Here is a 115,343-nt window from a genome sequence, read left to right on the forward strand (position 1 = left end):
TTGTCTGCGCGGCGTTCGAATGTGTAGAGCAAAACGCTTGCCGGTGGAATGCCGATGCTCTGACCTGGATGACCTGATGTGACTATCTGTTTAACATGTTGCAATCGCTACTGTTTATTGTTTTGTGGTGCTGGTGAGGCTTGAGGAGGAGTGCCGTCATTTGGCAATCATGTGTAGCAGAGTGTGTGCTTTATCGTGATATTTAGATTTGTATTGTGTTGAAATAATGGCAGGATATGCGGGTCAATATTTCTTTGAAATAATGACGCGAAATGACAGCGAGGTGGGCAAAACGTGGTGTTATAGCGGGTAATGTGTCGTTGCCAGGCCGTTTGGGCATGGATTTAACGATATTATTTTTTGTTTATATTTTTGCATTAATATAGCTACGAGATATGGCGGGGCGCTGGGCAGGAGGGCGTGGTCGGGTGCGTCATGCCGAATCATCATCCTGGGGTATACTGAAGAACCAGAGCACCTCGTATCCGATAGGGAGGGATTCGGCAATGATCATAGGCGTGCCCCGGGAGATAAAAACCCATGAATACCGGGTCGGCATGACGCCGACGGGCGTGGCGGAGCTCTCGCGCGAAGGACACGGGATCCTCGTGGAGGCAGGCGCAGGCGAGGGGAGCGGTTTTGCCGACGATGACTTTCATCGCTCGGGTGCCCGGGTAGTGAGCCGGAGTGACCTCTTCGGGCGGGCCGAGCTCATTGTCAAGGTGAAGGAACCGCTGCCGGAGGAATACGGACTGCTGCAGCCCGGACAGACGCTCTTTACCTATCTCCACCTGGCCCCCAACGAGGCACTGACCCGTGTGTTGCTGGAACGCGGCATTACCGCCATCGGTTACGAGACGCTGGAGAAGGGGGGAGTGTTGCCGCTGCTTGCGCCAATGAGCGAGATTGCCGGCCGGATGGCCCCCCTGGTGGGAGCGTTTCATCTCCAACGAATCTACGGCGGTACAGGGACCTTGCCCGCAGGCGTTCCCGGCGTGGCTGCCGGCCGGGCGCTCATTCTCGGTGCAGGAGTGGTGGGCAGCGCAGCGTCGCGGGTCTGCCTCGGCCTCGGTATGGAAACAACGGTAATGAACAGGGGGATCGAGCGGCTGCAGCGTCTTGACGACGTTTTCAACGGAAGGCTTCGGACCCTGGTCCTCACGGCCGACGCCCTTGCGGATCATCTTCGGGATGCTGATCTGGTGGTTGGAGCGTTGCTGGTGCCTGGCGGCCGGACGCCGGTGCTCATTACCCGCCCCATGCTCGGGACCATGCGGAAAGGGGCGGTCATCGTGGATGTTGCCGTTGATCAGGGGGGATGCGTCGCCACGAGCCGGCCGACCACTCACGACAAGCCGGTGTACGAGGTGGATGGCATCATCCACTACACCGTGGCCAACATGCCGGGCGCCTACCCCCGCACATCCACCCTGGCGCTCACCAATGCGACCCTTCCGTATGTGCGGCTGCTGGCAAGCCTTGGTATCGAGGATGCTTTGAGGCGCGACCCCGCCCTGGCGAAAGCCTCAATACCTGGCGGGGCGGCATCGTTCACCGGGCCCTGGCCGAAACCCTCGGGCTGCCCCGCGTTCCCTTTGCCTGACAGCGGGCCTACCCGTGCAGGGGCCTGCCTCCTGCTGCCTTGAGGCGGTCGTGGGCCGAACGCAGGATGCTTTCAGTGGTCTTCCAGTCAATGCACTTGTCGGTGATGGACACGCCGTACCTGAGGGTCGAGAGATCCCTGGGGATCGACTGGTTCCCTTCTTCCAGAAAGCTCTCGATCATGACGCCGGAGATGGACCGGTTGCCGGCAGCGATCTGGTCCACGACGGCTGAGAGCACGTCGGGCTGTTTTTCGTGGCGTTTCTCCGAGTTGCCGTGGCTGCAGTCGATCATGATGGTGGGAAAGAGTCCTCCCTTTTCCAGCATCTCTTCAGTTTTTCTGATGTCTTCGGGGAAATAGTTCGGTTTTTTTCCTCCCCGCAGCACGATGTGGACATCGGGGTTGCCGGTGGTCTGAATGATGGAGGTGCGCCCCTCCCGGTTGACGCCGATAAAGCTGTGGGAATGGAGTGCCGCATTCATGGCGTCGATGGCGATCTGGAGATTGCCGTCGGTGCCGTTCTTGAATCCCACGGGGAACGAGAGGCCGCTGGCCATTTCGCGGTGGGTCTGGCTCTCGGTGGTGCGGGCCCCGATGGCTCCCCAGGAGATGCAATCCGCCAGGTAGTCGGGGGTGATGGGGTCGAGCATCTCGGTGGCCACCGGCAGGAGCATTTCCGTTATTTCGGACAGCAGCCGCCGGGCGATGCCGAGCCCCTTGGATATCTGGTGGGTGCTGTTCATGTCGGGGTCATTGATGAGCCCCTTCCAGCCCACGGTGGTGCGGGGTTTTTCGAAGTAGACCCGCATCACGATGAACAGTTGATCCGACAGTTCGGCCGCCAGCCGCGCCAGCCGCTCGGCATACTCCAGGGCCGATTTCGGGTCGTGGATGGAACAGGGGCCCACTACCACCATCAGGCGTGGGTCCTTGCCCTTGAGGATGTTCTTGATGTGGGCGCGGCTGGAGTTGACAAACTCTGCCGCCTCCTCCGACTGGGGAAATACCTGGCGCAACTCCCCGGGCGCAATGATGGGAGTGATGCTTTTGATCTTCAGGTTGCTCGTGCGGATCATGGGTTTCGTCTCCTTGAACTATATGAAAATACGATAGAAAGATCGAGTCAAGGTAGCAATAGCACGTTTTTCCGGTTTTTGCCAGAACTACGAGTTGACGGATACCACACCTCTTTGTCGTATTTTCACTCCCGCAGCCGTTGCTCCTGTCCGATGTCCTCAAGGGATGTCACCCGCACCCCCGCCCGCATCATGTCCTGCACTGCCCGGCCCGAATCGCCTGGGGCGAGGTCGACCCCCCGTGACGCATCGGCCAGCACGGTGACGATGAGGCCGTGCCGGACTCCTTCCAGGGCCGACTCCTTTACGCAATAATCGGTAGCAAGCCCTCCCAGGTACAGATGGCGGATGCCGCGGCCGGCAAGAAGGGCAGGGAGGGGCGTCCCGTCGGCAGCAGTTCCTTGGAACGCCGAATAGTCGTCACGCTCCGGATCCATTCCCTTCGATATGACGATCGCGTCCCCGGGAAGGGCCAGGTCGGGATGAAACTGCGCGCCGTGGCTCCCCTGCACGCAATGGACCGGCCACAGTCCGCCGTGTTCCTTGAAATGGGACGTGGTCCGGGGGTGCCAGTCCCGTGAGGCGAATATGGGGAGCCCGGCCGCCCGGAAGAGACTGATATAACGGTTGAGAACGGGCACTACGGCGTCCCCGCCGGGGACGGCCAGGCTTCCGCCGGGGCAGAAGTCATTCTGGACGTCGACGATGAGAAGGGCGGCGCTTTTTTCCATGGCATATGCTCCGTTACGGGGTGACGCTGTCGTGATACCCGTGCCGCACCTCCTCCATGAGGCGAAGTCGCAGGTCATTGAGTCCCTGGCTGATGGAAACCTTGTAGCGGTGGGGGTTGATGAACCGGAGGCATCCCTGGGGGAGGAGGGCGAGCTGATCCCGCGACCGGTCGGCCATACCGTCCAGTGAAGCGGTTCGTGCGGCGGTCCGCCTGCCGTTTTCCATGACAACGGACCGTACGTCTTCAAGGCGGGCCTTCATCGGGATGGCCACATGCTGCAGGGGGTTGGTCGGATCAAAGACCGTATGGCCGGGAAGCACCTCTTCGCCGTCCAGGCAGATTAGGTCCTGAATGAAGGTGCCGTCGGCGGCCACGGCCCGCAGGAGCCGCTTCCGGTCAGGCAGGGTCGCCTTGGCCAGGTCGCTCGTTACCTTGAGCCGCGGTCGATCGTCGATCCGCACCAGCTTGTAGACCCCTCCCAGGGCGCCCCCTCCTTCTCCGGCACAGGTGGCGAGCCGGGTTCCCACGCCGTAGATGTCGACGCACCCCCCCTCGGCCCGGATCGATTCTATGACAAACTCATCAAGCTCATTGGAGGCGACGACCCGGACGTTGGGAAACCCTGCCTCGTCGAACAGCCGCCGTGCCTGGCGCGAGAGGTAGGCCAGGTCGCCCGAGTCGATCCGCACCCCGGCCAATTCATGCCCCCGGGCCCGCAACTCCCGCGCAACAGTGACCGCGTTGGGCAGGCCGCTCCTGAGGGTGTCGTAGGTGTCCACCAGGAGGACGCAGGAGTCGGGGAAGACCTCAGCGTATTTCCTGAACGCCGTCAATTCGTCGGGAAAGGCCATGATCCAACTGTGGGCATGGGTGCCGCGTACCGGGATGCCGAACGTTTTGCCCGCCAGGACGTTACTGGTGCTGCGTACCCCTCCCACGTAGGCCGCCCTGGCTTCGCTCAAGCCGCCGTCGGGTCCCTGGGCGCGCCGGAGGCCGAATTCGAGGACTGTTCCGTCCGCTGCCGCGTGGACGATCCGGGCCGCCTTCGTGGCCACGAGGGTCTGGAAATTTATGATGTTGAGGAGCGCCGTCTCCACAAGTTGGGCCTGGGCCAGGGGCGCCTCCACCGTGACCAGCGGCTCGTTGGCAAAAACTGGAGTCCCTTCGGATGGGGCCGTTACCCTGCCCTTGAAACGGAATGAACGGAGAAAATCGATGAAAGCCGGCCGGAAGAGGCCGAGCCCCCGGAGGTACTCGAGCTCGTCTTCGTTGAACTCGAGGTGTTCGAGAAAGTCGAGGGCAGGATCGAGTCCGGCAAAGACCGCATATCCGCCCTGGAAGGGGTTGTGACGGAAAAACAGATCAAAGACTGCCGCGTCTCTGCCACACCTTCGTCCAGGTAGCCGGCGAGCATGGTCAATTGGTAGAGGTCGGTGAGAAGGGGGGAGTAGCGCATGGAAGAACCCTCCGTGCTCGATTTTCGTATTTTTCGTGAGTATAGCACACATCTTCCGTCAGTGGCCGGGGCGGCGGAGTAACCGTCGCGGAACCGAACCATCCCGGAAAACCCTGGACAAAGCACGGGGTTGCTGGTAGTTCTACGTGCTGGATGCCGAGCTGGACAGGCGGGACATTCCCTTTGGCAATGCTTTAGGGGCGTTTTCACCGGCCTGAATTGCCGCACCCGCAGTCCTGCAGACCTGTCGTGCCGTTGTCTCGCTCGTGCCGGCGTCCCTTTCTCGCGGACACCGGCCACCTTGATAAGTCCGTGTAACCAGGCGGTTCCCATGCGCTCTCCCCTTGCCATAGCCAGGGAAAGACTCTCGGCGAGGATTTTTCTCTCGTTCGGCTTCCTGTTCCTTGTCGTGGTTCTCTTCTTTTCCGGCGTTTACCTCTATGACCGTTGGCAACTGGCCCGCGAAGCATTCATGCGCGAGGGAACCTCCCTTGCGCGAGTGCTTGCCTTCAATGCCCGGGTCGGCATTGTTACCCACAATACAGGGTTCATCAAGGGCGCCTCGACGGGGTGACCTCTTACGAAGGGGTGGTGTCTGCCGGGGTTTATTCCCCAGAAGGAAAGCCGATCCTCGAAGAGCGCGGGGCTTTGGGCAGCGGGTCCCCGACGTTCCCGCTACCGCCCGATGTGAATGGCGCCTTGAAGATGTCTCCCGGCCCTATCCGGTTCGAGACAGCTAAGACCGTTGAATTCTGGGCGCCAATCATCCTGGAGGCGGGCAGTTTTTCCGAGGAGGAACTCTACTTCGGGGCGAGTTCCCAGGATATTCGCGAGCGCACCATCGGTTTTGGCCGGGTGATCTTTGACAAGGGCAGTGTTACCAATGCCTTCAGGTTTCTGGTGGCCAACAGTATCCTGATTGCGCTGGCGGCAATTGTTCTCTGGGGTATTCTCGCCTATGTCATCGGCCGGAAGATTACCCGCCTCCTCGACCGGCTCACGGACGGAGTGCGTGCGTTGCGTGACGGCGATTTCAGAAAGGTCGACGTCGTGTCCTCTGACGAGGTGGGGCGGCTGGCGCTCGCATTCAACGGAATGGTGGCCGCCCTGGAGCAGCGCGAAGCGGAACGCAGCAGGGCCCAGGAGGCGATCAGCGTTCTCAATAACGAACTGGAGCAGCGCGTCATCGGGCGAACTGCAGAGCTTGAGAAGGCCACCCGGGAGATGGAATCGTTTAACTATTCGGTTTCCCATGACCTGCGTGCCCCGCTGGTAAGGCTCAAGGGTTTTTGTCTGGCGCTGGAAGAGGATTTCAGCGACAAGCTGGACAGCGCCGGCCGGTTCTACCTTGAGAGGATCATGTCCACCTGCGACCAGATGGGGCGTGTCGTTGCCGCGATCATGAGCCTCACCCAGGTGAGCCGTGGCGAGCTCTGCCGTGAAAAGGTGAATCTGAGCCCCATGGTTGAGCGCATCATTGCCGAGTTGCGGGAGAGCGAGCCCCAGCGGCGCGTGACCGTGATCATCGAGCCCGGCGTCCAGGTGGACGCCGATCCCCGCCTGGTTTCGGTGGTGCTCGACAATCTCGTGGGCAATGCCTGGAAGTTCACGGGGGGCAAACCGGAGGGACTCATCGAATTCGGAGCGGTTGCATCAGTCGAAGGGGCGTTTTTCATCCTCGACAATGGTGCTGGGTTCGACATGGCCTATGCCGAACGGCTCTTCCGCCCATTCGAACGCCTTCATGGCCATGACGAGTTTCCCGGCACCGGTGTGGGGCTTGCGCTGGTTAAAAGAATTGTCGATCGCCACGGCGGTTATGTTAGAATCGACAGCGGCGAAGGAAAAGGAACCATGGTTGTCTGCTCGTTCCGGCCTTTGGGCATGGATTGAGCGCGATTCTTGCATTCAGAGGGTAACAGGTGGAGAGGGGGGATGTCATGGCCGGTACCGAAGAAATAACCATGCTGCTCGTGGAGGACAATCCCGACGAGGAGTTTCTGACCCGGCGGGTGCTTAAAAAATTCCCGGTCCTTTCGCGGATCGATGTGGTAAAGGACGGTGTCGAAGCCCTACGCTACCTGACGGTTGCTGAGAACCGGGCTCAGCCCCGGTTCGTCCTCCTGGACCTGAAACTGCCAAGGGTGGATGGCGTCGATGTGCTGCGCGAGATGCGAAAAAGGGAGGAGACCCGCGATATTCCCGTGGTAGTGCTCACGTCGTCGGACCATGAGCGGGACATGGAGGCTTGCGGCAGGCTGGGCGCCGCCCATTTCCTTCAGAAGCCGCTGGATGCGGGAAGGATGTCGGAGGTGCTCGACCGGCTGGGAATCACGGCCCGGGTTGCCTGAACGGCTGATTCCGCTGCCTATCGCCACAAGCAAAAGGCGGGGTTTCCCCCGCCTTTTGCGCGTTCCAGCCGTGCCGGTCGGTGCCGGTTCAGCGCAGGTTGTAGAATACGTCCTTGCCGCGGAACAGGGCGGTCACATCCAGTTCGTCCTCGATCCTGAGGAGCTGGTTGTACTTGGCCACCCGGTCGGTCCGACACAGGGAGCCGGTCTTGATCTGTCCGGCGTTCACGGCTACCGCCAGGTCGGCAAGGGTCGTGTCCTCGGTCTCGCCGGAGCGGTGGGAGATGACCGTGGTGTACCCGGCGCGTTTGGCGGTCTCGATGGCGTCGAGGGTCTCGGTGAGCGTGCCGATCTGGTTCAGCTTGATGAGGATAGAGTTGGCAACTCCCTTGCTGATACCCTCCTTGAGGATCTTCGAGTTCGTTACGAAGAGGTCGTCTCCCACCAACTGGACCCGCTTGCCGAGGCGGTCGGTGATCTTCTTCCACCCTTCCCAGTCGTTCTCGGCCATGCCGTCCTCGATGGAGACGATGGGATACTTGTTGACCAGGTTCTCGTAGAAATCGATCAGTTCGTCTGCGGTCTTTTCTGGTTTGGCCTCGTTCTCCAGGAAGTATGTGCCGTCCTTGAACAGCTCAGACGACGCCACGTCGAGGGCCAGGAGGATGTCCTCGCCCGCCTTGTAGCCGGCCTTGGCAATGGCTTCCATGATGACTTCGAGTGCCTCTTCGTTGGATTTGAGGTTCGGCGCGAAGCCCCCCTCGTCCCCGACGGCGGTGTTGTAGCCCTTGCCCTTCAGGACGCTTTTCAGGGCGTGGAACACCTCGGCCCCCATCCGTAGTGCCTCGGAAAAGCTCCGGGCGCCGGCGGGCATGATCATGAACTCCTGGATGTCCACGTTGTTGTCGGCATGGGCGCCGCCGTTGAGGATGTTCATCATGGGGAGGGGAAGCTCCCGGGCATTGCAGCCGCCGATGTACTGGTAGAGGGGGAGGCCGACCTCTTCGGCCGCGGCTTTGGCAACGGCAAGCGACACGCCGAGAATGGCGTTGGCCCCCAGGGTGCTCTTGTATTCAGTGCCGTCGAGCTCCAGCATCCGCCGGTCGATCCCCACCTGGTCGGTGGCCTCCATGCCGATGAGTTGCTCGGCAATGATATCGTTCACGTTGTCGACGGCCTTGAGAACTCCCTTGCCCAGGTACCGCGAGGTGTCGCCGTCCCGCAGCTCCAGAGCTTCCCGTTCGCCGGTCGAGGCGCCGGACGGAACCGCCGCGCGTCCCATGACGCCGGACTCCAGAAAAACCTCCACCTCCAGGGTGGGATTGCCGCGGGAATCGAGGATCTCCCTCGCGTAAACATCAGTGATTTCACTCATTCATGGCCCCCTTGCTGAAAATGTGACAGGTCGTGCGACCTTGGACAAAACAGAGAAAGTATATAGCAGAGCCCCCATGAAATGGAAACACCTTTAATCCTAAATTGACACGCAGGAAAGAAGAACGATATAGTAATCACTTGGTCAAGCCGGACAACCGTGGGGATGGATCCCCGCTTCAAGGATGTCGAACCGCGGCAACGCTGCGCCAGACAAGTAACTCTATGCCCTCTCAAAGCGGCAACAACGATCGGGATATACGCGGCTCACTGTCGCTCTCGCTGGGACGCCTTGTGGACAACCTGTTCGAACGGTTCTCCAATCCGAGGCACGAAAACAGAAACCGGCGGATCCTTCTGGTCGTTACAGCCATTATTCTCACGTTCATCATTTTCCCCCGCCAGGAGTTCATGTCCGTCCGCCATGAAGCGGGCGACATTGCCTCCACCGATATTCGCGCCACCCGCGACCATCTGCTGGAAGACCGCGCCCTGACCGAACGCAAGCGCAGGGAGGCGGAGGACGCCGTTCCCTTTGCGTACAGTTTCGATCAGCAGGCGGCGGCCGAGCTCGTGACGCGTTTCGAGCAGGCGCTCGTGGTGCTGCGCGAGGCCGCGGCCCATCGAGAGGAAGCTGAACAGACCTCCGTGGATCAGGCGTTGCGCGACATCTTCGGATTCACCCCTTCCCGGACGGAGATTGCCGCGCTCATGCGGCTCGGCTCCAGCTCGGAACTGATCGGGCAGGTGTCTCAACTGGCCGAGCGCCTCTACAGCCACAAGATCATTGCCGACAAGCGGCGGTTTGCCGCCGACAGCTCCCACGGCATTATGCTCGTGGATTCCCGCTCCGGGGAGCCGCTGGGCACGATGGAGTACGTGGTGACGCCGCTCAGCGTCGAAGAGGCCGGGGCGGCGCTCAAGGAGATACGGATCGTTGCCGGCGGGGTTTCATCGCGGGAAACCGATGCGATCAAGGGGCTCGTGGCCAAAGCGGCGAAGCCAAACCTCTCCTTTAACGAGGATCTGACCATCCGCAACCGGATGCAGGCCCGGGAGAGCGTGCGTCCTTCTTTTATCCAGGTCAAGCGGGGCGAAATGATCGTCCGGGTCGGCGAACGGATAACCGAAGACCAGGCCCAGAAGCTCCAGATGCTCTTCGCGGCCCGCCACGGCACTCATCACCTCTTCACCGCCATCGGCATCATGGGGCTTGTGCTGGTCCTCTTCTACTTCCCCTACCGCTTCGCGCGCAAGAACATCCGCAAATTCAGCCCGACCAGCAAGGATCTGCTGTTGATCGCCCTGGTAACGGTGGGGCTTTTTTTCGTTTTCAAGATCGGCATGACCGTTTCCGCGGCATTGGGGACGCCGTTCCCCAGCATCGATACCCACGACTATTTCTACCTCTTCCCCTTTGCCGTAGGACCGATGATCATCCGGATCATCCTCAATTCCGAAGTGGCCATGGTCTATGCGGCCATCACCGCACCCCTTCTGGGGATCATGTTCAACAACAGCCTCTTCGTGGTGGTCTACGCCCTTCTGGGTGGTATCGCGGGTGCCCACGGCGTGCGCCACTGCAAGGACCGCAGCCGGATTTACACCGCCGGCCTCAAGGTGAGCGTGGTGAACCTGGCCATGGCCTTTTCCTTCCAGGTCATGGGCGACAGCTTCCTCACCATCCAGACCCTCTGGAGCGTCGGTTTCGCCCTGGCCGGAGGACTTCTCTGCTCGGCCATCGTCACCGGGGTGATCCCCCTGGTCGAAACGGTTTTCCACTACGTGACCGACATCAAGCTGCTGGAGCTGTCCAATCTCAATTCTCCCGTGCTCCGGGAGCTGATGGTCCGCGCTCCCGGCACCTATCACCATAGCGTCCTGGTGGGGAACCTGGTGGAGGCGGCGGCTGAAGCCATCAATGCGAATCCGCTCCTGGCGCGAGTTGCCGCCTACTACCACGATATCGGCAAGATCAGCAAGCCCCAGTATTTCATCGAGAACGTCGGCGGCGGCGAGAATCGCCACGACAAACTGTCGCCCAACATGAGCGCCCTGATCCTCATTTCCCATGTGAAAGAGGGGGTGGAGTTGGCCCGCGAGCACCGGTTGGGGCGGCCGATCATCGATATTATCCGCCAATCCCACGGCACGGCCCTGATCAGCTTTTTTTACGGCAAGGCAAAGAATGTGGCAACCGAGGAGCAGGCGGTGGACGAGCGCGATTTCCGCTATCCCGGTCCCAAGCCCCAGACCCGCGAGGCAGGGCTCGTGATGCTGGCCGACTGCGTGGAGGCTGCTTCCCGGACCCTTGCCGATCCGACGCCGGCCCGCATCCAGGGACTGGTCCAGAAGATCATCAACAATATCTTCATCGACGGCCAGTTGGACGAATGCGAACTGACCCTCAAGAACCTTCACGAGATCGCCAAGAGCTTCAACCAAATCCTTGCCGGCATCTATCACCACCGGATCGATTATCCGGAGCCGGCCTACAAGGAAAAGGACAAAACGCCCGGAGGAAAGAAGACCCTTGAAGGTAGCGATAACGAACAGGCAAAAACGCCATCCGATCGGGACGAGACGCCTAAGAAAGGTGGCGGAGACGATCTTAGGCGCCTTGGGATATCCCGATAGCGAACTGTCGGTGGTCATCACCGGCGATCTGGGCATCCGCCGGGTCAACCGCGACTACCTTGGCAAGGACCGCCCCACCAATGTCATCTCATTTGCCATGGGGGAGGGGGATTTCGGCGACCTCAACCCCGATGTGCTGGGTGACGTGATCATCTCGGCGGACACGGCGGCCCGGGAGGCGGAAGAGGCGGGCATCGCCTTCTGGTCGCGGCTCTGTTTCCTCCTGCTCCACGGCATCCTCCACATCACCGGCTACGATCATGAGCGGAGCGGCGAGGCCGAAGCCCGGCGGATGGAGGCAAAGGAACGGGAAGTCTTCGCCCTCCTCGAGAACGGCGGACTTGTCTAGCTCCGGCCAGTGGAAAGACGGGAGGCCGGAAGCGGAACGCCCTGCCGGGGCACCCATCAAGCCCACCCGGTTCATCGATTCGGCCAACTGCGCCATTGACGGGATTCTCTGGGCTTCACGGACCCAGCCGCACATGCGGTATCATTTCCTGGCAGCCCTGGGCCTGCTGGTGGCGGTGCTGTTCCTGCGGGTGACCCCCCTTGAATTCACCCTGCTGGCGGTGTCGGTCGCCTTCGTGCTGTTCGCGGAGCTCATGAATACCGCCGTGGAAGCGGTGGTGGATCTGGTGTCGCCCGGCTACCATCCCCTGGCCAAGATCGCCAAGGACGTGGCCGCCGGAGGGGTGCTCACGGCTGCCATCGGCGCGGCGGTCATGGGATACCTGATACTCTCCAAGTACATTTTTCCGATTTACAAGGAGGCCCTCGCCATGATAGGAACGCCCACGGAGATGGGGACGGTCGTAGCGCTCCTCGTCGTGGTGATTGTCGTGGTGATTCTCAAGTCCTTGTCCGGCAGGGGGACCCCCCTGGAGGGAGGACTGCCGAGCGGCCATGCCGCCGTCGCCTTTGGCATCGCAACGGTGGTTTCCCTCTCCACCCAGGATCCTCTGATTTCAATCCTCACCATCGCTCTGGCAGTGATGGTCAGCCATTCGCGCCTGCTGCTCAATATCCACACCATGCGCGAAGTGGTCTTGGGAGCGATTACGGGGACTGCCGTCGCCGCACTGGTCCTGACCCTGTTCAGAATGCTGAAGTAGCGGTCTGAACCAATTTGATCACGCATAACCATAACCGGCAACCGATGAAAGGGGAGGAAACAGCGCCTTGGACGAAGGCTCAGGCAGGAAAGGGAGCAGTCTGATCGACAGTATCGGCAGGTTCCTCACGGGCAGGAAACGGATCACCGAGGAGGAAATCCAGGAGATCATGGACGCCGGTGAAGAGGAAGGGATCATCAACGAAGAAGAAAACGCGATGATCCGCTCCATCTTCGAGTTGCGCGACACCATCGTCCGCGAGATCATGGTGCCGCGGACCGACATGGCGTGTGTGCCGGTGGATGCCGCGTTGGCGCATGTTCTCAATACCATCATCAGTTGCGGGCACTCCCGCATCCCGGTCTACGATGGCACCGTGGACAACATCATCGGTCTCATCTACGCCAAGGACCTCCTCAAATACTGGGGCATGAGCGAGCCCGCCATCAATCTCAAGCGGATCATGCGGGTCCCCTACTTCATTCCCGAGACTAAAAACCTCGAGGAACTGCTCCAGGAATTCAAGCGGAAGCGGGTTCACATCGCCATCGTCATCGACGAGTACGGCGGCACCTCGGGACTCGTCACCATCGAGGACCTGCTGGAGCAGATCGTGGGGGACATTCAGGACGAGTACGACCTGGAGGATGAATGGCTGGAAGAGGAGCCCGACGGCTCGATCCTGGTCGATGCCCGGCTGCCCATCGAGGAGCTGGAGGAGTATTTCGGCATCGAAGTGGAGCGGGAAAAGTTCGACACGGTGGCAGGCCTCATCTTCCATCTTACCGGGCGGATACCCATGGTGGGGGAGGAAGTCGAGAGCGACACCCTGCGCATGACCGTCCTGGAGGCCGGCGAACGCAACATCAAGAAGGTGCGGATCGCCCGCCGCGGTGACGAGGCCGGGGAGGCCCAACCGTAGTGGATTACCGCAGGTTTCACATGCCCGGCTTCAATGCCGTCCCCCGGCGCGACTACGTCATGGCTGCCCTTTCGGGCGTGCTCCTTGCCGTGTCGTTCCCCACGCCCGGCTTTTCCATCCTGGCGTGGGTGGCCCTGGTGCCGTTACTGCTCGCCTGCGGCCACAAGGCTCCCGCCACCGCGTTCCGGCTCGGCTTCACCGCGGGGCTGGTGGCCTACGCCGGCATCCTCTACTGGATCAACATCGCCGTGGTAGCCTATGGCCGCCTCCACTGGAGTGTCAGCATCGTCATCTTCCTGATGCTGGCGGGCTACCTGGCCCTTTATCCCGCCGTAACCGTCTATGTCGTCAGGCGCGGCGAAGAGCGGGGGATCACCGCGCTTCTTGCGTTTCCGGTGGTCTGGGTGGGGCTGGAGTATGTCCGATCCTTTCTGCTCACCGGTTTTCCCTGGGCCAGCCTCGGGTACTCCCAGTACCGGACCCTGCCACTCATCCAGATAGCGGACCTGACCGGCGTCTATGGCCTTTCGTTTCTCATCGCTCTGAGCAATGTGGTCCTGTACCGGATCATCCGCGGCTTCGCGGCCCGCGAACGGGCACCCTATCCGGTGAAGAGCGCGGCTATCCTGGTTCTGCTCCTGATCGCAACCCTTGCCTATGGCTTCAATCGCCTGCACCGTCCCGAGGCGGGGGCTCCTTTCTCCGTGGCCCTGATTCAGGGCAACATCGACCAGAGCGTAAAGTGGGACCCGGCGTTCCAGGAGGCGACGGTGGCGGTGTACGAGCGCCTGTCCCGCAAGGCGTGCAGCACTGGCCCCGCGGATCTGGTGGTCTGGCCCGAGAGCGCGGTGCCGTTCTATCTCCAGAACGAGGAGAAATACGCGTCCCGCATCCGGAATCTGGCGAGGGAGCTGCGCAGTTGCACGGTTGTGGGGAGCCCGGCCTTTGAGCGGGACGGCGAAACGATCCGCTACCTGAACAGCGCCTTCCTCCTGTCTCCGTGGGGGGACGTGATGGGCCGCAGCGACAAGATCCACCTGGTTCCCTTCGGCGAGTACGTGCCCATGGCGAAGTTTCTCCCCTTCGTCAACAAGATCGTGGCCGGCATCGGCGATTTCTCGCCCGGAGCCGGGATTGCCTCCCTTGAGACGGGAAAGGGGGCCATCGGGGTGCTGGTCTGCTTCGAGGGTATCTTCCCCGAACTGGCCAGGGGGTACGTGCGGGCCGGAAGCAGGATTCTGGTCAACATCACCAACGACGCCTGGTACAAGCGATCTTCCGCCCCCTACCAGCATCTCTCCATGACCGTCTTCCGCGCCGTGGAGAACCGGGTTCCCCTGGTGCGGGCCGCCAATACCGGCATCACTGCCATCATCGACAGCAAGGGGCATATTCTCAGGATGACCGGCTTGTTCGAGGAGGCAATTCTTACCGGCGAGGTGCGACTGGGAGAGGGGGGCACCATCTACAACCGTTATGGCGACGTCTTTGCCATGGCCTGCCTGGCCTGTGGCGCGCTGATAGCACTGCGTGCCCATCGCAGGGCCGGCAGCGCCTGACGGGATGTCCCGGACATTTTCCGGCACCGTGTACCGTTCCGCACCGGTGTCGCACATATTGTGGCAACAACAAGGAGTCAACGATGTTCAGAGAAGAAGTTGCACGGGTCGAAAATCTCGGGGAGCGGATCGCCAAGCTCCGGGGGTCTCTTTGACATAGACCGCAAGCGGGAAGACATTCAGGAACTGGAGGCGCAGATCGCCGCCCCCGGTTTCTGGGACAATAACGAGGAAGCCCAGAAGGTCCTGCGGGAGAGAACCCGGATCGAAAAGCTCATCGATCTGTGGGATCGTCTCAACCGCCAGACGGACGACATCCGCGTCCTCATCGAATTGGGGGAGGAAGCCCAAGACGGGGCGACGCTCGACGAAGTCCGCGCCCTCAACGACTGCCTTGAGCGCGAGGTGGATGGGGCAGAGTTTCAGCGCATGCTGTCGGGCCCCCACGACAAGAACAGTTGTTTCGTTTCCATCAATGCCGGTGCCGGCGGAACCGAGGCCCAGGACTGGGCCGAGATGCTGCTGCGGATGTACCTGCGCTACTGCGAGCGCAAGGGCTGGAAGACCGAAATCACCGACTTCCAGGCGGGAGACGAGGCAGGGGTGAAGTCAGCGACCTTTACGGTTGACGGTGAGTACGCATACGGCTATCTTAAGGCCGAGGCCGGGATTCACCGCCTTGTGCGGATTTCCCCCTTCGACAGCAACGCCCGCCGGCATACCTCCTTTGCCTCGGTGTTCGTTTTCCCCGAAATCGAGGACGACATCGAGATCAAGATCGCCGAGTCGGATCTGCGGGTCGACACCTACCGTTCCAGTGGCGCCGGCGGTCAGCACGTGAACACCACCGACTCCGCCGTCCGGCTTACTCACCTTCCCACGGGTATCGTGGTTGCCTGCCAGTGCGAGCGAAGCCAGCACCTGAACAAAGCCACGGCGCTGCGGATGCTCCGGGCGAAGCTCTACGAAAAGGAGCTCCAGGAGCGCGAAGCCCAGGCCTCCGAACTGGCCGGCGAGAAAAAGGAGATCGGCTGGGGAAGCCAGATCCGCTCCTATGTGCTCCACCCCTACAAGATGGTCAAGGACCTGCGGACCGGCGTCGAATCGGGCAACCCCGACGCGGTCCTGGACGGTGCACTGGAGGATTTCGTCGTGGCGTTCCTCATGGGGGTGCGGCGCGATGTGAAAGACTCCGACGAGTAAGGCGCGATGGTGAAAAAACTAACCCTCTTTCTCGTGTTTGTCGCAGTGGCCTTTGTGACGGCCACGGGCTGCGCCATGCCCCGGGCGGGTCTCTCCCGCGTGGGCCATGCCATCCAGGTGGGGGCCTTCTCCGACGTGAAGAACGCCGAGCGTCTTACGGCAAGGCTCCAGGTTCGCGGCATCGATGCGTTCTATTTCAAGCGTGACAACGGCCTCTATGCGGTCCGCTTCGGCGACTTCCCCTCCCGGGAGGCTGCCCGGAGGGAGGCCCGCAGGCTGGTGGCCGACGGCATGATCGGCTCCTACTTCATCGCCTCGCCGGAAAACCTGCCCGTCGCGAAGCGCGAAACGGTCATCCGCAAGGAGCCCGCCGCGACCATCGGCCGGCCGAAGCCCGACCAGCCCCGCAGCCGCCCCGACAACGACCGGGGCAACCGGGACATGGGGGCCATTGCCGCCCGCACTGCGGAGCGGTTCGTTGGCATCCCCTACCGCTGGGGCGGGGATACCGTCGTGGACGGGATGGACTGCAGCGGGTTCGTCAGGGCCGTGTACAACCTCTGCGGGGTCAACATTCCCCGAACCTCCCGCGAGCAGTTCAAGGTGGGCGACCCGGTCGGGCGCGGGGATCTGCGCGACGGCGACCTGGTCTTCTTCGGCGCCTCCGATGACAGCATCAACCACGTGGGGATCTACGTGGGTGACAACCGCTTCGTCCATGCCCCCCGCCGCGGCGACGACATCAAGGTTTCGTCCCTTGACGAGAACTATTTCACCTCCCGTTTCATGGGCGGGCGGCGCTACTTCTAATTTATCGAGGTAACCATGGCTCTGATCAAGCCGTTTCGGGCGCTTCGCCCGCCGAAGCACCTGGCCGAGAAGGTGGCCGCGCTTCCCTATGACGTCATGAACGTGGCCGAGGCCGCAGCCATGGCATCAGGCAACCCCTACAGCTTTCTCCACATCTCCCGGCCGGAGATCGATCTTCCCGCCGAGATGGATCCCTACGCCGAGCCGGTCTACGAAAAAGGCAGGGAAAACCTGCAACGGTTCACGGCCGAGGGCATCCTCGTTCAGGAACCCCGGGAGTGCTACTACGTCTACCGCCAGAAGATGGGAGCGTTCGTCCAGACGGGACTCGTGGTCTGCGCCGGCGTGGACGACTACGAGAGCGGGGTCATCAAGAAGCATGAGCTCACCCGGGCCGACAAGGAAGAGGATCGGGTAAAGCACATCGACTACCTCGACGCCAACGACGAGCCGGTCTTCTATACCTACCGCAACGATCCGGCCATTACCGCCATCGTGGCCCGGGCCGCCTCGGCCGAACCGGCCTACGATTTCACCACCGACGACGGCGTTTCCCATACCCTCTGGGTCGTGGACGACCGGGCGGTCATCGACGAACTCACCGCCCGCTTCGCCTCCATTGCAACCCTCTACGTGGCGGACGGCCATCACCGGAGCGCCGCGGCCGGGCGGGTGCGTGACCTGCGCCGCTCCGCCAACCGCGATCATACGGGTGACGAGGAGTACAACTGGTTCCTTACCGTGATCTTTCCTGACAGCGAAATGACCATCATGCCCTACAACCGGGTGGTGAAGGACCTGAACGGCCTCACCGTGGCCGAGTTCATGGCCCGGGTGGGAGAGCATTTCAGCGTCTCCCCGGAGGAAGGGCGTTCGAACCGAAAAGCAGGCACCAGTTCGGCATGTATCTGGAGGGGCGCTGGTACCAGCTTGTGCCCAAGCAGGGCTCCTTTGACGAGCATGACGCAGTGTCCCACCTGGACGTCTCCATCCTCCAGAACAACCTCCTGGGGCCGGTCCTCGGCATCCGCAATCCCCGGACCGACCAGCGGATCCATTTCGTGGGGGGCATCCGCGGCACCGGCGAACTGGAGCGCCTGGTGACAGGCGGCGAGTACCGGGTGGCCTTCTCGCTCCACCCCACGTCCATGGCTGAGCTGATGCACCTGGCCGATGTGGGCAAGATCATGCCCCCCAAGTCCACCTGGTTCGAGCCCAAGCTGAGGAGCGGGCTCTTCGTGCACCTCCTGACCTAGGAAGGCGCGTCGCGTGACCCGGGAGGCACCATGAACCGCCAGCGGCGTTTCTGGCTCTTCAAGTCCGAGCCGTCCTGTTTTTCGTTCGACGACCTCGGGAACCGTCCTGATGGCACCGAGCACTGGGATGGCGTGCGCAACTTCCAGGCCCGCAATCTTCTGCGCGACGAGATCAAGCCCGGCGACGGGGTCCTCTTCTATCACAGCAACGTCACCGAGCCGGCCGTGGTCGGCATCGCCCGGGTGGTGAGCGAGGGGTATCCCGACTGGACCGCCCTGGACCCGGCCGGCGAACATTTCGATCCCCGGGCCGGCCGGGACAACCCCATCTGGTATATGGTCGACGTCAGGTACGTGAGGCCTCTCGCGCGGCCGGTGACGCTTGCCGAACTGAAGATGCACCCGGAGGTGGCGGACATGGTCCTCTTGCAGCGGAGCCGCCTTTCAGTGCAACCGGTGACCCCGGCCCAATGGGAGTTCATCCTGAGGCTCGGCGGGATCCATGAGCCGTTCAATCAATAATCCATCTCGGAGGTATTTGGTGAGAAACGTCGAGAAAATTCTCGTACTGCTGCTGCTTCTGGTCGGTATCGTCGTGGCGGCCTGCTCGGACAGGGAAACCAAGCCGGCCGGCGAGGCGAAGCCTGCAAGCGCCGCCGGCGCCTCTGATGCCGTCACGACCGCGTCGGGGCTTTCCTACGTGGACCTTGTCGCCGGGTCCGGTGCGGCCCCCGTGGCCGGTAAACCGGTGAAGGTTCACTACACGGGCTGGCTTGAGAACGGCACGAAGTTCGACAGCTCCGTGGACCGGGGAGAGCCGTTCGTCTTCACCATCGGCGCGGGCGAGGTGATCCCGGGATGGGACGAGGGGGTCATGTCCATGAAGGTCGGCGGCAAACGCCGTCTCATCGTGCCTCCCCAACTCGGGTACGGTGCCGCCGGAGCCGGCGGGGTGATCCCGCCGAACGCCACGCTGATTTTCGAGGTGGAACTGCTCGACGTTGCCTCGTGATAGCGTGCCATGCCAGGGAGGGCGGATGCGACTCGCGCTGTATGTAATCGGTATTCTGCTGGCTGCCGTGCCGGCCATGGCCGGCAGCACCATCACCTACTATCTGGACGGGGCCCGGGTTTCGGGTGAAATAACCACTGTCAGGGGTACGGTGGAAGTCCCGCTACCTTCGACCTACATCCCCGGATCCCTCCGGGTGAGTCCTACCGGTCGCGCCGGCGTGGTCCGCGTGGACGTGGAGCCTCTCCGGCCCGCTGCCGGCGCCGGCAGCGGGATCGCTCGCCTGATCGAACGGCGCAAGGGCCTAGAGGACCGGCTCAGAGCCATCGAAGCGCGGGAAGAGATATTCAAGGCGGCGGCAAAATCGCAAAGCAGCAAGGCGCCGCGAAAGACCAAGGGCAACCCTGAACCCCTCATGTCGGTCAGGAAGGGGACCGAGTACGCCCTGGCGCAGTTGGAGGAGGTCTATCGGGCCCGCCGGCAGACCGAGGAAGGGATCAGGTCGGTGGATGACCGGCTGAAGGCCCTCAAGGCTTCGGAGCCCCCCGGCGGCAGCGTGGCCCGGCTCCGGCTCGCCGGAAAGGGCGGCGTCCGTTACAGCTATCTGGTGAAGGGAAACGGCTGGACCCCCTTTTACGACTTCAGGTTCAACGGCACGGATTCGGTGGAGGTGACGCTTCGGGCCGTTCTCCCGCGGGGCGCCGGGAAAGGGAGCGTCATCCCCCTGTCCATGGCGGATGCGGCCAACGGTGCCACGCCGCTCCCTGCGCCGGAGGACTTCGCTGTCGTGGATCGTCACGTTTTCCCCGTCGAGCGGGTGGAGGACCTTGCCTCGCTCCAGGGAGGCACGGTCTTTTCCTTTCGCAATGCCTCCGCCGCCAGGCTCGTGCCGGGGGAAGGGGCCTGCTTCCGCAAGGGCGAGTATCTCGGCCCGGTGACGTTCGAGGGGGTGTCTCCCGGCGGTCTGTACGAAATCGTGGCCGGCAGATAGGGCACCCGGCACGTAGGTTCCGGAGCAGGATAAGAGTAACGTATCCATGACCAATCACCAGCAGGGGAGAAGACAATGAAGAATATCACCAGCTTTCGCATGGCCGCCGTGCTTGCATCCTGTACGCTCCTTTCCGCCTGCGCCGACGGGGACCTGCCCTTCGCGGACTCCACCAGCATCTCGTCGCCGGCCTATTCCCACAGCGTCGCGTTCCAGAACATGACGACCCTTGCGGTGTGGGGGAATAACGAGTCCGGCCAGCTCGGTGACGGTACAACCACCTCTGCTGCCACCCCCAAGCGGTTCCGGCTCGGCTTTGCCACCTACTCCAGCGGGGTTGCCACCGGAGCCTCCCATACCCTCGCCATCGCGCGGTTCGACAACGTGAGCGGGGTCAGGGCGTGGGGCAGCAATTCGGCCGGCCAGATCGGCCACGATCCCGCAACGGTCCCGACCAGTGCCACGCCGGTGAAGATCGGCGGCTTCGGCGGTGCTGTTCAGCAGGTGGCGGCCGGCGGACTCCATTCCCTGGCTCTGGCCGGGGGCACGGTCTGGGCGTGGGGCAGCAATGGCGCGGGCCAACTGGCCCTGAATCCGATCTCTTCCGCCACCCGCTTCGCCCCCAGGCAGGTGGAGGCGGCAAAGCTCCCCATTACTCCGACCGCCATCGTTGCCGGCGGCAGTCACAGCATCGCTTATACCAGCACCGAAGCCTATGCCTGGGGCAACAACGCCAGCGGCCAACTGGGCAACGGAACCACCCTGAGCAGCCACATGCCTCAAAAAGTCCAGCTTCCCTCCTCCATAACGATCCGCAAGATTTCCGCGGGCGGCAGCCACAACCTGGCCCTGGATTCTACCGGCAAGATCTGGGCCTGGGGGAACAATGCCTATGGTCAGCTCGGCAACGGCACCACCACCAACCAGAGCACCCCTGTCCAGTTGACGCCGCCCGCCGGCATTACCGGATTTATCGACGTGTGTGCCGGCCCGTCCCATTCGGTGGCCGTGGCGAACGACTTCACGGTATACGCCTGGGGATTCAATACCCTCGGTCTTCTGTCCGTCGGGACCACCGGGGACCAACTGAGCCCCGCCCAGGTGCGTGATGCATCGAACGCCCCCCTTAGCGATGTGGAGCGGGTGGTGCTCCTCGGGTCGTTCTTTACGATCGTCAAGAAACATGGGCCAGGAGGCTTGTGGTCCTGGGGGTACAACGGCTACGGCCAGCTCGGCGACGGCACGACCAGTAACCGGACCGTGCCGGTGCAGGTGCACCTCCCCTGACCCTGCCTTCAACTATTTGAATATGCAAGCTAAATTGACGGGGTGCGCTCTGTTCGCACCCCGTTTTTCCTTGACTTGGCATGCTCCTTTGGCTAAGTTAACGATTTGTTAAACGGGCCGGAAAACGGCTGCGAGAAAGGGACTGTACGAGCAATGGAAGAGTTGAGTGAGCTGTTGCTCCAGAGACGGCGCAAGGTCGACGCCCTCTGGGAAGCGGGGATCAATCCCTACCCGAATGACTTCAAGCCCCACCATACGTCTGCCGATTTCAGGGAGACCTATGGCACTGTGGATACCATTGAGGATGATCCCCGCAGTTTTACCGTTGCGGGCCGCATCATCGCGCGCCGCTCCTTCGGCAAGGCCGCGTTCATCCAGATCCAGGACCGGAAGGGCCGGATGCAGGTCTACGTACGCAAGGATACGGTGGGCGACGATGCGTTCGATGCGTTCGAAACCTTCGATATCGGCGACATCGTCGGCGTCGGCGGCACCCCGTTCCGGACCAAGACCGGCGAGCTCACCCTCAACGCCACATTCATCCGGCTCCTGACCAAGTCGCTCCAGCCGCTTCCCGAGAAGTTCCACGGCCTCACGGACGTGGAGACGCGCTATCGCCAGCGCTACGTGGACCTCATCGTGAACCCCGAAGTGCGCGAGGTGTTCGTCAAGCGGTCCCGCATCGTCAATCTCATCCGCGAATTCATGGTGCGCAAGGATTTCCTCGAGGTGGAAACGCCCATGATGCAGCCGATCCCCGGCGGCGCCACGGCACGTCCCTTCGTGACCCACCACAATGCCCTCGATATGCAGCTTTTTCTCCGGATCGCGCCGGAGTTGTACCTGAAGCGGCTCGTGGTCGGCGGCTTCGAGCGGGTCTTCGAGATCAACCGCAACTTCCGCAACGAGGGGATTTCGGTGCGCCACAACCCCGAGTTCACCATGATGGAGTTCTATCAGGCCTATGCCACCTTTGAAGACCTGATGGATTTCACGGAGGAACTCCTCTGTCATGTGGCGCAGGACGTGCTGGGGACCCTCGACTTCACCTACCAGGAGATGCCGATCAGCTTCCAGCGCCCCTGGAAGCGGCTCACCGTTGTCGAGGCGATTCTGGAATATGGCGACATCGACGCCAAGTCCCTGGCGGACCGGGATCTGGCCTACGCCTACGCCCAGCGGCTGGGGCTCGACCTGCCCGCCGACGTGGGGTACGGCAAGCTCATTACCGAGATTTTCGAGGAAGTGGCGGAAGCAAAGCTGATCCAGCCGACCTTCATTACCGCCTACCCCACCGAGGTGTCACCCCTTTCCCGCAAGAGCGACAAGGACCCGGAGATCGTGGACCGGTTCGAGCTGTTCATTGCCGGCCGCGAGATGGCCAACGCCTTTTCCGAGCTGAACGATCCCGTGGACCAGAAGGAGCGGTTCCTCGCCCAGGTGGCGGCCAAGGCCAAGGGCGACGACGAGGCCCACTACATGGACGAGGATTACATCCGCGCCCTGGAGTTTGGCCTTCCCCCCACCGCGGGGGAGGGGATCGGCATCGACCGGCTCGTGATGCTGCTGACCGATTCACCTTCGATTCGTGACGTCATTCTCTTCCCGCAACTGCGCAAGGAGAAATAACGGGACTCAGGACTGGGTACTCGGGACCAGTAACCACGATTGTCATGACCAGTCCCGAGTCCCGAGTCCCCAGTCCCGAGGTTCATAGATGCCCTACGAGCTTTTTATCGGTCTCCGCTATCTGAAGGCCAAGCGGAAGTCGACCTTCATATCGATCATCACCTTTATTTCCACCGCAGGCGTTGCCCTGGGGGTGCTCGCGCTCATCGTGGTTCTGGCGGTGATGACCGGCTTCGAAGAGGATCTCAAGGAAAAGATCCTCGGCACCAATGCCCACATCGTGGTGCTGAAATCGAGCGGCGGCATCGAGGACTATCACGCCATGATGGAGCGGCTAAGTGCCGTCAAAGGGGTTAAGGCCGTCACCCCGTTCATCTACAGTCAGGTGATGCTTTCCTCGGGCGGCAACGTTTCCGGCGTGGTGCTCAGGGGGATCGATCCCGCCACCGACCCCCAGGTCACCAACCTCTCACGCTCCCTCGTCGACGGCAAGCTGACCGATCTCACTGCAGTCCCGGCCCCCCTTGCCTCGGCCGAGCCGGCCCGGCCCGGCATCATCATCGGCAAGGAACTGGCGCGCTCCCTCAACCTGTACGTGGGCGACACCCTGAACGTCATCTCTCCGCTCGGCAACATCACCCCCCTCGGCATGGTTCCCAAGATGAAGCAGTTCCGGGTGGTGGGGCTCTTCAACACCGGCATGTTCGAGTACGATTCGACCCTGGCCTACGTGGGGCTCGGCGAGGCCCAGGAGTTTCTTTCGATGGGAAACATGGTCACCGGCATCCAGCTCCGGGTGGCCGATGTCTACCACACGGGAGAGATGGTGCGGGAGATCAACCGCGACCTCGGATTCCCTTACTATGCCCGGGATTGGATGCAGATGAACAAGAACATTCTTTTTGCCTTGAAGACCGAAAAGATGGTAATGTTCATCATTCTGACCCTGATCGTCCTGGTGGCCGCTTTCGGCATTGCCTCGACCCTCTTCATGGTGGTCATGGAGAAGACCAAGGACATCGCCATTCTCAAATCCATGGGGGCGCCAGGGCGGAGCATCATGAAAATTTTCGTTCTCGAAGGCTCATCATCGGCATCTCCGGGACGGTCATCGGCGTTGTCGGCGGACTTCTGGTGGCGTTGAACCTGGAGCCCATCGTGGGGTTCATCCAGCGGGTCACCGGTTTCGAGCTGTTCAGCAAGGACGTTTACTACCTGGATCATTTCCCGTCCCAGGTCGTGCCGTCCGATGTGCTGCTCATCTCGGTGACGGCCGTGGTTATCTCCCTGGTGGCGACCCTCTACCCGTCCTGGCAGGCATCGCGCCTCCCCCCGGCCGAGGCGTTGCGCTATGAGTAGCCTCATCGAGGTTGTGGACCTCTGCAAGACCTACGGCGCCGGAGACACCCGCGTCGATGTGCTCAGGGGGGTCAATCTGGCGGTTGCCGAAGGGGAAACCATTGCCCTGGTGGGGGCATCGGGGGCCGGCAAGAGCACCCTGCTCCATCTTATGGGGACCTTGGACCGGCCGTCGTCGGGGTCGGTGCTGTTCGGCGGCGAGGATGTCTTCCGGAAGAGCGACATGGACCTGGCCGCCTTCCGCAACCGCTCCATCGGCTTCGTGTTTCAGTTTCATCATCTGCTGCCTGAGTTCACGGCAGAGGAAAACGTCATGATGCCGGCCCTGATCGGCGGCATGAAGCGATCCGCGGCGCTTGTCCCGGCCCGGGAGCTGCTTTCGGAGGTCGGCCTTGCCCACCGGCTCACCCACAAGCCGGGGGAGCTGTCCGGCGGGGAGCAGCAGCGGGTGGCCATCGCGCGGGCTCTGGTCCTGTCGCCCCGGCTCCTGCTGGCCGATGAGCCGACCGGCAACCTGGACATGAAGACCAGCGACGAGGTTCATGAAACGCTTTCCGAAATCAACCGGAAACGGGGCCTGACCCTGGTGGTCGTGACCCACAACGAGCGGCTCGCTTCCCGCATGGGGCGGACTGTCCGGCTGGTGGACGGCCGCATCGAGGAGTAGCACCCTTTCGTCTCAACAGGCAGCACGTAGGGCAGCGCAGTTAAAATCCACATTTCCGGGGTAGCGGTGCGACGGCTACAAGCGACTTCACTAGGAATCATTGCCGCAGTGGTGCTGAACGTTCAGGGCGTTCGGGCCGAGGGTGAGAAAATCATCGATGTCCGGGTCAACGGGAACCGGCGGGTCGAGACGGCTGCCATAACCAATGCTCTTTCGCTCAAGACGGGCGATCTGCTCTACGCCGAAAAGGTGGATGCCGATGTGCGGGCTGTTTACAAGCTCGGGCAGTTCATCGACGTGCGGGCAGAGACCGAGCAGGGCGACGGCGGAGTGGTCCTGGTCTATACGGTGCAGGAGAAGCCCATTATCCGCGAGATCAGGATCGAGGGTAACAAGGAGCTTTCCACCGACAAGGTGCGGGACGCCCTGGGACTCAAGGCGAACTCCATCTTTTCCCAGAAGGAGTTGACCCTGGCTGGCAAGCGGGTCAAGAAACTCTACGGGGACGAGGGCTATTACCTGGCCGAGGTCACCACCCGGAGCGAGAAGCGTTCCGACACCGACGTGCGGGTGATTGTCTCGGTTGCCGAAGGGGAAAAGGTCCTGATCAAGTCGATCCGCTTCGAAGGAAACAAGGCGTTCAGCGCAAGCAAGGTTCGCGGGGTCATGGAAACCAAGGAAAAGTGGTTCCTGTCCTGGCTTACCGGTGCCGGCACCTATAAAGATGAAGTGGTGAAGAACGATGTGAACCTCATCGCCGATCTCTACTTCAACAACGGCTACGTCAACGTCAAGGTCGGCGAGCCCCAGGTGACGCTCAACGAGGACAAAAGCGGCCTCATCGTGACCATCGGCATCACCGAGGGGGACCAGTTCAGGACCGGAAGCATCGGCTTCAAGGGGGATCTGCTGGAAAAGGAAGAGGACCTCGCCAAGGGGCTCAGGCTCAAGTCGGGGGACATCTTCAGCCGGGCGAATCTCCGCACCGACGTTATGGCGCTCACCGATCTCTATGCGGACAAGGGGTTCGCCTTTGCCAACGTGACGCCGCTCACCAAGGTGAACCCGGAGACGAAGACCGTGGACCTGACCTTCGAGTTCGAGAAGGGGGACAAGGTTTTTTTCGATCGGATCAACGTCAGCGGCAACACCAAGACCCGCGACAAGGTCATTCGCCGCGAGCTGAAAGTGGCCGAGGGCGAAACCTACAGCAGCACCGGCCTCAAGCAGAGCAAGCAGCGCCTCATGAACCTGGGGTTCTTTGAGGAAGCGGCAATCTCCACGGTCAAGGGGAGCTCCGAGAACAAGCTGGACGTGAACATCGAGGTGAAGGAGAAGCCCACCGGTACCTTCAGCATCGGTGCCGGCTACAGTTCCCTGGACGGCCTTATCGGCCAGGGCTCCGTTTCCCAGGGCAACTTCCTCGGTTTGGGCCTCAGGGCCAACCTGGCCGCCTCCATCGGCGGCAAGTCGTCCACGTTCAACCTGGGTCTCACCGACCCCTATTTCCTCGATACCCGCTGGACCCTGGGGGGCGACCTCTACCGGACCGAGCGCGACTACCTCGACTTCACCCGCCGGGCAACGGGCGGCGACATCAAGGCGGGGTATCCCCTGAGCGACACCATGAGGACCCTGTGGGTCTACAAGTATGAACAGAAGGAAATCTTCGACATCTCACCGGCCCTGCGGGTCGTGCCCGAGACCGACTCCACCACCAGCTCCATTTACGTGAGCCTGACCAGGGACACCACCGACTACCGTCTCGACCCCACCCGCGGCATGGTCAACAACCTCTCGGTCGAGTTTGCCGGACTCGGCGGCACAAACCGGTTCCTCCGCTACTACGGCGACACCTCGGTCTTTTTCCCGACCGGCTTCGGGACGGTGCTGAGCCTGCGGGGCACCCTCGGCTACATCCAAGGGCTCGGGGGCAAGGACATTTCCATCGACGAGCGCTTCTTCGCCGGCGGCATCAATACGCTGCGGGGATTTGAGGGCCGAAGCGTGAGCCCGTCCATTATCACCTACGTGCCGACCACCGACCCGCTGACCGGCCTCCCCACGACAAACCCCGAACGGGCCTTTGTCGGCGGCGACAAGGAGGCGATCCTTAACGTGGAATACACGATTCCGCTGCTCAAGGATGCGGGCCTCAAGGGGGTCCTCTTCTTTGATGCGGGCAATGTGTACGGCGAGAACCAGGATATGTTCTCCAGTGTCCTGATGAGCTACGGCGCCGGTATCCGGTGGGTGTCCCCCATGGGTCCGCTGCGGCTTGAGTACGGCATTCCGCTCAACCCCCGCGACGGCATCGACAAATCGAGCGGGCGGTTCGAATTTTCAATCGGGAGCTTTTTCTAGAGATCTCGGGTTTCAGAGCACCAGCTAAAGGAGAAACAATGAAAAGAATCATTGCAGCCACTGTCGTTACGTTGTCGCTCATGGCCGCCTCCGCTTTCGGGGCGGAAGGGGGCAAACTCGGCTTCATCGACATGCAGAAGGCCCTCAACCTCTCCGAAGCGGGCAAGGAGGCCAAGGAGCAGCTTGCCGCAAAGGTGAAGAAGTACCAGGACGAAATCAACCTCAAGCAGGATGAACTCAAAAAACTGAAGGACGACCTGGAAAAGCAGAGCGTGCTCCTGTCCGATTCGGCGCGTAGCGCCAAGGAAAAGGACTACCAGCAGAAGCTCAAGGAGTTCCAGCGGTTCACCAAGGATGCCCAGGACGAGCTCCAGGCCAAGGACGAGGAGTTCACCAAGCGGATCATCGAGGAGCTCGAGCGGGTCATTCAGGATTTCGGCCGCAAGAGCGGCTACACGATCATCTTCGTGAAGAACGAAAGCATGATCTTCGCCGATGATAAGGCCGACCTGACCGATGACGTTCTGAAGATTTTCAACTCCTCCCGGAAGAAATAAGATGACCGTGCGCAAGACGCTACAGGAACTGGCAGACTACCTGGGTGGAACGCTGGCCGGCGACGGCTCCCGGGAGATCGTCGGCGTGGCGAGCCTCGACGATGCCACTGACAGTCAGATCACGTTTCTCGCCAATCCCCGCTATGCGCCGAAGGTTGCCTCCACCAGGCAGGGGCGGTCATTCTGCCGCCCGGCGCCGAACGGCACGGCCACAACGCCATCGTGGTTTCCAATCCCTATCTGGCGTTCGCCCGGCTGCTGACCCTTTTCTACGTGGCTCCCCGCGCGGCCCGCGGGGTGATGGCCGGAGCCCATGTCGGCCGGGGCGTGAAACTCGGCTCGGAGATAACGATCCACCGGGTGCGGTGGTCGGCGATAACGTGACCATCGGCGACCGGGTGACGCTCCATCCGGGAGCGGTGCTCTACGAGGGGGTCACTGTCGGCGACGACGTCACGCTCCATGCCAATGTCACGGTCTATCAGGGGTGCCGCATCGGCAACCGGGTGACGATCCACGGTGGGACCGTCATCGGTTCCGACGGCTTCGGCTACGCGCCCGACGGCGACGGCTGGTACAAGATCCCCCAACTGGGCAACGTGGTGATCGAGGATGACGTGGAAATCGGCGCCAACGCCGCCATCGACCGTGCCGCCCTTGCTTCCACCGTTATCGGCAAAGGGACCAAGATCGACAACCTCGTCATGATCGCCCACAACTGCGTCATTGGCGAGAACTGCATGATCGTCTCCCAGGTGGGCATTTCGGGGAGCACCAAGCTCGGCAGACGGGTGACGCTCGGCGGGCAGGTGGGAGTGGCCGGGCACCTTGAGATCGGCGATAATGCCATGGTTGGCGCCAAGTCGGGTGTTCCCGGCAACGTGCCGTCGGGCACCATCGTGAGCGGCATTCCCGCCTTTGATCACCGGGAGTGGCTCCGTGCCTCGGCGGTTGTGCCGAAACTCCCTGAAATGAAGCGGGCTGTGGCTGCCCTGGAAAAACGGCTCCGCGAGCTCGAGGAGAAGCTGGAATCCGCAGGCTAGCCGGCTCCGCACCGGTTTGTTTCTTTCATTTCGGTCGTGTAATCGAGAAAACGCGACTGTCCTCCGGGCGGTCCGTTTTTCTCTTTTGAGGAGCGTGAACATGGAAACAGTCTTTGATATCAACGAAATCATGAAGATTCTCCCCCACCGCTACCCCTTCCTCCTGGTGGATCGGATCGTGGAGTACGTTGCCGGCGAGCGGATCGTGGGGATCAAGAACGTCAGCATCAACGAGCCGTTTTTCCAAGGCCACTTTCCTGGACATCCGGTGATGCCGGGAGTCCTGATCGTTGAGGCCATGGCCCAGGTGGGGGGAATCTACGCCTATGTGACCTTGGGTGACGAGGTTCGCGACAAGGTCTGCTACTTCGCCTCCATCGACAACGTCAAGTTCCGCAAGCCGGTGGTGCCGGGAGACCAACTGCGGATCGAAGTGACGATCTCCGGTTGCAAGCGGGGTATCTGGTGCTTCAGTGCCAGGGCCACCGTGAACGGCAAGCTGGTCACCGAGGCGGAGCTCAAGGCGACCTTTGCCGACAAGGAAAAGCTCTAAATGATTCATCCTACGGCAATCGTGCATCCCGGGGCGGAAATCGCCGAGGGTGTAGAAATCGGCCCCTATGTCATTATCGGGGAGCACGTTCGTATCGGACGGGGCACAACCGTTGGACCCCACACCGTCATTGACGGCTGGACCGAGATCGGCGAGGACAACCGGATATTCAATATGGCCTCGGTGGGCGGCATTCCCCAGGACCTGAAGTACCGGGGAGAGGAAACCTGGCTGCGGATCGGCAACCGTAACGTCATTCGCGAGTTCACGACGCTCCAGCCCGGGACGGTCACCGGCATCGGCGAAACGGTAATCGGTGACGACAACCTGTTCATGGCCTACTGTCATGCGGCCCATGACTGTGTGATCGGCAATCGGGTCATCATGGCCAACGGATCGACACTGGCCGGCCATGTGGTTGTCGAGGATTTCGCCATCCTCGGCGGGCTTTCGGCGGTTCATCAGTTCGTCAGGGTGGGCGAGAGCGCCATGCTTTCCGGAGGAGCCATGGTTGTGCAGGATGTGCTGCCGTTCACCATCGCCAGCGGCAACCGGGCGATTTCTTCCGGTCTCAACACGGTGGGGCTCCGACGGCGCGGCTTCTCCGAGGAGCTCGTTGGCCGGATCAAGAAAGCCTACCGGCTCGTGATCCGGTCCGGCCTCAAGCTGGAGGAGGCGTTGCGCCGCATCCGCGAGGAAATCCCTCCCTCGCAGGAGATCGATCACTTTGTTACTTTTGCCGAGAAATCGGAAAGGGGACTCTGCAGATGACGGACAAACTACGGACAGCGGTTATCGGCGTCGGTTACCTGGGACAGTTTCACGCGGAAAAGTATGCCCAGCTTCCTGATTCCGAGCTGGTGGCGGTGGTCGACACCGACATGAACCGGGCCGCAGAGGTGGCGGCCAAGGTCGGTGCCAGCCCCTGCGCCGATTACCGTGAGCTGTTGGACCGGGTCGACGCCGTGAGCATTGTGGTGCCGACTCAGTACCATTTCGAGGTGGCGCGGGCGTTTCTGGACCGTGGTGTCCACGTGCTGCTGGAAAAACCGATTACCACCACCATCGAGGAAGCGGATGAGCTGATCCGCATTGCCGATGAGCGGAAGGCGGTGTTCCAGGTGGGTCACCTTGAGCGCTTCAATCCGGTGGTCATGGCCCTTGACGAGCTGCTGACCGGGCCGCGCTTCATCGAATCGCTGCGGATCGCGCCGTTCAAGCCCCGGGGGACCGATGTGAACGTGGTGCTCGACCTCATGATCCACGACATCGACATCATCCAGCACATCATCGATTCGCCCGTGAAGCAGGTCAATTCCATCGGCGCGCCGGTCTTCACCGACGAGGAAGATATTGCCAATGCCCGGATCCAGTTCGAGAACGGCTGTGTGGCCAACGTCACCGCCAGCCGGATCAGCCTGAAGAGCGAGCGCAAGATGCGGATCTTCCAGGCCGACTCCTACATTACGGTCGACTTCCAGAATAAATCCCTGGCAGTCTTCCGCAAGGGGAGCGGCGAGATGTTCCCCGGCGTACCGAACGTGGCCATGGACCAGAAGACGTTCGAGCAGGGCGATGCCCTGAAGAGCGAGATCGCCTCGTTCCTGGAGTGCATCAGGACCGGGGCGACCCCGGTGGTGAGCGGCCGGGACGGCAAGCGGGCGCTGGAGACGGCGCTCATGATCACGAAACAACTGTAGACGCGTTGAAGCGTTAACGGATTGATACGTTTGATCTGATGGTCAAACACCACGTCCGCGTTTCAATGCTGTCGGTATCCAAGGAGGAAGACAATGATTCCAATGGTAGACCTCAAGGTCCAGTACCTGAAGCTTAAAGACGAGATCGACCGGGGCATTCTGGAGGCCCTGGAGAAGACCCAGTTCATCCTCGGTCCCAATGTGAGCGCCTTCGAGGAGGAGGCTGCGGCGTACCTGGGCGTGAAGCACGCCATCGGGGTGGCCTCCGGCACCGACGCCTTAGCACGCCATCGGGGTGGCCTCCGGCACCGACGCCCTTCACCTTGCCCTGCCGCGGCCGGCATCAAGGAGGGAGACGAGGTGATCACCTCCCCCTTCACCTTCATCGCCACGGCCGAGGCCATCCGCTACGTGGGGGCGACGCCGGTCTTCGTCGACATCGACCCGCGCACCTACAATATCGATCCTGCAGCCATCGAGGCGGCCATCACGCCCAGGACCCGCGCCGTGCTGCCGGTCCACCTGTTCGGCCAGCCCGCCGACATGGGGGCCATCGAGGCGATCTGCGCCAGGCACGGTCTCCTCCTGGTCGAGGATTGCGCCCAGTCCTTCGGCGCCGCCGCGGCCGGCCGGATGACCGGTTCCATCGGCGCTCTGGGGGCCTTCAGCTTCTTCCCCAGCAAGAACCTTGGGTGCTACGGCGACGGGGGCCTCGTGACCGCCTCCTGCTCCGAAACGGCCGAGATGGTCAAGGTGCTCCGCAACCACGGGAGCAAGGTCCGCTACCACCATTCGGTCATCGGCTACAACAGCCGTCTTGACGAGATCCAGGCCGTGATCCTGCGGGCCAAGCTCAAGCATATCGACGAGTACAACCAGGGGCGGCGCCGGGTGGCTCACCTCTACTCGGAACTGCTGGCCGGCACCGGCATCGTCACCCCTTACGAGGACGGCAAGGGCGTTCACGTCTATCACCAGTACACCCTGCTCACCGAGCGGCGCGACGACATCATGAAGGCCCTGACCGGCGCGGGCATCGCCTCCGCCATTTACTATCCCATCCCGCTGCACAAGCAGGATGTCTTTGCCGCACAGTACGCCGGCCTGACCCTGCCGGTGACCGAGGATGCGGCGGCCCGCTGCATGTCGCTCCCCATCTTCCCCGAGATGACCGAGGAGCAGGTGCGCGAGGTGGTCGGGGTCATCAAGAGCGCGCTCTAGCTGCGACACCTGCCACGACACTGAACACGGAGACGCCCTGCGGGGCGTCTCTGCCATTTTTGACGGATGACAGAAAACACATCACATCGAATCATGATCGTGGCCGGCGAGGCCTCGGGCGACCTCCACGGGGCCGGGCTGGTCAGGGAAGCGCTCCGTCTTGACCCGACCCTCTCTTTCTTCGGCATCGGGGGCCCCCGCATGCGGGAGGCCGGGGTGGAGACCCTGGTGGACTCCTCGGAGATGGCGGTGGTGGGTATCGTGGAGGTACTGGCCCACATCGGGGTGATCTCCCGGGCCTTCATGACGCTCAGGCGGGTCATCGCTTCGAATCCGCCCGATCTCCTGATTCTCATCGACTACCCTGACTTCAACATGCTGCTTGCCCGGGTGGCCCGGCACCACGGCGTCAAGGTGCTTTACTACATCAGCCCCCAGGTCTGGGCCTGGCGGACCGGGCGGGTCAAGACCATCGGTCGGCTGGTGGACCGGATGGCCGTGGTGTTTCCCTTTGAGGTGCCCTTTTACGAACGGGCCGGGGTGCCGGTCAGCTTCGTGGGCCATCCCTTGGCGGACCGGGTGCGCCCGACCATGGGGCGTGACGAGGCCCTGGCCTCCTTCGGGCTCGATCCGGGGCGGCGGGTGGTGGGGCTCTTCCCCGGCAGCCGCCGCGGGGAGATTGCCAAGCTCTTCCCGGTAATCCTCGAAAGCGCGCAGTTGTTGCGGGAACGCTATCCCGGCATCCAGTTCATCCTGCCGCTGGCATCGAGCCTCACCGACGGGGACATTGCTCCCCAACTGGAGGCATCGGGCCTTGACGTGACCGTGGCCCGGGACCGGGTGTACGACGTGATGCAGGTGTGCGATGCCATCGTGACCGTGTCCGGCACCGTGACCCTGGAGATCGCCCTCATGGGCGTGCCCATGGTGATCATCTACAAGGTGTCCCCGCTCACCTACCAGGTGGGTAAGCGGCTCATCCGCGTGGACCACATCGGGATCTGCAACATCGTGGCCGGCGCGCGGGTGGTGCCGGAACTGATCCAGGACGAGGCATCGGCCGACCGGATCGCCGCCGAGATCGGACGCTATCTGGATGATTCCGCCTATGCCGAGAAAACCCGCGCCGGGCTTGCCATGGTCAAGGAAAAGCTCGGTACCGGCGGCTGCTCTGAACGGGTGGCGGGAATCATTCTGGAAATGCTCGGAAAGCAGGTCTAATGGAAACCTTCAAGCGCATTCTGCATTACAGCAAGCCCTACTGGTGGCGGATCGTCATCTCCATGGCAGCGTCACTCTGCGTCGGCGGTACCGATGCGGCCATCGCCTGGATGGTGGAGCCGCTGCTGAAGAAGATCTTTTCCGAAAGGGACATGACGATTTTCATCCTCGTCCCTGTGGCCCTGATTATCGTCTTCCTGTTCCGCGGGGTGGCACGGTTCCTCCAGGGCTACTATGTCCAGACCGCAGGTCAGCTGGCCATCCAGGACATCCGCAACGAGGTGTACCGCAAGCAGGTAGGGCTGCCCCTGCGCTATTTCACCGATAATCCCACCGGGACCCTCATGTCCCGGATCATGAGCGACGTGGGCCAGATGCAGCAGGGGGTAGCAAATATCGTCACGAGCCTGTTGCGAGACGGCGTGACCGCCATCGGCCTGCTGGGCGTCATCTTCTACCGCAACTGGCAGCTGGCGCTCATCACGTTTATCGTGCTCCCCCTTACGGCCGTTCCGGCCCAGAAAATCGGCAAGAGGATCAAGAATCTGGCAAAACAATCCCTGGGCCAGATGGGTGAGATCACGAGCATTCTCCAGGAGACGTTCTCCGGCATCAAGGTGGTCAAGGCATTCCGTCAGGAGAAGAGCGTTGTGGACCGGTTCAGCCGGACCAATTTCGGCCTGTACCGCTACCTGCGCAAGAGCATAAAATACGAATCGCTTCACACGCCCATCATGGAGATCATCACTTCGTTCGGAGTGGCGGGGGTGATCTGGTTCGGCGGCAGCCAGGTCATGGACGGCAAGATGACGGCGCCCGAATTCTTCTCTTTCCTGACCGCCATGGTGATGCTCTACGGCCCGATCAAGAAGGTCCTCAGCGCCTACAATACGGTTCAGCAGGCCATGGGGGCGGCCGAACGGGTTTTCGAGGTAATCGATCATCCAACGGACATCCAGGACCCGCCCGATCCGGTGGAGCCGGGAACGGTACGCGGCTCCGTGGAACTGCGCAATGTCTCGTTCAGCTATGACGATGAGGAGGTGCTGCGCGACGTATCGTTCACGGCCGGGCGGGGCGAGGTGGTGGCGCTGGTGGGGCCCTCGGGCGCCGGGAAGACGACGGTCATGTCGCTCATTCCCCGGTTTTACGATGTGACCGGCGGTGCGGTGCTCATCGACGGGATCGACGTACGGCGCTTGCGCTGGATGACCTCCTTTGCCAGATCGCCCTGGTGGATCAGGAAACGATCCTGTTCAACGAAACCATCGCCAACAACATCAGGCTCGGCAACTCCGATGCCTCCCTGGAGGACGTGGAGCGCGCGGCCCGGTCTGCCTTTGCCCACGACTTCATCATGGAGATGCCCGAGGGGTATGACACAAACATCGGCGACCGGGGCGTGCGCCTCTCCGGTGGTCAGCGGCAGCGGCTCTGCATCGCCCGGGCCATTCTCAAGAATGCGCCGATTCTCCTTCTGGACGAGGCCACCAGCGCCCTTGACACCGAAAGCGAGCACATGGTCCAGCAGGCCCTGACCAATCTGATGAAGAACCGGACCACCCTTGTGATTGCCCACCGGCTCTCCACTGTTCTCCATGCGGACCGGATCGTGGTCATCGACAAGGGTGAGGTGGTTGAGGTCGGGACCAACGACGAGTTGTTGGCGCGCGACGGGCTCTACCGCAAGCTCTACGACATGCAGTTCAAGTGAAAGGCCGGGACCGGTCCCGGGTTTGACGGCCGACCGGTCGGGGATGGCGTTTCGATGGTCTTTCTTGTGTACGACATACTGCTGCTCCTGCTGTCGCCCGCGATTATCGCCCACCACGCCTGGCGGACGGTGAGCCGGGGGAGGAGTTTCGCCGGGTTCGGCGAGCGGTTCGGGTTCATCGCGCCGGAACGGCTCATGCCCGTTGCGGGCAAGAGACCCATCTGGGTCCACGCGGTTTCGGTGGGTGAAACCATGGCGGTGAAACCCCTGCTGCGCGAGCTGAAACATCGGTATCCCGAGCGGCCCGTTGTGCTCTCAACCGTGACCGAGACCGGACGCTCTGTTGCCGAGAAGATCGCCGAGGCGGATCTCGTCGTCTACTTCCCCTTTGATTTCGGCTGTGCCGTGTCTCGCGCACTTCGGCTCGTGTCACCGTCGCTGGTCATTGTGGTGGAGACGGAGATCTGGCCCAATTTCCTGCGCTACGCCCGTCGGATGGCAATCCCCGCCGTCATGGTCAACGGCCGTATCTCGGACCGCTCCTTTCCGCGCTACCTCCGGTTTTCATGGTTTTTTGCCCCGCTCCTGGCAAAGCTGTCCGCCCTCTGCATGCAGAGCGAGGAGGATGCCCGCCGCATCGTGGCTATCGGTGCGCCGGCGCACCGGGTGTTCGTGACGCGCAACCTCAAGTACGACCTCCCCGTGAGAACCCTGAGCCCTGCGGAACGCGAGGAATTGCACCAGCGTTACCGTCTCCCACCGGACGCCCTCGTCATCACTGCCGGAAGTACCCATGCCGGTGAGGAAGAGGCCGTGGCGGACAGCTATGCCCGCCTTGTCCGGGAGCGGCCAGGGCTGTTCCTGGTGCTCGTGCCCCGGCACCCGGAGCGTGCCGCTGAAGTAGGAACGATGCTGCAGGGCAAAGGGATTCCCCATGTGCGTCGTTCCGCCCTTGATGGGGCGCCTGAACCGGCAGCCGGCGGAGTTCTGCTGGTGGACACCATCGGCGAGCTCATGAACCTCTATGCCCTGTCCGACCTGGTCTTCGTGGGGGGAAGCCTCGTGCCCGTGGGAGGGCACAACCTGTTGGAACCTGCGTCGGTCGGAGCCCCGGTCCTGTTCGGCCCCCACATGCACAATTTTCGGGAGATAACGGCCCTGGTCCTGGCAGCCGATGCGGGCGAGCAGGTTGAGGACCGAGCCGGCCTGGAGGATGCCCTGCGGCGGCTCCTGAACGACGAGCCCCGCCGACTCGCCATGGGAGAGCGCGGCATCCGCCTCATGACAGAGCAGGGGGGGGCCGCCTCCCGCCACCTGGAGATCATCGGGCGCCTGCTTGTCACGGGGAGCGGCGAGTGAGTTGCACAGGGTACTGGCGAAAACTGGCTTCCGGTGAAGAGCGCGGCGCGGGTGCCCGGCTTCTCGGCGCGGCCCTCGCCATCCCTGCCGTCCTTTATGGACTGGTGGTCCGGCTCCGGGCACTGGCCTACGCCAACGGACTGTTTGCGGTCAGGCGCCTGGACCGTCCGGTGATCTCCGTGGGCAACCTGACCGTGGGGGGCACGGGCAAAACCCCCATGGTGGCGTACCTGGCGCGCCGGCTCATGGCGCGGGGCAAGCGGGTTGCGGTCATCTCGCGGGGGTACGGCGGGTCGCTGGAAGGCGAAGCACGCATCGTTTCCGACGGGCGTACGGTCTTGCTCACCGCTGCCGAGGCGGGGGATGAACCCGTGCACCTGGCAACGTCGGTGCCCGGGCTCATGGCGGTCATCGGCGCGGACCGTTACGCAGCCGGTCTCCTGGCGCTGGAACAGCTCGATCCGGACGTCTTCATTCTGGATGACGGCTACCAGCACCTCCGGCTCCACCGGGACCTGAACATCCTGCTCATGGATTGCCGCCGGCCCCTCGGCAACGGCCGGACCTTGCCGACGGGGCTGCTCCGGGAACCGCGGGCGGCCATCCAGCGGGCCGATCTGGTGGTCTACACCCGCTGCACCGGTGGCGAAGCCCCGGCGGTTCACGGCATGGTCCCTTCGTGCCGGGCCGGTCACGCACTGACGGGGGCGGCTCTTCTTCCCGATGGAGAGGTGCAGCCGTTAGGAGCCCTGCGCGGCCGCAGAGGGGTTGCCTTTGCCGGCATCGCCGAGCCGGAGGGTTTTTTCGAGGCCCTTCGCAGGGAGGGGCTGGATATCGTGGCGACCATTCCCTTTGCCGATCACGCCTCTTACGGTGAGCGAGAGGTGAACATGCTGCGGGAAGCGGCCACGGGTGCCGATTACCTGGTCACCACCGGCAAGGATGGGGTCAAGCTGTCTGCCCATCTGGCGCGCCTGCTGCCGGTCTACGCCACAGTGCTCGAAATGCGCCCGCTGGATCCCGGTCCCCTTGAAGCGGCCCTGGACAAAGTGCTTTAAAAGGAATTTACGCTATGGCATTATCTATCGAATTATTCGAAATACTGGCATGTCCCCGCTGCACCGGGGAGGTGAAACCGGTCAATAACGGTTCGGCCCTTGTCTGCGAGGCATGCCGCCTCAGGTTCCCCGTGCGGGACGATATCCCTGTGATGCTCCTCGACGAGGCTGAGCCCATCGGGGACCGGTGAACGGGGCAGGGGACCGGTACACGCTTTGGATATACGGCAGGAGACAATCGGCAGCATTCTCGTCCGATCCACCAACTGGATCGGCGATGCGGTGATGACCACACCGGCGCTGCGGGCAATTCGCGAGAGCTTCCCGAACGCCCGGGTGACGGTATTGGCCAATCCGTTGGTGGCACCGCTGTTCACCGGTCACGGAGCCGTGGATGACGTCATCATCTATGACCGAAAAGGTGCGCATGCCGGCCTGCGGGGCAAAATGCGGCTTGCCCGTGACCTGCGAACCCGGCGGTTCGATCTGGCGATTCTGCTGCAGAATGCCGTTGATGCGGCGCTCATCGCCTGGCTTGCCCGGATTCCCCGGCGCATGGGATACCGGACCGATGGCCGCGGGCCGCTTCTGACCCACGGAGTTGCGGTTGACGGCGCCACGCGCCTGCTCCATCACGTGGAATACTACCTGGCCATGCTCGCCCGTTTCGGGGTCACCACCCGTGATCGGCATCTTGAACTGGCCACAACGGCCGACGAGGATGCCGCCATGGCAGAACTTTTGGCAGGGCACGGAATCGGGGCTCGCGATGCCCTCCTCGGCATCAACCCCGGCGCCTCGTACGGCGCGGCCAAGCGGTGGTATCCGGAGCGCTTTGCCGCCGTGGCCGACGAGCTGTCCCGCCGCTGGGGTGCGCGGGTCGTGGTGACCGGCGGGCCGGGTGAAGCGGCCATTGCCGCCGACATTGCCGCGGCCATGACCACCCCCTGTGTCGTCATGGCGGGGAAGACATCGGTACGGGAGCTCATGGCGCTCATCAAACGCTGCGATTTCTTTATCACCAACGACTCGGGCCCCATGCACATTGCGGCGGCCTTCGGCGTCCCGCTCGTGGCCGTGTTCGGCTCCACGGACCATGCGACCACCTCGCCCTGGAGCGAACGGGCCGTCATCGTGCGTCGCGACACCGACTGCGCCCCGTGCCTGCTGCGGGAATGCCCCACCGACCACCGGTGCATGACCGCAGTGACGACGGCCGAGGTGGTGGAGGCCGCGGAACGGCTCCGGGCAGGCCGTCAAGCACTACCATCCCAGGGAGTATCGTGATGGCCAGACCCAGGCTGTATATCGATGAATTCGTCGGCATCACCAACCGCCTCGAAACCCTGCCGCTCGCCTTTGCCATCCAGAAGGAATACGGGCACGAGATCATTCTGGACTGGAGCGAGCTGGATTCGTTCAGCGTGGCCGGGACCCGCCGGGCAAAGCTCCGCTTCTGGCAGAAGCCGGGGGCGCTCCGGGTTCGCAACTGTGATGCCGCCCAGTTCGCCACCCTTGGCGGCAAGAAGATCATCCTCCGTTCCTTGGACGGCCCATCGGACAAGCTGGACCCCATCTATCTGGACGTGGCGTCCCGCGTAACAATTGCGCCGCATCTGGCCGATGCCATCAGGCGGACCTTCGCGCGGGCCCAAGGGAGGCCCGTGGTGGCCGTGCACATCCGCCACGGCGACTACCGGATCGTGGACGAGTCGCGCTACGATCCCCTTGCCTGCGAGTGGCCGGCAGTCCCCCTCTGGTGGTATGAGGCGGTCATGGAGCGGATCGCGTTCAAGCAGAAGGATGTCAGCTTCTTCCTCTCCTGCACGGGGGATCCGGCGACCTACGAGACGCTCCACCGCCGGTTCGACGTGTTCACCCTCGACGTGACGTCACCCTATGACTACAAGGGGCCCGATCACGACTCGCGGGTGAATCCCGTGGCAGACCTCTTTGCCCTGGCCTGCTGTCCCGTGATGCTGGCAACCCCCCTGTCGGGTTATTCCCACTGGGCTGCCAACGCCCTCGGTATCCCGGCCGTCTGCATCATCCCCCGGGCGGGCGCCACGCCGGACAATCCCCTCATGGGTGCGCTCAGGCTCTACGGCAAGCGGCTGCCGGCCTGGCGGACCGCCGGCAGGGAGGAGGGTGCCGAACCCATCAGCGATGACTTCGAGGGGGTCGACCTGACCGGCACGGCGGATACCTCGTGGCTGTAACTGATTTTCCGGCAGACAAAGGAGAGAACATGGCGAAGGTTTCCGTTTACATCATAGCCTACAACGAGGAGCAGAAGATCGAGCCGGCCCTGCAGAGCGTCACCTGGGCCGACGAGATCGTGGTGGTCGACTCCTTCAGCACCGACCGGACGGCTGAGATCGCCCGGAAGTATACCGACAAGGTCGTCCAGGTTCCCTTCGAAGGGTTCGGCAAGCTGCGCAACAGCGCCATAGCCGCCACGTCCCACGAATGGATCTTCAGCCTCGATACGGACGAGCGCTGCACCGAAGAGGCCAAGAACGAGATTCTCGCCATCATCGACAGCCCCGATGCCCTGGACGCCTACTACGTGCCGCGCCGCAACATCTTCATGGGGCGCTGGGTCAGGTATTCCGGCTGGTATCCCGACTATCGCCAGCCCCAGCTTTTCCGTCGCGGCGCCCAGGTCTTCACGGACGAGGTGGTGCATGAGTCGTTTACCACCATCGGCCGGGTCGGCCACATGAAGAATGCCATCTGGCAGATTCCGTTCCGCAATTTCGAACAGATGATTTCCAAGATCGACCGCTATTCCACCCTGGGCGCGGCCAAGATGGCCGCCAAGGGGGTACGCCCCGGCATGGGCAAGGCGCTCTTTCACGCACTGTTCGCCTTTTTCAGGATGTATATCCTGCGGCGCGGCATCCTCGACGGCTGGGCCGGTTTCGTCATCGCCCTCTACACCTTCGAGGGGACGTTCTACCGGTACGCCAAACAAGTGGAGGCGGCACGCGGCTGGGTCATGACCCGGCCGGAAGAACTCGAACGGTAAATTCCACGGCCCGCTGAGATGCTTTCCATGGACAGGAACACCGGCACCGGCAGCAGACTGACCGTCCTTTTCGTCGAGTCGTCCAAAAATTTTGGCGGCCAGGAGCGGCGCATTGTCCACGAGGCGCGGCTGTTGAGGGATGCCGGGCACCGTCCCCTCATCCTCTGTCCTCCCGATGCGTTGCTCTGTGCACGGGCGCACGCGGCAGGACTCATTGCAGCCGGCGTGCCCATGCGCAACGCGATGCACCCGGTTGCCATCCGCTCCCTCTGTACCGTTATCCGCCGGGAGGGGGTGGATGTCATCTATTCCCACTCGGCAAAGGATTCATGGCTCGGCGGAATCGCTTCCCTTCTCACCGGAGTTCCGCTCGTCCGCAGCCGGGAACTCCTGAACCCCATCAAGCGGGCCGTCTCCTACAACCTGCTGCCGAAACGGGTGCTTGCCTGCAGCAATGCGGTGCGGGAGCATCTGATCGCCAGCGGTGTAGACCCTCGCAAGGTGTACGTGCAGTACCCGCCCGTGGCTACGGCGCGGTTCGCCTCGGTTGCCGACGAGGAGCGACTGAAGACCAGACGTGATCTGGGGCTCAACGGTCACTTCCCCGTCATTGCCTGTGTGGCAGGGTTCCGTGGTGAGAAGCGCCAGGAAGACCTGATTCGGGCCATGGCGCTGATCCGCTGCCCTTTCCCGACGGCACGGCTCGTTCTTGCCGGGAGCGGCTGGTATGTGGCCAACCTGCGGGGCTTCGCCGAGGAGGCCGGGGTGGCGGACCTGGTGGATTGCCCCGGCGAGCGTGAGGACGTGCCGGCGCTGCTGGCGAACACCGACGTGTTCGTGCTTCCCTCATCCCTGGAGCCCTTCGGCATGTCGCCGGTGGAGGCCATGGCCGCCGGCGTGCCCGTGGTGGTGACCCGCACCGGCGGGCTCGCCGAGATCGTAACGGACGGCGTGGACGGGATTCAGGTGCCCGTGGGCGATCACGGTGCCATCGCTGCGGCAGTCATCCGGATCTGCAGCGACAGGCAGCTCCGTGACCGGCTTGCGGCCGCAGGCCTGCGGCGCGCCTCCGACTTTGATGAAGCACGGGCCATCAAGGGGCTTCTCGGCCATTTCAACGACGTCATCGCCCGAAGGATCTGAGCATATCGTGACAGCATCACCCGCCTCCATACTCATCATCAATATCCGGCTCATCGGCGATGTCATCCTGACCACGCCGCTCGTCGGCATCCTGAAAAATGCATTCCCTGACGCAGCCATCGACTTTCTGGTGAACCGGGGTACCGGCGAGTTTCTGGAAAAGGACCCGCGGGTCAGGCGGGTCATCTATTCGGAGAAGGGCTCGGTTGCTGCCGGTGGGGGGCGTGAAGGCGGCTACCTTGGAGATATCTTCAGGCGCTACGACCTCGCCATCACCATGAACGCCTCGGATCGGGGGAGTGTTGCCGCCCTGCTGGCGGGAACAAAGACACGGGTCGGTTTCTTCGTGGGCGAGAGGTGGTACACGCGCTTGTGGAAGCGGCTTCTGTTCGATCACCTTATCCCCATGCCGTATAGCACGCATGTGGCCTTGCTCAACAAACTGGTGGCCAATGCCCTCGGGGTTGAAGTCGGGCAACTCCGGGTTACCATTTACTGGGATGGGGAGGATGAAGCGCGTGTCGATCAGTTCCTGGCGCACGCCGGGGTGACCGGGCCGTTTTTCGTGATTCACCCTTTTGCCCGCTGGCGTTATAAGTACTGGCAGATGGAGCGGATAGCCGCCCTGAGCGACCGTGTTGCGGAGCGATACGGGCTCTGCCCCGTCTGGACGTCATCGCCCTCGAAGGAAGAAGTAGCCCTGCTGGAGTTGTGGGCAGGCCAGTGCCGGTACCGGCCGGCCCTGGTAAAGGGCGAGTTCAGTCTCAATCAGATGAGTTGCCTTCTGAGCCGCAGCTCCCTCTACCTCGGCCTCGACACCGCCATAACCCATCTGGCCGCGGCAGCCGGGGTGCCGCTGGTGGCCTGTACGGGCCAACCATCGGGGAGCGCTGGTCACCGTGGAACAATGACGGGCCCCTGGCCCAGCAGTGCCCCCTGCCGAGGGGCGTTCAGCGGAACGGCCATATCGTCCTCCTGCAGAAGGAGTATCCATGTATCCCGTGCGGCAAGGCCGGCTGCGACGACGCGGGGGGCGAGAGCCCCTGCATGCTCGGGATCGAAGTGGATGAGGTCATGGATGCCGTTGCCTGTCTCGAAGAGAATTTCGCGCCAAGGATGACCACGTGAAAACAGAAAACAGGCACTGGCTCATCCTGTCGTATTTTTCGAGAATCGACGGCATGGCCTGTGCCCAGCACATCGACGACCGTCTGCCCTATCTGCGGAAAAGCGGCATCTCGCCCATCATGCTCACCAGCGTATGCGCAACACGGCACGAGGGGCTGGTTCACCGGCGAGTTCCATCCGTGGCACCCTCGGGCATCCGTTACGAGCTTCGCCACCTGCGCCGCCGGAGCCGGGTCGCAAAGGTGCTGGCGCCGCTTATCAATGTACTGTCCTTGCCGTTCTATCTGATCGAAAAAATCATAGTCGATCTCGACAGCCAGTGGTCCTGGTTCCCTCTGGCAGCGTGGCGCGGCCGTGCGCTCTGCCGGGAGTTCGCGCCGGAGCTCATTTATTCGACCGGCGGTGCATCGAGCGCGCACGTGGCCGCGTTCATCATCTCGCGAATGACCGGCATCCCTTGGATTGCCGAATTGCAGGACCCCCTGGTGTATGGCGATTCGACGCGAAGCCGGCGGGCTCAGCGGCTCTACGGCGGTATCGTCTCCCTCATGTGCAGGCATGCGTCGGCCGTCGTTTTCCTCACGGAAGAGGCGAGACGGCGTGCCGCGGCCTCGACGGAACTGGGGGACAAGGGACGGGTGATCTATCCGGGTGCTGACCCGGCAATAATGCCGGATGCCCCCTATCAGCGGGGGGAGCGCTGCTGTTTCGCCCATTTTGGTTCATTGGGAGGCACCCGAAACCTCCGGGTGTTTTTGCAGGGCTTGCGGTTGCTCTTCGAGGAACGTCCCGAGCTTGCCGGGCTCATCCATGTCGATCTCTACGGGACCGCCGATCGGACAACCATCGAAGATATTCGCGCATTTCCCTATCCCGGGGTCATCAGGAATTTCGGACGGATTCCCCGGAAAGACTCCTTGATCGCCATGAAGCGGAGCGATGTGCTTCTGCTCATCCAGAACACCGACAGCATCTCCACTGAAACGATTCCGTCAAAGGTGTATGAGTATCTGCATGCGGGGAGGCCGATTGTGGGGCTGGTGCATGAAAACGAAGAGCTTCAATCAATGCTCGTGCAGTATGGGCACCATGGGGTTTCTGCTGATGATCCGGCGTCAGCCCGGTGGGGAATCCATGCCAGCTATGAACAATGGGCTAAGGATGCTTTAACGGCGGGCACTATATCGAGTTACACCGTCGAATCCGCGGTTTCCAGGCTAGTAGCCGCATGTTCGGATTTGAAATCGCGAGGCGAGGATGACTGATGCGGTTGCTGCGCCCCTTTGACGTCGCTCCTGCTGTCAAGAAACGGCGATAACCGCTCGTGCCGGCATCGCCAAGGATACGCTTGGTTGGCAGTATATGAGCGCTCTGAACGGAACCGGTTTGCTGTTTACAAATCTCATTGACTGTTTTTATAAAGTTTGTTGGAGGAGCAATGTCTAAAAGGTACGGGCTATGCGACAAGTTCCGGTTTTTCAGACGGAAGCTTCATCGGCACCAAAACTTTTTCAACAGAAAAAATGAAGTGTCTCTGTTGACAGGGCTCTTTTTCGACGCTCGGGGTGAACGGGTTATTTTTGGAGGCGCAGAGCGCTATATTATCAACCTGGGAGAACTGCTTGAGAATGAATTCGGAAAGAGTCTGACCGTATATCAGCGGGGAGCCACTTATGAGCCATGGGTGCGCCAGTATCAAAATATAACTGTAATAGGCTTGCCAGTGGGTGGTAAGTACAAGTTTCTGAATCATGTTTTTCATAGGCTTGTTGCCCCTGCCGATCTAACTATCTATAATCAGCTTGATCTGGCAATTCCTTATTGTCATAACCCGGCCATTGCCATATCTCACGGTATTTATTGGGATTCACCCCAGGCTGGGGAAGCAAAGAAGAGGCGAATGATCAAGCATTATATTGCAGGATTGCGTAACGTTAACACACTGATATCAGTAGATACAACAACACTCCATTTTTTTAGGGGAACGATTGATTGCCGTTTTGTTAATGGAAAATCTCATTATGTTCCTAACTTTGTTGATACAGAGATTTTTCATCCTTCAAAGGACCTCTCGACATCTTCCGGCTTGACAATAACCTATCCGAGGCGTCTCTACGAGGCCCGCGGCTTCTTCCTAATGGCTGAAGCAATGGATCTCCTTTTAGATCGTTATACGGATATTACATTGTGTTTTGCCGGTGAAATAGACAATGAGAAGGTTCGTAGAGAATTGGACCGCCTGATTTCCAGCTATCCGGGGCGGATATCCTACTGCCTTACTGACTTTGACGACATGGCAACAGTGTACCGCACAAGCGACGTAGTTGTAATCCCGACGCTTTACAGTGAGGGCACTTCCCTTTCCCTGCTGGAGGCCATGGCAAGCGGCTGCTGCGTTGTTGCTACTGATGTAGGTGGTTTGACCGATTTGGTTATAGATAATTATAACGGAGTTCTTTGTGAGCCTACCGTTGCAAGCTTAACTGAAGCATTGGCCGAAGTAATCGAGGATACTGAGAAACGTGCACGCTTGGCTGCATGTGCCAGGGAAACGGCGGTCGCTTCATTCGGTAAGCAACGCTGGCAGCAGAAATGGCGGGATATTCTTAAGGCCCATTTAGATGTGTGAATCAGTTGGGGTCTGCTTCAATAATCCAGGAGTGTTGACAATTGCCTATGAGAGAGCCAGATAATACTGTTGCTATTGTAAAGTGTCCCTTATGCGGAGGCCAATCCTTAAGGACTGCGCAGCGTTTGGGTGGATTTGAGCTTTTCTTGTGCAATGCGTGCAATTACCGTTTCGCGTATGACGCTTTTAATGTCAAGGTTGATTATAATCAACTCTATGAGAGCATGGATTACCTTGCTGAACAAGTGAATCCTATTGAGCAAGATTTTGAAGCTGAGAACTTCGCTTTACATCCAACCTATCGGCCCTTCTTTGTACAAGTTGCATGCTGGCCGGGAGCGACCCTTCTGGACTTCGGCTGTGGAGTTGGACGTTTCTGTCATGCTGCTGCCTCGGTGGGCTGGAGTGTAAGTGGTATCGATACGTCTGAGCAGGCCATAAGCGTCGGAAGGCGCAAGGCTGCGTTCCCTCTTCGGTATGGAACGCTGGATGATGAGCTCAGTAGAGGCGTGACCTACGATGCGCTTACCGCCTTTGAAGTCATGGAGCACGTGCCCGACCCAGTGGGCACACTAAAAAAGATGGCGCGGCTCTTGCGTCCGGGAGGCCACATCTTTGTTACCGTTCCCAATTGGGATAGCCCGGAAATCCGGAACGCTGTCAGGCCCGACCTAATTCCTCCAGTTCACGTTGGATTCCATCAGAAGCGCTCGGTCAAGGTCATGCTCGAAGCTTCTGGGTTTCGTAATGTCGTACTAGGTGAAATCGGAGGGTTTGAGCGAAAGCCGGGTTTTCGAGGGCTCTTAAGCTTTATCGTCAGGAAGTGTCGAGGGAAGATACTCCCTCCGATTGGAGTGTGGGGCCATGCTCGAAAATAATTCCATGGTGCGCGTTGCAATGGTTACCTGCACGATGCATCCAGGAGGGCTCGAGACGTATCTCCTGAGACTGGGCGGATATCTCAAGAGTAAAGGGTATCAGGTAGATATCATAACCACGGCAGATAAAGGCCCATGGTTTGGGCTTATCAGGGAAAGAGGGATTGGCAGCAAGCATTTTCAACAACCCAGGAAGCGCTGGAGGCGCCTTCACGCCATAAAGGTTGCCGTTAAACTTGCCTTGGCAAGATATGATGTCATTTTCACGAACCATGCTTCTCCTGCTCAATACTCTGTCTCACTTTTGCCAGACAGAGTCGTGGTTATTCCCGTTGTCCATAATCATCATGACGAAGTTTACAGAGTTGCCGGCCTTAATGCGGGTGCATGTAATGTGGCGGTCACGGTGAGCCCTAAACTGTATGAAACTTTCAGGCAGAAGTATCCTCATAGTAAAGCCCTGTGTATCCCACATGGGATAGACGTGCCGCCGGCTGAGATCCTTTCAGGCCGCTTGCCTCATACGTTTCCGCTGGAATTGATTTTTGTCGGTCAACTGGCCCATGATCACAAAGGCGTTTTGTTCCTTCCCGACATTGTCAAGGGCTGCCTCGCCCATGGAGCCGATGTGCGTCTCACGGTGATTGGAGGCGGACCCGATCGCGAAAGGTTGGAGAGTAAAATAAGAGAGCTCCAGTTGGAGAAGTATATTGTCTTAAAGGGAGTCATTCAGCCGGACGAAATTTACCATTATTTCACTCGTTCACATATCCATCTGATGCCCTCATTTTTTGAGGGATTAGGGCTCGTTTTGCTGGAGAGCCAAGCAAATGGTTGTGTTCCTGTTGCCAGTCATCTCCCAGGAGTCACTGACACGGCGCTGGTAGACGGCGTTTCTGGTTTTCTTGTCAAGACTGGTGCCGTCGAGGAGTTCGTTCACGCTATTTTGCTGCTCTATAACGATCCTCACAAGTGGACCGCAATGAGTCACGCCGCCGCAACGTATGTGCGCCGGCATCGCTCAATAGACAAAATGGGGGAGAAGTACGTTGCGTTGATTCAGGAATGCCTCGCAGGGGAATATCCTTTGGCGAAATCACGCAAGCGGCAAATGATGTCGCTTTTTGGCAGAGTTCCTGCGGCATTGTAGGGGACGAACCGGAAGTAATGTCTGTCGTACAGTTCAAACGTAAGAGCAAATAACAGCTCAAGGGAAGAAAAAATGACGTCTGTTCTCTCCATTTTCGGCACCCGTCCCGAAGCCATCAAGATGCGCCGGTGGTGCGGGAGCTCCAGCGCCGTCCGGACCGGTTCCGCAGCCTTGTGTGCGTCACGGCCCAGCATCGCCAGATGCTCGACCAGGTGCTCGATCTGTTCGATCTCCGTCCCGATTTCGACCTCGACATCATGAAGCCGGGCCAGGATCTCTACGATGTGACGGCCAACGTGCTCCTGGGCATGCGGAATGTGCTCAGGGAGGTGACCCCCGATATCATCCTCGTCCACGGCGATACCACCACGACCATGGCGGCGGCCCTTGCCGGCTACTACGCGCGCATCCCGGTGGGGCACGTGGAGGCGGGGCTGCGGACTCATAACAAGTTCGCGCCGTTCCCCGAGGAGATCAATCGGCAGGTGGCGGGGGTGGTGTGTGATCTCCATTTCGCCCCGACTGAGCAGGCGCGGGCAAACCTGCTCAGGGAGGGGGTTGCCGATTCGGCGATCGTCGTTACCGGCAACACGGTGGTGGATGCACTCCTTTCCATCGTCGACCGCATCGGGCATGACGACAAGCTGACCCGGGAGATGGAGGCCCGATTTTCGTTCCTCGATCCGGCCCGGCGCCTGGTGCTCGTCACCGGCCACCGGCGCGAGAATTTCGGCGAAGGGTTCGAGAACATCTGCCGCGCCCTGGTGGAGCTTGCCCGCCGCCACGACGACGTGGAAATCCTCTACCCGGTGCACCTGAATCCCAATGTGCAGGAACCGGTGAAGAGAATCCTCGGCGGGGAAGGGGCAGCCAACATCCACTTGATCGATCCGCTCGACTATCTTCCCTTTGTGTACGCCATGAACCGGGCTCACCTGATCATCACCGATTCCGGCGGGGTGCAGGAAGAGGCGCCCTCCCTTGGCAAGCCGGTCCTGGTCATGCGCGAGACGACCGAGCGGCCCGAGGCGGTGGCCGCCGGAACGGTCAGGCTCGTGGGGACGGATTTCGACCGGATCGTTGCCGAGGCCACGCTGCTTCTGTCCGACGCAGAGGCCTACGGGGCCATGAGCCGCGCCCACAACCCCTACGGCGACGGCCGGGCCGCCGGCCGGATCGCGGCCGCGCTGGAGGCGTGGGGAACAGCGCGTCGTGCCGGCGCCTCTGCCGATTGAGGTCCTGTCATGCCGCTCCGTGTACTCATCGTCAAAGTATCCGCCCTGGGGGATGTGATCCACGCCCTGCCCGTACTCGACTATCTCCACCAGGTTTCCCCCGGCATCGCGATCGACTGGGTGGTGGAGGAGGGGAACCGCGATATTCTTGAGGGACATCCGCTGCTGCGCCGGCTCCATGTGGTCCGGACCAAGGCATGGCGGCGCGATCCGCTCTCCGACACCACGCGCACCCAGATCGCCACTGTTCGGCGGGAGCTGCGCGAAGCGGCCTACGATATCGCCTTCGATCTGCAGGGGAACATCAAGAGCGGCCTCATAGCGTGGCTTTCCGATGCCCGGCGCCGCTACGGTTTCGACCGGGACGGCGTCCGGGAGTCGCTGAACCTGTACTTCACCACCAACCAGGTGCCGCTCCGCCGCCAGGACCACCACATTTCCAGTCGCGCGCTCAGGGTGGTCAGCGTTCCCTTTGGCCGGGACTATGCCGGGATGAAGTTGAGCACCGACATTTACACGTCGCCGGAGGATGACGAGGCCGCCGAGGTGTTCCTGGCAACCCTCGACGACGGCTTTGTTTTGCTCTTCCATAACGGCACCACCTGGACCACGAAGCTCTGGCACGAGGAAGGGTGGATCGCGCTGGGGACCAGGGCGATTCACATGTTCCCCGATGCCACGATCCTCCTCTCCTGGGGCAACGATCAGGAGAAAAAGGCTGCCGAGGCCATTGCCGCGGGGATCGGACGCAGGGTTCGAGTCCTGCCCAAGCTGACGCTCAAAGGGTTCTGCGCACTCCTCAAGAAGGTCGACGTGGTGGTGGGAGGAGACACGGGGCCGGTCCACATGGCAGCCGCGGTGGGAACGCCCACGGTCTCCTTCTTCCGCGCCACCGATGGCAGCCGCAACGGTCCCCGGGGGGATCAGCACGTGATCGTCCAATCTCCCCTCGACTGCACCGCCTGCCTGCGCAAGTCGTGCGACAGGGATGCTCCCTGCCGCGCCAGTATCACCGCCGACGCCCTCATGGGCGGTATCGCCCGGCTCCTTGCGACCCCCTTTCCATCAACCGGGTGATGTGCTACACTGCACCTCTTTCGCAATCACGCGTTAAATCAAAAGGATAGCGTGCATGGCTTCGATACTCGTCACCGGCGCAGCCGGGTTCATCGGTTTTCATCTTACGAAACGCCTTCTTGACTGGGGCGATCGCGTGGTGGGGCTCGACAACCTGAACGACTATTATGACGTGAACCTGAAGCTGGACCGGCTCCGCCAGTTGGAGGGGCGCGAGGGATTCAGCTTCGTGCGGGCTGGCCTGGCAGACCGGCCGGTCCTGGAGGACCTCTTTGCCGGCCAGCGTTTCGACGTGGTGGTGAACCTGGCTGCCCAGGCCGGGGTCCGCTACTCCATCACCAATCCCCACGCCTACGTGGACAGTAATCTGGTCGGCTTCATCAACATCCTGGAGGGGTGCCGGCATCACGGGGTGAAGCACCTGGTCTACGCATCGTCCAGCTCTGTCTATGGTGCCAATACGGCAATGCCGTTTTCGATCCACCACAACGTGGATCACCCGGTTTCCCTGTATGCCGCCACCAAGAAGGCCAACGAGCTCATGGCCCACACCTATTCGAGCCTCTACGGGCTGCCCACCACGGGCCTGCGCTTCTTCACGGTCTACGGCCCCTGGGGGCGGCCCGACATGGCCCTCTTCCTCTTTACCAAGGCAATCCTCGAAGGCCGGCCCATAGATGTCTATAATTTTGGCAAAATGCAACGGGATTTCACTTATATAGACGACATCGTCGAGGGGGTGGCGCGGGTCATGGACCGCACGCCGGAGCCCAATTCCGCCTGGAGCGGGGCCCGACCCGATCCCGGCACGAGCTACGCTCCTTATCGCATCTACAACATCGGCAACAACAACCCGGTCGAGCTCCTCGCGTTCATTGAAGCCATCGAACAGAACCTGGGGATCACCGCACAGAAGAATCTGCTTCCCCTGCAGGCGGGTGACGTGCCCGCCACCTACGCCGACGTGGATGACCTGATGAACGACGTGGGGTTCAAGCCGGCCACTCCCATCGGAGAGGGGATTGCGCGGTTCGTCGAGTGGTACCGGGGATACTACGGCGTCTGACGCCGTAAGAGGAGGACGTATGCCTGTTCTGGTCACCGGCGGTGCCGGCTATATCGGAAGCCATGTGGTCCGCCAGCTCTCAGAGGCCGGCTATACGGTGGTGGTCTACGACAATCTTTCCACCGGCTTCCCCGATGCCCTTGTCCATGGGGAACGGCTCGTGACGGGAGATTTGTCCGACACCGCCCGGCTCGACGCGCTCTTCGTGGAATACGGCTTTTCAACGGTGCTTCACTTTGCCGCCTCCATCGTTGCGCCGGAGTCGGTCACCGCTCCGCTCAAGTATTACGGCAACAATACGCGAAATACCCTGAACCTTCTCGGTGCCTGCGTGAAGCACGGTGTCGAGCGGTTCATCTTCTCCAGCACCGCGGCGGTCTACGGCATACCGGACAGCGGCGTGGCCGCCGAGGAGAGTGCCACCGTGCCCATCAACCCCTATGGCACGTCAAAGCTCATGAGCGAGTGGATGCTGCGCGATGTCTGCGCCGCCCACGGCATGCGCTCGGTGGCCCTGCGCTACTTCAACGTGGCAGGCGCCGATCCCCAGGCCCGCATGGGGCAGAGAACCCCGGAGGCGACCCACCTCATCAAGGTTTGCTGCCAGGCTGCCCTGGGGCTGCGGGACAAGGTGTGCATCTTCGGTACCGACTATCCGACTCCGGACGGCACCGGCATCCGGGACTACATCCACGTGGAGGACCTTGCCTCTGCCCATCTGGCCGCCCTGTCGTACCTGGAAAAGGGTGGCGAGTCGACCCGCATCAATGTCGGCTATGGACGCGGATCCAGTGTCCGGGACGTGATCGACATGGTGCGCCGGGTGTCGGGAGTTCCGTTCCCTGCCGAGGAGGCTCCCCGGCGGCCGGGCGACCCACCCAGCCTCGTGGCCCGGGCGGATCGCGCCAGGACGCTCCTCGGCTGGACTCCCCGCTACGATGACCTTGAAACCATCGTTGCCGATGCCTGGCGCTGGGAAAAGAAAATCAGCGGCAACTAGTGGCCGGTTGCAGTGGCGCACGCGATCCCCTTATCTTAGTTCACACAGATGGAGCATTCATGATCAAGAGCATGACAGGTTACGGCAAGTCCGTGGTCGAAACCGATACCGGGCGCACCATTGTCGAAATTCGTTCGGTGAACCATCGTTACGGCGAGGTTTACGTCAAGATGCCGCGCACGCTTCTCGCCTTCGAGAATGACGTGCGCAAGACGGTGGGCGACCGGCTCAAACGCGGCAAGATCGAGGTTTTCGTTCAGCGGGAGGAGGCGGTGGGGGGAGAGAACCTGCCCAGCGTCAATGTTCCTCTGGCCAAGTCCTATCGGGATGCCTTCGAGCAACTGAAACGCGAACTCGACCTTACTGATCCCGTGACGCTGCCGCTCATCCTGTCCCAACGCGATGTCCTGTCCGCCCGGGAAGAGGACGGCAACGAGGACGCCCTGCGCGGTGAACTCCTCGGGGCCGTGCGCGGAGCCGTGGAAGCCATGGAGGCCATGCGCCTGCGGGAGGGAGAGGCGCTGCTCGCGGACCTGACGGCGCGGCGCCGGACCCTGTCCGACATCATCGAGCGGATTGCGCTGCGCGCGCCGGCCATGGTTGCCGAGTATGCCGCCCGCCTGCGTGAACGGTTGACGCAACTGCTGAGCGGAACCACGCTGGACGAAACCCGCTTCGCCCAGGAAGTCGCACTGATGGCCGACCGCAGCGACATTACCGAGGAGCTGGTCCGTTTCCGCAGTCACCTGGTCCAGTTCGACGACACCCTCACGCTGTCCGAACCGGTGGGGCGCAAACTCGACTTCCTGATGCAGGAGTTCAACCGCGAGGTGAACACTATCGGTTCCAAGGCGGGAGATGCGGACACCGCAGCGCTGGTGGTGGAGCTCAAGGCCGAGTTGGAGAAGATTCGCGAGCAGGTCCAGAATATCGAATAGCGTTTGCCATGAGCGGGGTCTTGATGAAGCGTGAAGGGGTTTTATACATACTGTCGGCACCGTCTGGGGCGGGTAAAACCACGCTGTGCAGAGAAATAATTGACATTTTTCCACATCTGCGGCATTCTGTCAGCTACACTACGCGCGCGCCGCGGCCCGGCGAAGTCCATGGCAAAGACTATTTTTTCGTTTCCATGGATGAGTTCCGCCGGATGATCGATGCGGATGAGTTCGCGGAGTGGGCAGAGGTTCACGGCAACTGCTACGGCACCTCCATTCGGACCCTTGAGGAGAATCGTGCAGCAGGCGTGGATCTCATCCTGATATCGATATCCAGGGGGCACGCCAGCTCCAGGAGCGGTATGCGGGCGGCGTTTATATCTTCATTCTCCCCCCCAGCTTCGAGGAACTGCGTCGGCGGCTCAACAGGCGCTCCTCGGACAGCGACGAGGTGATCAGCCGGCGGATCAACGCTGCTGCCGGCGAGATCCGGGAATCCCGCTGGTACGACTATATCATCGTCAACGATCAGTTCAGCCGGGCGGTTGAAGAGCTCAAATCGGTGATCATTGCCGAGCAGTGCCGCACAGCCAGGGTGCTGGATGCGGTTTCAGGAATTTTTTCAATGGATTGAATGGCCCCGTTGCGGGCCGGACTTTACCCACGTTACCGTCCCCGCCGTCAGCGGGTACCGGTTGCACGAAAGGAGTAACAATGGCACGCGTAACCGTAGAGGATTGCCTGGACAAGGTGGATAACCGGTTCCTGCTCGTCATGCTTGCGTCCAAGCGCGTCAAGCAGTTGTACAAGGGGGCGCGTCCGCTCATCGACACCCGGGGCGCCAACAAGAACGTGGTGATCTCCCTGCGTGAAATCGCCGCCGGCAAGGTCGGATACGAGCTGACCAGTCGTCGTTCCCGCTAATCACAGGATCTCCCCAGGCAGAAGCACCAGGCTTCCGCCCTTTTTTTGTCTTTTTCCCCATGATACGGCTCAACGATATCCTCGATAAGGTCGTCACCTACAATCCGGTGGCCGACCTGGACCTGATCCGCAAGGCCTATGTCTACTGCGCCAAGGTCCACCAGGGACAGACGCGTCTCTCGGGAGAGCCCTATCTCGTTCACCCCATGGAGGTGGCGGGCGTACTGGCTGACCTGAAGCTCGACGTGCCAACGGTGGTGACCGGGCTGCTCCATGACACCATCGAGGATACCCTCACCACCCGGGAGGAACTGGAGGGGATGTTCGGCGTCGAGGTGGCAAACCTGGTCGACGGCGTCACCAAGATCGGAAAGATTCACTTCAAGACCAAAGAGGAGAGTCAGGCCGAGAACTTCCGCAAGATGCTGCTGGCCATGGCCAACGACATCCGGGTCATTCTTGTCAAGCTCGCCGACCGCCTCCACAACATGCGGACGCTCCAGTACCAGCCCGAGCCGAAGCAACGTTCCATCTCCCGCGAGACCCTCGATATCTACGCCCCCCTTGCGAACCGCCTCGGCATTTCATGGATCAAGAGCGAGCTGGAAGACCTTTCCTTCCGTTACCTGGAACCACAGATCTACTACGACCTGGCCTCAAAGGTTGCCAAGAAGAAGAAGGAGCGGGAAAGCTACGTGGAGGAGGTGCGGCAGATCATCGTCTCCAAGCTTGCCGAGCACGACCTCAAGGGCGATGTCTTCGGCCGGAGCAAGCACCTCTACTCCATCTGGCGCAAAATGCAGGCCCGCAATGTGGACATCGACCAGATCTACGACCTTGTGGCGATCCGGGTCATGGTGAACGACATCCGGGAGTGCTACGAGGTCCTCGGGATCATCCATTCGACCTGGAAACCGATCCCTGGCCGTTTCAAGGACTATATCGCCATGCCCAAGGGGAACATGTACCAGTCGCTCCATACGACGGTCATCGGTCCGCACGGGGAGCGCATGGAGGTCCAGATCCGCACGTCCGACATGCACCGGGTGGCGGAGGCCGGCATCGCGGCTCACTGGAAGTATAAAGAAGGCAAGGGGTACGACGAGAAAGAGGTCAAGCGGTTCGCCTGGCTGAGGCAGTTGCTGGAGTGGCAGCAGGAGCTCCAGGATTCCCACGAATTCATGAATACGGTCAAGGTGGAACTTTTTCCCGAGGAGGTCTACGTCTTTACTCCCAGGGGGGACGTGAAGAGCTTCCCCAAGGGGTCGACCCCCATTGATCTGGCCTATACCATCCACACCGACATCGGGCATCGCTGTGTGGGCGCCAAGGTGAACGGCAAGCTGGTTCCCCTCAAGTATGAGCTGAAGAACGGCGATATCGTGGAGGTGATCACCTCTCCGCACCACACTCCGAGCAAGGACTGGCTGAAGATCGTCAAGAGTTCCCGTGCCCGCAACAAGATCCGGGCATGGATCAAGACAGAGGAGCGGGTCCGGAGCATGTCTCTCGGCAAGGAGATCCTGGAGAAGGAGTTCCGGCGCTATTCTCTCAACCTGGCCAAGCTGCAGAAAAGCGGAGAAATTAAGCGAGTGGCTTCGGAGTTCGGCCTCTCCACCGACGATGACCTCATGGCCGCCGTTGGTTACGGCAAGCTCTCGGCAAACCAGGTGATCGGCAAGTTGCTTCCCGAGGAAAAGCTTCAGGAGCGCCAGGAACAGAAGGAATCCCGCATCGGGAAGATGATCGGCAAGCTCACCGGCTCGTCTCCCAGCGCCATCCAGATCGGCGGGGTCGACGATGTTCTCGTGCGTTTCGGTAAGTGCTGCAACCCGGTTCCCGGAGACGACATCATCGGTTTCATCACTCGCGGAAGAGGGGTCACGATCCATACCGCCGACTGTCCCGTGGCCCTGGAAAACGACCCGGAGCGCCGTATCGCCGTCACCTGGAACCGTGAGCGCAAGGCTGCCCTGCCGGTGAAAATTCGAGTATCCTGTCACGACCAGAAGGGAATTCTCGCCACCATCACCCAGGCCATCACCGATTGTGAAGCGAACATCTCCAGCGCGTCGATCCAAAGCACGGTCGACAAGCGCGGGGTCAATGTCTTTGAAGTGGACGTTACCGACCTGAATCACCTGAAGCGGGTAATGAACAACATCATGAAGCTGAGCGGTGTTATTTCGGTCGAGCGAATGAAGAATTGAAGGGGGGAGCATGAAAGAGATTATTGCGACGGAGCAGGCGCCCAGGGCGATCGGTCCCTATTCCCAGGCGGTAAGGGCAGGGGGATTCCTGTTCCTGTCGGGCCAGATTCCCCTTGATCCCGCCACCGGCGAAATGGTCGACGGGGACATCACGGTCCAGACGACGCGCGTGATGGACAACATGGCAGCGGTGCTGGCCGAGGCGGGCCTCGGGTTTGACGCCATCGTGAAGACGACGATCTTTCTTGCGGATCTCGCTGATTTTGCCGCCGTGAACCAGGCCTACGGCAGCCGCTTTGCTGCGGCGCCGCCGGCGCGTTCCACCGTGGAGGTGAAGGGGCTTCCCCGGGGCGCTCTCGTGGAAATCGAGGCGATTGCGTTCTGCCGGTAAGGGGCGAATGGCAGGTGTCTGTGGGGTATGCCGGCGTTGGAACGACAAAAAGCCGCACGCGCTTACGCGCTGCGGCTCAGTCATTTCGTGGCCTGGCGAACGTAGGGGCTAGACGGCCTTGGTTACGTGGCCGGAACGGATGCAGCGGGTGCAGACCTTGATGGTCTTGACGCTGCCATTGCGGACGGCCTTCACCTTCTGGAGGTTCGGATGCCACGTGGTGCGGGTCTTGTTGTTGGCGTGGCTGACATTGTTACCAAAACTGGGGCCTTTGCCGCAGATTTCGCAAACTTTGGACATGGTTCTACTCCCTTCGGGTGGCTTTCGAAGCTCCCTTTTATAGCAGACGGAAAATGCGAATGCAAGTGAAATGTTCCGTCAAGGATGTGTGATGGCTCTCTTTTTCCGGGGGATCATATCCCTTCTCATCGTAGTGCTGATCATAGTGGCCGTGCTGTTCGTGGACTTTGCCTACAAAACCTTTTCCCTGCGCCAGAGGGATGTGACCACCGATGCCATCGTGGTTCTGGCCGGGGGACGGGGGAGGGTTGAGGAGGGAGTCCGCCTCTTCCGGGAGCGCAAAGGCACGTACCTTTATCTCATCGGCGTCGATCCCGTGGTGAAGAAGCGGGACCTGTTCCGGGACCGGGAGGGAGAGCGGCTCGCAGATCGTGTTTTCCTGGAGAACCTGTCCCGCAACACCCTTGAAAACGCCCTCTACGGCCGGGAGATCATCATGCGGAAAGAGGTGCGTTCAATCCGGCTGATCACCTCCCGCTACCACATGAAGCGGGCCACTCTTCTCTTCCGCCAGGTATTGCCGCGTGACATCGCCATCTATCCCCACCCGGTCGACACCACCAACCTCAAGGAGCGGTGGTGGGACGACAAGGGGAGCTTCCGGCTTCTCTTCAGCGAGTTCTACAAGTACTGTCTCTTCAGGTTTTTCTTCCTTTTTGCCTCGGCGGAGTTGCGAACCCCGGCCAGGTAGGGAACTATTTCTCTTCCTTCTCCTCGATGCGGGGGAACAGGGCCTCCGCCTTGACGATCCGCGCCCCGGGCGCCAGCCTGCCCCATGCGAGATCTTCGTCGCGGCAGGGCTCCGTCCATCCCAGGTAGTCGAGGGCCTTGGCGGCGGTGCGCGGCATGAAGGCCGAGAGGATCAGGTGCACGATGCGCTGGGCTTCCAACAGCGTGTACATGACCGTGCCGAGGTAGTCCCGCTTGGCCGGGCCTTTGGCCAGGGTCCAGGGGGCCGTCTCGTGGCCTGGAGTCCCTTGCTGAAGGCCAGTTCGTCCATGCAGGCATCCACCTGGCGCACCATGGCTTCGGTCTTTTCCCTGAAGGCGGTGTCCAGCTCGGTCTGGGGGCCGGGGGCGGGGAGAACGCCGTCGAAGTACTTGTTGACCATGGCGGTGGAGCGGTTGAGCAGGTTGCCCAGATCGTTCGCCAGGTCGGAGTTGATCCGGTGGACAAGGGCCGCGTGGGAGAAGTCGCCGTCAAGGCCGAAGGGGACTTCACGCAGCAGGAAATAACGGACCGCGTCGATGCCGTACCGGTCCACCAGCATGTTGGGCTCCACCACGTTCTGGAGGCTCTTGCTCATCTTCTGGCCTTCCACGGTCCACCATCCGTGGGCAAAGACCTTTTTGGGCACCGGCAGTCCCGCGGCCATGAGGAAGGTGGGCCAGTAGACCGCATGGAAACGGAGGATGTCCTTGCCGATCAGGTGAACGTCCACCGGCCAGTACGTCTTGAACGCGCTTTCCTCATTCGGATAGCCCAGGGCAGTGATGTAGTTGGTCAGGGCATCGAACCAGACGTAGATGACATGCCTTTCGTTTCCGGGAACCGGAATGCCCCAATTGAAGGAGGTCCGGGAGACGGAGAGGTCGCGCAGGCCTTCCTTTACGAAGGAAATGATCTCGTTGCGCCTGCTCTTGGGCTGGATGAAGTCGGGATTCGCCTCGATGTGGGCCAGGAGCTGCTCCTGGTATTTGCTCATCCTGAAGAAGTAGGATTCTTCCTTGAGCTTGTCCACCGGACGGTTGCAGTCGGGGCATTTGCCGTCCATGAGCTGGGTTTCGGTCCAGAAGGTTTCGCAGGGAGTACAGTACCAGTCCTCATATTCACCCAGGTAAATGTCACCCTGGGCCATGATCTTGGTAAAGATGTGCGAGACCCCGTTCTTATGCCGTTCCTGGGTCGTGCGGATGAAGTCGGTGTACTGGATGTCCAGTTTTTCCCACAGGCCCTGGAAACGCTTGACCACCCGGTCGGCCAGTTCCAGGGGCGTTTCGCCGGCGGTGTTGGCCGCCTTTTCGACCTTCTGGCCATGTTCGTCGGTGCCGGTAAGGAAGAAGACCTCGTACCCCTTGAGCTTCTTGTAGCGGGCGAGAACGTCTGCTGCAAGGGTGGTGTAGGCGTGGCCGATGTGCGGTACGTCGTTTACGTAGTAGATGGGTGTCGTGACATAGAACGTTCGGCTCATTTCTTCTCCTTTTTATCCCGGTCTCTTCCCTTGCCGCCCCGGCGTTCCCGGTTGCCCCCCTCCTCGCGGGGGGGAGCCTGCTCCCGCTCCTGACGTTCGCGCCGCTCGCCACCTGAGCCTTCTTTGCGTTCCTTGTCGCGCTCCCGGGGGCGTTCGCGGCGCTCCCCGTCCTGGGGCGATTTCTGGTCTTTCTCCCGTCCTCCCTCTTTGCGCGGGGCCTTGGGGCGATCGAAGATGTTCTCGGGCTTGATCTCCTCGCCCTTGACGACCATTTCGCGATCTTCCTCGGTCCGGATGGTGACGGTCCCTTCCAGGATGTTCTGCTTGACGACCTCCCCCTCCGCGGCGCCGCACTTCACAATCTTACCGCATTTGGGCAGGCACTTCTTGAGGGAGCAGTAGGTTTCGAATTCGTAGCCGAGGCAGCAGAGGAGCCGGCCGCACTGGCCCGAGATCTTGGTGGGGTTGAGGGCCAGGTTTTGCTCCTTGGCCATTTTGACCGAGACGGGCTCGAAATCGCGCAGAAAGGACGAGCAGCAGAGCTCCCGGCCGCAGATGCCGATGCCGCCGATCATCTTGGACTCGTCCCGTACCCCGATCTGACGCATCTCGATGCGGGTATGGAACTGGTGGGCCAGATCCTTGACCAGCTCCCGGAAATCGACCCGCCCGTCGGCGGTGAAGTAGAAAATGGCCTTGCTCCCGTCAAAGAGATACTCCACCTTGACGAGTTTCATGTCCATGCCCCGCTCCTTGATCTTGCGGAGGCAGAAATGGTAGGCGTCCTGCTCCTTGGCCGCGTTGCGGGCCGCCGAAGCCAGGTCAGACGGTTCGGCGAGGCGGACGATGTTCTTGAGCCCCTCCGGGGCATGGGTATCTTCGTATTCCCGCGGCGGGGTAACGACCATGGCGATGCTCCGGCCCCGCTCGGTTTCGACGATGACCCGGTCACCCTGTTTCAGGTCGAGGTCGCCGGAACCGAAGTCGTAGAGTTTCCCGGCGGTATGAAACTGGACCTTGACGATTTTGACCACACTATCCTCCCGGGGAGTTCCCCGTTGTCAGTTTGAAGTGCCCGTTTTTTAGACGGAGTGCGTTACGGTGCCGTCCGGTCCGCCAGGCGCATGAGGAGCACGTCCATGGTGAGCCGGGGATTTGCATTGCGCTGGAGCGCCTGGCGCGCCTCCATGACGTGGCCGACGCGGGCGAGGGTCCGCTCCGGCGTCACCCGGCACGCTTCTTCTTCGAGAAGGGCGACGAGATCCCGATTGACCACCCCGTTGCTTCCTCCCTGGATGAGGAGAATATCGCGCAACAGTGAGGTGAGGGTGCCAAGGGCCTCCACGGCGCGTTCCCGGTCCGCGGCCAGTTCCTCGGCGGCCGCGAAGAGGGGGGTGATCTCTTCCAGAGTGAGAGTCCGAAGCCGTTCGATCAGTCCCTGCCGGGCCGCCCCGGCGCTCCCTTCCTCCATCTCCAGCGCCCGGGAGAGGCTACCGCCAGCCAGGGATGCGGCCAGGCGGGCTGCGTCCGGTTCCCGGCCTGCGTCCGTCAGGTACTCTTCGATCACCCGCTCGGGGAGCGGCGAAAACCTCAGGAGCTGACAGCGGGAACGGACCGTGGGGAGAATCCCTGCCGGGTTCGTGGTGAGCAGGATCAGAAGGGCGCTGCCCGGCGGTTCTTCCAGCGTCTTGAGCAGCGCGTTGGCCGCTGCCGGGTTGAGCCGATCGGCATCGTCGATGATGCATGCCTTCATCGGTGCCTCAACCGGACGCAGGGAAAGCTCCCGCTGCAGTTCCCTTATCTGGTCGATCTTGATGAATGCACCCTCGGGAGCCAGGCGGTGCAGGTCCGGGTGCTGGAGTCCGGCCATTTTCCGGCAGGAGGGGCATGAGCCGCAGCCGTCGTCCCGCCGGCAGAAGGCAGCCTCGATGAAGGCGAGGGCGGTGGTCATCTTGCCGCACCCCTCGATCCCTTCGAAGAGGTAGGCATGGGCCGCTTTGCCCGAACGGAGCGCGCGCCGCAGGACGTTTACGGCGGTTTCCTGGCCGAGGACGCGGGAAAAGGGCATCGTCCTACCTCCGGGGCACGCGGCTCAGGAGCACACCCGCCACGGCCGTTGCCGTCGCTTCGACCCCTTCGTTTCCGTCGATCACGGCGAACCGGTGGGGTTCCCCGCAGGCCAGGGCGAGAAACCCCTCTCGCACCCGCTCGTGAAAGAGGAGCGATTCCTGCTCGAACCGTTCTTCCCGGTTCGTTTGCCGGGAGCTGATCCGCGCCGCAGCCCTGGCAAGCCCCACCGTCACGGGGCAGTCGAGGAGGATGGTGAGGTCCGGCCGGATCTGTCCTGCGGCCAGGGTGTTGAGCCGGGCAATGAGATCCCGGTCCAGGTTGCGGCCGAAACCCTGGTAGACGAGGGTGGAATCGGTAAAGCGATCGCAGAGGACCACGGCCCCCTCCGCCAGGGCGGGTGCGATGACCTCGGCCACGTGCTGGGCCCGCGCCGCCGCGTAGAGGAGGAGCTCCGTCATGGGGACCATGGCGCTGTTGCCGGCGTCCAGCAGGATGGCCCGGATGTCGTCGGCAATGGGGCAGCCGCCCGGTTCGCGCGTCACGACCACCCGGTGGCCCGCCTCCTTGAGGGACTGTGCCGCCCGCTGGATCTGGGTCGTTTTGCCGCATCCCTCGATGCCTTCGAATGTAATGAAATAGCCCATACGGCCCGGACGTACCCTCTCGATTCGTAAAGGCCGAATTATAGGCGAGAGGTCATGCATTATCAAGCGCAAAATGGTCTCCGGTCCGCATATCTATTGATAAAGACGATGGAATCGGGTTATACTTCCCAGCTATGCGTGAAACGGATGAACAACCCGTCGCCGGCGGCGCGGCATCAGCGGAGGGACTGGAGACCTCGATCGGCTATCGCTTCACTGACCGCCGCTTTCTGGACGAGGCCCTGACCCACCGTTCCTGGCTGAACGAGGTCCGCTCCCCGACGGTTCCCGACAATGAACGGCTCGAATTTTTCGGCGATGCCATCCTTGGTTTCTGCATCGGCAAGATGCTCCTGCAGCACTACCCCGAAAGCCGGGAGGGGACGCTGGCACGGATGAAATCGGCCTTGGTGGGCGAAGAGACTCTCGCCGACCTGGCCGCGGCCGTGGAGCTCGGCAGCTATCTGCGCCTCGGGCGCGGCGAGGAGCGCTCCGGAGGCCGCCACCGCAGATCGCTGCTCGCCAATGCCCTGGAAGCTCTTCTGGCGGCCATGTATCTCGACGGAGGGATGGCTCCGGTGGAGCGTCTCGTGGACGCGTGGTTCGGCCCACGCCTGGCCGGTGTTGCTGCCGGGGTAAAGGGACGGGATTTCAAGACTGATTTCCAGGAACTGGCCCACGCCCTGTATGGTGGCTTGCCCCGATATGTCCTGGTCGATACCAGTGGTCCCGCCCATGACCTGCGCTTCACCGTGGCGGCGTACGTGGGTGAGCAGCTCCTGGGCCAGGGGGCTGGTAGGAGCAAGAAGGAGGCGGAGCAGGCTGCGGCGCGCCAATGCCTGGAACGCCTCGAAGCGGGGCGGCGCAGCGCTGTCCCATGACGCGGCCCGTTATCGTCCCGTTCTTCATTTCCCACCAGGGATGCCCCCACCGCTGCGTCTTCTGCGACCAGGAGCGCATCGCAGGCCGGACCGGTGGGCTTCCGACCGCCGCAGAGATCCATTCCGCCGTGAAGGCCTTCGGCAGGGGACGGCCCGTTGAGGCGGCTTTTTACGGCGGCACATTCACGAGCCTTCCCCGCAGCGAACAGGAGAGACTCCTGACGGCGCTGCAGCCCCTTCGGCACGATGGTTCCGTAAGGAGCGTGCGGCTTTCCACCCGGCCCGACGCCCTCGATGCCGAAACAGCCGGCTTTTTGAAGTCCATGGGGGTAGCCAGTGTGGAACTGGGCGTCCAATCCATGGACGACCGGGTTCTGGCGGCGTCCGGCAGAGGGCACTCGGCCGCTGACACGGTGCGGGCATTCGAGGTCCTGCGGCGCGAGGGGATCGCCGCGGGGGCGCAACTGATGCCCGGACTGCCCGGCGACAGCCGGGAGCGTTCGCTGGATTCCCTGACGCGGATTTTCGATCTGAAGCCCGTCTCCCTCCGCATCTACCCGACCCTGGTAGTGGCGGGGACCAGGCTTGCCGAACTCTGGGCCGAAGGGAGCTACACCCCCTTGACCCTTGCCGATGCCGTACCTCTCTGTGCCGACATGCTGCTGGCCTGCAAGCGGGCCGGGGTCCCGGTCATCCGGCTGGGCCTTCAGCCGACGGATATCCTGGAACGTTCGGTGCTGGCGGGCCCCTGGCACCCGGCCCTGCGCCAGCTCGTGGAGGGCGAGCTCTGGTACCGGCTGCTGGAGCGGCTTACCGCCGGCCTTGCCGCGGGAACCGAGGTGTCGGTGGCCTGTGCCCCCGCACGGATTTCCGATGTGGTGGGACAGCGGCGCGCCAACCTGTCCCGCCTGCTGGAACGGCGGGGGATCGTCATCACCGGGGTTGCCGGCTGCCCCGCCGCGGCACCCGATACCCTTACCCTGACCCACGCCGGCGGCACCGTTGCCGGCGGTCTGACCGACTGAACAGCCGCCCTAGCGGCGGCCACACTCACAAGGAGTACTATGTTGTCTAAAACGCCATTCCGCTCGGGCTTTGTCTCGATCATCGGCCGCCCCAACGTGGGGAAGTCGACGCTTCTCAACCGGATCCTCGGGGAAAAGATCGTCATCACCTCGGACAAGCCCCAGACGACCCGCAACCGCATCCAGGGAATCCACAATCTGCCCGGCGCCCAGATCGTGTTCATCGACACGCCGGGAATCCACCACGCCCGTTCGCGGCTCAACAAATTCATGGTGGAAGAGGCCCTTTCCTCCATCCGCGAGGTGGACCTGGTCATGCTGCTGGTGGAGGCCAACCGGGCTCCGGGCGACCAGGAGCGGGAGATCGCGGGGCTTCTGCCCGGCGTGAATGTACCGGTCTTCCTGGTTGTCAACAAGATCGATCTCATCGATCCTGATATCCTGGCCGAGCGGCTCACCGCCTATGCCGAGCTGTTTCCTTTCCGCGAAGTGGTGCCGGTTTCCGCTGAAACCGGCGAGAACGTGGAGCGGCTGGTGGAGGTGGTGCGCGATACCCTGCCCGAGGGGCCGGTCTACTTTCCGGACGACATCCTCACGGATCTGCCCGAGCGGTTCATTGTGGCCGAGATCGTGCGGGAAAAGGTCTTTCGCCTCACCCGTGATGAGATTCCCTACTCCACCGCCGTGGAGGTGGACAGCTTCCGGGAGCGGGAGGACGGAGGCCTCGTCTCCATTTCCGCCACCATCACGGTGGAGCGCGACTCCCAGAAGGGGATCATCATCGGCCGCAAGGGGGCCATGCTCAAGCAGATCGGCAGCGAGGCCCGGCTGGAGATCGAGCGGTTGCTCGACACGAAGGTGTTTCTGGAGCTCTTCGTGCGGGTCCGCAGGGACTGGAGCGAAAACCCGAACATACTCAAGGAGCTCGGATACCGATGATACTGCCGATCGTTGCCATAGTAGGCCGCCCCAATGTGGGCAAGTCGACCCTTTTCAACCGCCTCGTGGGGCGCCGCAAGGCGATAGTTGACGACATGCCCGGCGTAACCCGGGACCGCAATTACGAGACGGTCACCCGTTTCGACGCCCCCTTCATCCTGATCGACACCGGCGGGTTCGAGCCCGAGAGCTCCGACCGCCTCCTCCAGCAGATGCGCGAGCAGTCCCGGCTCGCCATGGAAGAGGCCGACGTGATCCTCTTCCTCATGGACGGCCGCGCCGGACTCAACCCCGCCGATGTGGAAGTGGTGGAGATGCTCCGGCGGGTGGACAAGCCGGTTTTCTTCGTGGTCAACAAGGTGGATGGCGAAACCCTGGAGGTGGCGGCATCCGAGTTCTACTCCCTGGGAGTCGACAATCTGCTTACCATTTCGGCGGAGCACAACCGCGGCGTGCGCGACCTGATGGACGAGGTGGTGGCGGCCCTGCCCCGGCGGACCACCAGCCCCGAGGAGCGCGAGGCGACCAAGATCGCCGTCGTGGGCCGCCCCAACGTGGGCAAATCCTCCCTGGTCAACCGGCTGCTGGGATACGAGCGGGTGGTGGCCAACCCCACCCCCGGCACCACCCGGGATTCCGTGGACACCTGGTTCACCTGCAACAAGAAGCGCTACCTCCTCATCGATACCGCAGGCATCCGGCGCAAGGGGAAGACCACCCAGAAGATCGAAAAATACAGCGTGGTGGACTCCCTGCGCAGCATCGAGCGGGCCGACGTGGTCCTCATCGTGCTCAATGCCGAGGAGGGGGTGACCGAGCAGGACGAGCGGATTGCCGGCTATGCCTTTGAGGCGGGCAAGGCCTGCATCTTCGTGGTCAACAAGTGGGACGCCATTGAGAAGGACAACAGCTCCGTGGGGCGCTTCGTGGATAAGATCAGGACTGAATTCAAGTATCTCGCCTTTGTGCCGATAGTATTTGTGTCGGCACAAACAGGCCAGCGGCTCAACCGGATCATGGAAGAGGTGGACAAGGTCATGGCCCAGTTCGTGAAACGGGTCACCACCTCGGAGCTCAACCGGGTCTTTTCGGCGGCGGTGGAGAGCCATCACCACCCGCTCGTCATGGGGCGGCGGGTCAAGTTCTACTTCGCCACCCAGGTGGGGACCAGGCCCCCCACCTTCGTCATCTTCACCAATCGGCCGGATGGGATGCACTTTTCCTATGAACGGTACCTTGTTAATAAATTCCGCGAGGCGTTCGATTTTACCGGAACGCCCTTACGCCTGCTGTTCAGGGGACGGGAACGCTAGCCCCCCGAACGAGCGTAAACGGCGGCTGGGCGGCCCCTCGCGGGGAGTCGTAACCACTTTACTTGCATGGGCCGATGGTTTATGATGGGCGCCGCTTCCAGCACCAATCCGCGACGTGTTGACAGGATTCGGGTATGAGTCTCGTCGGCAACCTGGAAGATCTGGGCCTGGGGGAAATCCTCCAGATCGTAAGCCTTTCCCGCAAATCGGGTGTCCTGCGGCTCAACAGCAGAGGGCGGCTGGGCGAGATCGTTTTCCGCCAGGGCAAGGTGATCCGGGCCTCGTCGAGCAGTTTCCAGGAAAGCCTCGGCGAACTGCTGATCCGCAAGAGACTCATTGATCTGGCGACCCTCCGCGGCGCCCTTGCCCTCCAGGAACGGGAAGGATTTCAGGCCCGGCTCGGCTCGATCCTGATCCGCCAGTATGGAGTAGCTGCGGCGGCCATCGACGAGGTGGTCCGGGAGCAATTCGAAAAAGTCGTCTACTCCCTGTTCGCCTGGGTCGAGGGAGCCTTCGACTTTGAGCTTCAGGAAACCGTGGAGGCGGTCGACAGCATCCGGATGGACCCGATGCAGTTCATGCTCGACCAGGGGCTGAATCCTCAGTTCCTGGCCATGGAAGGCGCGCGGATCATCGACGAACAACGGCACCGCGGAGACCTTCCTCCCGCTGCAGCGCCCCAGGCAGCCGTCCCGTCCGTGGCCGGCATGGAGGGGGGGGATGCGTCCGGTCTGCAGCCGGACGCTGCGGCACAAACCCAAGAGCCGGTATCGCTTGTCCTTGTCGACGACGATGGCCTGACCCGGGAGATGCTTGCGGCGGCGCTGGAGGGGGGAGGTTACCGGGTCTATCAGCAGGAGCGGAGCGAGGATGCGCTGATCCGGATCGATTCTCTCTATCGCAAGGGAAAGCGGCCAGTGGTCCTTGCGGATCTCATCATGCCGCGCATGGACGGCACGGGGATCCTGGGCGGTCTCGAACTCGTGGAGCTCGTGCGGAACAATTTTCCCGACCTCCGGCTCCTGGTCATGTCCGACTACCATAACAGCGACGCCGAACGCCGGGTCGGGGGGATGGGGTATCCCCACCTGATCAAGCCGCGGCGGGCGCAGATGGCGGACCCGCAGGAAGCCGAGCGTTTCTGCCGTCACCTGCTGGATGTGCTCCGGCGGCTCCGGGGCGGCGAACTCTCCGTTGCCACGGGCGACGTAGTGAATCTGGGCCACGAGTTGCGCCTGGAGTTGGGCGACGACCTGAACGGCGAGGTCGAGGCCGTGGAGCCGAGCACCGGCATCACGCTGCTGCGGGGGATGCTCGAAGAACTGTCCAACCCTGCCCTCGGCGGAGGCGTTACCTTGATGGTCCTCCGTTTTGCCGCCGAGTTCATGAATCGGGCCATCATCTTCATGGTGAGGCGCGACGAGATCGTCGGGCTGGGCCAGTTCGGCATCGAGGAGACCGGGGGCTCCGCTGACGCGCGAGTGAGAAGACTGCGGATCCCGCGTAACGGCGAATCGCTCTTCAGCGCGATCCTGGAGGCCAAGCATCCGGCCGTGGTGAGGCCCGAGCCGGCCGTCTGGAACCGATACCTGTTCGAGCACCTGGGGCCGGAGATCCCCGACGAGGTTTTTGTCGGCCCCATCGTGAGCGAGGGGCGGGTCGTCGCCATCCTCTATGGCGACAATCTGCCCGACAAAAAGCCGATCGGCGGCACCGAGGCCCTGGAGATTTTCCTTTCCCAGGCCGGTGTGGCCATGGAAAAGGCGCTTCTGGAGCGCAAGCTCCTCGAAAGCGGCCAGGGGGGAACGTGAAGAGGATTCTGATTGCCGAAGACTCTGCCACCATGCGATCGATGCTGGTGGCCACCATCCAGTCCCTGGATGGGTTCGAGATCGTCGAGGCCTCCAGCGGATTCGAGGCGTTGCGCCTGCTTCCCCGGGAGCGGCTCGATCTGATCATCACCGATATCAACATGCCCGACATCAACGGGCTTGAGCTGGTGAGCTTTGTCCGCACCAGCGACAATTACAGGCACATCCCGCTCTTCATCATTTCAACCGAAGGGAGCGAGCGGGACCGGGAAAAGGGGCTGTCGCTCGGGGCGAACGAATATCTCGTCAAGCCGTTCGATCCGGCCCGTCTCCAGGATCTGATCGTCAAGTACACCTCCTGAGCAGAGGTGGAGGGTTCCATGACCAACACGCACGATGCATCAGGCAGGGCCGTTGATGATTTTCTGGCCGAGGCCGAAGAGATTGTCGAGAAGCTCAGCATCGACCTGGTCACCCTCGGCGACTGTGCCGACAGCGGTGAATGCGACCCTGATCTCCTGAACGCAATTTTCCGCGGCTCCCACTCCCTCAAGGGGCTGGCGGGGATGTTCGGCTTTACGGAAATCCAGTCCCTGTCCCACAATCTGGAGAACCTGCTCGACTCTCTGCGGCTCGGCAAGATCCCCCTCACCCCCGAAACCATGAACGTGCTGTTCGATTCCATGGAGCTGCTGGCTGGAATCATCCGCGGCATCGGCAGCGGCGAGGAGCACAGTGCGGCCATCGAGGACGCCGTCTCCCGCTCAACGCCTGCGCCTCGGCCCGGGAAGCCCAGGAGGTTTCGCCCCTCAGGGAACTGGGCATGCCCGACAAGGTTCTCAACTCCCTGACGGAGTACGAAGAACACCGCCTGCTGGAGAATGTGAAAAAGAGGCGGAACATCTTTTCCATCCACGCATCCTTCAGTCTCATGTCCTTTGACCAGGATCTGGGTGAGATCTCCGACACGCTCAAAAAAGAGGGGGAGGTCGTCAGTACGCTGCCGAGCGCCAGCGCTTCACCCGAGTCGTTCATAGACTTCGACATCCTCTTCGGCACCGACTTGGATGAAGAAGGCCTGTCCGCACTGCTCGACAGAGACGGGCTCACCATCGTCCGCTACGGCTCCGTTGCCCCGCCGGAAGAGCACGCTGACCTTCCCGCCACAGCCGCGCCGGCGTCCTCGCTGCCGTCCGTGCCGGCGCAGGCACCGGCCGTCGCAGCGCCGGCCGGCGTTGACGACCAACTTACTGCCAAGAGCATGAGCCGCACGGTCAGGGTCGATATCGGCAAGCTGGACGAGCTCATGAACATCGTGGGGGAGCTGGTCCTCTCCCACTCCACCATCGCTGATATCACCACCCGCATGAGGCTGGCGGGGTTCTCATCCCTGGCCATCGAGCTGGGCAAGGCCGCCAAGGGGCTCGACCGCAAGCTGACCGAGCTCCAGAAGGGGGTCATGGAAATCCGGATGATTCCCGTGGGGCAACTGTTCGAGAAAATGGCCCGCATCGTCCGGAAGGTTTCCCGGGAGCAGGATAAAAAGGTCGACCTCAAACTGTTCGGCGCCGACACCGAGTTGGACAAGCTGATCATCGAGGATATCTCGGACCCCATAGTCCACATCATCCGCAATGCCATCGATCACGGGCTGGAAACTCCCGGGGAGCGAAGTGCCGCCGGCAAGCCCGAACGGGGAACGATCCGGCTTTCCTCCTACCAGAAGGGCAACCACGTCGTCATCGAGGTGGCCGACGACGGCCGGGGTTTCAACATCGAGAAGGTCAAGCAGAAGGCCCTGGAGAAGGGGCTCATCAAGACCCTGGAAGGGGTGAGCGACCGGGACGCCCTCGACTTCATCTTTCTCCCCGGCTTTTCCACTGCGGACAAGGTGAGCGAGCTTTCGGGCCGGGGCGTCGGCATGGACGTGGTGAAGAGCAACATCGCCGCCGTGTCGGGCATGGTCGACATCGAAAGCGAATTCGGCAAGGGGAGCCGGATCATCATCACCCTGCCGATCACCCTCGCCATCATCAAGGCGCTGCTGGTCCTCACGGCTGACCGGACCTACGCCATTCCGATCACGTCGGTGCTTGAGACGATCATCGTGGAGGAGCGGGAAATCCTTACCGTGGAACGGAAAGAGGTGTACCAACTCCGGGAGACCACCCTGCCGCTGGTGCGGCTGGAGCGCTTTTTCAGGGTCCAGCGCGAGACCCCCCCGCCCGGCAGTTTTTACGTGGTGGTGGTCGGCGTGGCCGAAAAACGCCTGGGCATCATCGTGGACGACCTGGTGGGGCAGCAGGACATCGTCATCAAGTCGCTGGGCGACATGTTCAAGGGGTACAAGGGGATATCGGGCGCCGCCGACCTGGGCGACCAGAGGACGATCCTCGTCATGGATGTGGGGGGGATCATCGGCGAAGCCTGCGGAGCGGGGGGTAAATGTACCGGGAATTCTATGGATTGCGGGAAAAGCCGTTTTCCAAGACCCCTGACCCGCGCTACCTCTTCCTGTCGCGGGGGCACCGGGAGGCCCTTGCGCGCCTCCAGTACGCCGTTGAGGAGCGGGAACTGGCCCTGCTGACCGGCGATATCGGCTGCGGCAAGACCACCATTTCCCGGGCGCTCATGGATGCCATGGGCGAGGCGTGCCGCTTCTGCTTCATCTTCAACCCCCGCCTCTCGCCGCTGGAGTTTCTGCGGGTCATCGCCCGGAGCCTCGGGGTCGACAATCCGGCGGGGGCCAAGGACGAGTTGCTGAAACAACTCACCGAAACGCTCTACCTCTTGCATGCCGAGGGGCGCTGCCCGGTGATCGTGGTGGACGAGGCCCAGCTCGTCCCGGACCGGGACGTGTTCGATGAGATCAGACTTCTCACCAACTACCAACTGGACGACCAGAACCTCATGAGCGTCGTCCTCATGGGGCAGCCCGAGCTGCGTCAGATCCTGGCCGACCCGGTCCATGAGCCCCTGCGGCAGCGGATTGCGCTTCACTACCACCTTCAGCCCCTCAGCCTCGACGAGACCCTGGAGTATATCGATTTCAGGCTCGAAGTGGCCGGGGGGGCGCCGGGGCTCTTTTCCCCGGATGCGGTGCAGCGGATTCATGAGCTTTCGGGCGGCGTGCCGCGCAAGATCAACATACTGGCAACCAATGCCCTGCTGGTCGGTTACGGCAGGGATGCGGCGTGGATCGACGCCTCTCTGGTGGAGGAGTTGCGGGACGAGGCGAACCTGTACTGACAGCTCACAACTTCCGTGGGGAGCCGTGGTAACTTGCATGGCGAGGGAAAACGGATATGATGGATATCGCCGAGATACGTAAAAAGGCCCAGCGTGACCGCCGGCAGGAGGGGGCTGCGCCGGCTGCCGAGTTGCGGCGGGAGCCCCGGCAGGAGCCGGACCGGCCCGTTGCCGGCGCGACTTCAGCGCCGACGGCGCCGGAGCTCCAGGAGCTGTCCGACGACGTGTTCGCTCCCGATGATGGTGCCCTTCCGGTACCGGTTTTCGCGCCGGCGGCCGCTCCGTCCGTTCTCGACCCCCTGGCGCTCATCCTCCAGGGGCGCCGGGCAGCCCTGGTGGAAGACCTTGTCTCCGACACGGAGACGGAATCCGCCAGGGAGACGGAAGCGTATCTGGAAGTCCTGTGCTTCCGGGTGGCCGACGAAACCTACGGCATCGATATCATGGAGCTGAAAGAGATCATCAAGCCCCGGGAGACCACCGAGGTCCCCCATGCACCGCCGTTTGTCGCCGGGGTTCTGTCGTTGCGCGGCATCATCATTCCCGTGTTCATCCTGCGCGAGCGTCTCGGCCTGGCCGAAGCCGTGGCCCGCGGGAAGGAGCGGATCGTCGTGGTCAAGCACGGAGAGGGACTGTGCGGTCTCCTGGTGGACGAGGTTACCCAGGTGGTGAAGGTCCCGGCCGCAACCATCGAACATCCGCCTGCCGTGCTCGATGGCATGGATCGTGAATTCGTCAACGGCATTGGCCGCCACGACGGTGGAATAATCATCCTGCTTCAACTGGAAAAGGTGCTCGATTCAGCATTGATGTAATGCCCAGGAGGGTATGCCGATGGAAAAGAAAAGGATTCTGATCGTCGAGGATGAAGAGAGTCTGCTCAAACTTGAAAGCATCCTGCTGTCCTCCCGCGGCTACGCAGTGGCGGGGGTGACCGACGGCAAGGCCGCCCTGGACTATATTGCAGCCACCCCTCCCGACCTGATCATTCTCGACATCATGTTGCCGGGGATGGATGGCTTCGAGGTCTGCCGGCTGATCAAGGCCGACCCGTCAACCCGTCACATCCCGGTGGTCATGCTCACTGCCAAGAAAAGCACCCAAGACCGCGAGAAAGGGATGGATGCCGGTGCTGCCGCCTACGTGACCAAGCCGTTCAAGTCGGCCCGGATCATCGAGATCATTCAGGGGCTTCTGGCTGCCTGACGCTGCCGGGAGCCCTTTGCATACGTATCAGACCCACGCTCCCGAAGGATACGCATGGAAACCGACATTCAGGAAATACAACTTGCCTGTTTCCGCCTCGGCGAAGCCACCTTTGCTGCCGATATCATGCGGATCAAGGAGATCATCCGTCCCCAGAAACTGACGAAGCTCCCCAAGGCACCCGCCTTTGTGGAGGGCGTCATCAATCTCAGGGGCATGGTGATTCCGGTCATCGATCTGCGCAAACGGTTCGAATTGCCCGAACGGGTGGCCCTTGAGGAGGCCCGCCTTCTCGTGGTGGGGGTGAGCAGGCAGTTGGTGGGGCTCGTGGTTGATGACGTGACCGAGGTGGTCACGGTGCAGGCGGGCGATATCAAGCCACCCCCCCACTCCATCGAGGGAGTCAGCGTGGAGTACCTGATCGGCGTCTGCCTGGTGCGGGACACCCTGGTCATGCTCGTCAATCTCGATCGCATCCTGACGAGCCGCGAAGCGTCGGCCATCGCCGGCCTTGCCGGAACGGGGCGTTGATGGCGGCTGTGGTCATCGCAGGGTGTCCTGTCTGCCAGGCGCGGTATCGGCTTGACGGAGCACGGATCCCGGGCGGGGGAGTAACGTTGCGGTGCAATTCGTGCCGTAGCGTCTTCAGGGTGCGGGGAAAGTCCGCTCCCGTCCCGTCCCGGTCCTCTGTCGCGGAGACCGTGACGCGGGTCCTTGTGGCCCATGAAAATCCGGCATTGCGCACGGCCGTCCGGCAGGCTCTGGCCTGCGAGCCGTTCCAGGTGCTTGAGGCCGCCGACGGTGCCGGCGCCTATGCGGCAATCCTTGAGCATCGTCCCCGGGTGGCGATTCTCGATGCGGCCCTCCCCGGGATGTTCGCTTTCGAAATCTGTGAAGCGGTAAAGGGTTCGCCGGCCACGGCAGACATCAAGATCATTCTGATCGCCTCCATTTATGACAAGGCGAAGTACAAGCGTGCTCCCGAATCGCTCCACGGAGCAGACGACTATCTGGAGAAGCACCATATTCCGGACGAACTGCCCGCCCGCGTCCACCTGCTCCTGGCGGGCACTGCGCCGCACTGCGGGGGCACCCATCCGAAGGGGGTAGGGGGGGAGCGGATTCCGGAGAACAGCGGCATGCCGGCAGGGACTCCGGGGAGCAGCCTTGCGGGGAAGCCCGCAATGGCGAATATGACGGGGCCGGTCTGCCGGGCGGGGACGATCCGGCGCTTGCCGGGGAGCATCTCAAGGCCCGCCGGCTTGCCCGGCTCATCGTTTCGGACATTGCCCTCTATAATCGCGATCTCGTGCGGGAAGGAGTCCGCAACGGCACCTTTTTCGAGCTGCTTGCCGAGGACGTGGCCGAAGGGCGTGCCCTCTACGAGAACAGGGTGTCCGGCGACGTCCGCGCCGGAACGTCTTACCTGGATGAGGCGTTCGCCGAGTTCATCGGCACGATCAGGAAAGAACTCGGCCTGTAACTGACAATCAACGCAAGGAGCACATGCGTGGCTGTTCTAACAACCGTAAATGCCGACCTCCAGTCGTCCGACGAAGAAACAAGGCGTCGGGCCGTGCTCGACCTCGCGACCGTTTCTCTTGACGATGCCCGCGAACTGCTCTTCGTTGCCATGGGCGACGGCAGTTGGCGGGTGCGCAAAGAGGCCGTGTCTCTCCTGCTCGGCATGTGCCCGGACAAAGGGACCATCGAGGGGATAATCGGGCTGCTCGCGTCGGTGGACAATGCCGGCCTGCGCAACTCGGCCGTGGAGGTGCTCGAAGGGCTGGCTGGCAGGGCGGTGCCTGCGCTGCTCGCTCACCTCAAGGATGACGACCGCGATGTCCGCAAGTTTGTGGTCGACATCCTCGGCACCATCGGCGACCGGTCAAGTATTCCCGCCCTGATCGACGCCCTTGACGACCCGGATCCAAACGTTTCGGCGGCTGCCGCGGAGAACCTCGCAAGATCGGTGATCTGCGCGCTGTTGCGCCGCTGCTGGCCGCCCTCGGCAAGAACGATGTCTGGTTCAGCTACTCTATCCTCGGCGCCCTGGCCCGCATCGGCGAACCGGTGCCGGTGAACGTTCTCACTCCCCACGCATCGGATGGCATTCTGAAGCGGCCGGTAATCGAGTGCCTCGGTGCCGTGGGCGATGCCGAAGCGGTACCGCTCCTGGTGGAAGGGCTCGGCGACCGTGTCCGTGCCGTGCGGGAGGCGGCGGCCTGCGCCATTATCCGTCTGCGGGGCCGTCTTGCCGGTGCCGAGGCGGCCAGGTGCGTGGACGACGCCCTGGCGCGGCTTGCAGGCTCTGCCGTGGTCGATGGGTTGCTCGGTTCCCTGGATACCACGGATCAGGGAGTGCGTGACGCACTGATCCGGGTTCTCGGGTACATCGGCGATGCCCGCGCCGCCTTGCCTCTGCTGCAGGGGTGCCGGGACGAGCGGCTCAGAAGGCTCTGCCTCCAGGGGTTGCGCACCATGGGCGAGCGGGGCATGGAAGCCCTGGCGGCGGCCTATCCTGCAGCGGATGACGAGGAAAAGTCGATCATCATCCAGGTGTGGGGCGAGCTCGGCTTCACCGGGTGCGCCGATCTCCTCGGCGAGGCCATGGGAAGCGCCCGGACAATGATGCGCAGGGCGGCTGCCGTGGCGGCCGGGAAGATCGGCCTCCTGTCCCTGATGGGGACCATTGCGGCCTTGCTGGACGACCGGGAGCACGACGTGCGCGAAGGGGCCATCAATGGCCTCATCCGCCTTGCCCCGGCCGAGCCTGCCGGGGTGCGGGCCATTGCCCGCAAACTTGCCGATTCATCCTCCACCGGCTCGCGGCATGACGCGGTTCGGCTGTACGCCGCCCTGGGCGATGCCGACCGCCTGGCGCTCCTGATGAAGGACGAAGACCCGCTTGTGCGGCGCAGCGCCGTTTCGGCCCTGGCGGAACAGCATATCCCCGAGAGCGTTTCCAATCTGGTGATGGCGCTGGTGGACGAAGACCCGGACGTGAGGATCGCGGCAGCTTCTGGCCTCGGCGAGATCGGCGGGGCTGAGGCGGTGGAGCCGTTGATCCTGTCTCTGGATGACGAGGATCCGTGGGTGCGGTGCGCCTCCCTGAGAAGCCTCGGCCGGATCGGCGGGGAACGGCCCCTTGACGCCATTGAGCGGCTGATCGATTCGGCCGACGGGGTGGTAATGATCACGGCCCTGGAGACGCTTGCCGAGATCGAGGGGGGCCGGGCGGCGAACCTGGTGAAGCGTGGGCTTGAAAGCGGCGACGAAGAAGTGGTCAAGGTTGCCATCGATCTGCTGGCGAACGACGGCAGCGACTGGGTGAACACCTATCGGGAGCGCCTCCTGAGCCATTCCCACTGGGATGTCCGGATCAGTTTCGCCAGGGCCATGGCCCGCCTTCTGGGCCGCGAAGCGATGCCGCACCTGACTGCCGCCCTCCAGCAAGAGCAGGATGAACTGGTGCGCGATGAACTCCAAACCCTGCTCGGCGGTCTGCGCTGATGTTTACCTTCGAGCCCGAAATACCCATGTCCGACGAGGAGTTTCGCCTCATCAGGGACCTCATTTACAGCCACTGTGGTCTCTACTTTGACAATGACTCGGCCTACCTCCTGGAAAAGCGCCTGGCCAAGAGGGTACAACTGCACCAGTTGCCGGGGTTCCGGGACTACTACCATTTCCTCCGCTACAATCGGAAGAAGGACCAGGAACTCTCGGACATCATGGATGTCCTCACCACCAACGAGACCTATTTTTTCCGCGAGGCGTTCCAGCTCAAGGCCTTCACCCAGGAGATCATCCCCGAAATCCGAGACGCCAAGGCCAAGGCCGGTGACCGGACGCTCCGGATCTGGAGCGCCGGCTGCTCCAGCGGCGAGGAACCGTACACCATTGCCATGCTCCTGCTGGAAATGGGAGGTTTTGCCGGCTGGCACGTGGAAATCATCGGAACCGACATCAGCCAGCGTGTGATTCAGCAGGCCCGCAAGGGGGTCTACGGCAAGTCATCGTTCCGGGTCACCGACGAGGGCTATGTCCGCCGCTACTTCACCGACCAGGACGGCATGTTCCGGGTCAACGACAGGGTGCGCGAACTGGTCACCATCAGTCACCTCAACCTCCTCGACACCAACCGCATCGCGCTTCTGGGCCGCATGGACGTAATCTTCTGCCGCAACGTCATCATCTACTTCGACCAGGCCGCCCGCAAGACCGTGATTGACTCGTTCCACCGCGTCCTGCGAGACGGAGGCTACCTGCTGCTCGGCCATTCCGAATCGCTCATGAACATATCCACGGCTTTTTCCCTCAAGCACCTGAAAAACGACATGGTCTACCAGAAGCCCCTGCCACCGGGAGCCGGCCATGAGAAAGATCAGGGTCGTGGTCATCGACGATTCGGCCTACAGCCGCCGCGCCATCACCAAGATGCTGGAGAGCATGCCCGAGGTGGATGTGATCGGGTATGCCGCCGACGGCGAGGAGGGGATCCGCAAGATCATCGACCTGAAACCGGACCTGGTGACCCTGGATCTTGAAATGCCCAGGATGGACGGTTTCACCCTTCTGCGAATCGTGATGGAATACTCGCCCACCGCTGTCATCGTCATCAGCTCCCGGAACGAGGACGAGAAAGTGTTCCGGGCCCTGGAACTGGGAGCGGTCGACTTTGTGGCCAAACCCACGAAGGGGGTATCCGAGGAGATTCTCACCATTCGCGAGGACCTCCACCGCAAGGTGCGAAGCGTTATCCACCTGAACCTGGCAGGCATCGTCCGCCGCGAGCGGGAGCTGGAGCGGGCTTCTGTCGCGGCTGATCGCAGGGCCCCCGGCACCGTGCCGTATGCGGCAGCAGCCGCGCGGACCGAGAGCGCCGCTCCCCGTCCCGCCGGACGACTGGAGGTGGTGGCCATCGGCGCTTCCACGGGAGGGCCGCCGGCCCTTCAGCGGATTCTCTGTTCCCTGCCGGACGTATTCCCCCAGGCGGTCGTGGTGTCCCAACACATGCCGGCGGGGTTCACGCGGACATTCGCCGAGCGCCTGAACCGGCTGTCGCCCCTTGAGATACGCGAAGCCGCGGACGGCGACGAGGTGCGGGCCGGGCGGGTGCTCATCGCCCCTGGTGGGCACAATATGGTTTTCGAGCGTCAGGGGAGCGAGATTCTGGCACGAATCGTGAAACCGGGCACGGAAGATCGCTACGTACCGTCCGTGGATGCCATGCTCCTTTCCTGCGCCGAGGTCTTCGGTCCGCGGACACTGGGCGTGGTGCTCACGGGTATGGGAAATGACGGCAGCAAAGGGATTGCTGCCATCAAGCGGGCAGGGGGGCAGGCCCTGGCCGAGGCTGAAGAGACGGCCGTGGTCTTCGGCATGCCCAAGGAGGCCATTGCCACCGGGGTGGTGGACAAGATAGTGTCACTGGACCGCATGTCACGCGAGATCATGCAGCGGTGCGGTCTTCTCAACGACGTCGATTGACCGGTCCCTCTTCGCCTGAACGCCGAAGGGGCATAGGAGCGTGGCATGTCCATGGAAGAGGAAAAGGGTCTGCTGGCACGGGCCGACGAGTTTCTCCAGGCATTCAAGAAGGGGGCCGAGTTTACCCAGGAGCTGCTCCGGGAAAATGAGCGTCTCCGGTTTCGGACTCTCCAACTGGAGGCCGGACAGAAGGGCGAGGGGATAACGGCGGACTTGGCCGCCGAGAACCGCAAGCTTGCCGCCCGGGTCGAGGAGCTTGAGCGGGAAAAAGATGAGATCATCAGCCAGATCAGGCAGATAGAGGCGGAGAATAACGATTTTGCCGCCCGCTACGTGGAGGTCGAAGAGGAGAACAACAATCTGGCCAATCTCTACATTGCCAGCTACCAGCTCCACTCCACCCTCGATTTTAGCGAAGTGCTCCAGATCATCACCGAGATTATCATCAACCTGATCGGTGCCGAAGAGTTTGCCGTGATGCTCGTCGATGAGAAGACCGGCACCCTGGATGCCGTCACCGCCGAAGGGATCCCGTTGGCGGAGCTTCCCCGGGTGCGCCTGGGCGAGGGCGTCATCGGTGCTGCTGCCGGCACCGGCGAGAACTACTTTGCCGAGGGGCCGGAAGCCTACGAACGGGACCTGGCGCACCCGATGGTCTGCATTCCCCTGAAGATCAAGGAGCACGTCATCGGCGTCATCGCCATCTACAAGCTCCTGATCCAGAAAAAGAGCTTCGCCAGTGTCGACTACGAGTTGTTCACGCTCCTGGCGGGACATGCGGCCACGGCCATTTTCAGTTCCCGCATTTACTCGGATTCCGAGCGCAAGCTCTCTACCATGCAGGGCTTCATCAATCTGCTGACCACGTAGCCGTTGTGTCCTGAGGAGAGTTCATCATGGCGGAAAAAACCGTACTGATCGTGGAAGATTCACCGACCATGCGACAACTGATCACCTTTGCCCTGAAGCGGATTCCGGGGCTATCCATCGTGGAGGCGTCCGATGGGGTGGATGGTCTCAAGAAACTCTCGGCCCATGCCATCGACCTCATCTTCACCGACATCAACATGCCGGTCATGGACGGTCTCAAGCTGGTGAGCCTCGTGCGCAGCGATCCCTCCCACCACCATCTGCCCATTGCCATCATCACCACCGAGGGGGCTGCCGAGGACCGGGAGCGGGCCCTTGCCCTGGGGGCAAACGCCTACATTACCAAACCGATCCAGGCCGGCAAGGTCCTGTCGGTGGCAAGAGAATTGCTAGGGATATCCCCGAACTCATGACCTACGGGAGTCCGCGCACAGCAATCCGGGAACATGATGAATTATCGACGGATTGTCCGCGCGTCCACTCCTCACGTGCCCGGGAGCTCCCGTGAAACGTCTGCTTGTTCCTGCCATAGTGCTTCTGTTTCTTCCCGTCATTCTCTTTGCCCGTGACTACAAGATCGTCACCTTTGCCACCGAGACCGCGGGTACGGTCGCCTTCAGCCACCCGGTCCACCTCAAGGCCCTGGGCAACAACTGCACCCTCTGTCACAACACGCTCTTCACGATCGGCGACAAGGCAGCGCCGGTGACCATGAAAGCCATGGAGCAGGGGGCGTCGTGCGGCGCCTGCCACAACGGCAAGCGCGCCTTTGGCCTGCCGGCGTGCACCCGCTGCCATGTGACCAGAGAGGTCCCCATCGACATCCCCAGCTTCGGCGCCGTGGTCTTCAGCCATGCCTTCCATCTGGGGCTCGGGGCCTATGGATGCGCCGACTGTCACAACGCCGTCTTCAGGGCGGCCACCGACAACCCCAACGTATCCATGAAGGCCATGGAGCAGGGGAAATCGTGCGGCGCCTGCCATGACGCAGCACTGCCTTTTCGGTCAAGGGGGACTGCACCCGCTGCCATGTGGTTCGTGACATCCCCTTTGCGGCATCGGCAACGTTCAGCCACGCCTTCCATCTGACAGCCGGCTACGGCTGCGGCGAATGCCACGGGAGGCTCTTCACGGCCGGCCCTGACAGCCGGCGCTATACCATGCAGGAGATGGAGACTCAAAAATCATGCGGAGGGTGCCACAACGGCAATACCGCCTTCTCGGTCAAGGGGGATTGCGACCGGTGTCACGCCAATGTGAAGGAGGTGTCCTTCGCCGCCCACGACGCCATGTTCAGCCACAAGCTCCACACGAAGCTCCTCAACTGCGACAGTTGCCACAGCGGCATCTTCATCGGCGGAGCCGCCAGCAGGCGCTACACCATGAAGGAGATGGAGCAGGGGCACTCCTGCGGCGTCTGCCACGAGGACAAGACCGTTTTCGGCGTGACCGGCGCCTGTGACCGCTGTCACCTGAAGACCCGGGACGTCAGCTTCAGGACGGCCGTGGCGGGGAGCGTGGTCTTCAGTCACGACGCGCACCGGCAGATGTATGGCTGCAGCGACTGCCACAACGGCATTTTCACCACCGGTGCGGCCCGTGTGGGCGCCACCATGGCCGACATGGGCAAGGGCTTGTCCTGCGGCGCCTGCCACGACGGCACAAGCGCCTTCCCGGCCACGTCAGCGGCAAGCTGCAGCAGATGCCACCCCCTGCGCGACGTGAACATGGCGGCCAATTCGTATTTTCCCCATGTGAAACATCTGGAGGCCAACACCTGCGGCGACTGTCACAACGATCTGTTCCGGGCCGGTCCCGGCAATCGCCGGTGGACCATGCCCCAGATGGCGCAGGGGAATTCCTGCGGCGTCTGCCATGACGGCACATTCGCCTTCTCGGTCCGCGGGGAGTGCGGCACGTGCCACCGGGAAACCGTGGAGGTGGCCATCCCCGTGAAGCAGACCGGCATAACCCGTTTCAGCCACAGCGTCCATACGGCGCTCTATTCCTGCGGCGACTGCCACAATGCTATCGTTGGCGCCGGTGCCACTGCCCGGCGCGTCACCATGGCCGCCATGGAGAAGGGCGAGTCCTGCGGCGCCTGCCATGACGGATCGGCCGCCTTCACCGTCAGAGAGAACTGCACCAGATGCCACCCGGTCAAAGACATCCCCTTCACGCCGTCCGGCGCCCGTTTCAGCCATGACGTCCATCTCAAGGTCCATGGTTGCGGCGATTGCCACGATGCCCTCTACCGGCCCGGTTCCGACAACCGTCGCGTTACCATGGCGGAGATGGAGAGGGGGGCTTCCTGCGGCGCCTGCCACGACGGATCGGCCGCGTTTCCCGTCACCGCGGGCTGCGACAGGTGCCATCCCGCCACCAAGGGGATCAAGTATGATCTCCCCGCCGACGTGGGGAGCGTTCTGTTCAGCCACCGCAGCCACACCGCCAAGGGATACGCCTGCAGTGACTGCCACGGCAGGATCGTCGTCGCCGGGGCCGGCCGGAAATCCTCCACCATGAAGGAAATGGAGCAGGGCACGTCGTGCGGTGCCTGCCACGGCTTCAGCATGGCCTTCAGCGTCAGCGATCCGGTCAACTGCGTCAAGTGCCACCAGCGGCTCTACTGAGCCCGCGGCCCGCAACAGCCAATCCGACCCGCGCCGGCCGGCAAACCTCTCTGTTTGCATGGCCGGCTTTTTTGTGCTAATAACAAACCTTTCGAACTATCGTCAGAATCAGGTGGAGGTGCCGGCGTGCAAGAGCGTTACATCCCCAAAAACGTTGAGGGGAAGTGGCAGAAAATCTGGGAAGATAACAAAACCTTCACGGTCACCGAAGATCCGTCGAAGCCGAAATATTACCTGCTCGAGATGTTTCCCTATCCCTCGGGCCGCATTCACATGGGGCATGTGCGCAACTACTCCATCGGCGACGTGGTGGGCCGGTTCAAGAGGATGCGCGGCTTCAACGTCCTGCACCCCATGGGATGGGATGCCTTCGGCATGCCGGCCGAAAACGCCGCCATCAAGCACGGCAGCCATCCGGCCAAGTGGACCTACGAGAACATCGACTACATGCGGAGCCAGCTCAAGAAGATGGGCCTTTCCTATGACTGGGGCCGCGAGCTCGCCACCTGCGATGTGGACTACTACAAGTGGGAACAGAAAATGTTCCTGGAGATGTATGAGAAGGGGCTCGTCTACAAGAAGAGCTCCTTCGTGAACTGGTGCCCCGACTGCGAGACGGTACTCGCCAACGAGCAGGTGGAGGACGGCTGCTGCTGGCGCTGCGACAGCGAGGTGGCCCAGAAGGAGCTCGACCAGTGGTTCTTCCGCATCACCCGCTACGCCGAAGAGCTGCTGGAGGATACCTGGAACCTTCCCGGCTGGCCCGAGCGGGTTCTGGTGATGCAGCGGAACTGGATCGGCAAGAGTTTCGGCTGCGAGATCGATTTTCCGGTCGAGGGGAAAGTCGAGAAGGTCAAGGTGTTCACCACCCGTCAGGATACCCTCTACGGCGCCACCTTCATGTCCCTGGCGCCCGAGCACCCGCAGGCCCTGGAGCTGACCACGCCGGAGCGCCGCGCCGAGGTGGAGGCGTTCATCGACAAGGTCAAGAAGACCGACAAGATCAAGCGGACCGCCGAGGATTTCGAAAAGGAAGGGGTCTTCACCGGCGCCTACTGCATCAACCCGGTGACCAACCTGCGGATGCCGGTCTATCTCGCCAACTTCGTGCTGCTCGACTACGGCACCGGCGCGGTCATGGCGGTGCCCACCCATGACCAGCGCGATTTCGAGTTCGCCCGCACGTACGGCCTGCCGCTCCAGGTGGTGATCCAGCCCGAGGGCGAAACCCTTGATCCGGCTGCCATGACCGCCGCCTATACCGAGGTGGGGACCATGGTCAACTCGGGCCCCTTCGACGGCATGAGAAGCGATGCGGCCAAGGAGAAGATCGCCGATTACCTGGAAAAGGAAGGGATCGGCACCAAGACCGTCAACTACCGGCTGCGCGACTGGGGCATCTCCCGCCAGCGCTACTGGGGGAACCCGATACCCGTCATCAACTGCGATATCTGCGGCGTGGTGCCGGTGCCGGACAAGGACCTGCCGGTGGTCCTCCCCATGGACGCCGAATTCACGGGCGAGGGGGGCAATCCCCTTGCCAGGGTCGAATCGTTCGTCAACGTCACCTGTCCCCAGTGCGGTGCCGAGGCCCGGCGCGAAACCGACACCATGGACACCTTTGTCCAGTCCTCCTGGTATTTTCTCCGCTACTGCTGCCCCGATTTCGCCTCCGGCCCCATCGACCGGGCCCGGGCCGGGTACTGGATGCCCGTGGACCAGTACATCGGCGGCATCGAACACGCCGTGCTCCATCTCCTCTACTCGCGTTTCTTCACCAAGGCTCTGCGCGACCTGGGGTACGTGACCGCGGCCGAACCGTTCAAGAACCTCCTTACCCAGGGGATGGTCATCAAAGACGGGGCCAAGATGAGCAAGTCCAAGGGGAACGTGGTGGACCCCGATGCCCTGATCGAGCGCTACGGTGCCGACACGGCCCGGCTGTTCACCCTGTTCGCGTCGCCCCCCGAAAAGGACCTGGACTGGAGCGACCAGGGGGTCGAGGGAAGCTTCCGCTTCCTCAACCGCGTCTGGCGCCTGGTCTTCGAGGTTCTGCCCTTCATCGGCTCCGCGGTCAAGCCCGACCCGGCCAGCTTGGGCGATGGAGCGCGCGACCTGCGCCGGACCGTACACAAGACCATCCGCAAGGTGACCGATGACCTGGACGAGCGGTTCCACTTCAATACGGCCATCTCGGCGGTCATGGAACTGGTGAACGCCATCCAGTCCTTCGAGCCCAAGAATGCCCCCGAAAACGCCCCGGTTCTTCGGGAGGCGGTGGAAAGCGTCGTGCAACTGCTCGCCCCCTTTGTTCCCCATGTGGCCGAGGAGCTCTGGGAGTCCCTGGGACACCAGGGAGGCGTGGAGGCGGCCGGCTGGCCTTCGTACGATCCCGATGCGACCGTTGAGGAGGAACTCCTCATCGTGGTGCAGGTGAACGGCAAGCTGCGCGGCAAGGTGACGGTTGCCGTGGGTGCCGGCGAGGAACAGGTGAAGGCCGCGGCCTTTGCCGACGACAAGGTGAAGCCGTGGCTCGACGGGAAGCAGATCCGCAAGGCCATCTACGTCCCCGGCAAACTCCTCAATATCGTGGTGGGGTGACCGGTGGCCAGCTCCCTGATGACACGGCTCCTGACCGCAGGGCTCGCGGCCCTGGTGCTCGCCGCAGTGGGCGGGTGCGGCTACCGCGCGGCCAGGATCGGGGGGGAAGGGTCGGCGTTGGCGGACAAGACCGTCCACGTTGACATCTTCACCAACAAGAGCTACCGGCCCAACGTGGAGGCGGTGCTGACGAACTCCCTCATCGACGAGTTCGTGCGCCGCGAGGGGAGCCGCGCCGTGGAGGCCGGCGGAGATCTGACGCTGTCCGGTGCCGTTGTCTCCTACGGCACCGCCGCAGTCTCGTACACCGCCACCGATACGGTGAAGGAGTACCGGGCCACGGTCACGGTGGAGGCTACGCTCCGGCGCAGCGACTCGGGGCAGGTCCTCTGGAAGGGGAGTCTTTCCGCCTACCAGGACTTCCCAGCCAATGACGACCTGGTGCTCCAGCAAAACAGCGAAGAGCAGGCCATAGCCGTTATCTGCCGCCGCTTGGCACGCGAGCTGACCCTCAGGATGTCCGAGAACTTTTGAGCCATGAAATCCGACGAACTGGATAACGCCATTGAAAGGGGGGAGATTGCCCCCCTTTACTATTTTCACGGGGACGAGCCCTATCTGATGGAGCGGGCCGTCAGGCGTCTCACGGAACGGGTCGTGTCGGCGGATTTCCGCGACTTCAACCTGGACGTCTTCTACGGCAACGAGAGCAAGGGGGACGATATCGCCACTGCCGCCCAGACCCTGCCCATGTTCGCCGACCGCCGCATGGTGCTCGTCAAGCGGGCCGGCGACCTGTCGGCCGCCGCTCTCGAAACCCTTGCCGCCTGCGTTACCGATCCCGCTCCCCAGACCTGTCTCCTCTTCGTGGGTGAGAAGATCGACAAGCGGAAGAGGTTTTTCCTGGATCTGGCAAAGAAGGGAGAGCTGGTCGAGTTCAAGCGTCCCTACGAGAACCAGCTCGGCGGGTTCATCCGGGACGAGGCCCGGGTGCTCGGCAAGCGGCTCGACGGCGCTGCCGTTGAAATGCTCATCTATCTCGTGGGGAACAATCTGGGGGAACTGGCGACCCAGCTTGAAAAAGTGGCTACTTTTGTGGGCACGAGAGAGACGCTCACGGTCGAGGATGTGCGGGAAGTGGTATCCGATACCAAGGTGGAAAGCGTTTTCGACCTGGCCAACGCCCTGGGCGAGCGTGATTTGGGCAAGTCTCTGCGGAGCCTGGCCACCATTTTGCGGGACGGCGAGGCCCCGCTCATGCTTCTGGCCATGATCGCGCGGCATTTCCGTCAGCTCTGGCGGGTGCGCGAGCTCACGGCCGCCAAGGTCCAGCAACAGGAGGTCGCCCGCAGAACCGGCATCAATCCCTACTTCCTCAAGGGGGTCATGGATCAGGCCCGCAACTTCACCACGGCAGACCTGCGCCGGGTCTTCGAGGGGCTCTACGCAGCCGATCTCGCCCTCAAGGGAGTCGGTGGCGGCGGAAAGCCTTCACTGGTCATGGAACGGCTGGTGATGGACGTGTGCGGGATGGGACGGCGGAAGAGGTAGCGACGCACTGCTGCGATAAAAAAGGGGGGGCTCCGCCGGGAGCCTCCCCTTTTTGTGTGTCTGCAATAGTGGTACGTCTAGCCGAGGGTGTTGACGAGCTTTGTCAGGCGGGAGACGTTCCGGGAAGCATTAGAGGCGTGAATGACCCCTTTGGAGGCAGCCTTGTCGATGACCGGGATGGCGGCCAGCAGGGCTTGCCGGGCCTGGTCCGCATTCTTGGCCTCAACCGCCTCGCGCACGCGCTTTATGAAGGTCCGCAGGGTGGAGCGGATGTGCTTGTTTCTCAGGTATTTCTTCTTGTTCTGCTTGATTCTCTTCAGGGCCGATTTGTGGTGAGCCAAACTGCACCTCCATGTAATTCTATTGGGTATCGTTCGAGAAGTAATTTCTTCGTTTTCGAAAGGTATTTAAATAGCATTGAGCGGGCGCTGCTGTCAAGCGCAAAATGCCTGTTCACCAGTATCGTATTTACTCAGGGGTGGCGGACAAAAAAATGCGAGCCTATCTCTTTGTGCCGGATCGGTACTCGGCGCAGATGAAGCGCGAATAAGAATAGGTACTCTCATGAAAGGAATGCCCGGCGAGAAGGTTTTGAAAATGGTCTTTATGAATAAGCTTGACAGATGGCCGCATAAGAAAAGGAGGTGGACCGGGTCCACCTCCCATTGTATCGGGAACGTTGAAGATTGCGTCGCGATTACCACTCTTCCCGCATCTTCTCTGCGATTTTCTCAAAGTAGAGTTCAGGGCTCGTGAGCTTTTTGACCTCGTCGGCCGTATAGCCGAGCTCGCGGAAGTTCAGAACACCGTTGGGAGCGTGGCAGTTATAGCAGGTAAGGGCCTTCTCCTTGGGCGCCACCTGGTGGTTGCTGCCGAAGTAGATGGTCTGCCAGCCGGGGACCGGTTCGTAATCCTTGATCCCAAGGATTTTGGCAGCTGATGCCACGCCGGCGAGGGTGTCGCCCGTTGCCATGGGCGGAGCGAAGTCCATGGCCAGGAGCTGGCCGTCCTTCTTGTTAAAGTAAGCCTTGCCCTGGAAAATCTTGAAGGGGTAGATCTTGCTCTTGCCGTCCTTGCGGTCACCCTTGGGCCCGATGAAGTCAGGGCGGTTGGCAACGGTCAGGTTGTACCATGCGTAGACGGGAGCCGTTTCATTGGCTTCCTTTTTGAGTGTGGTCGGCTCGTAGAACTTGTTGGAGAGCTGTTCCCACTTCGTGAAATCCTTGGCAAAGGCGCCGCCGGTCCGGGGGATATGGCAGGTCTGACAGGCGATGCGCGCCGTATGACGGTTGTAGTCCTCGTCCTTGTGGGGCTTTACCGTGTGGCAGTCGGTGCAGGAAAGGCGTACGCCGTCGTGGGCCCAGTTGTTCGGATCATAGCCCGTGGGGATCTTGTGGTTCTTCGTCTTGTGGCAGTCGACGCAGACCATCCCCTTGGCCGCATGGACATCATGCTCCTTGTTGAAGGCGAACCCGCGCTTCACCAGCACGCCGCCCCCGGCCGCCTCGTGACAGGTCATGCAGTTCTTGACCGTCGGGGTGGCAATGGAAAGGGCTGCCTCGGTGCTGCGGTCCTGGCCGAGCACCACGTTCCCCTTCTCGTCCTTGTAGGGCTTGCGCTTGCTGTGATCATAGGTGGAGGAGTGGCAGACAAGGCAGTCCACTGCGGCTTCCGCTTCGGGCCCAGTGCTCCCCACGTCCTGGATGTGATTTCCGGGGTGGCAGGAGTTGCAGCCCGAGTACTTGGTCTTGCCCGTCTCGGGGCTGGGCGGAATCTCCTTCAGGTTGTTGACGATGTCGTTCCCGTTGCACATGGTGTAGATACGGTTTTTCATGCCGTATTCCTGGTTCGGGTCAATGTTCTCAACGTTGTCGACCTTCGAGGCGTGCTTCCAGTGCACGGAGTTCAGGAACTCCTTTGCCGCGCCGGGATGGCAGACCTCGCAGGTTGCCGGCCCCTGGTAGCCGTTTTTCTGGAGGTATTCCTTGCCCGGATGGTCCTTGGCCTGGACCAGGGCCGCCACTGCCACGCCCGCCATGAGGGTGGCGAAGAACGTCGTATTCTTCATTGGGTACCTCGTGCGTAAGTAGTTCGTTTTATTTAAGTATAGCTATGTATGATATATTTAAATAAAACGATTGTTTGGCAAAAGAAAAGTGCAGCCGAGGCGCCCGGGCTGCAACGGTCCCGCAGAGGGCTCAGCGCCCCCGGGGCATCAGCAGCCGGCGGTCTTCCTGAAGAGCTTGGACTCACCCGTTGCATCGTCATACTTCAGGCGAATTTCGTCGCCCTCAACGATCCGCTTGTCCTTGAACTTGTCGAGGGTAAGCTCGTCCTTGACCGTCACGGTCACGGTCTTGTCGCTCTTGGTGTCCTTCAGGGTAACCGATGCCGTGTCGCCCTTCATCTCGATCTTTTTGATGGTGGCGATCATCTTCACTTCGGCGGCGCTGGCCGTGCCGGTAAAGGTAACGAGGCTCATGGTGAGGAGTGCGAGTGCCATAACGATCGATACTGCCTTTTTCATTGTTCCGTCTCCTTTGTGCTGTGTCGTGGCGGCGGCCGCCGCCTGTAGCGTGATGCCCCGTAGGGTTGGGGAGGGGGGCTGGTGCCCACCCTCCCGGTGTTCATCTGCTGTGGCCTAGAAATGCACCTCGAAGGTTGCGTAGAGGTTCTGGGCATTCTTGAGCGGGGTCAGCATTTGCGGATTCGCCGGGCCCATAATGCTTGCCTGGGTTAAATCTGCCATTTTGACCGGTGCTCCGACCCAGTTGTTGGTGCCGGTGTAGTCGAAGTCATAGTACTGGTAGCCGATCTTGAAGAAGGTCTTGCTCAGATAGCTGGAGATCGGCTTGAGCTTGAGCTCCTGGATCAGGTAGCCTTCATATACGTTGCCACGGGTTCCGACCTTGCTGGTCCACATGTCATCGGCAGCCGGAGCAAAGGTGATCCAGTCCTTGGAGCCGTGGTTGTATTCGAGGCCGAGCTTGGTGCCGGTGGCCTCGATATCGTACCGGCCGCCCACGTAGACTGCCCAGCCGGTCTTGCTTTCTTTTTGGCCGGACCACAGGAGACCGGACTGAGTGTCGAGTACTCCTTCAGGGGTAGTGAATCCTGCTATGGGTGTTTGCAGTTGCACCTTCACGGTGTCGGTGGTGGGATTGGTATGGCTTAACGCTCCGGACGCGAACCAGTGGAGGTTGCCGATCCCTGCGTTTTTAACGCGGCCCAGGAAGTTGAGTCCGTACCAGTCGATATCGCCCAGGTTTACGCTGGGGGCGCTACCTGCAAACGGACCGCTCAGCATTACCGGAGTGTTGAAGATGTTAATGCCCCGGTTGTACTGGAACTCTGCCTTGAAATTGTCGGTGTCGTAGGGCACGATGTTGACGCCCACCATGTCGGTGTCGTGGATGCCGTTGCCCTGCCTGTCAGTGATGCCGTTTTCGAAACCGCGGCCGTAGCAGAGTTTCATGTAGGCGCCCGGCAGAGACTCGAAGTCGGGAGCATAGCCGAGGGTCACGCCGTCAAAGGCATAGTCGACCAGCAGTTGGGGCACGCCGGAGTTGCCCGGCTTTTCATTGTTCTGCTTCAGGTGGCTCGGAATGCCGCCGGTAGAGGGGCGCCGGCCGATGGAGAACCAGATGGGCTGGTCGGCAATATTCTTCCAGGTGGCATAGACCTGATCCACGGCCAGGGTACCGTCGCCGGGGACGTGACCCACGGTGCCGTCGAAGAGTCCGGCCCGGTCGGAGAAGTAGGCTTGGCCGTTTTCGCCGCGGATTGCCGAGTCGTCGCGGGCACCGCTGATCTTGTACATGAGGAGGCGGGCGTGAACGGTTACGTCCTGAGTTGCTTTGGCGTCAAGATTGAGCCCGAATCGGTTGGTGTAGAGGGAATCATTCTTAACAGTCTGGCCCTGAACAGGGAGGAAGAGGTCACTGCCGTCAGCTTGCATATTTCTGGGATTGAGCTGGAAATATGGGGCAACCTTGCCGCGCAGATAATCATACCTGAACCGGTAATCCCCGCCGATGGTCAGCCAGCGCCCCAGGGACTTCTGTTCAACCTTGTCAACCTTCCTGTCGGTGTCCTGCATCTGCTGCTTCAGTGCCTCGAGTTCTTTCTCAAGGGTCTCCATCTTCTTCTGCAGGTCGGCATCGGCCGCCATGACCGAAAACGGTTGGCTGAGACCGAGCAGAAGGGCAGTTGCCAGAACCTTTTTGGACATACGCTTCATGTGCTCTCCTTTCCCATAAATCAATAAAAGTGAACTGCCGTACCGCGAACCGCTTGGAATTTCGGCGGGATATGCGTTTGAGTCCGCCGTGCTGATGCTGTGTCTTCACCTCCTTCGTGTCGGGAGCGGTGGCCAGACATGAAATTTGTTAATTGATAATGTGACCCACCGTGTTTTACACGCAATAGTTGCATAATCGTAATACTCAAACATTCCAGCTATGCAATATAAAGACCAATTAAGATATGAAATGCAAATATCTGTATTTCTGTATTGTTGTCGTCGCAGCCGTGCGTCGGGTCCGCCACATGGCGAAATCACCTCGGTCAATTGACAGGATTACGTCACATGGCCGTAACGGATGCCCGGTGGCGATAGCGGTTGACGTCCGAGGCCCCGATTGCTTACTATAGGCGGGAGTTACCCGGAAAGAGGCGCTACGTGACGGAAAACAAGTATCTATATGTAGAAACATTCGGTTGTCAGATGAACGTCAACGACTCTGAAAAGATCGCGACGCTCCTGAAAGATGTGGGGTATCTCTCCACCGACGATCCGGACCGGGCGGACCTGGTCATTCTCAATACGTGCAGCGTGAGGGCCAAGGCCGAGCAGAAAGTGTACGGGCACCTGGGGCGGTTCAAGGGGGCCCGGAGCAGGAAAAAGGGATTTCTGCTCGGCGTGGGCGGGTGCGTGGCCCAGCAGGAGGGGGAGCGCCTGCTGCAGAAGGTGCCATGGCTCGACCTCGTCTTCGGGACCCATAACCTCCACCTGCTGCCCGAGATGGTGCGGGCGGCCGAGCAGGGCGAGCGCCGGGCCGAGGTGGGGTTCATCGACAACGAAACCCGGCTTGACCTGTTCCCCGAAACCGGAGGGGAGGGCGGTGTCACCCGTTTCGTGACGGTGATGCAAGGCTGTGACAATTTTTGTTCCTACTGCATTGTCCCCTATGTGAGGGGGCGCGAGATAAGCCGCCGTTCATCCGACATAATTGACGAGGTACGGAAAGCCGTCGCGGAGGGTGTCAAGGAGGTGACTCTGCTGGGGCAGAATGTCAACTCCTACGGACTCAAGACCGACGGAGAGCTGTCGTTCGCCGGGCTCATCCGCCGCATTGCCGGGGTGGAAGGGCTCGAACGGATCCGCTTCACCACGTCACATCCCAAGGACATCTCGCCCGAGCTCATCACCTGCTTCGCCGAGGTACCCAAGCTGTGCGGCCACATCCATCTGCCGGCCCAGTCGGGGAGCGATGCGGTCCTTGCGCGCATGAACCGGGGGTACACCCGGGCCGGGTACCTCGAAAAGGTGGCGGCTCTCAAGGCTGCCCGGCCGGGTATCCAGTTCACGGGAGACATGATCGTGGGCTTTCCGGGCGAGACGGAAGAGGACTTTCAGGCAACCATCTCGCTCATGGAAGAGGTGCGCTATGCCGACCTCTTTTCCTTCATCTACTCGCCGCGACCCGAAACGGCCGCTGCCGGTATCCGGGATACGGTGAGCCGGAAGGAGAAGCAGTCGCGCCTTGACCGGCTCCAGTCGCTCCAGCAGCAGATGAAGCGCGAACGCAACATCAGTTTTGTCGGCTCACGCCAACTGGTCCTGGTGGAGGGGGTGAGCAAGCGGGGCGATCAGCTCTATGGCCGCATCGACGGTAACCGGATCGTCAACTTCGCGGCCGGTCCGGCGCTCATCGGAACCATGGCAGAGGTAACCATCACCCAGGACTACCAGAATTCGCTCCTGGGCGAGATCGTCACCGATAATGGGGGCGCACGGTAATGCACATCGTTATGACCATCCACGGCTTTGCCCTCGATTCCATCGCCCAGATGCCGGTGGTGCTCCTGAAGGATGAACGCGGCGAAGCAACGCTGCCCATCTGGATCAACGGCACCGACACCCTCTATATCGTGGCGGAGTTGATCAGGCGGGACGCCTCTTCCTCGGGGGAGCGCAAGGACCTGCTCACGGCACTGCTCGACCATCTGGGGGCCGAGGTGCTCGATATCGCCATTGACGGCGGCAAGGACGGCAAGTTCATCTGCTCTGTCCGGCTCATGGTGGGGGCAGAGGAACTGCGCCTGCCGGTCCGCATTTCCGAGGCCATTGTCCTCGCCCTCAAGCATGCCCTGCCGGTCATGGTTCCCCGCCATCTGATGGAGGAGACCACCGCCCCGGCCGGCGCCATGGGCGACCGCTTCACGGAGGCCGACGAGCGCCGCTTCGTCGATTTTCTCGAAGGCCTCGATCCCGCTGATCTCGGCAAGTATCCCATGTGACATCCGGGCAACGGCCGGCCGGCCCGTGCCCCTGACCCGCTTCTGTGGAGGATTTTCATGCGTCCGGAATCCCTGGAATTTTTCAAAACACTTGTGGAGGCCCCCAGCCCTTCCGGCTACGAACAGCCGGCTCAACGGGTGTTTCGCGACTACATAGCCCCCTTTGCGCAGGTGAAGACCGATGTCATGGGCAACGTGATCGGTCTCATTCGCGGCGGCGGGGATAACCTGCCGCGGGTGATGGTGGTCGGCCACTCGGACGAGATAGGCTTTCAGGTCAAGTACATCGATGACAACGGTTTCATCTATTTTGCGCCGATCGGCGGGGTGGACGCCCACCTGACGCCGGGGAAGCGGGTTCGCATCCATACGGCCAAAGGCGAGGTGGCCGGCGTCATCGGCAAGAAGCCGATCCATTTGATGGATGAGGAGGACCGGCGGAAGGTGGTTCGCCTCGACGCCCAGTACATCGACATCGGCGCCGCCGACAAGAAGGAGGCCCTGGAGTACGTGCGCGTGGGCGACCCGGTCACCTTTGCCGCCGGCTTCGAACGCCTGCTGGGCGACCGGGTCGCCTGCCGGGCCTTCGACGACAAGGCCGGCAGCTTCGTGGTGGCCGAGGTGCTCCGGGCCGTGGCCGAATCGGGGGTGAAGCTGCCGGTTGATCTGTACGGCGTCTCGTCGGTGCAGGAAGAGATCGGGCTGCGCGGCGGCGCCACCAGCGCCTACAGCGTCAATCCCCACGTGGGCATCTGTGTGGAAGTGGACTTTGCCACTGATCAGCCCGACGTGGAGAAGAAGCACAACGGCGAGGTCAAGCTCGGCAAGGGGCCGATCCTGCCCCGGGGGGCCAATATCAATCCGCCTCTCTTTGATCTGCTCTCCTCAACGGCGGAACGCGAGGCTATCGCTGTCCAGTACACGGGCATCCCCCGGGCCTCCGGCACCGACGCCAACGTCATGCAGATCTCCCGCGGCGGCGTTGCCACCGCTCTGGTCAAGCTGCCGCTCCGCTACATGCATACGCCGGTGGAGGTCATCTCCCTCTCCGACCTGGAACAGGCGGTGAGGCTGATCGTGGCGGCGTTACCGGGTATGGCGGGTGACTTCACGCCCCTCTGACCGCGCATCGGGGCCGGGGACCGTATACGGAGCGTGTTCTCCGGTCCCGGTTTTTCCCCTTGACTCATCCTGGTCCCTTCACTATCCTTTCCGGTTAATACTTTGAGACCCACCATAAAAGGAGTCCGCGATGTTAGATGAATTGATTCCGGAAGGTCTGACGTTCGACGACGTTCTGCTCGTTCCCGCCCACTCTCAAGTCCTTCCCCGCGATGTCTCCCTCAACACCCGTCTGACCAGGAACATTACCCTCAACATTCCCCTCGTCTCGGCAGCCATGGACACGGTAACCGAGGCGCGGACCGCCATCTGCATGGCCCGCGAGGGGGGGCTCGGCATTATCCACAAGAACCTCACCATCGAAGAGCAGGCCATGGAGGTGGACAAGGTCAAAAAGAGCGAGTCCGGCATGATCGTGGACCCCATCACCATGCGGCCCAACCAGAAAATCCACGAGGCCCTGGCCATCATGGAGAAGTACCGGATCTCCGGCGTTCCCGTCACCAACTCCAAGGGCAAGCTGGTCGGCATCCTCACCAACCGCGACCTCCGTTTCGAAACCAACCTGGACCTTCCCATTTCCGCCCGCATGACCAAGCGTCGGCTCGTGACCGTAGCGGTCGGCACCACCCTTGAGGAAGCCAAGGAGCACCTCAAGCATACCCGGGTCGAGAAGCTGCTGGTGGTGGATGAGGAGAAGAACCTGAAGGGGCTCATCACCATCAAGGATATCGAGAAGGTCAGAAAATACCCCAATGCCTGCAAGGATGCCCTGGGGCGCCTGCGGGTCGGCGCCGCCGTCGGCCCCTCCGGCGACATGGAGGCCCGTGTTGATGCCCTGGTCAAGGCCGGGGTCGACGTCATCGTGGTGGACACGGCCCATGGTCACTCCCAGGGGGTCCTCGATGCCATCCGGGCCGTCAAGGCGAACTTCCCCGGGGTCGAGCTCATCGCCGGCAACATCGCCACTGCCGAGGCAGCCGAGGCACTCATCAAGGCCGGTGTCGACGCCATCAAGGTGGGGATCGGACCGGGTTCCATCTGCACCACCCGCGTGGTGGCCGGGGTCGGCGTGCCCCAGATCAGCGCCATCGCCCAGTGCGCCAAGGTTGCCCGCAAGTACGACGTCCCCCTCATCGCGGACGGCGGCGTCAAGTACTCCGGCGACGTGACCAAGGCCGTGGCCGCCGGTGCCGATGTCATCATGATCGGCTCCCTCTTTGCCGGCACCGAGGAGTCGCCCGGCGACACCATCCTCTACCAGGGCCGGGCCTACAAGAGCTACCGTGGCATGGGCTCCATCGGCGCCATGAAGCAGGGGAGCAAGGACCGCTACTTCCAGAGCGATGTGGAGAGTGAAGTGAAGCTCGTTCCCGAGGGGATCGAGGGGATGGTGCCGCTGCGCGGACCGCTCTCCGCCAACGTCCATCAGCTCATGGGCGGACTGCGGGCCGGCATGGGGTACACCGGCTGCCGCACCGTGCGGGAGCTCCAGGAAAAGGGGCACTTCATCAGGATCACCGGCGCGGGTCTCAAGGAATCCCACGTCCATGACGTCATGATCACCAAGGAGGCCCCGAACTACCGGGTCGAGAACGTTCGATGAGCACCGACATCCATACTGAAAAAATCCTGATCCTGGACTTCGGCTCCCAGTACACCCAGCTCATTGCCCGGCGGGTGCGCGAGGCCCACGTCTACTGCGAGCTGCACCCCTTTGACATGGGGCTGGAAGCCATCCGCGCCTTCGGGCCCAAGGGGATCATCCTCTCGGGCGGGCCCACGTCGGTCTACGAGGAAGGGGCGCCGGCAGTGGAAGAGGCGCTCTTTGATCTGGGCGTGCCGGTGCTGGGCATCTGCTACGGCATGCAGCTCATGAGCCGCCACTTCGGCGGCGAGGTGGTGCCCGCGGGCAAGCGCGAGTTCGGCCATGCCGACCTGCTGGCTGCGGGAACGCCCGGCCCTCTTTTCGAAGGGTTCTTCGTGGAAGGGAAAAGTCCGGTCTGGATGAGCCACGGCGACCACGTCTCCCGGATGCCCCAGGGGTTCCAGGTGGTGGCGGAAACGGCCAACGCGCCGGTCTGCGCCATCCAGGACACGGCGCGCAACCTTTACGGCGTCCAGTTCCACCCGGAAGTGAATCACACGCCCCGGGGCGAGATCCTCATCGATACCTTTGTCCGCAAGATCTGTGGCTGCACCGGCCAGTGGACCCCCGGACACATCATCGATGATGCCGTGAACCGCATCCGGGCCCAGGTGGGCCGGGAGCGGGTCATCCTCGGGCTTTCGGGCGGCGTTGATTCGTCGGTGGCGGCGGCCCTCATCCATCGGGCCATCGGCGACCAGCTCACCTGCGTCTTCGTGGACAACGGCCTGCTGCGCCTCGCCGAGGGTGACCAGGTCATGGCCACCTTTGCCGAGAACCTGGGCGTCAAGGTGATCCGGGTCGATGCCGAGCAGCGGTTCCTGTCCGCCCTGGCAGGCGAGGCCGACCCTGAGAAAAAGCGCAAGATCATCGGCAACCTCTTCGTGGAGATCTTCGAAGAGGAGTCGAGCCGCATCGAGGGTGCCACCTGGCTGGCCCAGGGGACCATCTACCCGGATGTCATCGAGAGCGCCGGGGCCAAAACCGGCAAGGCCCACAACATCAAGAGCCATCACAACGTGGGCGGGCTTCCCGAGTACATGAAGCTCAAACTTCTCGAACCCCTGCGGGAGCTGTTCAAGGACGAGGTGCGGGCCATCGGCGAGGAACTGGGACTGCCCCGCCAGATGGTCTGGCGCCATCCCTTCCCCGGACCGGGGCTGGGAGTCAGGATCCTCGGCGAGGTGAAGAAGGAGTATGCCGACATCCTGCGCCGGGCCGACGCCATCTACATCGAGGAGCTCTACGCCGCTGGCCACTACGACAAGATCAGCCAGGCCTTTGCCGTCTTTCTCCCCGTGAAGAGCGTAGGGGTCATGGGGGACGGCCGGACCTACGAGTACGTGATCGCCCTGCGGGCCGTGGAAACCAAGGACTTCATGACCGCGGGCTGGTACCCCTTGCCCTACGAGGACATGGCCCGCATCTCGGGCCGGATCATCAACGAGGTCAAGGGGGTCAACCGGGTGGTGTACGACATCTCCAGCAAACCTCCCGCCACCATCGAGTGGGAATAGATGCACCATAAGGGGCGCCGGCAATGGCGCCTTTTTTATTTTAAGGCCGTTCTTGTCCACCCGGGTTTCGTGAAAAAACGGAGTAATCTGGTATGCTTTCAGTAGGTAGATAGGTGTACGTCACTTCATGGAAAGGGGGCTTGAATATGAACATCATCGACTGCGCTCTCAGGATGGAAGAAGAGGCAGCCGCCCATTACAGCCAACTGGCGGCTGCCGCGCCGGTGGAAGAGTTGAGGAACATCTTCGGATTGCTGGCCGCGGCTGAAAAGGAGCATTACGACAAGCTCGTTGCCGTGCTTGGCGATGCCGATGCCGCCACGACCGAGTTCACGGCCCTGGATGAAGCTTTGTGCGTGTTCAAGCCGCTGCTCGGCAAACGCGATCTGGTGGCGGAGTTGCGGCGCGATCCGGACGGCTACCGGCACGTGGTGAAAGAGGAAGAGGAAAGCATCAAGTTTTACGAGGACCTGGCCGCCAAGGCGGACCGGGAGGACACGCGCGCCATTCTGCTCAAGCTCGCCGACGAGGAGCGGAAGCACCTGAGCATTGTTGAAAATATCTACTCGTTCGTCCAGGAGCCCAAGACCTATCTGGCCTGGGGCGAATTCAGCAACCTCAAGGAGTACTGACGCGGAGCGCGCCCGGTGCTGCAAAGCCCGTCCGGCAGCGGACGGGCTTTTCTGTTGCGGTGGGGCACGGAAACCAATTATAGTCAGGTGGTGAGTCGACATCACATGACGGAGCCCGGCCGTGCCCCCTGCAATCGATCTTCTCATCTTCGACCTTGACGGAACCCTTATCGACTCCCTCGACGATCTCACCGCTGCCGTGAACCATATGCTCTCCGCCCTGGGTCGGGAACGTCTCACCCGCAATGCCGTCCGCATCATGGTGGGGCAGGGGGCGCGGCGGCTGGTAGAGCGCGCCATGCCCTGCGCCGCACCGGCCGAGATCGAGCGCGGGCTGGAGCTCTTCCTCGGCTACAACCGGGAACACATCGCGGTGCGCACGGCCTTCTATCCGGGTGCCCTGGAGGCGCTGGCCCGGTTTCGCGCGCAGGGCAAGCGGATGGCGGTCATCTCCAACAAGAACGTCGATCTCTGCCGCTGCGTGCTCGGGGCCCTGGGGGCCGAGCACTGGTTCGAGGAGATCGTGGGGGCGGACTCGCTTCCCGCGCGCAAGCCGTCGCCGGAGCCTGTACTGAAGCTGTTGACGGACTTCGGCGTGCCGCGGGAACGGGCTGTCATTATCGGTGACAGTATCAATGACGTGGCCGCCGGCAAAGGGGCGGGCGTTACCACCGTGGGGTGTACCTGGGGATATGGCGAACTGAGCGAGATTGCCGACGCCGACTATCTGGTCGACTCCTATGACGCCCTGGTGGCCCTGTCGTTGTTTAGCTGAGCATGAATTGCAGTGAGTGTATCTATTTTTCATTGCGTAAATCAAAAGCGATGGTAAGCGGGTAAGTATATGCTTGGCTGGGCCGGTGCAATTCTGAATATTGATCTCACGTCCCGCACCGCATGGCGCGAGGATCTGTCGGCTGAGCTCCTGCATGCCTATCTGGGGGGTAGAGGGCTCGGGGTCCGTCTCATGCGCTGTTTCCATACCCTTGATCCCTTTGACCCGGCCATGCCGCTCATCTTTGCCGCGGGGCCCCTGTGTGGTACCCCTGCGCCCACGGCGGCCCGGCTCACGGTGGTGTCCCGCTCGCCCCTGACCGGCACCATTTACGATTGTTCCGCCGGCGGCCGGTTCGCCTGGCGCCTCAAAGGCGCCGGTGTGGATGCTCTGCGTCTGTCCGGTCGGAGCGAGACGCCGGTGGCCCTGGTCGTAACGGCAGACGGGGTCGAGTTTGTGGACGTGCCCGAGCTTTGGGGCAGGACGGTGCCTGAAACCGTTGCGGCCCTGTCAGGGCGGGGCAGTGTGGCCGCCATCGGACCTGCCGGCGAGAACGGGGTTCTTTTTGCCAATATCATGATGGGCGAAGGCAATTCGGTAGGGCGCGGAGGGCTTGGCGCGGTCATGGGGGCCAAGGGGCTCAAGGCGGTCGTGGTGAACGGCGATATTCCCGTGGCGGTTGCGGATCGGGAGCGGTTCGACCGGGCGCGGCAGGACGTGATGCGCCTGTTCCGGGCCTCGCCCGTTATCTTTGGCGAACTGGGCATTGCCGAGTACGGCACCCCGGCCCTGGTGGACCTCATGCGCCAGCGGCGCATGGCCCCAACGGAAAACTTCCGCCATACGGTCTTCGAGGGATCGGCAAACTATTCGGGCCCGGCCATCCGGAGCGCCTATCAGGCAAAAAAGGACGGCTGCTACGGCTGCCCCATCCAGTGCAAAAAGAGCACGCCCCGGGGCGAGCATCTCCCTGAATACGAGACGGTTTCCCATTTCGGGGCATTGAATGGCATCGCGAGCCTCGACGCCATCGTCAAGTCCAATACCCTGTGCAACGAGCTGGGCATGGACACCATCTCCGCAGCCGCAACGCTCTCGGCCTGGGGCGAGGTCCGGGGCCGCTTCCCCGGCGGGGAGGAAGTGCAGCGACTGCTGGCCGACACGGCCTTTCGCCGGGAGGACGGGGAGTTGCTCTCCCTGGGATCGCGGCGCGCGGCCCGGGCATTGGGCCGCCCCGAGCTGTCCATGGAGGTCAAGGGGCTGGAGTTGCCGGCATATGACCCCCGCGGCGCCTACGGCATGGCCCTTGCCTACTGTACGAGCAATCGCGGGGGGTGTCACCTGAGGGCCTATCCCATCTCCCACGAGATTCTGCGCAAGCCCGTGGCCACCGACCGTTTCTCGTTTTCGGGCAAGGCGCGGATCATTGCCATTGCCGAAGACACCAATGCCGCCATCGACTCCCTGGTGGCCTGCAAGTTCTCCTTTTTCGGCGCAACGCTGGAAGAATATGCCGAACTGCTCTCCGCCGCAACCGGCATCGAGTACACGCCCCAGTCCCTCAAGGAGATCGGGCGGCGGATCTGTCTCACCGAACGGTTCTACAACTGTGCGAACGGGTTTGATGTGAAGGATGATTGTCTGCCCGCGAGGTTTTTTGCGGAGCCCGGCTCCAGCGGCGAAGGGGTCGACATTCCCCCCATCGACCGTGCCCGGTTCGACGAGGAGCTTCAGAAGTACTACCGGATTCGGGGGCTCACGCCGGCAGGGACCTTTGCTGATCCGGACTTTCTGCTTACGCAACCCTGATTGCCTTGGTGACCTGAGCCGATACGTGAGCAATGCTTATTTATCTGCTTGTCGAATAACGATTTTTTGCTGGCCGGCATTGGTTGTCGGTAGCAGTGAAATAAACGGGTAAGTATATGCGTGACCAGGTATCTGTCTACACGAACAAACTCATTGCCGACCGCTCGGCCCTTGCCCAAGGCATAGCCATCGCAGCCCAGGACGACGTCCTCATTGCCGAGGGTGCCCCTGACCTGGCCCGGCTTGCCGGAGACGTCCTGTCCCGGCTCACCTGCCTCGGCATGGTGGTGGCCTGTCCTTCGCTCCCCTTTGCCGATTTCCTGGTGGCCCGCGCCCCGGCCGGGGAGTCGTGCATCGTGCCCCATGACACGGAAACCCGGACCTTTCTGCACGATATCCCCTTTCTGCGCCGCAGCGACCTTGGCGCCGATCCCGCTCCCCTTATCGCCCGCCTCCTTGGCAGCCGCAAGGGAGTGGTCGTGGAAGGGGTAGGGATCGTGGCCACCGGTGCCCTTACCGTGGAACAGGCCTACATCAACTATTCCTCGGTGTTTCATTCGACCTTCGTGAAGTATCTCCAGGATGTGCTTCACCACGGCTTCATCCTGCCGGGGGAGGCGGAGGCCTTTGCCGCGTTCCGCAGCCAGTGGCTCCGGCCGCTTACGCATGAAGGGCTCGCGTTCCGGCCCGGTCCCTTGGCGGAGCGGGACGAGATCCTCGACGAAATCGCCACGGTGGGGCGCTACACGGTTGAGCGGGGGCTGGTGGATTCCTTCTTCGGCAACATCTCATACCGTGCCGGCGAGGTGATCTACATCTCCCAGACCGCGGCGAGCCTGGATTCCCTGGCCGGCTGCATCGACCCGGTCCCCACGGACAATTCATCCACCTTCGGCATTACCGCCTCCAGCGAACTCCTGGCCCACCGGCGGATTTACGAGGCAACCGGCGCTGCGACCATCCTTCACGGCCACCCCAAGTTCGCGGTGATCATGAGCATGGAGTGCGCGGAAGAAGGGTGCGCCATTACCGACTGCTGGAAGGAGTGCGACCGGGTGCGGTTCCTCGGCGATACGCCGGTGGTGGCGGGCGAGATCGGCGCCGGCGGGCTTGCCAGGAGGGTGCCGCCGGCGATCGCGGGTCCGCGCAAGGCGGTGGTCTATGGCCACGGGGTCTTTACGGTGGGAGAGACGGACTTTGCCGACGCGTTCCGGGCCATGGTGGCCGTGGAGAACTGGTGCCGCAGGGAGTATTTCCGCCGGCTGGAAGAGCGGCTCGGGTAAGCGGGTTCAGGATATCTGCCTGGGGAAGCTGGCGGTAAAGGTGGTGCCTTCGCGCTCGGTGCTCGTGAAGGTGATGGTGCCCTTCAGGTAGCGTTCGCCGAAGAGGCGGACGCTGTATGTGCCGATGCCGCGGCCGGTGCCCTCCTTGGTGCTGAAAGAGCGCTGGAAGATCTGCAACTGGACCTCCGGCGGAATCAGGCCCGGATTGTGAACGGTGAAGCTGACCCCGTCCCCTTCCTGGCGCGCGGCAATGGTGACGGTTCCTCCCTCGGGCGTCGCTTCGAGGGCGTTTTTGACCAGATTGCCGAGAATGCGCCGCAGGATCTGGAGATCGCTCACGATGGTCAGTTCCGCCAGCGGGCCGAGCACGAGCCTGCGTCCCCGGGCAATGTCGTGGTTCACGTACAAGGCCTGAACCTCGCGCGCCAGTTGCTGCACGTCCACCATGCCCAGGTCGGGCCGGAATTCTCCCCTCTCGGCGGCAAGCAGTTTGCGGTGGTGGTTGATCTCGTCGATGAGGCGGTTCGACAGGTGCACCATCCACTCTTTGTACTCGGCTTCCTTCTCCGGCGAGATCCCTTTCCCTTCGGCCAGCAGCGCGGCGATGCCGTGCAGCCCTCCCACCGTATTGATGACGTCGTGAAAAAACACCCGCTCCAGGATGCTGCGCCGCTTGCGGTCGCTGATGTCGCGGATGATGCAGACCGTCACGGGGATGCCGTCCACCTGGGCCGGATTGGAGAGTACTTCCAGGTCAAGGGAAAGCCCACCCGCGCGGTTGAGGGTAATGCGGCATTCATGGCAGCTGGGGGCATTGTTCTCCTGGCATTCCAAGATCGACCGGACTGCTCCGCAGACCGAGCAGTGGTGATCGGTGCCGCACCCGCCGGGGCCGTCTGAGGCGAAGATGCAGCCGAAGGCTTCGCCGGGGCGTTTGCCCAGGACTGCACCCATGTCCGTGAGGCCGAAGGCCTCCAGGAGCCGCTGGTTGGCTGCCACGACCTGACGCTCGCGGTTCAGGACGAGGATGTAGTCGGGCAATGCCTCGATCAGCGCGCCGAGTGCCCGGTCAACGAGAACCCGCTCGCTTACCTCCGCCACCTGGCGGTCAGAGGCGCGTTCGGCCGGCGCGAAATGGCTGGCTGGCGTAGTCTCGGGCGGGGTATGTTTCTTGTCGTCGGCCACCGGTAGCATCGCTCCACTCTAGCGGTTCTGCATGATTGCGTCAACGGGTGAGTTGATATTGATATACAATAATTGAGCCGTTTACACCCTGTGCTATTATCTTCGAAACTACCTGTCCCGGAGCGTTTTTCATGGGCCATCTTGTTCTGCTTGACCACATCCACAAGAGCTATCGGGAGGGCGACCGGGAGCGGATCGTCCTGCGCGGAGCCGAGCTCGGGATTGCGCGCGGTGAGTGGCTGGCGCTCCTGGGGCGCAGCGGCTCGGGCAAATCCACGCTCCTGAACCTCATGGCCGGCATCGACCTGCCCGACCGGGGCGAGGTAAAGGTGGACGGCCTTCCCATCAACCGGATGACCGAGCGGGAGCGGACTCTGTTCCGCCGGAACCGGATCGGCTTCGTATTCCAGTTTTACAACCTGATTCCCACCCTGACGGTACTGGAGAACCTGCTGCTCCCCCTGGAGCTGGCAGGAGCTGACGATAGGGCGGGCCGGGCACGGGCGGCGGAACTGCTGGATGCCGTGGGGCTCGGTGACCGGGCCGCAGGCTATCCGGACCGGTTGTCCGGTGGTGAACAGCAGCGGGTGGCCGTGGCCCGGGCGCTTGTCCATCAGCCGTCACTGGTGCTGGCCGATGAGCCGACCGGCAACCTGGATGCCGAGAGTGGAGCCCAGGTTCTGGCGCTTTTTGAAGATCTGGTCCGGCGTTGGGGCACAACGCTCGTGATGGTGACCCACAGCAACGAGGTGGCGCGCCTCGCCGACCGGGTGGTCTGCATCCGCGACGGCCTGCTGGAGGAGAGAATGGCCGGGGGGGCGCCGCCATGATTCTGTGGCGCGCCGGCGCACGACACCTGCTGCGCCATCCGCTGCTCGCCTTCCTGTCGGTCATCGGCGTGGCCCTGGGGGTGGCGGTGGTCACTGCCGTGGACGTGGCCAACGAGAGTGCGCACCGGGCCTTTCAGTTGGCCGCCGAGGCCGCGGCGGGGAAGGCCAGCCATCAGATCGTGGGCGGGCCCCGGGGGCTCGACGAGGATCTTTACCGCATTATCCGTATCGAGCGCGGGGTCCGGCCGGCAGCTCCGGTGGTGGAGGGAGTGGTCTCGGTCACGGGCCGTCCCGGCACCACTCTTCACCTGATCGGCATCGATCCCCTGGCCGAGGCGCCCTTTCGCTCCCATACCGCCCCGGTCGGGGGCAGCGTCGATCTGGCGGCCCTCATGGGAACGCCGGCAACGGGCCTGCTTTTGCGGGAGACGGCGGAACGTGTCGGCGCGGCAGTGGGCAAACCTCTCCGGCTCGACGTGGGTGGCGTTTCCCGTTCCGTGGTGCTGGCCGGCTATCTGGAGGCCGGCGATGAGCTGGCCCGCCAGGGGCTGGCATCGGTGCTGGTGACCGACATTGCCACGGCCCAGGAACTCCTGGGCATGGCGGGGCGGCTCTCCCGCATCGACTTGATCCTGACCGACGGGAAAGGGGTGGGCGCCCTGCCTCCGGGGGCCACGCTCATCCCGGCCGGTGCCCGGGCCGGGGCCATGGACCGGATGACCCGGGCGTTCCGCCTCAACCTCACCGCCCTCAGTTTCCTGGCCCTGCTGGTGGGGATGTTCCTCATCTACAACGCCACCACCTTCGCCGTGGTCCGCCGGCGGCGCCTGATTGGGCTCATGCGGGCCATGGGGGTCACCCGCAGGGAAATCTTCGGCCAGGTCTGCGTCGAAGCCCTGCTGACCGGCCTCATCGGCACGGCCGCGGGGATCGCCCTCGGCCTCGCCCTGGGAGAGGTGCTCACCCGCCTCGTCACCCGCACCATCAATGACCTCTACTTCGTACTGGAGGTGCAGCAGGTTGCGCTTTCGGCGGCAACCCTGGCCAAGGGGTGTCTCCTGGGCATCGCGGCCACTGTGGCGGCAGCGGTTCCGCCCGCCCTGGAGGCGACTGCCGCGCCGCCGCGCGCCGTCCTGTCCCGCTCATTCATCGAGGCCCGTACCCGTCGGCACGTACCCCGTGCGGCCCTTGCCGGGCTGGTGGCCATGCTCGGGGGCGCACTGCTCCTGGCAACGGGATTCGGCGGGCTCGCGGCGGGGTTCACGGGGCTTTTCGCGCTGATTCTCGGGTACGCCCTGGTGGTCCCTTTCGGCACGGTCCTGGTGTCCCGCGCCATGAAACCGCCCATGGGGCTGCTCTTCGGCAACCTGGGCCACATGGCCGCCCGGGGCGTCGTTGTTTCTCTCTCCCGCACCGGCGTGGCAACGGCTGCCCTGGTGGTGGCTGTGTCGGCCACCATTGGCGTGGGGATCATGGTGGACAGCTTCCGCCACACCGTGCAGCAATGGCTGGCTGGGAGGCTCAAGGCCGACATCTACGTGACCACCGCCGGCACCGGCACGGGGCGCGGCAAACCGCCGCTGGATCCGGCCCTGGTGGAGCGGCTCCGTGCGGTTCCGGGCGCCGCCGCGGTCAGTACCACCCGGAGGATCACCATCCAGTCGGCCGGAGGGGAGACCGATCTGCTGGTGCTCGGCATCCCCCGGCGTACCTTCGATGGTTTTCGCCTCAAGGAGGGAACGCCGGACCTGGCCTGGCAGTCCTTCAACAGCGGCGAAGGGATCATCGTGTCCGAGCCCTTTGCCTTCCGTCACCGTCTCGGACTCGGCGATGCCGTGCGGCTGCGGACCGACCGGGGCGAGCGGGACTTTACCGTGGCCGGCGTGTTCTACGATTACGGCTCGGACAGCGGTTTCGTGGCCATGGACCGGGGCGCCTTCAACCGCTACTGGGACGATTGGAGCGTGGACGGCATGGGGTTGTATGCGACGCCGGGCATCTCCGCAGCGCAGTTGGCCGAGGCGGCCCGCGCCTGCAGCGGCAGCGCCCGGGTCAGCATTATTTCCAGCCGCGAGTTGTATGAGGCATCCGTGGCGGTGTTCGACCGGACCTTCGTCATCACCGGCGTGCTGCGCCTGCTGACCGTGGTGGTGGCCGTGGTCGGCATCCTTTCGGCCCTCATGGCCATGCAGGTGGAGCGGGCGCGTGAACTGGCCGTGCTGCGGGCCATGGGACTCACCCCGGCCGAACTCTGGGGGGTGGTCTGCGGGGAAACCGGGCTCGTGGGGCTCACGGCGGGGCTTCTGTCGCTGCCGCTCGGCATCCTTCAGGCCGCTGTCCTCATCTTTGCCATTAACCGCCGGTCCTTCGGCTGGACAATGGAATTCTCCCTGTCCCCGACGATCTTCTGGCAGGCCATCGTGCTGGCGGTCGGCGCCGCGATCGTGGCGGGGATCGTGCCCGCCCTCATCACCGCCCGCATCCCCCCGGCCCTTGCCTTCAAGGAGGATGAGTAGCATGGGCGCTCCAGCCAGGTTCCTGATCGCAGGCATCGCCTGATCGTCCTGGCGGTCGGGCTGACGCAGGTTCTCCGGCAGCAGCGGCCCGAACCGGCGCCGGCCCGGCTCTCCGTGGCGCGGGCTCTGGGCGGCGCTTCTCCCGACGGCTTTCTCCGGGCCCTGGAGCCCCGCCGTTTCAGTTTTCCGGCCGATCACGGCCCCCATGACGGCTTTCGCAACGAGTGGTGGTACTTCACCGGCAATCTGGCCGATGCCGCGGGCCGATCGTTCGGGTACCAGTTCACCTTTTTCCGGGTGGCGCTCCGGCCCCGGCCCGTGGCGCGGGACTCGAGCTGGGGTGCCGGCGAGGTCTGGATGGCCCACCTGGCCCTCACCGACGTGACGGGCAGGCGATTCAGGCATGCCGAGCGCCTGAGCCGTGAAGCACTGGGGCTCGCCGGTGCCGGTGGCCGTCCCCTGCGTGTATGGCTCGAAGACTGGCAGGCCGTGGAGGTGGCGACCCGCCCCTGGACCGTGCGGCTCACGGGCAACGAGGAAGACTGGGGGATCGACCTGACCCTGCGGGCCGTGAAGCCGGAGGTCCTCAACGGGGCAGGGGGGCTCAGCCGCAAGGGGGGTGAGCCGGGCAACGCCTCCTATTACTATTCGCTGCCCCGCATGGAGACATCCGGCACCATTCGTGCCGGCGGCACGACCTTCACCGTCTCGGGTCTTTCCTGGCTCGACCGGGAGTGGAGTACCAGCGCCCTCGCCCCGGACCAGACCGGCTGGGACTGGATCGCCCTCCACCTGAACGACGGCCGCGATCTCATGTACTATCGACTCCGGCGCCGGGACGGGACCACCGACCCGGCCAGCGCCGGCACCATTGTGGCCGCCGACGGCTCCTACCGGCACCTGGCGGCCGCTGCCGCAACACTCGAAACCCTGTCCTGGTGGTCCAGCCCTGCAGGTGGCGCCCGCTACCCCTCGCGCTGGCGTCTTCGCGTCCCTGCCGAGGGGATTGATCTGGACATTGTGCCGCGTCTGCCAGATCAGGAACTGTTCACCACCATCCGCTACTGGGAAGGTGCCGTGGAGGTGCGAAGCAGCGCCGGTAAAGGGATTGCCGGGTCAGGTTATGTTGAGCTCACCGGCTACGGGGATCAACGTGTGTCGGCGAATTGACGCAAAAAGGGCATTTTTAGGAAAATTTTTTTTGGCCGTGTCATTTTTTTCTAAAGATTTTTTGGAAGCAAAAGCGTGAATGGAGGCGAGGGAGGCATGTGCGCCATGAAAATCGATACCAATCCCCCTGTAGCGACCGTTAACCAAGTCAAGGGCGAGACGTCTCAGGCTGCGGGTGCCGATGCGCGCAAGACGGGCGCCGCCGGCGGTCAGGTTACCGACACGGTCGACCTTTCCCGCAATGCGGAGCGGCTCGTCAAGGCCAACGCGACCCTGCGCACCATGCCCGACGTCAGGGTCGAAAAGGTGGAAGAACTCAAAAAACAAATCGCTGCGGGCGAGTACAACGTCAGCGCCCGGGACGTGGCGGAAAAGATGCTCATCAGCATGCGCAACGGGGTCACCGCCTGACGGACTCCGCTATTCGCTACTTGAAAGCCCGCCTCGCGCGGGCTTTTTTGTTGCCTCCACCCCGGTCGGGCGGTAAGCTCGAACCATGGACCAACGAATCCTTTCTTTTCTCGCCGCGCCATTGCCGACCCTGATAGCGTCCCTTGCCCGGCAGGGGGGCTTCAGCGCGTGGTTCGTGGGTGGGTGCATCCGCGATGCCCTGCTGGCGAGGCCGTCCAATGACATTGACATCGTGGTCGGCCCCGGCGGGGAAGACCTGCCCCGGGCCGTTGCCGCCCGGATCGGCGGCAGCTTCTTCCCCCTCGACGAAGAGCGGGGCCATGCCCGCGTCGCGCTGACGGGGGAGGGGGACATCTGCGATTTCGCTCCCCTTCAGGCGGAACCATTGCTGCCGACCTCGCCCTGCGCGATTTCACCATCAACGCCCTTGCCGTGTCCTGCGCTCCGGGTAACCTGCTGGACCCCCTGGACGGAGCCGTCGACCTGGCGCAGCGTGTCATCCGTGCCTGCTCTGCCGATGCCTTTGCCGCCGATCCGCTCAGGATCGTGCGTGCCTACCGCTTTGCCGCCCATCTCGACTTCGATATCCACGCCGCAACCCTGGCGCTCATCCCCGACCATGCGCCGCTCCTGGCCACCGTGGCCGGGGAGCGGATCCGGGACGAACTCATCCGGATGCTTGACCTGCCGCACGCGGTTTCCTCTGTCCTCCAGATGACCCGCGCCGGCGTAATGGGCGCCATCTTCAGTACCGACGACCTTCCCGCCGATACCGCAGCCGGCGTACTTGGCCGGGTCGAGGCTCTCTGTGGGGACCTCTCTCTCTTCGGCACCGATGCGGAGCTGGTTCGGGCGCGGCTGCAGCAGGAGGCTCAGCCCGGCATCACCATCCGCGCCCTGGCGAAGCTCGCCGCCTTCCTGAACGGCGCGGGCATCCCCGCAGGCACCGCATCGCAACGGCTCATGCTCGGCAAGACCGCCACTCGGCTTCTGGAGCTGCTCTGCTCCTCGGCCCGCCTTATCTGGCCTGCCCCTGCCGCCGCGCCGGACCCGCACGCCCTCTTTACTCTCTTCCGCCACCGTGAGCCGGCCGGCTGCGAACAGCTCATCCTCCCCCTGGCGGAAGGCATCCTGCCGGAGGACGGATGCCGCCACCTTGCCACCTATTTGACACATCATCATATTCCCCGCGGCGGCTTGCTCCTCCTCACCGGCGACGACATCATGACCCTTCTCGGCTTGCCCCCGGGCAGACAGGTGGGGGAAGCCGTTGAACTGCTCCGCGCAGCCCAGAGCACCGGCGAAGTCCGCACCCGCGCCGAGGCACAGCGCTATCTGGCCAAAAAACAGTTGACAACTCCCGATCCCCTGCGCTAAATACATACCTCTCTATCGAGCGGGAATAACTCAGTGGTAGAGTGTCAGCTTCCCAAGCTGAAGGTCGCGGGTTCGAATCCCGTTTCCCGCTCCAAGAAAATCAAGGGGTTAGCTGAAAAGCTAGCCCCTTTTTTCTTTGGTCACAGGTTGCATGCAACCTCTGCAACTGTAGCGCGGCGCGCGCTGTGGCACCGATTGGCAGTTGCTTTGTCGCCAAAAGCGCCGGAAGTTCCGGGGGGTAAACGCCGATTTAAGCGCCCTCATTTTCACCAATCTTCAAAGGTCAATCCCCTCCTGTTTTTACCCTTGCCAGGTGCCTTGCCAGGCGACGTTTCCCGCCCGACCATGTCAATGTATGTCGGGCGACCGGACCATGTTTGCAGTGTGGTCCGGGTCGATTCCCCTTTTGTTTTACTTCACTATCTTAACCACAGCAGTAAAGGACGATGCCGTCGTGATCGTTAGGATGTTGCCCGAAACAGACTCCGTATAGACATTGCCCGCATCGCTTTGTTCTAACGCCAGCCCGTTAGAGTAATAGCCTTTTTCCATGATCGTGATCTCCCCATATTTGTCGGGAGCACCAGACAACGATATATAAATCTTTGCCCTCCCCCCAGTGCCAAGCTGAGACAGATCAAAAGTCAACGGCGTAGCTGTATCCCAGGTAAAATCGTATGTCCCGGTTTTCGATAGGAGGTTCTTGACCGGGTTATTGGATACCGTGATATTGGTTGCTCCTGATACCCCGGAAAACAGGGTGTAACCTGCGGCTGTGACTGCTCGTATTTCTCCGAATATTCGAGTAAATCCGGTCGAAGAAGATTTGAATATAAGGGGGTACTCAGTTATTTTGGTCCCGATAATGTTGAGATTGATTCCCCCTGTCCCGCCTGCCTCGAAGGCTACCGCAGATGGCTTGTGCGCATCGTTCATCTTGTAATATAGCCGGCTACCAATCATGTTAATAGTCATTGGCACAGAAACACTTGCATAAATACCCCTGCTATTATCTGCGTAGGCGGTTCCCTGCTCAAAGGTGCAGGATTCAAACGTTAAAACAGGATCTCCCAGTGACGCCCATATTTTAACGTTGTAGAAATTGTCAGAAAAATCACAATTTACAAAATAATTCAGTTGTGCGTAGTAGTTAAGAAATAGACCGATGCTGGTAGGATTATAACCTCTGGCAATGATGTTTTCATATACGGAATCTTCGCTGCCTGAATTGAGATAAATGCCAGTGTTGAAGTTAAACGCCTTAATATCGTTGAGTTTATTTAACCAATTCAAGGTTTCAAAGTGCATGCACTTGTCAAAGTTGTAGAACATCAGCCTGCTGAAAGTGCTTTGACGCACATTTTTGACGTACATGCCGATGCCTGTTCCGGTGCCGATGAAGGCGATCCCATCTATCGTGACGCGGTCCGTTGGGGTGCCGCCATTGACGGTAAGACAGGTCACTCCGCCGCTCGACAGGATAGTCCCTGCCATAGGATAAGAGGAACCCGTTTCATAGCCGGGATCACCATGGAACCTGGCCCCGTTTTTTGACATGGTCAGCGCATTTACAGCATAAGTGCCAGACGGGAGGTATACACTCGGATAAGAGCTCAGAAGTTTATTCAAGACCGTCGTGTTGTTTGCGGCTGTTTCAGATGGCGAAGCGCCGAACCAGAGTGCATTAACATCGGCTACCATTAGCGGATTGAAAACAACGCGGCCCGCGCCAGGAAGGGATTTGCCGTTGTCAGATCTGAACCCTCCATTGATCGTAAGGGTCTTCCCGGCAGATACGTTGATACTGCCACCTGACTTTATTTCGATAGAGACGGTTGCCGGGATGGTGAGGTCATTGTTACACGTGACAGGTTTAGTAATGACGAGGTTATTTCCTGCCAATGCCGAGGAATTGACGGCGCTAGAGAAATTGCCAAACGCGCTTTTCACCGCCTCGTAGTCGACACCCCAGGGACCAGTGGAGGCGGTCGGTGCTGCCAGTGCGGGACCAGCACAGAGTATAATAATTAGAGTAATTATGAATCGAAACGTTTTCACAAGAATAACCCTCCTTTAAATGGGTTGCCAGTTGGTTCCATCTTTGACTATCTCACAGCGATCACCATGGTTATCGGGCGATAGTGATGCCTGACCGTCAATCGTCTCTCCATCAAGTGTATCGATCACTGACTCCGCTGTCTTGAATTTTGTCCGATCAGGGGCCGTTCATCACGGCACCGTTATTTAGATGAGGTGAGAAAGACATCGTGTGGTCGTGTGGTTGCAATTATGCAACTAGCTGGTATCTATTAAGTATAACAACATACTCCACCTGAGCACGGCGACTTCTAAATCAGGTGAAAAGGAGACAAACTCGCGTCTTTCCAAAGGACGATATTCCAGTCGTACAACTCCCTATCGATGAAACGCAGCCTCCTGTACCCGATCATGTCCGGCGGAAAGAAAACGATGTCCCAGCTCTCATGGCGGCGGGCCGAGCCCAACGCATAGCCAGGCATCGGCGAGTGCGCATACAGCAGCGAAGGATTCGAGGCGCACGAGAACAAGAAGCGTGCATTTGGCGCGTGAGGCCGCCGCCGACCCTTTAACGTAGATTCACCAGTGTTGCGAGGACGACAGGTATGAACACGACGACAGCAACTGCCTCGGAGCCCGTCCTGAAGAATCTCGATCGGCTGATCCCCGACCTTGAAGCCCTTTACAAGGACGTGCATTCCCACCCCGAGTTGTCGATGCAAGAGACGCGAACCGCTGCGTTAGTCGCGGACTGGCTTCGTATGGCCGGTTACGAGGTGACGACCGGCGTTGGAAAGACGGGGGTGGTAGGTCTGCTCCGTAACGGGGAAGGGCCGACGGTCATGCTGCGCGCCGACATGGATGCGCTACCCATTGAAGAGGCAACCGGTCTTTCCTACGCGAGCCAAGTGACCACGACGGATGTCGAAGGAAAGACCGTGCCGGTCGGGCATATGTGTGGCCATGACATGCATGTGACCTGGCTCGCCGGCGCCGCCGCCTTGTTCGCTCGGGCACGGGATCCCTGGCGAGGCACCTTGATGGTGGTCTTCCAGCCCGGCGAGGAGACGGCGCAGGGCGCCCAGGCCATGATCGACGATAACCTCCTCGAGCGTTTCCCCCGACCGGTTGTCATACTTGGGCAGCACGTCATGCTCGGAGCGGCCGGCGACATCGCTGGAAGTGCCGGCCCCATCACCGCGGCGGCGGACAGCCTTCAAATTAGGCTGTTCGGTCGTGGTGCGCACGGATCGATGCCGCAAGCCAGCGTTGATCCCGTTGTCATGGCCGCTGCGACGGTCCTGCGGCTTCAGACAGTCGTCTCCCGCGAGGTGGCCGCGACCGAGGCCGCGGTCGTCACGGTCGGCGTCCTGCAAGCCGGCACGAAAGAGAACGTCATCCCGGACGAGGCGATCATAAAGCTGAACGTCCGGACATTCGATGCCGGCGTCCGCAATCGCGTGCTGGCGGCGATCGAGCGGATCGTCAACGCCGAGGCCGAAGCGTCGCGTGCTCCTCGGAGACCAGAGATCACGCCATTAGACCGGTATCCGCTCAATCTGAATGACGAGGCAGCGAGCCAACGGATCGCCGAAGCATTCCGCGCCCATTTCTCCCCGGCGCGCGTGCACCACACCGGGCCGGCTCCGGCGAGCGAGGACTTCGGCTGTTTCGGCACGGCTTGGCATGTTCCGTCGGTCTACTGGTTCGTCGGCGGCACCGATACGGAAACCTATGCAAAGGCAAAAGCTGCTGGAACTCTCAATGAACTGCCGGTCAACCATAGCCCCCAGTTTGCCCCGGTAATCCATCCGACGCTGGAAACCGGTGTCGAGGCCTTGGTCGTTGCGGCGCTCGCTTGGCTGGCGTCATAGGGCGCGCGAAGCCGGTGATCGGAGTGGTGAGGGATTGCGGAGTGTCGGACCGCCGAGTTTGAAATGAGCGAGCACGGGATGGGAACGCTTCTCCTGGTACTTGACCTCAGTGGTACTTTTGTTTTTGCGCTGAGCGGTGCAACGGCAGGGGTCAAGAACCGTCTCGATCTGTTTGGCGTCTTGGTCTTGTCGTTTGCGGCGGGGAATGCCGGAGGCATTGCCCGTGACTTGCTGATCGGCGCGACGCCGCCGGCAGCGATCAGTAACTGGCACTATCTGGCGGTTTCGCTGCTCGCCGGAATCTTTACCTTCTGGCGACCCTCCATCATCGACCGGCTGCGCAACCCGGTGCTCCTGTTCGACGCCGCGGGGCTGGGGCTTTTCGCGGTTGCCGGCACGCAAAAGGCGCTCGTCTTCGGGCTCAACCCGGTCATGGCGGCTGCCCTCGGCATGCTGACCGGGATCGGCGGCGGCATGACCCGCGATGTGCTCCTGACCGAGATTCCCATCGTATTGCGCGCCGATATTTACGCCATTGCCGCCCTGGCTGGCGCCGCCCTGGTCGTGATCGGCTCCGCATTGCGGCTTCCGGCGACCGCGGTGACGATTGCCGGCGCGGTCCTCTGCTTCGGGCTCCGGTTCATGGCTATTCGCCGAGGCTGGCATCTGCCGATCGCCGGCGAACCCGAGCAACCGGCCGATCGGAAGGATGACGGTGCAAGGAGGCTCTGAGATGAGCATGTTCGTTCTGGTCTGCGGCAATGTGTTCGACGGTCTCTCCGATTCCCTGACTGGACCGGCCGAGATCCTCGTCGAGGGCAACCGGATTACAGAGATCGAGCAGTCGGTGAGGCGACCGCCGCTAACCCAGCGCGGCGTTTCCGATCCACTGGGGCGGTAAGGCGGTGAGTTCCTACCTGATCTGGCACCGCGACGTGCGAGGATGACCAGGGCTAAGCTCCGTGTTCAGGTCTGGATCCCAAATGCGTCCGGTCCAACAACGAGCACACGATGCAATCATCCTCAAGGGAGCTCATATGTCTTTGTCGATAACTGGCGGCCTCAATCCTTCTGCCGATCCAGCCGGCTCCCGAACGGAATTTAGAGGAAACGACAGATTGCTATTGGGCATAATCATGGGCGTCTTGGCGTTCTGGTTATTTGCCCAGACGACGCTGAACGTCGCGCCAGACATGCAGAAGGATCTTGGACTGGACACTGGTGTGATGAATAATGCCGTCGCCATCACCGCGCTGTTCTCTGGCATCTTCATCGTTTTCATCGGCGGCTTGGCCGACCGCATCGGTCGCGTCAGAGTTGTGATGATCGGCTTCGTGCTGAGCATCATCGGATCGCTGTTGATCGGCTTCGCGCCGAACGGAACGGTTGCGCCATACTTTCTGCTGCCTGGCCGCGCCGTGCAGGGGCTGTCGGCGGCCTGCATTATTCCGGCGAGCCTTGCATTGGTTAAGATCTACTGGGACGGCGAAGCACGCCAGCGCGCCGTTAGCATGTGGTCGATCGGCTCCTGGGGTGGCTCCGGTCTCTGCTCCCTGTTCGGCGGCTTTGTCGCACAGAATTTCGGCTGGCGCTGGATCTTCTTCGTTTCCGTCGCGGTCGCGTTGGTCGGCATGGCATTGATGAAAGGCACGCCCGAAAGCAAGGCCGAAGGCCAGAGCTCCAACAAGTTCGACATTGCCGGCGTCGTGAGCTTCATGGTGGCCATGATCACTCTGCAGATTGTCATCACGCAGGGCAACAAACTCGGTTGGACCAGTCCACTGATCCTGTCGCTTTCGGCCGTCACCCTCGTCTTCGGATCGTTGTTTTTCAGGGTCGAGTCGCGAATCCCGAACGCTTTCGTCGACTTCAAGCTGTTCCGCAACCAGACCTATACCGGCGCAACGGTTTCGAATTTCCTGCTCAACGGCGTCGCCGGCACCCTGCTCGTCTCGCTGCAACTCGTCCAACTAGGCGGCAATATGACAGCGCAGCAGGCCGGCATGCTGACTCTCGGATATGCGATCGCCATCATCGCGTTCATTCGCGTGGGCGAAAAACTCCTGCAGCGGTTCGGCGCGCGCAAGCCGATGATCCAAGGCTGTCTGATCACGGGCCTCTCGATCATTCTCCTGTTGCCATCGAACCTCATGCTCGCGGACTACAAGCTCTTCGCGATTGTTGGCTACACGCTGTACGGCATCGGTCTGGCTTTCTACGCCACACCCTCGACGGACGCGGCGCTCTCGAGCTTGCCGGCCGCCCAGGTCGCTTCCGGCGCCGGCCTCTATAAGATGGCTTCGTCTCTCGGCGCCGCGTTCGGTGTGGCTATTTCCGCGGCTGTTTTCACTGCCCTCAGCGCCAATCCGGCAACCATCAACTGGCTTGAAGGCGTTATCACCTTCCAGGGTCGTCAAGAGAACCTGGCGATCCGCGAAGCGGCCATCATCGCGCTCGCCTTCAATATATTCATGGTGCTGATCGCCACCGTATCGATCATGCTGACGGTGCCGAAAGGCAAGAAACCAGTCTGACTCCTTTGCCTGCATTAAAGACTGACATCCCGGGGATTCCGACGATACCCACAGCCCCCCTATGCAAAAAAAAATAGGGGCGGTCAGTGAAGCATGCGGCGCTTTCCTGGATGCCTTTTTGACCTTGCCCCCTCCCGTTTCCCCTACCGTATAGTCTATTCCCACCGCTTTGATGTGAGTTCTTCCGAATGTCCGGATGATCGTTGATGCTCAGAATGGCCCGGCCTGTTCATGGGCCCGGCTGTCGCGGATGCGTTTTTTTCGGGGAAAACGAGGGCTGCCCGGGAGTTTCGGAAGGCCTTATCAGGAATTCCCCGATAGTTCTGAGCACAGGATTATGCACGATTGTCCGATACGTTATGGGCGGGGTTGATTTCAGATCAGGATGCCGCAGACCGCGTCCCACCCGGTGGAGCCTCGATTCCGTCGCCTCTGGCCGGCATGAGCTATGAAGCATGGCTGCCGACGGGCAGTTCATGCCGTCCGCTGGCTCCGGAGGATTCCTGTTGTCTGAGATCTGGGCGCCCATTGATGAGGCTGTCGTGAAAAAACATGTTGTGCTTGGTTCCGACTCCGGATCCTGGCAATGAGAGAGGAGGAGGGGGTGGATCTGGTTTTCGAGTGGAGGGGTGTGCATGAGTGTTAGTATCCTGTTCGTGGATGACGAAGAGCATATCCTCACATCCCTGGTGCGGCT

At 62.0% G+C, this 115,343-nt stretch carries 87 protein-coding genes, 1 tRNA gene and 18 pseudogenes (1 of these 106 running past the window's edge); 90 read left to right on the top strand and 16 right to left on the bottom strand.

Translation table 11 applies throughout. From position 1 onward, the window contains the following. The first annotated feature begins 506 nt into the window (after positions 1-506). Positions 507-1,603 (top strand): annotated as a pseudogene (locus tag A2G06_05885) (alanine dehydrogenase). Positions 1,604-1,611: 8 nt separating this feature from the next. Here the strand turns inward: A2G06_05885 and A2G06_05890 are convergent. From A2G06_05890 to A2G06_05900, 3 genes and pseudogenes are all read right to left on the bottom strand, one after another. Continuing rightward, entirely contained in the window at positions 1,612-2,679 is a 1,068-nt protein-coding gene (locus tag A2G06_05890) for a phospho-2-dehydro-3-deoxyheptonate aldolase (protein ANA39933.1), read from the bottom strand. Between the two features lie 125 nt (positions 2,680-2,804). Then, positions 2,805-3,410 carry a nicotinamidase gene (locus tag A2G06_05895; protein ID ANA39934.1) on the bottom strand — a complete coding sequence of 202 codons (606 nt, stop codon included), beginning with the start codon at positions 3,408-3,410 and terminating at the stop codon, positions 2,805-2,807. Between the two features lie 13 nt (positions 3,411-3,423). Further along, positions 3,424-4,868 (bottom strand): annotated as a pseudogene (locus A2G06_05900) (nicotinate phosphoribosyltransferase). A gap of 331 nt (positions 4,869-5,199) precedes the next feature. Between A2G06_05900 and A2G06_05905 the strand changes: the two are divergent. Then, positions 5,200-6,761: pseudogene (locus A2G06_05905) on the top strand (histidine kinase). Between the two features lie 47 nt (positions 6,762-6,808). Next, positions 6,809-7,219, top strand: coding sequence for a hypothetical protein (locus tag A2G06_05910; GenBank protein ID ANA39935.1), 411 nt, complete (start codon positions 6,809-6,811; stop codon positions 7,217-7,219). A gap of 88 nt (positions 7,220-7,307) precedes the next feature. On the opposite strand, the gene eno is transcribed toward A2G06_05910, so the two are convergent. Then, on the bottom strand, positions 7,308-8,594 hold the full coding sequence (eno, locus tag A2G06_05915) for a phosphopyruvate hydratase (GenBank protein ANA39936.1): 1,287 nt from the start codon (positions 8,592-8,594) through the stop codon (positions 7,308-7,310). Positions 8,595-8,818: 224 nt separating this feature from the next. Here eno and A2G06_05920 point away from each other — a divergent pair, with 224 nt between their 5' ends. The 33 genes and pseudogenes from A2G06_05920 to A2G06_06080 all read left to right on the top strand — a co-directional run bounded on the left by A2G06_05920 (position 8,819) and on the right by A2G06_06080 (position 44,394). Then, a complete protein-coding gene (locus A2G06_05920) occupies positions 8,819-11,230 on the top strand; it encodes an HD family phosphohydrolase (protein ANA39937.1) in 2,412 nt (803 codons plus the stop codon). Beyond that, positions 11,127-11,579, top strand: a complete 453-nt coding sequence (locus A2G06_05925; GenBank protein ANA39938.1) for an rRNA maturation RNase YbeY — start codon at positions 11,127-11,129, stop codon at positions 11,577-11,579. Before A2G06_05920 ends, A2G06_05925 begins: the two co-directional genes overlap by 104 nt. A gap of 55 nt (positions 11,580-11,634) precedes the next feature. Further along, on the top strand, positions 11,635-12,342 hold the full coding sequence (locus A2G06_05930) for a diacylglycerol kinase (GenBank protein ANA41607.1): 708 nt from the start codon (positions 11,635-11,637) through the stop codon (positions 12,340-12,342). Positions 12,343-12,409: 67 nt separating this feature from the next. After that, on the top strand, positions 12,410-13,264 hold the full coding sequence (locus A2G06_05935; GenBank protein ANA39939.1) for a hypothetical protein: 855 nt from the start codon (positions 12,410-12,412) through the stop codon (positions 13,262-13,264). Next, a complete protein-coding gene (locus tag A2G06_05940; protein ANA39940.1) occupies positions 13,264-14,823 on the top strand; it encodes an apolipoprotein N-acyltransferase in 1,560 nt (519 codons plus the stop codon). The genes A2G06_05935 and A2G06_05940 overlap by 1 nt, the downstream gene beginning before the upstream one ends. Positions 14,824-15,009: 186 nt before the next feature. After that, entirely contained in the window at positions 15,010-16,026 is a 1,017-nt protein-coding gene (locus A2G06_05945) for a peptide chain release factor 2 (GenBank protein ANA41608.1), read from the top strand. 6 nt (positions 16,027-16,032) lie between these two features. Beyond that, a complete protein-coding gene (locus A2G06_05950) occupies positions 16,033-16,836 on the top strand; it encodes a peptidoglycan-binding protein (GenBank protein ANA39941.1) in 804 nt (267 codons plus the stop codon). A gap of 15 nt (positions 16,837-16,851) precedes the next feature. Further along, a pseudogene (locus A2G06_05955) lies at positions 16,852-18,092 on the top strand (hypothetical protein). A 30-nt stretch (positions 18,093-18,122) separates the two neighbouring features. Beyond that, entirely contained in the window at positions 18,123-18,614 is a 492-nt protein-coding gene (locus A2G06_05960) for an EVE domain-containing protein (protein ID ANA39942.1), read from the top strand. Between the two features lie 19 nt (positions 18,615-18,633). Continuing rightward, positions 18,634-19,104: a peptidylprolyl isomerase gene (locus A2G06_05965; protein ANA39943.1), complete on the top strand. Its 471-nt coding sequence runs from the start codon at positions 18,634-18,636 to the stop codon at positions 19,102-19,104. A 25-nt stretch (positions 19,105-19,129) separates the two neighbouring features. Continuing rightward, positions 19,130-20,095 carry a hypothetical protein gene (locus A2G06_05970; GenBank protein ANA39944.1) on the top strand — a complete coding sequence of 322 codons (966 nt, stop codon included), beginning with the start codon at positions 19,130-19,132 and terminating at the stop codon, positions 20,093-20,095. Between the two features lie 75 nt (positions 20,096-20,170). Next, positions 20,171-21,382 (top strand): hypothetical protein, encoded by a 1,212-nt coding sequence (locus A2G06_05975; GenBank protein ID ANA39945.1) that lies wholly within the window; start codon positions 20,171-20,173, stop codon positions 21,380-21,382. 153 nt (positions 21,383-21,535) lie between these two features. After that, complete coding sequence (gene lysS / locus A2G06_05980) at positions 21,536-23,011, top strand: lysine--tRNA ligase (GenBank protein ID ANA39946.1); 1,476 nt, start codon at positions 21,536-21,538, stop codon at positions 23,009-23,011. Between the two features lie 88 nt (positions 23,012-23,099). Then, positions 23,100-24,370, top strand: a pseudogene (locus tag A2G06_05985) (ABC transporter permease). Next, positions 24,363-25,037: an ABC transporter ATP-binding protein gene (locus tag A2G06_05990; GenBank protein ID ANA39947.1), complete on the top strand. Its 675-nt coding sequence runs from the start codon at positions 24,363-24,365 to the stop codon at positions 25,035-25,037. The pseudogene A2G06_05985 and the gene A2G06_05990 overlap by 8 nt, the downstream one beginning before the upstream one ends. A 66-nt stretch (positions 25,038-25,103) precedes the next feature. Next, the gene (locus A2G06_05995; protein ANA39948.1) at positions 25,104-27,401 is read left to right on the top strand and encodes an outer membrane protein assembly factor BamA; all 2,298 of its coding nucleotides are present in this window, start codon (positions 25,104-25,106) and stop codon (positions 27,399-27,401) included. Positions 27,402-27,439: 38 nt separating this feature from the next. Further along, on the top strand, positions 27,440-27,958 hold the full coding sequence (locus A2G06_06000; protein ANA39949.1) for a hypothetical protein: 519 nt from the start codon (positions 27,440-27,442) through the stop codon (positions 27,956-27,958). A gap of 1 nt (position 27,959) precedes the next feature. After that, positions 27,960-29,001: pseudogene (locus A2G06_06005) on the top strand (UDP-3-O-(3-hydroxymyristoyl)glucosamine N-acyltransferase). 100 nt (positions 29,002-29,101) lie between these two features. Continuing rightward, positions 29,102-29,554 (top strand): 3-hydroxyacyl-[acyl-carrier-protein] dehydratase FabZ, encoded by a 453-nt coding sequence (locus A2G06_06010; GenBank protein ID ANA39950.1) that lies wholly within the window; start codon positions 29,102-29,104, stop codon positions 29,552-29,554. Further along, positions 29,555-30,325, top strand: coding sequence for an acyl-[acyl-carrier-protein]--UDP-N-acetylglucosamine O-acyltransferase (locus tag A2G06_06015; GenBank protein ANA39951.1), 771 nt, complete (start codon positions 29,555-29,557; stop codon positions 30,323-30,325). Next, entirely contained in the window at positions 30,322-31,254 is a 933-nt protein-coding gene (locus A2G06_06020) for a UDP-N-acetyl-D-glucosamine dehydrogenase (GenBank protein ANA39952.1), read from the top strand. The genes A2G06_06015 and A2G06_06020 overlap by 4 nt, the downstream gene beginning before the upstream one ends. A 93-nt stretch (positions 31,255-31,347) precedes the next feature. Continuing rightward, positions 31,348-32,475, top strand: coding sequence for an erythromycin biosynthesis sensory transduction protein eryC1 (locus A2G06_06025; GenBank protein ID ANA39953.1), 1,128 nt, complete (start codon positions 31,348-31,350; stop codon positions 32,473-32,475). Between the two features lie 66 nt (positions 32,476-32,541). Continuing rightward, positions 32,542-33,696, top strand: a complete 1,155-nt coding sequence (locus A2G06_06030) for a lipid-A-disaccharide synthase (GenBank protein ANA39954.1) — start codon at positions 32,542-32,544, stop codon at positions 33,694-33,696. After that, positions 33,696-35,410: pseudogene (locus tag A2G06_06035) on the top strand (ABC transporter permease). Before A2G06_06030 ends, A2G06_06035 begins: the two are co-directional and overlap by 1 nt. 54 nt (positions 35,411-35,464) lie before the next feature. Then, complete coding sequence (locus A2G06_06040) at positions 35,465-36,769, top strand: 3-deoxy-D-manno-octulosonic acid transferase (GenBank protein ANA39955.1); 1,305 nt, start codon at positions 35,465-35,467, stop codon at positions 36,767-36,769. Beyond that, positions 36,766-37,827, top strand: coding sequence for a tetraacyldisaccharide 4'-kinase (locus A2G06_06045; GenBank protein ID ANA39956.1), 1,062 nt, complete (start codon positions 36,766-36,768; stop codon positions 37,825-37,827). Before A2G06_06040 ends, A2G06_06045 begins: the two co-directional genes overlap by 4 nt. A 14-nt stretch (positions 37,828-37,841) precedes the next feature. Beyond that, positions 37,842-38,018, top strand: coding sequence for a hypothetical protein (locus A2G06_06050; GenBank protein ID ANA39957.1), 177 nt, complete (start codon positions 37,842-37,844; stop codon positions 38,016-38,018). 25 nt (positions 38,019-38,043) lie between these two features. Then, complete coding sequence (locus A2G06_06055) at positions 38,044-39,114, top strand: ADP-heptose--LPS heptosyltransferase (GenBank protein ANA39958.1); 1,071 nt, start codon at positions 38,044-38,046, stop codon at positions 39,112-39,114. After that, on the top strand, positions 39,114-40,046 hold the full coding sequence (locus A2G06_06060; protein ANA39959.1) for a hypothetical protein: 933 nt from the start codon (positions 39,114-39,116) through the stop codon (positions 40,044-40,046). Before A2G06_06055 ends, A2G06_06060 begins: the two co-directional genes overlap by 1 nt. 29 nt (positions 40,047-40,075) lie before the next feature. Further along, on the top strand, positions 40,076-40,858 hold the full coding sequence (locus A2G06_06065; GenBank protein ANA39960.1) for an alpha-L-glycero-D-manno-heptose beta-1,4-glucosyltransferase: 783 nt from the start codon (positions 40,076-40,078) through the stop codon (positions 40,856-40,858). A gap of 27 nt (positions 40,859-40,885) precedes the next feature. Continuing rightward, positions 40,886-42,001 (top strand): glycoside hydrolase, encoded by a 1,116-nt coding sequence (locus tag A2G06_06070; GenBank protein ANA41609.1) that lies wholly within the window; start codon positions 40,886-40,888, stop codon positions 41,999-42,001. A 7-nt stretch (positions 42,002-42,008) separates the two neighbouring features. Continuing rightward, a pseudogene (locus A2G06_06075) lies at positions 42,009-43,129 on the top strand (heptosyltransferase). A 53-nt stretch (positions 43,130-43,182) separates the two neighbouring features. After that, positions 43,183-44,394: a hypothetical protein gene (locus A2G06_06080; GenBank protein ANA41610.1), complete on the top strand. Its 1,212-nt coding sequence runs from the start codon at positions 43,183-43,185 to the stop codon at positions 44,392-44,394. A gap of 191 nt (positions 44,395-44,585) precedes the next feature. Here the strand turns inward: A2G06_06080 and A2G06_06085 are convergent, their stop codons facing one another. Then, positions 44,586-44,891, bottom strand: a complete 306-nt coding sequence (locus A2G06_06085) for a hypothetical protein (GenBank protein ID ANA39961.1) — start codon at positions 44,889-44,891, stop codon at positions 44,586-44,588. A 324-nt stretch (positions 44,892-45,215) separates the two neighbouring features. On the opposite strand from A2G06_06085, the gene A2G06_06090 reads away from it, so the two are divergent. The 12 genes and pseudogenes from A2G06_06090 to A2G06_06145 all read left to right on the top strand — a co-directional run bounded on the left by A2G06_06090 (position 45,216) and on the right by A2G06_06145 (position 56,627). Beyond that, entirely contained in the window at positions 45,216-45,758 is a 543-nt protein-coding gene (locus tag A2G06_06090) for a hypothetical protein (GenBank protein ANA39962.1), read from the top strand. A gap of 125 nt (positions 45,759-45,883) precedes the next feature. Further along, complete coding sequence (locus A2G06_06095) at positions 45,884-46,636, top strand: hypothetical protein (protein ANA39963.1); 753 nt, start codon at positions 45,884-45,886, stop codon at positions 46,634-46,636. A gap of 628 nt (positions 46,637-47,264) precedes the next feature. Next, the gene (locus A2G06_06100) at positions 47,265-47,786 is read left to right on the top strand and encodes a hypothetical protein (GenBank protein ANA39964.1); all 522 of its coding nucleotides are present in this window, start codon (positions 47,265-47,267) and stop codon (positions 47,784-47,786) included. Positions 47,787-47,858: 72 nt separating this feature from the next. Then, positions 47,859-49,021: pseudogene (locus A2G06_06105) on the top strand (UDP-N-acetyl glucosamine 2-epimerase). A 9-nt stretch (positions 49,022-49,030) separates the two neighbouring features. Next, positions 49,031-50,098: an ADP-heptose--LPS heptosyltransferase gene (locus tag A2G06_06110; protein ANA39965.1), complete on the top strand. Its 1,068-nt coding sequence runs from the start codon at positions 49,031-49,033 to the stop codon at positions 50,096-50,098. 55 nt (positions 50,099-50,153) lie between these two features. After that, on the top strand, positions 50,154-51,164 hold the full coding sequence (locus A2G06_06115) for a capsular biosynthesis protein CpsI (protein ID ANA39966.1): 1,011 nt from the start codon (positions 50,154-50,156) through the stop codon (positions 51,162-51,164). A gap of 19 nt (positions 51,165-51,183) precedes the next feature. After that, on the top strand, positions 51,184-52,164 hold the full coding sequence (locus A2G06_06120; protein ID ANA39967.1) for a UDP-glucose 4-epimerase GalE: 981 nt from the start codon (positions 51,184-51,186) through the stop codon (positions 52,162-52,164). Positions 52,165-52,223: 59 nt separating this feature from the next. After that, on the top strand, positions 52,224-53,102 hold the full coding sequence (locus A2G06_06125; protein ANA39968.1) for a hypothetical protein: 879 nt from the start codon (positions 52,224-52,226) through the stop codon (positions 53,100-53,102). Between the two features lie 23 nt (positions 53,103-53,125). Then, positions 53,126-53,736: pseudogene (locus tag A2G06_06130) on the top strand (guanylate kinase). Positions 53,737-53,816: 80 nt separating this feature from the next. Continuing rightward, a complete protein-coding gene (locus A2G06_06135; protein ID ANA39969.1) occupies positions 53,817-54,026 on the top strand; it encodes a DNA-directed RNA polymerase subunit omega in 210 nt (69 codons plus the stop codon). Positions 54,027-54,085: 59 nt separating this feature from the next. After that, positions 54,086-56,236: a GTP pyrophosphokinase gene (locus tag A2G06_06140; protein ID ANA39970.1), complete on the top strand. Its 2,151-nt coding sequence runs from the start codon at positions 54,086-54,088 to the stop codon at positions 56,234-56,236. 10 nt (positions 56,237-56,246) lie between these two features. After that, a complete protein-coding gene (locus tag A2G06_06145) occupies positions 56,247-56,627 on the top strand; it encodes a reactive intermediate/imine deaminase (protein ANA39971.1) in 381 nt (126 codons plus the stop codon). Between the two features lie 108 nt (positions 56,628-56,735). Here A2G06_06145 and A2G06_06150 read toward each other — a convergent pair whose 3' ends face one another. Further along, a complete protein-coding gene (locus A2G06_06150; GenBank protein ID ANA39972.1) occupies positions 56,736-56,927 on the bottom strand; it encodes a 50S ribosomal protein L28 in 192 nt (63 codons plus the stop codon). Positions 56,928-57,018: 91 nt separating this feature from the next. Between A2G06_06150 and A2G06_06155 the strand changes: the two genes are divergently transcribed. Then, entirely contained in the window at positions 57,019-57,618 is a 600-nt protein-coding gene (locus A2G06_06155; protein ID ANA39973.1) for a hypothetical protein, read from the top strand. Between the two features lie 4 nt (positions 57,619-57,622). Here A2G06_06155 and A2G06_06160 read toward each other — a convergent pair. From A2G06_06160 to A2G06_06175, 4 genes and pseudogenes are all read right to left on the bottom strand, one after another. Continuing rightward, a pseudogene (locus tag A2G06_06160) lies at positions 57,623-59,118 on the bottom strand (methionine--tRNA ligase). After that, the gene (locus tag A2G06_06165; protein ID ANA39974.1) at positions 59,115-60,152 is read right to left on the bottom strand and encodes a hypothetical protein; all 1,038 of its coding nucleotides are present in this window, start codon (positions 60,150-60,152) and stop codon (positions 59,115-59,117) included. Before A2G06_06165 ends, A2G06_06160 begins: the two are co-directional and overlap by 4 nt. Before the next feature lie 62 nt (positions 60,153-60,214). After that, complete coding sequence (locus A2G06_06170; GenBank protein ID ANA39975.1) at positions 60,215-61,186, bottom strand: AAA family ATPase; 972 nt, start codon at positions 61,184-61,186, stop codon at positions 60,215-60,217. 4 nt (positions 61,187-61,190) lie between these two features. Beyond that, complete coding sequence (locus A2G06_06175; protein ANA39976.1) at positions 61,191-61,832, bottom strand: dTMP kinase; 642 nt, start codon at positions 61,830-61,832, stop codon at positions 61,191-61,193. Between the two features lie 134 nt (positions 61,833-61,966). On the opposite strand from A2G06_06175, the gene A2G06_06180 reads away from it, so the two are divergent. The 21 genes and pseudogenes from A2G06_06180 (at position 61,967) to A2G06_06280 (ending at position 85,404) form a co-directional block, all read left to right on the top strand. Continuing rightward, positions 61,967-62,713 carry a ribonuclease III gene (locus tag A2G06_06180; GenBank protein ID ANA39977.1) on the top strand — a complete coding sequence of 249 codons (747 nt, stop codon included), beginning with the start codon at positions 61,967-61,969 and terminating at the stop codon, positions 62,711-62,713. Next, positions 62,710-63,738 carry a radical SAM protein gene (locus tag A2G06_06185; GenBank protein ID ANA39978.1) on the top strand — a complete coding sequence of 343 codons (1,029 nt, stop codon included), beginning with the start codon at positions 62,710-62,712 and terminating at the stop codon, positions 63,736-63,738. Before A2G06_06180 ends, A2G06_06185 begins: the two co-directional genes overlap by 4 nt. Positions 63,739-63,777: 39 nt before the next feature. Next, a complete protein-coding gene (locus tag A2G06_06190; protein ANA39979.1) occupies positions 63,778-64,677 on the top strand; it encodes a GTPase Era in 900 nt (299 codons plus the stop codon). Continuing rightward, positions 64,674-65,990 (top strand): ribosome biogenesis GTPase Der, encoded by a 1,317-nt coding sequence (locus A2G06_06195; GenBank protein ID ANA39980.1) that lies wholly within the window; start codon positions 64,674-64,676, stop codon positions 65,988-65,990. Before A2G06_06190 ends, A2G06_06195 begins: the two co-directional genes overlap by 4 nt. A 134-nt stretch (positions 65,991-66,124) precedes the next feature. Next, positions 66,125-67,801 carry a hypothetical protein gene (locus tag A2G06_06200; GenBank protein ID ANA39981.1) on the top strand — a complete coding sequence of 559 codons (1,677 nt, stop codon included), beginning with the start codon at positions 66,125-66,127 and terminating at the stop codon, positions 67,799-67,801. Further along, on the top strand, positions 67,798-68,163 hold the full coding sequence (locus tag A2G06_06205) for a two-component system response regulator (protein ANA39982.1): 366 nt from the start codon (positions 67,798-67,800) through the stop codon (positions 68,161-68,163). The genes A2G06_06200 and A2G06_06205 overlap by 4 nt, the downstream gene beginning before the upstream one ends. An 18-nt stretch (positions 68,164-68,181) precedes the next feature. Next, positions 68,182-70,244, top strand: a pseudogene (locus A2G06_06210) (chemotaxis protein CheA). A 2-nt stretch (positions 70,245-70,246) separates the two neighbouring features. Then, on the top strand, positions 70,247-71,050 hold the full coding sequence (locus tag A2G06_06215; protein ANA41611.1) for an ATPase: 804 nt from the start codon (positions 70,247-70,249) through the stop codon (positions 71,048-71,050). A 56-nt stretch (positions 71,051-71,106) separates the two neighbouring features. Continuing rightward, positions 71,107-71,865, top strand: coding sequence for a chemotaxis protein CheW (locus tag A2G06_06220; protein ANA39983.1), 759 nt, complete (start codon positions 71,107-71,109; stop codon positions 71,863-71,865). 19 nt (positions 71,866-71,884) lie between these two features. Further along, positions 71,885-72,256 (top strand): two-component system response regulator, encoded by a 372-nt coding sequence (locus A2G06_06225; GenBank protein ID ANA39984.1) that lies wholly within the window; start codon positions 71,885-71,887, stop codon positions 72,254-72,256. 54 nt (positions 72,257-72,310) lie between these two features. Then, positions 72,311-72,787, top strand: coding sequence for a chemotaxis protein CheW (locus A2G06_06230; GenBank protein ANA39985.1), 477 nt, complete (start codon positions 72,311-72,313; stop codon positions 72,785-72,787). Then, positions 72,787-73,739 (top strand): annotated as a pseudogene (locus tag A2G06_06235) (hypothetical protein). Before A2G06_06230 ends, A2G06_06235 begins: the two are co-directional and overlap by 1 nt. 27 nt (positions 73,740-73,766) lie before the next feature. Continuing rightward, a pseudogene (locus A2G06_06240) lies at positions 73,767-75,769 on the top strand (PBS lyase). After that, positions 75,769-76,626, top strand: a pseudogene (locus A2G06_06245) (chemotaxis protein CheR). Before A2G06_06240 ends, A2G06_06245 begins: the two co-directional pseudogenes overlap by 1 nt. Positions 76,627-76,633: 7 nt before the next feature. After that, a complete protein-coding gene (locus A2G06_06250) occupies positions 76,634-77,749 on the top strand; it encodes a chemotaxis response regulator protein-glutamate methylesterase (GenBank protein ANA39986.1) in 1,116 nt (371 codons plus the stop codon). A gap of 45 nt (positions 77,750-77,794) precedes the next feature. Further along, a complete protein-coding gene (locus A2G06_06255; protein ANA39987.1) occupies positions 77,795-78,619 on the top strand; it encodes a diguanylate phosphodiesterase in 825 nt (274 codons plus the stop codon). Between the two features lie 26 nt (positions 78,620-78,645). Then, positions 78,646-79,032, top strand: coding sequence for a two-component system response regulator (locus A2G06_06260; protein ANA39988.1), 387 nt, complete (start codon positions 78,646-78,648; stop codon positions 79,030-79,032). 91 nt (positions 79,033-79,123) lie between these two features. Next, positions 79,124-81,252 (top strand): annotated as a pseudogene (locus A2G06_06265) (cytochrome C). Between the two features lie 126 nt (positions 81,253-81,378). Further along, the gene (leuS, locus tag A2G06_06270; GenBank protein ANA39989.1) at positions 81,379-83,853 is read left to right on the top strand and encodes a leucine--tRNA ligase; all 2,475 of its coding nucleotides are present in this window, start codon (positions 81,379-81,381) and stop codon (positions 83,851-83,853) included. Positions 83,854-83,871: 18 nt separating this feature from the next. Further along, positions 83,872-84,387 (top strand): molecular chaperone, encoded by a 516-nt coding sequence (locus A2G06_06275; GenBank protein ANA41612.1) that lies wholly within the window; start codon positions 83,872-83,874, stop codon positions 84,385-84,387. Between the two features lie 3 nt (positions 84,388-84,390). Then, positions 84,391-85,404, top strand: coding sequence for a DNA polymerase III subunit delta (locus tag A2G06_06280; protein ID ANA39990.1), 1,014 nt, complete (start codon positions 84,391-84,393; stop codon positions 85,402-85,404). 77 nt (positions 85,405-85,481) lie between these two features. Here the strand turns inward: A2G06_06280 and A2G06_06285 are convergent, their stop codons facing one another. The 4 genes from A2G06_06285 to A2G06_06300 all read right to left on the bottom strand — a co-directional run bounded on the left by A2G06_06285 (position 85,482) and on the right by A2G06_06300 (position 89,644). Further along, positions 85,482-85,745 carry a 30S ribosomal protein S20 gene (locus tag A2G06_06285; protein ID ANA39991.1) on the bottom strand — a complete coding sequence of 88 codons (264 nt, stop codon included), beginning with the start codon at positions 85,743-85,745 and terminating at the stop codon, positions 85,482-85,484. A 356-nt stretch (positions 85,746-86,101) separates the two neighbouring features. After that, entirely contained in the window at positions 86,102-87,472 is a 1,371-nt protein-coding gene (locus A2G06_06290; GenBank protein ID ANA39992.1) for a cytochrome C, read from the bottom strand. A gap of 147 nt (positions 87,473-87,619) precedes the next feature. Continuing rightward, complete coding sequence (locus tag A2G06_06295; protein ID ANA39993.1) at positions 87,620-87,931, bottom strand: hypothetical protein; 312 nt, start codon at positions 87,929-87,931, stop codon at positions 87,620-87,622. 114 nt (positions 87,932-88,045) lie between these two features. Continuing rightward, positions 88,046-89,644 (bottom strand): hypothetical protein, encoded by a 1,599-nt coding sequence (locus A2G06_06300; GenBank protein ID ANA39994.1) that lies wholly within the window; start codon positions 89,642-89,644, stop codon positions 88,046-88,048. 441 nt (positions 89,645-90,085) lie between these two features. On the opposite strand from A2G06_06300, the gene A2G06_06305 reads away from it, so the two are divergent. From A2G06_06305 to A2G06_06345, 9 genes are all read left to right on the top strand, one after another. Further along, positions 90,086-91,426, top strand: a complete 1,341-nt coding sequence (locus A2G06_06305) for a tRNA-2-methylthio-N(6)-dimethylallyladenosine synthase MiaB (GenBank protein ID ANA39995.1) — start codon at positions 90,086-90,088, stop codon at positions 91,424-91,426. Continuing rightward, positions 91,426-91,926 (top strand): hypothetical protein, encoded by a 501-nt coding sequence (locus A2G06_06310; GenBank protein ID ANA39996.1) that lies wholly within the window; start codon positions 91,426-91,428, stop codon positions 91,924-91,926. The genes A2G06_06305 and A2G06_06310 overlap by 1 nt, the downstream gene beginning before the upstream one ends. Before the next feature lie 57 nt (positions 91,927-91,983). Next, positions 91,984-93,048: a hydrolase gene (locus A2G06_06315; GenBank protein ID ANA39997.1), complete on the top strand. Its 1,065-nt coding sequence runs from the start codon at positions 91,984-91,986 to the stop codon at positions 93,046-93,048. Positions 93,049-93,178: 130 nt separating this feature from the next. After that, positions 93,179-94,654: an IMP dehydrogenase gene (locus tag A2G06_06320; protein ANA39998.1), complete on the top strand. Its 1,476-nt coding sequence runs from the start codon at positions 93,179-93,181 to the stop codon at positions 94,652-94,654. Continuing rightward, entirely contained in the window at positions 94,651-96,213 is a 1,563-nt protein-coding gene (gene guaA, locus A2G06_06325) for a glutamine-hydrolyzing GMP synthase (protein ID ANA39999.1), read from the top strand. The genes A2G06_06320 and guaA overlap by 4 nt, the downstream gene beginning before the upstream one ends. A 146-nt stretch (positions 96,214-96,359) precedes the next feature. Then, on the top strand, positions 96,360-96,845 hold the full coding sequence (locus A2G06_06330) for a ferritin (GenBank protein ID ANA40000.1): 486 nt from the start codon (positions 96,360-96,362) through the stop codon (positions 96,843-96,845). A 121-nt stretch (positions 96,846-96,966) separates the two neighbouring features. Continuing rightward, the gene (locus A2G06_06335) at positions 96,967-97,620 is read left to right on the top strand and encodes an HAD family hydrolase (GenBank protein ID ANA40001.1); all 654 of its coding nucleotides are present in this window, start codon (positions 96,967-96,969) and stop codon (positions 97,618-97,620) included. 69 nt (positions 97,621-97,689) lie between these two features. Next, on the top strand, positions 97,690-99,429 hold the full coding sequence (locus tag A2G06_06340; protein ID ANA40002.1) for an aldehyde:ferredoxin oxidoreductase: 1,740 nt from the start codon (positions 97,690-97,692) through the stop codon (positions 99,427-99,429). Between the two features lie 116 nt (positions 99,430-99,545). Next, on the top strand, positions 99,546-100,712 hold the full coding sequence (locus A2G06_06345; GenBank protein ANA40003.1) for an aldolase: 1,167 nt from the start codon (positions 99,546-99,548) through the stop codon (positions 100,710-100,712). Positions 100,713-100,718: 6 nt separating this feature from the next. On the opposite strand, the gene A2G06_06350 is transcribed toward A2G06_06345, so the two are convergent. Further along, positions 100,719-101,906: a histidine kinase gene (locus A2G06_06350; protein ANA40004.1), complete on the bottom strand. Its 1,188-nt coding sequence runs from the start codon at positions 101,904-101,906 to the stop codon at positions 100,719-100,721. A gap of 122 nt (positions 101,907-102,028) precedes the next feature. On the opposite strand from A2G06_06350, the gene A2G06_06355 reads away from it, so the two are divergent. From A2G06_06355 to A2G06_06380, 6 genes and pseudogenes are all read left to right on the top strand, one after another. Continuing rightward, positions 102,029-102,727: an ABC transporter ATP-binding protein gene (locus A2G06_06355; protein ID ANA40005.1), complete on the top strand. Its 699-nt coding sequence runs from the start codon at positions 102,029-102,031 to the stop codon at positions 102,725-102,727. After that, positions 102,724-105,243: an ABC transporter permease gene (locus A2G06_06360; GenBank protein ID ANA40006.1), complete on the top strand. Its 2,520-nt coding sequence runs from the start codon at positions 102,724-102,726 to the stop codon at positions 105,241-105,243. Before A2G06_06355 ends, A2G06_06360 begins: the two co-directional genes overlap by 4 nt. A gap of 1 nt (position 105,244) precedes the next feature. Then, positions 105,245-106,413 (top strand): annotated as a pseudogene (locus A2G06_06365) (hydrolase). Positions 106,414-106,518: 105 nt separating this feature from the next. Beyond that, positions 106,519-106,824 carry a flagellar biosynthesis anti-sigma factor FlgM gene (locus A2G06_06370; protein ANA41613.1) on the top strand — a complete coding sequence of 102 codons (306 nt, stop codon included), beginning with the start codon at positions 106,519-106,521 and terminating at the stop codon, positions 106,822-106,824. 85 nt (positions 106,825-106,909) lie between these two features. Beyond that, positions 106,910-108,201: pseudogene (locus A2G06_06375) on the top strand (polya polymerase). Positions 108,202-108,220: 19 nt separating this feature from the next. Continuing rightward, a tRNA-Gly gene (locus A2G06_06380) sits at positions 108,221-108,295 on the top strand. A 317-nt stretch (positions 108,296-108,612) separates the two neighbouring features. Here the strand turns inward: A2G06_06380 and A2G06_06385 are convergent. Beyond that, complete coding sequence (locus tag A2G06_06385) at positions 108,613-110,259, bottom strand: hypothetical protein (GenBank protein ANA40007.1); 1,647 nt, start codon at positions 110,257-110,259, stop codon at positions 108,613-108,615. Between the two features lie 584 nt (positions 110,260-110,843). Between A2G06_06385 and A2G06_06390 the strand changes: the two genes are divergently transcribed. The 5 genes from A2G06_06390 to A2G06_06410 all read left to right on the top strand — a co-directional run. Beyond that, positions 110,844-112,112, top strand: a complete 1,269-nt coding sequence (locus A2G06_06390; protein ANA40008.1) for an amidohydrolase — start codon at positions 110,844-110,846, stop codon at positions 112,110-112,112. Between the two features lie 78 nt (positions 112,113-112,190). Then, a complete protein-coding gene (locus A2G06_06395) occupies positions 112,191-112,844 on the top strand; it encodes a hypothetical protein (protein ANA40009.1) in 654 nt (217 codons plus the stop codon). Between the two features lie 305 nt (positions 112,845-113,149). Continuing rightward, a complete protein-coding gene (locus A2G06_06400) occupies positions 113,150-114,646 on the top strand; it encodes an MFS transporter (GenBank protein ANA40010.1) in 1,497 nt (498 codons plus the stop codon). 206 nt (positions 114,647-114,852) lie between these two features. After that, positions 114,853-115,098 (top strand): hypothetical protein, encoded by a 246-nt coding sequence (locus A2G06_06405; protein ID ANA40011.1) that lies wholly within the window; start codon positions 114,853-114,855, stop codon positions 115,096-115,098. 183 nt (positions 115,099-115,281) lie between these two features. Next, on the top strand, positions 115,282-115,343 hold the 5' portion of the coding sequence (locus tag A2G06_06410; protein ANA40012.1) for a two-component system response regulator. The gene runs 928 nt beyond the window's last position; only the first 62 of its 990 coding nucleotides appear in the window; the start codon lies at positions 115,282-115,284; its stop codon lies beyond the right edge, outside the window.

Source organism: Geobacter anodireducens (assembly GCA_001628815.1).
In the GTDB taxonomy this organism is placed as follows: Bacteria; Desulfobacterota; Desulfuromonadia; order Geobacterales; family Geobacteraceae; genus Geobacter; species Geobacter anodireducens.

Coding starts and splice junctions, on each gene's coding strand:
- A2G06_05890 (ANA39933.1), bottom strand. CDS start 2,679: ATGATCCGCACGAGCAACCTGAAGATCAAAAGCATCACTCCCATCATT.
- A2G06_05895 (ANA39934.1), bottom strand. CDS start 3,410: ATGGAAAAAAGCGCCGCCCTTCTCATCGTCGACGTCCAGAATGACTTC.
- A2G06_05910 (ANA39935.1), top strand. CDS start 6,809: ATGGCCGGTACCGAAGAAATAACCATGCTGCTCGTGGAGGACAATCCC.
- eno (ANA39936.1), bottom strand. CDS start 8,594: ATGAGTGAAATCACTGATGTTTACGCGAGGGAGATCCTCGATTCCCGC.
- A2G06_05920 (ANA39937.1), top strand. CDS start 8,819: ATGCCCTCTCAAAGCGGCAACAACGATCGGGATATACGCGGCTCACTG.
- A2G06_05950 (ANA39941.1), top strand. CDS start 16,033: ATGGTGAAAAAACTAACCCTCTTTCTCGTGTTTGTCGCAGTGGCCTTT.
- A2G06_05960 (ANA39942.1), top strand. CDS start 18,123: ATGAACCGCCAGCGGCGTTTCTGGCTCTTCAAGTCCGAGCCGTCCTGT.
- A2G06_05970 (ANA39944.1), top strand. CDS start 19,130: ATGCGACTCGCGCTGTATGTAATCGGTATTCTGCTGGCTGCCGTGCCG.
- A2G06_05975 (ANA39945.1), top strand. CDS start 20,171: ATGAAGAATATCACCAGCTTTCGCATGGCCGCCGTGCTTGCATCCTGT.
- lysS (ANA39946.1), top strand. CDS start 21,536: ATGGAAGAGTTGAGTGAGCTGTTGCTCCAGAGACGGCGCAAGGTCGAC.
- A2G06_05990 (ANA39947.1), top strand. CDS start 24,363: ATGAGTAGCCTCATCGAGGTTGTGGACCTCTGCAAGACCTACGGCGCC.
- A2G06_06000 (ANA39949.1), top strand. CDS start 27,440: ATGAAAAGAATCATTGCAGCCACTGTCGTTACGTTGTCGCTCATGGCC.
- A2G06_06010 (ANA39950.1), top strand. CDS start 29,102: ATGGAAACAGTCTTTGATATCAACGAAATCATGAAGATTCTCCCCCAC.
- A2G06_06015 (ANA39951.1), top strand. CDS start 29,555: ATGATTCATCCTACGGCAATCGTGCATCCCGGGGCGGAAATCGCCGAG.
- A2G06_06020 (ANA39952.1), top strand. CDS start 30,322: ATGACGGACAAACTACGGACAGCGGTTATCGGCGTCGGTTACCTGGGA.
- A2G06_06025 (ANA39953.1), top strand. CDS start 31,348: ATGATTCCAATGGTAGACCTCAAGGTCCAGTACCTGAAGCTTAAAGAC.
- A2G06_06030 (ANA39954.1), top strand. CDS start 32,542: ATGACAGAAAACACATCACATCGAATCATGATCGTGGCCGGCGAGGCC.
- A2G06_06040 (ANA39955.1), top strand. CDS start 35,465: ATGGTCTTTCTTGTGTACGACATACTGCTGCTCCTGCTGTCGCCCGCG.
- A2G06_06050 (ANA39957.1), top strand. CDS start 37,842: ATGGCATTATCTATCGAATTATTCGAAATACTGGCATGTCCCCGCTGC.
- A2G06_06060 (ANA39959.1), top strand. CDS start 39,114: ATGGCCAGACCCAGGCTGTATATCGATGAATTCGTCGGCATCACCAAC.
- A2G06_06065 (ANA39960.1), top strand. CDS start 40,076: ATGGCGAAGGTTTCCGTTTACATCATAGCCTACAACGAGGAGCAGAAG.
- A2G06_06070 (ANA41609.1), top strand. CDS start 40,886: ATGGACAGGAACACCGGCACCGGCAGCAGACTGACCGTCCTTTTCGTC.
- A2G06_06080 (ANA41610.1), top strand. CDS start 43,183: ATGGCCTGTGCCCAGCACATCGACGACCGTCTGCCCTATCTGCGGAAA.
- A2G06_06085 (ANA39961.1), bottom strand. CDS start 44,891: ATGAAAAACATGATTCAGAAACTTGTACTTACCACCCACTGGCAAGCC.
- A2G06_06110 (ANA39965.1), top strand. CDS start 49,031: ATGCCGCTCCGTGTACTCATCGTCAAAGTATCCGCCCTGGGGGATGTG.
- A2G06_06115 (ANA39966.1), top strand. CDS start 50,154: ATGGCTTCGATACTCGTCACCGGCGCAGCCGGGTTCATCGGTTTTCAT.
- A2G06_06120 (ANA39967.1), top strand. CDS start 51,184: ATGCCTGTTCTGGTCACCGGCGGTGCCGGCTATATCGGAAGCCATGTG.
- A2G06_06125 (ANA39968.1), top strand. CDS start 52,224: ATGATCAAGAGCATGACAGGTTACGGCAAGTCCGTGGTCGAAACCGAT.
- A2G06_06135 (ANA39969.1), top strand. CDS start 53,817: ATGGCACGCGTAACCGTAGAGGATTGCCTGGACAAGGTGGATAACCGG.
- A2G06_06140 (ANA39970.1), top strand. CDS start 54,086: ATGATACGGCTCAACGATATCCTCGATAAGGTCGTCACCTACAATCCG.
- A2G06_06145 (ANA39971.1), top strand. CDS start 56,247: ATGAAAGAGATTATTGCGACGGAGCAGGCGCCCAGGGCGATCGGTCCC.
- A2G06_06150 (ANA39972.1), bottom strand. CDS start 56,927: ATGTCCAAAGTTTGCGAAATCTGCGGCAAAGGCCCCAGTTTTGGTAAC.
- A2G06_06155 (ANA39973.1), top strand. CDS start 57,019: ATGGCTCTCTTTTTCCGGGGGATCATATCCCTTCTCATCGTAGTGCTG.
- A2G06_06170 (ANA39975.1), bottom strand. CDS start 61,186: ATGCCCTTTTCCCGCGTCCTCGGCCAGGAAACCGCCGTAAACGTCCTG.
- A2G06_06175 (ANA39976.1), bottom strand. CDS start 61,832: ATGGGCTATTTCATTACATTCGAAGGCATCGAGGGATGCGGCAAAACG.
- A2G06_06180 (ANA39977.1), top strand. CDS start 61,967: ATGCGTGAAACGGATGAACAACCCGTCGCCGGCGGCGCGGCATCAGCG.
- A2G06_06185 (ANA39978.1), top strand. CDS start 62,710: ATGACGCGGCCCGTTATCGTCCCGTTCTTCATTTCCCACCAGGGATGC.
- A2G06_06190 (ANA39979.1), top strand. CDS start 63,778: ATGTTGTCTAAAACGCCATTCCGCTCGGGCTTTGTCTCGATCATCGGC.
- A2G06_06195 (ANA39980.1), top strand. CDS start 64,674: ATGATACTGCCGATCGTTGCCATAGTAGGCCGCCCCAATGTGGGCAAG.
- A2G06_06200 (ANA39981.1), top strand. CDS start 66,125: ATGAGTCTCGTCGGCAACCTGGAAGATCTGGGCCTGGGGGAAATCCTC.
- A2G06_06215 (ANA41611.1), top strand. CDS start 70,247: ATGTACCGGGAATTCTATGGATTGCGGGAAAAGCCGTTTTCCAAGACC.
- A2G06_06220 (ANA39983.1), top strand. CDS start 71,107: ATGATGGATATCGCCGAGATACGTAAAAAGGCCCAGCGTGACCGCCGG.
- A2G06_06225 (ANA39984.1), top strand. CDS start 71,885: ATGGAAAAGAAAAGGATTCTGATCGTCGAGGATGAAGAGAGTCTGCTC.
- A2G06_06230 (ANA39985.1), top strand. CDS start 72,311: ATGGAAACCGACATTCAGGAAATACAACTTGCCTGTTTCCGCCTCGGC.
- A2G06_06250 (ANA39986.1), top strand. CDS start 76,634: ATGAGAAAGATCAGGGTCGTGGTCATCGACGATTCGGCCTACAGCCGC.
- A2G06_06255 (ANA39987.1), top strand. CDS start 77,795: ATGTCCATGGAAGAGGAAAAGGGTCTGCTGGCACGGGCCGACGAGTTT.
- A2G06_06260 (ANA39988.1), top strand. CDS start 78,646: ATGGCGGAAAAAACCGTACTGATCGTGGAAGATTCACCGACCATGCGA.
- A2G06_06275 (ANA41612.1), top strand. CDS start 83,872: ATGACACGGCTCCTGACCGCAGGGCTCGCGGCCCTGGTGCTCGCCGCA.
- A2G06_06280 (ANA39990.1), top strand. CDS start 84,391: ATGAAATCCGACGAACTGGATAACGCCATTGAAAGGGGGGAGATTGCC.
- A2G06_06290 (ANA39992.1), bottom strand. CDS start 87,472: ATGAAGAATACGACGTTCTTCGCCACCCTCATGGCGGGCGTGGCAGTG.
- A2G06_06295 (ANA39993.1), bottom strand. CDS start 87,931: ATGAAAAAGGCAGTATCGATCGTTATGGCACTCGCACTCCTCACCATG.
- A2G06_06300 (ANA39994.1), bottom strand. CDS start 89,644: ATGAAGCGTATGTCCAAAAAGGTTCTGGCAACTGCCCTTCTGCTCGGT.
- A2G06_06310 (ANA39996.1), top strand. CDS start 91,426: ATGCACATCGTTATGACCATCCACGGCTTTGCCCTCGATTCCATCGCC.
- A2G06_06315 (ANA39997.1), top strand. CDS start 91,984: ATGCGTCCGGAATCCCTGGAATTTTTCAAAACACTTGTGGAGGCCCCC.
- A2G06_06320 (ANA39998.1), top strand. CDS start 93,179: ATGTTAGATGAATTGATTCCGGAAGGTCTGACGTTCGACGACGTTCTG.
- guaA (ANA39999.1), top strand. CDS start 94,651: ATGAGCACCGACATCCATACTGAAAAAATCCTGATCCTGGACTTCGGC.
- A2G06_06330 (ANA40000.1), top strand. CDS start 96,360: ATGAACATCATCGACTGCGCTCTCAGGATGGAAGAAGAGGCAGCCGCC.
- A2G06_06340 (ANA40002.1), top strand. CDS start 97,690: ATGCTTGGCTGGGCCGGTGCAATTCTGAATATTGATCTCACGTCCCGC.
- A2G06_06345 (ANA40003.1), top strand. CDS start 99,546: ATGCGTGACCAGGTATCTGTCTACACGAACAAACTCATTGCCGACCGC.
- A2G06_06350 (ANA40004.1), bottom strand. CDS start 101,906: ATGCTACCGGTGGCCGACGACAAGAAACATACCCCGCCCGAGACTACG.
- A2G06_06355 (ANA40005.1), top strand. CDS start 102,029: ATGGGCCATCTTGTTCTGCTTGACCACATCCACAAGAGCTATCGGGAG.
- A2G06_06360 (ANA40006.1), top strand. CDS start 102,724: ATGATTCTGTGGCGCGCCGGCGCACGACACCTGCTGCGCCATCCGCTG.
- A2G06_06370 (ANA41613.1), top strand. CDS start 106,519: ATGAAAATCGATACCAATCCCCCTGTAGCGACCGTTAACCAAGTCAAG.
- A2G06_06390 (ANA40008.1), top strand. CDS start 110,844: ATGAACACGACGACAGCAACTGCCTCGGAGCCCGTCCTGAAGAATCTC.
- A2G06_06395 (ANA40009.1), top strand. CDS start 112,191: ATGGGAACGCTTCTCCTGGTACTTGACCTCAGTGGTACTTTTGTTTTT.
- A2G06_06400 (ANA40010.1), top strand. CDS start 113,150: ATGTCTTTGTCGATAACTGGCGGCCTCAATCCTTCTGCCGATCCAGCC.
- A2G06_06405 (ANA40011.1), top strand. CDS start 114,853: ATGCTCAGAATGGCCCGGCCTGTTCATGGGCCCGGCTGTCGCGGATGC.